The following is a 97542-nucleotide window of genomic DNA, read 5'->3' as shown; positions in this document are numbered from 1 at the left end:
ACCCAATTTATGTGGACGCGTTACCATATACAACAACAGATAATACTTCTAATTATGGCGACACTTATGATGGAGGACAAGGATCCAACTGTGGTTCTACCTCTCAATATTATTTAAATGGAGATGATGTTGTTTATGCTTATACCGCAACTGAGGATGCTTCTATCAACATTAGCATGACACCTACAGAAACTTGGTCTGGATTATTTGTTTATGAAGACTGTAACGATATTGGAGTTGCTTGTATTGCTGGAGTTTCGAACACAACTAACGCGGAGCGTTTAATTGAGGATTTAATGGTTACAGCAGGTCAAACTTACTACATTGTAATTTCTACATGGGCTTCACCTCAATCTACAGCATATAATTTATCTATTACAGAAAATACTTGTATTTCTGGAACTTACGAGCTTTCAACTACAGGCGCTTGCGATACGAATGAATTCTTTGTAAATGTTGAGATTACCGATATGGGTGATTTAACTGAGTACACTATTTCTGATGATCAAGGTAGCGCTTCTCAAACAGCGACTGAAAATGGTACTTATACTTTTGGACCATATGAATCATTGACCGATGTTACCATCAATTTAGTGGCGAATGACGAAAACTGTAACGAGAGTGGCACTATTACTTATAGATGCCCAGCTCCAGGAGATAATTGCGACAACCCATTATTAGTAGAAAGCTTACCATATAGCACGACAGATAATACTGTAAACTATACAGATGCTTATTATGATGGCTCACCTGGATCGAGTTGTTCAACTACTAGTAGCTATTTAAACGGAAATGATGTGGTATATGCTTATACAGCTGCATCAGACACTTCTATCAATATTAGTTTACTACCAACAGGAAATTATGCTGGTATGTTTGTATACGATAGCTGTGATAGTATTGGTGTTGAATGTATGGAAGGAGGCACTAGTGGATTCTCTACGGATGAAATCTTATTCGAAGAATTCTTAGTTACAGCAGGTGAAACTTATTACATTGTAATTTCTACATGGGCTGCTCCTCAAACTGTTGGATATACGCTAAACATTACAGAAAACACATGTGTTTCTGGCTCTTACACTTTAAATACAATCAATAATTGTGATGAAGGTGAATTTAGTGTAGAAGTTAACATTACTGACATGGGAAGCTTAGATAGTTATTCCATCTCTGATGACCAAGGTAGTGCATCACAGACAATTACCGAGCCTGGTACTTTAACTTTCGGTCCTTATCCTGCATCAGAAGTTAATACAGATATTACATTTACATTCGAAGCAAATGATGCAAATTGTAGTGCTAATGAAGTAGTTTCATTTAGATGTGCTCCTGCAGGTGAAATCTGCGATAGTGCTATAGAAGTAACTAGTTTACCATACCTTACGGAAGATGACACAGCAAACTATGGTGATGATTATGATGGAAGCCCTGGAGCAAATTGTGGTTCTACAAGTAACTATTTAGGTGGTGACGACGTGGTATATACTTACACGGCAACAAACGATACATCAATCAACATCAGCTTACAACCTACCGCAACTTATGCGGGTATGTTTGTGTACAGTAGCTGTCAAAACATTGGAGTTAACTGTCTTGCTGGTGGTACTAGTGGATGGGGTACAGATGAGATTCTAATTGAAGAATTTGCAATGAGCGCGGGAGAAACAATTTATATTGTAATCTCTACATGGGCTGCGCCACAATCAACTGGTTATACTTTAGAAATCACAGAGAACACTTGTATTGCTGCGACTTATGAGCTTACTGCAGTTCCTCAGTGTGATACTAATGAGTTCATGGTAGAAGTTAACATCACTGATATGGGTAGCAACGATTCTTTTGAAATCACAGATGACCAAGGAAGCGCTGCTCAAACAGCTAATGAACCAGGAACATTTACTTTTGGACCTTATGAGTCATTAACTGATGTAAGTATTAGTTTAACAACAGATGATGCCAATTGTAGTGCAACTTCAAGTATTACGCATAGATGTCCTGGCGCAGGAGATACTTGTGAGAATCCTTTAATTGTTGACTCCTTACCATATGTAACGGATGATAATACGGCGAACTATGAAGACGATTATGATGGAAGCCCAGGAACAACAGGATGCTCTACAACTTCTCTTTATTTAGGTGGAGACGATGTAGTATATGCTTACACAGCAACATCTGATACATCTATTAAAATCAATATGTCTACTTCTGCAACATGGACGGGTGTATTTGTTTATGATAGTTGTGAGGCTATTGGTGTTGAATGTGCAACTGGCTTGAGCAATAGCGGATCTGGTGGAGTTGTTATTGAAGATTTTGAAGTTGTAGAAGGTCAAACCTACTATATTATTCTTTCATCTTATCCTTCTCCTCAGTCTTATACGTATAACTTAACCATTACTGAAAATTCATGTGATCCAATTGAATATACAGTTTCAACCACAGATCAGTGTGAAGTTGGTGAGTTCTCTGTTACTATTGATGTAACTTCATTAGGAAGTAGCGAAACATTAGTAGTTTCTGACAACCAAGGTTCAGAATCTCAAACATTAACTGAAGCAGGCAGCTTAACTTTCGGTCCATATACTGAATCTCAAATTATTGAGTTCGAATTTACAACCGATGATCCAAACTGCTTTGAAACAGTTGCAACAAGCTTTACTTGCCCTGCGGCAAATGATGATTGTATGGATGCAACTGAATTAACAGTTGGTTCTTCATTCACCGATAATGCCATTTTAGGAAACAACATAGGATCTACTACTTCTACTACTATGCCAGCACCAGGATGTGCAAATTATCAAGGTGGAGAAGTTTGGTTCTCTGTGACTGTTCCAGAATCGGGTAATGTAATTATTGAAACTAGAAATAGTAATTTAGATACATTTAATGATACAGGAATGGCTGCTTATAACGGATCTTGTGATGCCTTAACTTTAATTGCTTGTAATGATGACGGTGGCGAAGGCAACGGCTACTTCTCGCAATTAAGCTTAACTGGACAAACACCAGGTGAGACTATTTATATAGCAGTTTGGGAGTACGGTAACAACCTTGAAGGAACCTTCTTAGTTGGAGCATATGACAGCACTATGGGTGTGGCTGATTTTGCTAGCAGAGACGCAGTAAAACTTTATCCAAACCCTACCTCGAGTGAGTTAAACGTTAGCGGAATAGAACTTAACCAAGTTCAAGTATATTCTGCTTCTGGAAAACTTGTTCCTGTGAAAGTGACTGGAAATATCGTTGACACGAGAAACCTTCCATCGGGTGCTTACTTCATTAGAATGACAGACGCTGAAGGAAAAGCAATACTTAGAAAATTCATTAAGAAATAATAAGTATAACTTTAAACTATAAAAAAAAAGCCACCTCAATTGAGGTGGCTTTTTTTTACACCATAAAGTTTTATCAATTACAGATTACTTTTAATATCCTAACTCAAGATTCAAAACGAATTAAGTTAAAATCACCAATTCATTCAGATTTTAAATATTCGCAAATTTTATCCTATTTCTTGAATAAAATTAAACAGATAAGACTTTATTAAATTTTAACATAAAATTAGCCTTAAACACATATATAAATTTACCAACTTCACAATTTACAAACCCTCCTTCTATTATATTAAAACATTTTTGCTCATTAAAATATTTATCTCTTACAAATAATTTAGATTAATTAAACTTTTGCATTATACTTATATTCTGTTAAATTTGTTAGGAACAATTATGAAATAATACTTTTAAATACTTTATAAATATGAAGAACTTTTACTTCTGGATGCTCACCCTGCTCTGCAGTACCATAGCATTCGGACAACTATCAGAAAACTTTGAATCTGATATAACGACCCGTGGCTGGTCCTTATATCAAACTGATTCATCAGACCCTGGTTTTGTGCTTACTACAGCAGAAAGCCAAAGCGGAAATGCCAGTTATTATCACAACGATGAGTTTGTGGATAATGAATCTACGGCTTACATGGTCACACCGGCTTATACAGTGCAATCTGGAGATGAATTCTCTGTCTATGTAAGACAAAACTATTCGGTTTCTTATTACAATTATTCAGGTATTGCTATCTCTAATGCCTCGGGTGACCCTATTGCTAACCCTTCTGACTTCGTTGAAGTTTGGGAAGCGGGAGCTGGCTTTGCAGAGGACTCTTGGGAACAAGTTATTTTGGCTCTAGATGCTTATGTTGGACAAAGCATTTACGTTGCTTTTGTTTATACAGGCGATTTCGATCATGAATATTATGTGGACAATATGTACATTGGAACTCCATGTACCGCACCTGTAGCTAGTATTTCTACGACGGGTGCCTGTGATACGGGATCATTCAATGTAAATATTGATCTTAGCTCTTTAGGCACAGCTTCTAGTGTTATCGTTTCTGATGACCAAGGCAACTCTCAAACAGCTAATGCGACAGGTGCTCTTGAGTTCGGTCCTTATGCAAGTGGTTCGGATGTTACCTTTACTTTAGCTGATGCAGATAATTCATCTTGTAATACAGCTCTAGCAACTTCTTACTTATGTCCTCCTGATAACGATGATTGTGTTGATGCAACTTTAATTAGTAGCTTCCCACATACTAGCTCGGAGGATGCAACGGGTGCTACCCAAGAAGATTTTGTTTATTGTGGACCAGATGGTTCTAATGACGGTGTTTGGTATTTAATCGAGGGTGAAAGCGCTCAATTTACTATTAACGTTACTTCCACAGGTTGGGATGCAGCTATTACTCTACTTTCGGGAGCTTGTGGTGAATTAACTTGTATTGATTTTGAGGATAATGTAGCTTCTAATAACACAGAAACTATTACTTTCATTGGTCAAGCTGGCGTTAATTACTACTTAAATGTTGGTGCCTATAGCGCTAATTCTGATTTAGCCGAAGGTGCTTTTGAATTAGAAATTATTTCAGAAGATATCCCTTGTGGTTCGCCTGCTAACTTAGCTATAGCTGCTACTACAGATTTATCTACAGATGTTACTTGGCAAGGTGCTGCAGACAATGCTTCTTATGACCTTGTTTGGGGTGCAACTGGATTTACTCCTGGTGCTAGCGCAAGCGCTTCTGGTTTAGGCGATTCTCCTTATACTATAACTGGATTAACACCGGAAACAACTTATGACCTTTACGTAAGAGGAAACTGTAACCCTGGGTATAGCGAATGGGTTGGACCTGTTACATTCACAACTTTAGAAGAAGGAGCTGTGTTAGCTGGTACAGATTGTATCCACCCAATTTATGTGGACGCGTTACCATATACAACAACAGATAATACTTCTAATTACGGAGATGATTATAGTGGTGGTCAAGGAACTAACTGTGGGGTTACCTCTCAATATTATTTAAATGGAGATGATGTTGTTTATGCCTACACAGCAACAGAAGATTCTTCAATTGATATTAGCTTAACTCCAACTGCCACTTATTCTGGAATATTCGTTTATGAGGATTGTAATGACATTGGTGTAGCCTGTATTGCAGGAGCTGGAGATTTCACTACCAACGAACGCGTACTCGAAGATATTTTTGTAGAAGCGGGTCAGACTTATTTTATAGTTATCTCTACTTGGGCATCACCTCAATCTACTGGCTATGATTTAGTTATTACAGAAAACACTTGTATTGCTGGTACTTATGAAGCAACAGCAGTTGGTGCATGTGATACAGAAGAGTATTTTGTTGAAATTGATGTCACTAATATGGGTGATTTAACTGAGTACATTATTTCTGATGATCAAGAAAACGAAAGTCAAACTGTAACAGAGACTGGTGTTTATACCTTTGGACCATACGCAGAAGGCTCTACAGTTTCTTTCAACTTGGAAGCTAATGATGCAAATTGTAATGATTCATTTACAATTCAGTATTTCTGTCCTGCAGCAAATGATGATTGTGAAAATGCTATTGACGTTCCTGTCAACCCAGACTTCCTATGTACTGAAGTTGTTTCGGCTAGCACTTTAGGAGCGACTGCATCTCCTCAAGAAGATGATGTTGTTGGAACGCCGAATAATGATGTTTGGTTCTCTTTCGTAGCTGAATCTACTGCACACCGTGTATCTTTATTGAATATCGTGAACCTAGAAGGTACTACAAATACAGATATGGCAATGGGTGTATATGATGCCACTAATGGCTGTGAAGCTTTAGAACTTGTTGCTGATAGCGATCCTAATACATTAAATTTAAATGGACTTACGGTTGGAACTGAATACTTAATTAGAGTATATAATTGGTCTTCAGCAATTGTTAGTCATTCGTTTGATGTATGTGTTGGTACACCACCACCACCACCAGCTAACGACGATTGTTCAGGAGCTATACCAATTGCATGTGGAGAAACCATTAATGGTGATACAACAAGCTCTACTCCATCTGGCTTACCAACAAACTGTAATGGATTCTCTTCTAGTGATGCAAGAGATGTATTCTACTCTTTTGAAGCAGATGGAACTAGCGATTATTTAGTATCTCTAAATCCATTATCAGGATTTAACTTTGATGGTGTATTATTTGTTTATTCAGGTGAATGCGGAAGCTTAGTGAGTCTTGGTTGTTCAGATTCTGGCAATCCAGAACAAGTTGAGTTATTAGCGCCAGCAGCTGGAACTTACTACATTAGGGTATTTGATTATTCAGGCACTGAAGCATTCATTCTAGACTTAGAATGTACAGAAAACTCTTGTGCCCCAGGCGACTTTGACTTTATTACTCAAGGTGCCTGCGAAACAAATGAATTTAATGTGGATATCAACTTCAATCATTTAGGTACTTTAGATAGCTATGTAGTTACTGACGATCAAGGAAGTGAAGCTCAAACTGTAACAGAAGCTGGAACTATAAGCTTTGGTCCTTATGCTTCTGAAACTGTTGTTAATTTCACCTTCGAGGCTAATGATCCTAACTGTAGCGAAACACAACAAATTACATTCAGATGTGCTGCAGAGGGAGATATTTGTGAAAGCGCAATTGTTGTTGGAGAATTACCATATTCAACTACGGACAACACAGGAAACTATGTAGATGACTACAATGGAAGCCCAGGAGCTAACTGTGGTTCTACCGGTAGTTATTTAGGAGGTGATGATGTTGTATATGCTTATACAGCTACTTCAGATACTTCTATCGACATTAGCTTAACTCCAGGTGGCGGATGGTCTGGTATCTTTGTATACGAAAACTGTCAGGACATTGGGGTTGAATGCGTTGCCGGTGTTGCAAACAGTGGTTCTAATGAAAGATTAATTGATGACTTCATTGTAACAGCTGGACAAACTTATTATATCGTAATTTCTACATGGCCTTCGCCACAAAGCATAGATTATACGCTATTAATAACTGAGAACACTTGTGCTCCAGGTGAGTTTACAGTTACAGCAACAGGAGCTTGTGATACTATGGAATTCTATGTAGAAGTTGATATCACTGATATGGGAAGTTTAGATTCTTACGAAATTACAGACAATCAAGGAAGCGCTGCCCAAACAGCCACTGAACCTGGTACATTTACGTTTGGTCCGTATGCATCATTGACTGATGTTACTATTGACTTAACGGCAGATGATGTCAACTGTAGTGGAACTGCTTCTGTAACTTATAGATGCCCTGGTCCAGGAGATACTTGTGAGAATCCATTAATCGTGGATAGCTTACCGTATACCACAACAGATGACACAACAAACTATGCAGATGATTATGATGGTGGTCAAGGAACTAACTGTGGAAGCACTTCACAATATTACCTAAACGGTGACGATGTGATTTATTCATACACAGCAACTTCGGACTCATCTATTGATATTAGCTTATTACCAACTAATACATATGCTGGAATGTTCGTATACGAAAGTTGTGATGACATTGGTGTTAACTGTCTAGCAGGTGGAACTAATAGCTTTAGTACAGATGAGATCTTAATTGATGACTTTGCTGTTACTGCTGGTCAAACTTATTACATCTTAATCTCAACTTGGGCTTCACCGCAATCAACACCATACACGTTGAATATTACAGAAAACACTTGTGAGTCTATTGAGTTTACTACATCAACTATTGATCAGTGCGAAACTGGCGAATACTCAGTTACAATTGACGTGACATCATTAGGAAGCAGCGAAAGCTTAATTATCACTGACGATCAAGGTTCCGAAGGACAAACACTAAGCGAAGCTGGTAGTGTAACTTTCGGTCCATATACAGAGTCTGAATTTGTAACATTTAGTTTTGTTACCGATGACGAGAATTGTTATGAGACTGTAACTATTGGATTTACTTGTCCTGCGGCTAATGATGATTGTATAGACGCAACAGAATTAACAGTTGGTTCTTCATTCACTGACAATTCAATTCTAGCAAACAATATAGGATCTACTACATCTGAGACTATGCCAGCACCAGGTTGTGCATATTATCAAGGTGGAGAAGTTTGGTTCTCTGTGATTGTTCCAGAATCGGGTAATGTGATTATTGAAACTAGAAACAGCAATGTTGATTCATTCAATGATACAGGAATGGCTGCTTATAGTGGGTCTTGTGATGCCTTAGCTTTAATTGCTTGTAATGATGACGGTGGTGAAAACAACGGTTACTTCTCGCAATTAAGTTTAACTGGACAGACACCGGGTGATACTATTTATGTAGCAGTTTGGGAGTATGGTAATGATGTGGAAGGTACTTTCTTAGTTGGAGCTTATGACAGCACTTTGGGTGTGGCTGATTTTGCTAGCAGAGATGCAGTGAAACTTTATCCTAATCCAACTTCGAGTGAGTTGAACGTTAACGGAATCGAACTTAACCAAGTTCAAGTATATTCTGCTTCTGGAAAACTTGTTCCTGTGAAAGTGACTGGAAATATCGTTGACACGAGAAACCTTCCATCGGGTGCTTACTTTATTAGAATGACGGACGCTGAAGGAAAAGCAATACTTAGAAAATTCATTAAGAAATAATAAGTATTACTTTAAACTATAAATACAAAGCCACCTCAATTGAGGTGGCTTTTTTAGTTCTTATAATATTGGCGCAAGATAAATTCAAGAATTCACTATCTAATTCTAAAAATAAACTTAAAATCTCATGTCAATGCATCACACTTACTTTTAACTAAACTTAAAATAAGTTTTTGTTAATTCTCTTGCAAAATCCATAATTTCCGTTAATTTTGTTAGCTACTTTTACGAAATAATCTTTAAATCAAATAATATTATGAAGAACTTTTACTTCTGGATGTTAGCACTACTTTGTAGTTCCCTGACATTCGGACAATTATCAGAAAACTTTGAATCTGATATAACGACTCGCGGGTGGTCCTTATATCAAACCGATCCATCAGATCCTGGCTTCGGAATTAACACTGAGCATAAACAAAGTGGAAATTCGAGTTATGCTCACTTAGATGAATTTGTGGATAATGAATCCACTGCTTATATGGTTTCTCCAGCATATACCGTACAATCTGGAGATGAATTCTCTGTCTATGTAAGACAGAGTTTTTCGAATAGTTATTACAATTATTCAGGTATCGCAATCTCTAATGCTTCAGGAGACCCTATTGCGAACCCTACCGATTTCGTTGAAGTTTGGGAAGCGGGAGCTGGTTTTGCAGAAAACTCATGGGAACAAGTTGAATTGGCTTTAGATGCCTATGTCGGACAAAGCATTTACGTTGCTTTTGTTTATAGAGGAGAATTTGATCACCAATTTTATGTGGATAACATGTACATAGGAACTCCATGTACTGCCCCTACTGCAAGTCTTTCTACTACCGGAGCTTGTGACATTAACTCTTTTAGTGTAAGTGTTGATTTAACTTCTTTAGGAACAGCTGCTAACGTAATTGTATCAGATAACCAAGGTAACACTCAAACAACAAGCACTACAGGTGTTATTGAGTTTGGACCTTATGCTAGCGGCACTGATGTAGCATTTACTTTAAGTGATGTAGATAACACAACTTGTAATACAGTAATATCTACAAGCTATACCTGTGCTCCATCTAATGATAATTGCGCTACGGCTACTGCAATCAATAGCTTCCCATTCACTAGCTCAGAGGATGCAACAGGTGCTACACAAGAAGACTTTGTTTATTGTGGACCAGATGGTGCAAATGATGGTGTTTGGTATGTGATTGAAGGTCAAAGTGCTGAATTCACTATTAATGTAACATCAAATAACTGGGACTCTGCAATTGTATTATATTCAGGGAGTTGTGATACGTTATCATGTGTGCAATTCGCTGACAATGCAGCTTCAAATTCCATGGAAACCATCAATTTCATTGGACAAGCTGGAATGACCTATTATTTAAATGTAGGTTCATATAGTTCAAATGCAGATTTAGAAGAAGGTACGTTTGAATTAGAAGTTTTATCTAACGAAATCCCATGCTCTGCTCCATCTAACTTATCTGTTCAATCAACTTCTGATTTAACAACAGATGTTTTATGGCAAGGTGGTGGAGATAATGATTCTTTCGAACTTACTTGGGGCGAAACAGGATTCACTCCTAGCGCTAGCGCAAATGCAACAAGCTTAACTTCAACCAACTACACCATTACTGGATTAAATCCTGAAACTACATATGATGTTTATGTAAGAGGAAACTGTAATCCTGGTTTAAGCGAATGGGTTGGACCTGTTAGCTTTACAACTTTAGAGGCAGGAGCTGTTCTTCCTGGAACTGACTGTGCTCACCCAATTAACGTAGCTTCATATCCATATACTACAACAGATAATACTAGCAATTATGGAGATGATTACGATGGTCAACCAGGTGGTTGTGGAACTACATCTAACTACTTAAATGGAGACGATGTAGTCTATGCATTATCTGCAGATGAGAATGAGGAAACATCTCTTAAAATTAGTATGATCCCAACAGCTACTTGGGCTGGAATGTTCGTCTATGCAAGCTGTGAAGATATTGGTGTAAACTGTTTAGCATCTGATAGATATAGCAGTGGAATAGATGAACTAATAATTGAGGAATTAATTATTCCAGCAGGAGAAACTTACTATTTAGTTATTTCTACATGGGCTACACCACAGTCAACTGGTTATGATTTAACTATTTCGAAGAATACTTGTTCCGCAGGGGCTTTCGAATTGAATCCTGTTGGAGCATGTGATACAAACGAATTCTTTGTAGAAGTAGAAATCACTGATTTAGGTGATTTAACAGAATATGTAATCACGGACAACCAAGGAAGCGAAGCACAAACTGCTTCAGAAACTGGAACTTATACTTTCGGGCCTTATGCTTCAGAAACGATGGTTATGTTTGACTTAACCGCAAACGACGCTAACTGTAGCGAATCTGGATCAATTACTTATAGATGTCCAGGTATGGGTGATACATGTGACAATCCAATTTTGGTTGAAAACTTACCTTATCTTACTGAAGATAACACAGCTAACTATTTAGATGACTATAATGGTTCGCCAGGAGAAACTGGGTGCTCTACAACTTCTGCATACTTGAATGGTGATGATGTTGTTTATGCATATACTGCTACTTCAGATTCTTCTATCAACTTAGATATGACAACATCAGCTAACTGGACAGGAATGTTCATTTATACTAGCTGCGAGGCTATTGGTGTTGAGTGTGCAACAGGTGGTGTTAGAGCAGGAACAGGAGGTGTTTTAATTGAAGACTTTGCAGTAACTGCAGGTCAAACTTACTACATTGTTATTTCATCATACCCTTCTCCACAGTCTTATTCTTATACTTTAGAAATCACAGAAAATTCTTGTGTTGCTGCTGAGTATAGCTTAACGGCTAATGGAGCATGTGAAACAAATGAGTTCTTTGTAGATGTTGAAATAACAGATTTAGGAAGCAATCCATCATTTGAAATTACAGATGATCAAGGAAGTGAAGCTCAAACAGCTACAGAAGCAGGTGTATATACTTTTGGACCTTATGAATCATTAACTGAAGTTACATTTAATTTAGTAGCTGAAGATGAAAACTGTAATGCTACACAAAGTATTACATATAGATGTCCAAATGCAGGAGACAACTGTGAGAATCCTCTAATCGTTGATTCTTTACCATATGTTACTGAAGATAGTACTAGCAACTATACAGATGAATACAATGGTTCACCAGGTCAAAACTGTAGTTCTACTAGTTCATACTTAAATGGAGATGATGTAGTTTACTCTTATACTCCAACTGAAGATACTGCGATCAATATTACTTTGGATCCAACAAATAACTACGCTGGAGTTTTCGTTTACGAAAGCTGCGAAGACATTGGAACTAACTGTATTGCAGGTGGTGTAAACTCATTCTCAAGTGCTGTAATCGAGATTGAAGAATTAGTAGTTATGGCAGGTCAGACTTATTATATTTTAATTTCTACCTATGCTTCGCCTCAATCTACAGATTATACATTAACTATTTCTGAGAACACTTGTACAGGAATTGATTTCACTAGCTCAACTATTGATCAATGCGAAACTGGCGAATATTCTGTTGCTTTAGATATTACTTCTTTAGGAACAAGCGAATTTGTTACCATCAGCGATGACCAAGGTTCTGCTGAACAAACAATTTCAGCTCCAGGTGTAGTAACATTTGGACCATATACTGAATCAGAATCAGTTACATTTAACTTTGTAACAGATGATGAAAATTGCTACGAATCTACTTCTGTTGTATTTACTTGTCCTGCATCTAACGATGATTGTATGGATGCTACAGAATTAACTGTAGGTAACCAATTTGGAGACAATTCAATTTTAGCAAATAATGTTGGTGCAACTGCTTTTGCTGGCATGCCTACTCCAACTTGTGCTTATAACGGTGGCGAGGTATGGTTTACTGCAGTAGTTCCTGCATCAGGAAACATCACTATTCAAACTCAAGATTCTGGATATGATGATTTCAATGATTCAGTAATTGCTGTTTACAATGGATCTTGTGATGCCTTAAACTTCTTATCTTGTAATGACGACGGTGGTGGAAATGGATTATTCTCTCAAGTTATTTTAACAGATTTAACACCAGGAGAAACCCTTTACATTGCAGTTTGGTCTTACGGAAATAACGTTCAAGGTACATTCTTAGTTTCTGCTTATGATGGTACTTTAGGCGTAGCTGATGTTGATAACAGAAACGCTGTTAAACTTTACCCTAATCCAACTTCTAGCGAGTTAAACATTAGTGGTATCGAATTAAAAGAAGTTCATGTTTATAATGCTGCAGGTAAATTCGTTCAAGTTAAAACGACTAACAATGTTGTTGATACTAGAAATTTAAGCTCAGGATTATATTTCATCAGAATGATTGATATGGAAGGAAATGCAATGCTTAGAAAATTCATTAAGAAATAATAAGTATTTCATTAAACTATAATTACAAAGCCACCTCAAATGAGGTGGCTTTTTTTTTGCTCAAAACTTAAATTAGCAAATAATTATGCAAAATTGTTTTGATACCTAATAACTTCATTAACATTTCAATAACTAAATACTAAGATTCAAACACTGCCAACCTGACAGATTTTTGTATATTTGGCCTTTATTGATTCTTATCAGTATTCCCATGCAAACAACAGAAAAAATCATAGACGAAAAGCGTCAAGGAGAGGCTTTAAACATAACCACAGAAAAGAAACACAATAAGAAGTTGTTCTTAGAAAGTTATGGTTGCCAAATGAACTTTTCGGACTCAGAAATAGTCGCATCTATCTTAGATAAAGAAGGTTATGCAACAACTCAAAATTTTGAGGAAGCAGATTTAATTTTATTGAATACCTGCTCAATCCGTGAAAAAGCGGAGCAAACGGTTCGTAAAAGACTAAGTCAGTTTAATCAAGTTAAACAAAAAAATCCTTCGCTTACTATCGGTGTTTTAGGCTGTATGGCTGAAAGATTAAAAGATAAATTTCTTGAGGAGGAACACCTTGTAGATTTAGTTGTTGGCCCCGATGCTTATCGAGATTTACCCAATTTATTAAAACAAACAGATGACGGTCGTTCGGCTGTGAATGTAATTCTTTCTAAAGATGAAACATATGCCAACTTAAGCCCAGTTCGTTTGGGTGGAAATGGTGTTACAGCGTTTGTATCTATCACAAGAGGTTGCGATAACATGTGTACGTTTTGTGTTGTGCCCTTTACAAGAGGCCGCGAACGTAGCCGTGACCCGCATTCTATCTTGAATGAATGTAAAGAATTATGGGAGAATGGATACAAAGAGATTACTCTTTTAGGTCAAAACGTAGATAGTTATCTTTGGTATGGTGGTGGTCTTAAAAAAGACTTTAAAAAAGCTACCGAAATGCAAAAAGCAACCGCTGTTGATTTTGCAATGCTACTAGACATGGTGGCTACAGCCGTTCCAGGGATGAGAATCCGATTCTCTACTTCTAATCCACAAGATATGGGACGAGATGTGCTACACGTAATGGCGAAGCACGAAAATATTTGTAAATATATTCACTTGCCGGTTCAATCTGGAAACACAGAAGTTTTAAAAAGAATGAATCGTCAGCACACAAGAGAAGAATATATTGCTCTTATCGACGATATTAAAACAATCTTGCCTACATGTGCGCTATCGCACGATATGATTGCAGGTTTCTGCGACGAAACCGAAGAAGAACATCAAGATACTTTATCATTAATGGAGTATGTGAAATATGATTTCGGATATATGTTTGCCTATTCAGATCGCCCTGGTACACCTGCACACAAGAAGATGGACGACAATGTTCCAGATGATGTAAAGAAACGAAGATTAACAGAAATCATTAATCTTCAACAACAGCATTCTGCAGAAAGAATGAATTCTTATGTTGGAAAAGTACACGAAGTATTAATCGAAGGAAACTCGAAGAGAGATGACCAAGAGTGGATGGGAAGAAACACTCAAAATGCAGTTGTTGTATTCCCAAAAACGGGCAATGAAAAAGTAGGTGATTTTGTAATGGTAAGAGTAGACTCTTGTACCACAGCTACTTTATTAGGTGAAAAAGTCTAAGAAATAGTTAAAAACATTCTGAATTAAAAGAAAAATAGCTTTATTGCGTTATTATTAAAAGCAAATAATTCCTTTATGAAAAAAATAAGCATCTTACTTCCAATGATTTTGGTATTCTTTGGTTGTGTTGAATCTGAATTAATTATTCCAGGAGAGAACGTTGGAGGTGGAAATGTAGGTGACGAAAACCCTACCCCAACTTCACTTTTACAAACTTATGATTATCAATCTCCGTTTAGTAGCTATCAGTTTAATTATAATTCAGATGGTGATTTATCCCAAGCAAGTTTGTCTAATATTATTAATGGACAAAGCACTATGAACGGTTTTAGTGTTACTTGGATAGACGCTTTGATTTCACAAATCAGCACTACACCCCAAGGAACATTCTCTGCATCTTCTGATTTTACTTATAACGATTCAGGAGAATTAGTAGAAATTAATGCTGGAACAACACCAGAAACAAAACTGCTTATTGAGCATGATGCAGCAAGCATTACAGCAACAAGAATTGTAGATGGTGTGGAAGAAAATACATTTAACTTCACTAAAGACACTTACGGCTATATTAATTCAATGGAAGTGACAGACGCCACATCTGGAGATCAAGTTCAAGTGATGTTTAATATGAATGCGAATTTAATTAGCTCTAATGAAGTTATCGTAAATGGTGCTACAGTTAATTCATATACATACACTTACGACAACAAAGTCAATCCTTTATTCTCACAAACGATCGATGCTTTTAACGCTTTAGTATTACATAATGCTTTTGAAATGGATGCTACTAGTATGAAATTCAATTTAGATAATTTCGCCATGCTTAGAAGCGCTAACAATATTACTTCAATGGTCATTGAAAATGCAGAACATAATGCTACCATAGAATACGAGTACACTTATAATGAGAACAACTTACCTACTACTGCAACTGCAAGTATTGAAGGAGAGACAGAACCAAGCACAATAACTTTTACTTACTATTAAAAAAACTTCATGAAAAGAATTTTAATCTTCAGTTTACTTTCATTCTTCACTTTTTCTTGTACAGAATATAACGATGATGGCTTGCCATCTGAACCAGGAAATATTGTCATTACAAATCCAGATGGGACCAAGAAAGTTAAGCAAGTAGTTATTACCATGGATGGTTCTTTTGAAATGGCTACAGAAATGCCAATGGATATCCAAAGTGTTTCTACCACTACTTTTGCCACCGATTCTTATAGTAGAGAAACAAGTACGATTTCAACTTATAATGGTTCAGGTGAGGGACAAACTATACCTGTTACTTCTACTGAAACTTGGGAGGGACGTAAGTTTATTCAAATGCAAAATTCATCGGATAGAGTGGTATTTTCCTACAATGAAGATCAATTAATCGGATTCAATTCATTTAATGATAATAGTCCATTTGGTTCAGGTGAAATCACAGCTACTGAAAATGAGATTAATCTAATAACTTCAGCTTTAAGTCCGTTTAATGTTCCTACAAATACAGTATTTACTTTAGAGAATGGATATATTTCTGCTGTGGAGATTACTAATACAGAGGATAATAGTGTTTATAATATAGATATCTCGAGGAGTAATGCGAATATTACACAATTGGTTATTAATTCGCCTACTGGTAGCAAAACCTACAATTACACCTATGATGCTAACATCAATCCCATGCATTTGGCATATGAAACTCCACTTCAACAAACCTATGCAGAGATTGCTAGACTTATTACAAGCAATTTTAATCTTAATATACACGAAGGAAATCAAAACATCAATAGCATAGAATCTTCTTTTAGAATGATGCTAAGCGAAGGAAACAATAATCTATTAAGTGCCACTTCGGGTAATGAGAGATTGTTTTCAACAAGCATTTCATATGATGATGAAAACTATCCTATCGCTTCTACAGGTGAAGGAACATTTCAATTCTCACTTGGTGGAATTTTAGATGGTATAATTGAATCTATGACCGAAATGATGGAACAAATGGGGTTTTCACAAGAAGAAATAGATGAATCCATAGCCAACACGCAAGAAGAGTTTTCTAATGGTGTAGAAATGGAAATGTCTACTACCTCAGAAATTTCATATTACGAATAATAAGTTTTAGAAAAATAAATGGCAGACGCTTTACAAAGTATTAAACAGCGATTTGGTATCATTGGCTCAGACCCTGGGCTCAATAGAGCGATTGAACGCGCTATTCAAGTCGGACCAACAGACATTTCTGTTTTGGTGACCGGCGAAAGTGGTGTGGGTAAAGAAGCCATTCCAAAAATTATTCATTCCTTAAGTCAAAGAAAACACAATAATTACATTGCAGTAAACTGTGGTGCTATACCAGAAGGCACAATCGATTCAGAACTTTTCGGACATGAAAAAGGAGCTTTTACAGGAGCTTCTACCACCAGAAAAGGTTACTTTGAGGTGGCTGATGGCGGAACCATTTTCTTAGATGAAGTTGGTGAACTTCCACTACATACACAAGTGCGATTATTGCGCGTATTAGAGACGGGTGAATTTATGAAAGTAGGTTCATCTGAAGTCCAAAAAACAGATGTTCGTATTGTTGCAGCAACCAATGTAAATGTCTTAGATGCTGTTGGGAAAGGGAAGTTTAGAGAAGATTTATATTATCGCTTAAACACGGTTGAAATCACCTTGCCCCCACTTCGTAAAAGAAAAGAAGATATTGCATTATTGTATAGAAAATTTGCGGTAGATTTTGCCGAAAAATATCATCGCCCAGTTGTTAGACTTACGCCTGAAGCACAAAGAGTCTTAGAAAACTATGCTTGGCCAGGAAACATAAGACAGCTAAGGAATTTCACAGAAGAAATTTCGGTGGTTGAAACCGATACCGAAGTAGATCATCACGAGATTCTTAAGTTTTTACCAACTCACAGCATTATTGCAGTTAAAAATCAAGCCTCTCCAGATGGAGTTTCATCTGCAGAGTTTAATACAGAGAGAGAAATTCTTTATAAATTCTTATTCGATATGAAGAAGGATTTAAATGATTTAAGAGCTCTGACCATGGAACTTCTTTCTAAGAATTCCAGCGAAGTTGTTGAGGAAAATAGAGACTTAGTAAAAAGAATCTTTAGCACGGATAACATGCCGCCCTCTGATTCATTATTGCATTACGAAGAGCAAAGCATCGAACCTATTCCACAGTATTCTGACATCGAAGATTATGAATATGAGGATATTGACGAGAACGAGTCACTATCTCTACAAGACAACGAAATGGAATTGATAGAGAAAGCTCTCGAAAAGCATAATGGAAGAAGAAAAGATGCTGCTAAGGATTTAGGAATTTCTGAAAGAACCTTGTATAGAAAAATTAAGCAATATGAACTTTAGAAATTTTAGTTTAATTCTATTAAGTTTATTCTTGTTCATCTCTTGCTATTCCTTTACAGGATCTTCATTAGACCCAAGAATTAAAACCATTAAAATCGATAAATTCCCAAATTATTCGGCTTATCAAAATCCGAACTATAGCCAGGAGTTTACAAATGATTTGCAATTGAGATTTGATCAAAGAACAAATCTTATTTTATCTAATGATGAATCAGCTCATATTAAAATAGAAGGCGAAATTATGGATTATTATGTTGCTCCTGCAGCTATTGTGAGCGGTGAACAAGCAGCATTAAATAGATTGCATATTCAAATCAAGGTAAGGTATTTTAACACCATAGATGATTCTAAAAGCTTTACTCGTACTTTTTCTGATTACGAAGATTTTCCAAATAATCAGACATTGCAACAAGTTGAGTCTAGTTTAGTTCCAGACATCAACGAAAGGTTGATTGATCAAATATTTACAGCAGTAGTTGCTGATTGGTAAATTGAAAAAATGAATAGTCAAATTTTAAATCTTTTTCATAATCCCCTTTCCATTTCGTCCCAAGATTTATTTCAAATTGAGGATGAGATAGAGAAATACCCTTATTTTCAAGCATTACAGTTGCTTAAGGCAAAAGCCGTATCCACTTCTGATGAGGAAACCTTGACTTCTGTTTTAAATAAAACAGCAACATTCTGTTCTAATAGAAGTATTTTATTCGAATACATTCATACCGAAACTCAAGAGAAGGTAGTTGAGGAAGAAACTGCAAAAGAAGAGATTGATTTAGAAGAAGTTGATTCTGAAGCTAATATTCAAGATGTCATCAAACAAAAAAGTCAGGAAGAAACTTCTGCTGAAAAAGAGATTGTAGATGACAAACAAGAAGAAATTGAAAGCTTAATTAAGGCTCACGAGAAAGTTTATCCTAAAGTTGAGGAGGAAAAAATCATAGAACCTACTAAGCCAGAAGACAAAGAGGAAACGACTACAGCTGAAACAGCTAAATCTAATTTATCATTTAGTCAGTGGTTAAAAAGCAGTCATCGAACTCCAGAAGAAACTGAAGAAGTAGCCAAAGAAACCGATGTGGTTAACGAAAAGTTTAAAGTAATTGAAGAGTTTTTAGATAAAAACCCAAAAATCACACCTTCTAAGGAATACAAACCAAGCATAGAAATTCAAAGTACGAATAAAGAGAATTTATCACATTTAATGACTGAAACTTTGGCAAAAATCTATGTAGAACAAAATAAATTTGATAAAGCAATTAAAGCTTATACAATTTTACGTTTGAAATATCCAGAAAAAAGTGGTTACTTTGCAGACCAAATTAAAGAAATTCAAGAATTAAAGCATAAATAAAATATGGTAACTGGTACATTTATATTCTTAATGATAGTGTTAATGGCAATTTGCTTAATCTTAACACTAGTTATATTATCTCAAAATCCTAAAGGTGGAGGATTATCTTCTACATTTGGAGGTGGCGGAAGTCAAATGTTTGGTGTTCAAAGAACCAATGACTTTTTAGACAAAGCTACTTGGACTTTAGCTGCAATTATTGCTGCAGTAGTTATCTTAGCTAACGTAATGTTACCAAGAACAGGAGGTCAAAACTTAGTACCAGATATTCCAGTTTTGGAGAATACTTTACCTCAAGCTACACCAGGTGACGGTGCCGATGCACCTGCTCAACCACTAGCTCCAGCTGAACCAACTGAGACAGCTGAATAAATTGAGGCCTTACTAAAAAATATAAAAAAACGACTGATTGTGTAAATCTGTCGTTTTTTTTGTGAATATTCGCAAACCTTAACATAATTTAAGTCAGCATTAAGGTGATAAGCTTAAATATTTTAATATTTTTACAAATCTGTATAAAAAAGAACTTTTAATACATTATTTAATTAATTTTATGAAAACACGTTTATTCATGCTTTGCTTGATTATGAGTGGTAGTATCTTCGCCCAGAATTTCTGGACGTCTACTTCGATTAATCAAAAAGAGCTAAAGGACAACAAAGTAGTTGTTCAAGACCAAAATCTTTATGCAATTGACCTTGCAGCTCTAATGAATCACCTAGAAGGTGTTCCAGAAAGAGTAAACTATGCTATTGAATCTAATCACACATTAGAATTCCCTAATATTCACGGGAAGTTTGAGAAGTTTTATGTAGCAGAAGCCTCTAACTTCGCGCCTGGATTACAAGCTCAGTTTCCAAACATTAGATCTTATAGAGGTGTGAGCACTACAAATCCAGCTGTTTCTATTGCGTTCAGTGTTTCTCCATTAGGAGTTCAATCTATGCGTGTAGAAGCTGGTAACTACACTACTTTCACAGAAGCAGTTACAACTGATAACTCAGTTTATATTGTTAAAAGAAAGAGTGACAAATCTCCTGAGTGGGCTTGTACTACAACGCCAGACGAAGAGATGGAAAACGAATTATTGGACAGATATCACAACGCTCCTGAAGGATTAGACGCAGATGATCAAACAATGCGTGACTTCAGATTAGCTTTATCTTGTACTGGTGAATATGCACAATACTTTGGTGGTACTGTAGAAGGTGCTTTAGCAGGTATGAATGCTACTATGACAAGAGTAAATAGCATCTTAGAAAGAGACGTAACCGTACATTTAACAATGATTGAAAACAACGCTGATGTTGTTTATACTAATGCTGCTACAGATCCATACTCTCCAGCTTCTGGAATGAGCGCTTGGAACAACCAATTACAATCTACTTTAACATCTGTTATTGGTGATGCTAACTACGACATCGGTCACTTATTTGGTGCTACTGGTGGTGGTGGAAACGCAGGTTGTATCGGTTGTGTTTGTGGACCTAGAAAAGGTAGTGCATTTACATCTCCATACGATGGTCAGCCAGAAGGAGATAGATTCGATGTTGACTTTGTTGTTCACGAAATTGGTCACCAATTAGGTGCTAACCATACTTTCAGTAGATATGAGGGAACAGGAGTTAACTACGAGCCTGGTAGTGGTTCAACCATTATGGGATATGCTGGTATTACTTATCCTCATACCAACGTACAAATGTATAGTGATGATTATTTCCACACAGGAAGCATTCAACAAATTACTTATAATATTAAAAACAAAACTTGTCCAACAGAGACAATTATTGCTAACCAAACTCCAACTGTAGATGCAGGAGGTGGATATACAATTCCAGTAGGAACTCCATTTATTTTAAGTGGATCAGGTGCAGATGCTGATGGCGACGAAATTACATTTACTTGGGAACAAGTAGACTCTAGTAGCTCGGCTTATAACGACTTTAAAGTTGGTGATCCTAACAGATCTAATGGTCCTATCGTTAGAAGTGTACCTCCAACCACTAGCCCTGTTCGTTATATTCCTTCATTTGACAAAGTAAAACAAGGAATTCTTTCTACTCCATTCGAATCAGTTTCTAATGTAGCTCGTAGTATGAACTTCGCTTTACAAGTTAGAGATAACAACCCTGCTGGTGGACAAACTATTTCTGAAAGAATTAGAATTGGTGTAACAGCTAATGGTGGTGCATTTAGAGTAAATTCACCTAATTCAAGCTCTTCAGTTCCTACAGGTTCTGAATTAGAAGTTACTTGGAACGTAGCAGAAACTACTCAAGCTCCAGTAAATACTACTTTAGTAGATATTTTATTATCAACTGATGATGGTGATACATTTACTTTACTTGCAGAAAATGTAGATAACAACGGTTCTTATACAGTTAACATTCCAGCAGATGCTATGACAGAAAATGCTTTCATTATGGTAAAAGCTGTTGACAATATTTTCTATGCATTAAGTCAAAAATTCTTAATTGGATATGACGTTAGTGTAACTTGTCATGATTTCGACGCTATTGGATTACCTCTAGATATCGCTGACGGAACAGGATCTAGCTACGGATCATATGCTGTAGGTACAGTACCAGTTACAGATGTTGGACCAGTAGAAGAAATTCGTGTTTCTGTGGATATTACACACACTTATGTAGGTGATTTACAGATTGCATTTAACTCTCCTTCTCCATCTAACTTAAACTTTATTTGGAACAGACAATGTGCTTCAGCTGACAACTTAAATTTAACATTTGCAGATGGTGAACCAGCTGTAGACTGTTCAGAAACTACGTCAGGAACTGTTGCTCCAAACGTTCCATTTAGTTCATACGAAGGATTCCAAACACAAGGAAACTGGTTGGTAGGAGTTAGAGATGGTGGATCTGGTGATACAGGTACATTTAATGCAGCAACTATTTCATTCTGTAAAACAACTACTTCTCCAATGGGAGTAAATGATGTGAATAAAGATAACATGATGGTTCATGTATATCCTAACCCATCAAAAGGTGAGTTTAACGTGAAAATGGATCTTGCTACTAAAGGAGTTTCTTTAGGTGTTTATGATGTTACAGGAAAACAAATCCTTTCTTATAAAGACAAAGAAGCTACTGGTACATTCAACCACGTATTGAATTTAGATTCAGTTGCACAAGGTGTTTACATCTTACAAATTCAAACTGGAAACGAAATAATCAGCAAAAAACTTATTGTTAAGTAAGCAAAGAATTATTTCTGAATAAATATAGAATGCCAAGCTGACTGACAGCTTGGCATTCTTTTTTTGACTAAAACTGACATCATATTATCCTTCAGTTAATAAGATTATTATTTTAAAACCACAAGATTCTAAAATTCAACTCATTACCATTTTATGATAAAAAAATAAGGTTTCACTTGGCATGGAATATGACTTAATAGCTTGCAATTAATTTAAAAATAAAAAACATAAAATACTATGAGTGATTTAAACATTAAACCGTTAGCAGACAGAGTGGTTGTTGAGCCGTCTCCAGCTGAGACAAAAACCGCTTCTGGAATTATTATTCCTGATACCGCAAAGGAGAAACCACAAGAAGGTGTTATTGTTGCTGCTGGACCTGGTAAAAAAGATGAGCCAGTTACAGTTAAGGTTGGTGATAAAGTTTTGTATGGTAAATATGCTGGTACTGAACTTAAATTAAATGGCAAAGACTATCTAATCATGAGAGAGTCTGACATTTTCGCAATTGTTTAAACTAAACTTATTTAAAATACTAATTAAAAATTAGAACAAATTATGGCAAAAGATATAAAATTCAATGTTGAATCAAGAGATGCATTAAAACGAGGAGTTGACCGTTTGGCTGATGCAGTGAAAGTTACATTAGGACCAAAAGGTAGAAACGTTGTTTTAGGAAAATCATTTGGAGCTCCAAACGTAACTAAAGATGGTGTTTCTGTTGCTCGCGAAATCGAGTTAGAAGATCCAATCGAAAACATGGGTGCACAAATGGTGAAAGAAGTTGCATCTCGTGCAAATGATTTAGCTGGTGACGGTACTACTACTGCAACTGTTTTAGCTCAAGCTATCGTTCGCGAAGGTTTGAAAAACGTTGCTGCAGGTGCTAACCCAATGGATTTAAAAAGAGGAATCGACAAAGCTGTTGAAGCTGTAGTTGCTTTCTTAAAAACAATTTCTACAGAAGTTGGTGATAGCTCTGAAATGATTAAGCAAGTTGCTTCTATCTCAGCTAACAACGACGATGTAATCGGGTCTTTAATCGCTGATGCATTCTCTAGAGTTGGAAAAGAAGGTGTAATCACTGTTGAGGAAGCTAAAGGTACTGACACTTACGTGGACGTAGTAGAAGGAATGCAATTCGACAGAGGATACCAATCTCCTTACTTCGTTACTAACTCTGAGAAAATGACAACTGAATTGGAGAACCCAATGATCTTGTTATATGACAAAAAGATTTCTAACATGAAGGATCTTTTACCAATCTTAGAGCCAGTTGCACAACAAGGTAAATCTTTATTAATTATCTCAGAAGAAGTTGAAGGAGAAGCTTTAGCTACTTTGGTAGTTAACAAATTGAGAGGTTCACTTAAGATTGCTGCTGTTAAAGCTCCAGGATTTGGTGATAGAAGAAAAGCTATGCTAGAAGACATCGCTATCTTGACAGGTGGTACTGTAATCTCTGAAGAAAGAGGATTCTCTTTAGAAAATGCTACTTTAGACATGCTAGGTACTGCAGAGAAAGTTTCTATCGACAAAGACAATACTACAGTTGTTAATGGTGCTGGTGAAGAGCAAGCTATCAAAGACAGAGTAAACCAAATCAAATCTCAATTAGAGAATACAACTTCTGACTACGACAAAGAAAAATTACAAGAAAGATTGGCTAAATTAGCTGGTGGAGTAGCTGTAATGTATGTTGGAGCAGCTTCTGAAGTTGAAATGAAAGAGAAGAAAGATAGAGTTGACGATGCTTTACACGCAACTAGAGCTGCTGTAGAAGAAGGTATCGTTGCTGGTGGTGGTGTTGCATTAGTGAGAGCTATTGAGGCATTATCTAGCTTAGAAGCAGAAAATGCTGATGAGAAAACTGGTATCAATATCATTAAGAAAGCTATCGAAGAGCCATTACGTCAAATCGTAGCTAACGCAGGCGGAGAAGGATCTGTTGTGGTTGCTAAAATTAAAGGCGAAACTGGTGATTACGGATATAATGCTAAAACAGAGCAATATGTAAATATGCTTGAAGATGGTATTATCGACCCTACTAAAGTAACAAGAGTAGCTTTAGAAAATGCTGCATCTGTAGCAGGAATGTTGGTCACAACAGAAGCTGTTGTATATGAAATCCCATCGGAAAATGATGGTGGTGGAATGCCAGCAGGTATGCCAGGAATGGGCGGCATGGGTGGAATGATGTAATCATCTCACAATAATAAATTCAAAAGACTGTCTAATTTGGCAGTCTTTTTTTTGTTTAAAATAATTAAGACCGGTATGCCCTACTCTATTTAAACTTAAATTTGATTTAAAAATTTCTATTCTTCCATCTTTACCTGACGTAAAAGAATAATCGAAAGTAAAAAGAAAATCCCCAAGGATAAAGCTGAATACTGCATACTACCGGTTAAATATAAAACCTGAGCAAAAATGAAGCTTCCTAAAATCAAGGCTACTTTTTCTACAATATCATAAAAGCTAAAGTAAATCGTGTTATCACTTGTTTTAGGTAGTAATTTCGAATAAGTAGAACGAGTTAATGCTTGAACACCTCCCAAAACTAGTCCTACGGTCGCTCCTAACGCATAGAATTCATATTCCACGTATTTATCTGTGCTGTGCATCATAAAGGCTCCTAAGCAGATTAAAGCCCAAATCAATAAACCTAAAGTTAGAGATTTTAAGTTCCCAAATCTCTTAGATAATCTTGAGAAAATATAAGATCCAGCCACCGCTACGAATTGTATTAATAATATGGTAATAATGAGTTTGTTGGTATTTAAGCCTAATTCATCTTTACCAAATATGGTTGCCATGTAGTTAATGGTTTGAATACCTACACTTAATAGAAAGAACGCCAGCAGATAAAACTTAAGATTTCGTTCTTGAAATAATTGATTTCCTACTTGGAGTAATTCTCTATGACTATGAAATAAAATTTGTTTAGACCTAATTTTACTAGGTTTGGTATAGCTCTTAGGCAGCTTGATAAAAGTATATTGAGCAAAACCTATCCACCATAGTGCAACAAGTATAAAGGAATATCGTGTTAATGCTTCATCTACAAGTGTTATGAAGATTAAACAAATAATCAATAGAATCGCTGAGCCTAAATAACCATAAATAAATCCTCTAGCACTTAATTGATCCTGTTGTTCTTTTTCAGCAATTTCCGGTAAATAAGCATTATAAAAAACTAAACTTCCCCAATAACCTACACTCGCGAGTATACTGCCTAAAATCCCAATCCATAATGTATTATAATCCGTGAAGAAGAACAATGAAAAACATCCCATCGCTCCTAGCCAAGAGAAAATCTTAAGGAATAGTTTCTTATTACCAATTTGATCGGCAACCGCAGATAGAATGGGAGAAATTAAAACAACAATCATAAAAGAGGCTGTAATAGAATAAGAATATAATATTCCCTTATCTGAGAATGGAATTCCAAAGACAGCTACTTTCTTAAAATCGTCTAATACAGAACTAAAATATATAGGAAAAATAGCCGTAGTTATCACCAATGAATAAACCGAATTGGCCCAATCATAAAATGCCCATGCAAACTGTTGTGATTTTCTTTCTTTTGAAATTACATTCATATACGCAACAAATTAAATACCGAGCAATTTATGCTTTTCAAAATTAAAAATTTAAAGACTAGGAATTTAATCCTTCAATAGGTTATTAAATCTACTCAGCTTATATTCCTCAGGGATTTCAGATTTGTGTTCAATATGATTAAATAGATATTGAGATAAACTTGGAGCATTAAAAGATCCTCTAGTTCCCATGCCATTGAGTAGAAACATATTTCTAAATTTAGGATGTTCCCCTATAATACTTCGTCTATCCTCTACAGTTGGTCGGAAGGCAGCCCTATGCTCTACCACTTTGTATTCACCTTTATAATATGCCGATAATTTCTCTAGCAATAATTCCTTATTGGCTTCGGTAGGTTCTGGTGAATCATAATCAACATCGTAGGTAGCTCCAACATAATATTTATTTCCACCTAAAGGCATAAGGAAGTTTTTAGATTTAAAAATGATATCTGGAAGTTCTTGATCTATCTCCAATTCTAAAATTTCACCCTTATTCTTGATAATGGGAACATAATTAAAATATGGATTGTGCTCCAGCCCTACACCTTCTGCAAAAACAACCTGTTTAGATTCAATATCACCATACTTATTGGTTTCTGTATCCATAGAGTCATAATCGAATCTTTCATTGATTATATGCTCGTTAAATTGCTTTTTAAAGGATTCAATTAACAAACTCATATCTACCCAACCACAATGCATTACTTCACCAAAACCATAGGGCGCATGAATTCCTTCAAAAGAATTAGGAATAATCTCTGGGTTCAGGAATTTTTGGAGAATAGGTTTCTTTGAAATTTTCTTTACCCAAATTTCAGTTTCATGCTGATTGGCAAAAATTCTATAAATTTTCTTAGGGTGAATAATCTTCTGATTTAATAAGGACTCAAATTCACCAAAGGTTTTCACCAACTGATCCATTTGCTCCACAGCTCTATGAATCGTGGTAAAACGAAAAAGTATGATTGGATTATACATCCCGGCCGCCACATGAGACGCTTGTTTTTTGTTATCAGCAATAATTTTAAAAGTTTTATTGTTGTCTAAGCATTGTTTTGCAAAACAAACACCTGCTATTCCCAATCCTACAATGAGATAATCTACTTTTTGTGGCATACAATATTTTCGTGGAGGTTAAATAGAAGTACAAAGTTACTGAAAATGAATTTCGATAGCTATAAAACGCTATTTATAAATTATCTTGAACGCAAAAAAGCCTCTTCAAAATTGAAAAGGCTTTTTTTATTATTATGAAAACTCAGATTAGTAATTCCACATATCGTTTTCTCTTTCTAAGATAGTTCCACGAATTCTGTGTGATTCTTCTAGCTGTGCTTGAGCGTCTTTTGGAAGATAGTCTTCTATACTTCTGTTACCCAAAGCATCGCTTGATTTATAAATAATCGCATTGAATCTACGTGCATTTAACATATCATCGAAAGTAACTTTAGATGCAGAGTTCTGTGGGTTGAAGATGGTGTACTTATGTAGTACTTTACGTGCATCTGGATAGAATACCCAGAATAAATCTACGTAATCATCTGCTCCCTCGAATCCTCTACCAATTGATTGAGCATCTGGCCCCATCATGGCTAAACCTAAAATTCTATAACGCATTTCCGATAATCTCTTGTCAATGTACCACATGCCTTTAACTTTCACCATTTTAATCTTATCTGATTCAATAACGTAGTTATCTAAACCAGGGTCAGCTACTTGGCTCATGTCTAGACCTTGCTCTTTTTGCTCCCAATACCAATCGGTAGTATCGCTTCTCGATAAAGCGCTCATGGCAGCATCATTGTCAATTTTATATTGGAAATATTCGTCGTCGAAAACTTCTGTGATTTCTCCACTTTCAATACCTTGCTTCAACGCATCGAATAAAGACAAAGTTTGATAAACAGTACCATCAGATGAGTTATAGTAAGGCTGATTAATTCTTTCATTTAAATCAATCACTTCCCATACTACCTTAGAATATAGTACATCATCTTCATTGATGAAGCCATAATCCATAGGCGTAACGTCCTTTTCTATCGTGTCACCTTTGGCTGTAACCGTTAAGTTTTGTTCACGCATTTGCCTTAATTCTTCAGGCGATTTAGCGTTCAGGATACTCTGCGCATAAGTTGCGCTGAATCCTAACAAGACTAAAATTATACTTAAAAACTTACTATTCATTTTATGTTCTTTGTTTCTATTCTGTTCTGAAATAACGTTGAAATTAGTATTTCATTGTGCAAAAATACGTAATCTTATTGTACATCAATTACAACTGGTGCAATATTAGGAATTCTTGTGTTTCCTAAACCACTTGCTGTTGCCTCGATATCAAAGATATTTACCGCAGCTCCTGCTTGTACTTGATCTAAGATTCTTCCAACTCCACTTAAGTTATTACCACTAACAGAAACTGTTTTCTGTCCTGGTACTTTAACCTTAAAGCTAGTAACTGTGAATGATACTGGGAATTCGAAATCTGGAATTGACGCCTCTACTTGTAATCTGCTCAATGAGCTCTTAGCTACAGTTAAAGCATTTTTTCCACGGATTTGTCCTTGTGGCGCAGGAATTGGCTTAATTCTAAATTCTTTTCTCTCCGTAACTGTTTTACCAGATGAAGTTTTAGCTGAAGCAGTGAATATTACACTGTTCCCTCCAGAAACTACATAGTTATAGCTACCGTTAGATCCACTTAACGAACCTGTAGATGCAGACATACTGATAGGTCCATCAGCACCATTGATTGTTGCAGTAATTGGGTTGGTTACACCACGATAAACAACATTCATCTTATCCGCAGAAATTGAACCTCCTGAAGGTGCAGTTTCTAATGTCTCAGATACTACAGAGTAAGAGTGAGAGAATTCCTCTTCTTTCTCAGTTCCATTTGGTAATTTATATTTCACCTTACCAGCAAAGGTATGGTTACCTTTTGCAGAGCTTAATGGAATTGTTGCTTTACCAGCGTTTAATGGATAATCTTTACCATTTAATGTAATTGTTCCACCTACTTCGTCGTTATATGCTCCAATTGCTAAGAAAGCTTCTTTTTGAGTACCTTCTTTAATTACATCTGGAACGTCAACTAATAAAGTAGTCGTTGTAAATTCGATTTTCTCCTCTAATTTACTAGATAACATTTGGCGGATTGCGTTACCCTCCTCAGTTCTAGCATCTGCTTGAATCTTTGTTAAGTTAGTTAATGCTGCAATCATTGGCTGCTCATAGAATTTATCGCTAACCCATGATTTACTTTGTCTTTTAGACATTGTTTCTGTGTCGAATACCGAATTTAATCTTCTATCATCAACACCTGCATTTTTTAACTTTGCTTTAATATCTTGAATTCTCTTAACAAAGTTCTGTGCTTCTGTGTTTCCTTCTACTACGTTTCCTTTCCCTTCTTCTTTAAAGAATAATTGAACGATAGCTTCTGTACTTTGAAGAGCATTATAGTTAGTTTCTACTTCCTCGTTTGGATCAGCAGGAACTTCCTCTTCTGGTCTTAATTGTTCTTTTAAACCTTCGATATAGTTCACGAAATCGTCAACATCAGATTTTAAAGATTTTGCTTTGGCTACTGTGCCCGCATAATCTGGATCATCCTCTGCTTTCATTTCCATGTTCTTATAGAAAGTTGAGTTATTTTCTTCCGTTAAAGCGATTGATTGCTCGAAAGATTTATTTACGTCTTCAAAAGATCTCAACACCTCTCTATCTACTTGCATTGCCATCATAGCAATAAAGATTAGATACATCAGGTTGATCATCTTCTGCCGTGGTGATACTTTTCCCTTGGCCATTTTTTAGTAATTTGTAGAATTAATATACATTTAATAAGTCTTAGTGAAAAACTGAGATTATGCTCCAGGATTTCTCATAGCTGTTAACATACCTCCATAAACTTTGTTCAAGTTGTTTACGTTTGTAGTTAACTTGTTCATTTCTTGCATGAACTGCTCAGAACCTGATGCAGATTTCTCCATTTCAGAAATGAATTTCTTATTTAATTCTACTTGCTTTTTGCCGTTGTCTAATTGTACTTGGTATAATGCATTTAAACCTTCCATGTGGTTAGCCGCTAAAGCTAATTGATCACCATAAGCTTGGGTTGCTGAAGATGCATCTACTGATTTGTTGATGTCTGCTACTGCATGGCTGAAGTTGTCGATACCATCTCTTAAACGACTCATTAATGAAGCGTCTAATTTTGCATCAGCTAACATTTTATCTAATTTGTTAGATAAAGATACCTCAGCATCTCCTGTAGGAACTAAAGCATTTTTCTTAGTTGATTTAACTGCTGTTGAACCATCCAATAATTCAGGATAAGCTCTTTCCCATTCGTACTCTCCTTTTGGTGGATCGAATGCGAAAATAATGAAAATAAGAGCCTCAGTGATAAGACCGATTGCCAAAACTGCTGAACCATCTAAAGGACCAACTGCCCAGTGGTTAATCTTAAATAATGCTCCTAAAATTACAACTGATGCTCCTAAGGAATACACCATGTTTAAGATTACATCTTTTTTGCTTGATTTTACTGCCATTGTTGAATAATATTAATTAATGATTTTTGATTTTTTTTTGATTTTGAAGTGCCAGTCTTTTCTTTCTGGCAGGTATTTTTGAAGTTTCTTTTTTATTTATTGTCTTGTTCTCTTATATCTAACATTCGCTCCCTCAGGAATGTTTTGAACTGTTCTGAATCCAATATAAGATCTCGCTGAATCTTTGTGCTCCCAATCTCTAGCACCAACCATCAACATATATCCTACATCTTTCCAAGAACCACCTTTTACAGTTTTAGAAGGAATCTCTCTACCAGCACCTAAGTAAGGGTTTAAAGTAGATGTATATTCTCCAGACGCTGTACTATATGGTGATTGTGTCCACTCAGAAACGTTACCAGACATATCGTATAATCCGTAATCATTCGGGAAGAATGTTTTAACCGGTGCTGTATACATAAATCCAGCATCTTGATTCTTAGCACAACAATCCTCGATATAGTCACCACGCTTAGGCTTGAAGTTAGCTAAATAACATCCTCTACTGTCTGCTAAGTAAGGTCCACCCCAAGGATATGGAGCATCTTGCTTACCACCACGAGCTGCATATTCCCATTCTACCTCAGTTGGTAATCTATAGTCTATAATGTCTTCTCTATTTTTAGCTTTTAGAGATTGGTTATAAGCTTTGTGCTTTTGTGTTCTATAAGCCGCGAATGCTCTAGCTTGATCCCAAGTAACTCCTACTACTGGATAATCTGTATAAGCTTCGTTCCAAAAATAGTCGTTATGTAATGGATCGTTGTAAGCATAGTTAAAGTCACGAACCCAAACCGTAGTATCAGGATAAACGTTTACTGTATCCGTGATTACGAAATCACTTCTTTTAGCATTCTCGTTTAAGTGTGCTCTCGCTGCTTTGTTTTTATCAATCTCAGTGAAGATGTAGTTATATTTTCTAACGTCGATTAATCTCTCTCCGTTAAATCTTTCTTCTGGTGGATAGTACATTTCTTCCATTACCTCAACGTAATCTCTATCTGGGTATTCATATTTATCCCAAATTAAGTCGATGTCCCAGTTAAGTTGACGCTCAGATTCGTATCCGCTTCTACCATCAGCCATTTCATTAATGTACTCTTGATACGCTGATTGAGTCCCAGATCCATCACTCATATCTTTGAAAGCATAAGCTTCTAATCCAGTTGCACCAGAAGAAGTTGTTCCATCAAAGCCCATCTCATAAGCTCTTTCTGCTAATTTCTGACGTACAATAGAATCACGAACAAATTCAACAAACACCTTATACTCTGCGTTTGTAATTTCTGTGTCATCAATGTAAAAACCACTTACGGTTACCGTTTTAGGCGTAGCGTTTTGCTGTTGAGCGAAGTCATAATCTGTATTACCCATTACAAAAGATCCCGCAGGCACAGGAACCATTCCGATAGGTCTAGTTGGAGCAAAGCTCTTCGACTTTTGACTTGGAATAATCATACCTCGGTCATTTTTGCTCTTCTTTTTTCCACTTCCTCCACAGGAAAAGAAAAAGGAGGCCATAAGAAATACTACCAATATTTTTCTCATTATCACTCTTATTTTGCGAGTTTGTAAAACTATTACTTTTTAATTAATCGCCAAAAATTATTTTGACTGTCAAACAATAACGTTTGCTATTTATAATTATTATACGTTATCAATAAAATTTTTTGTAAAACTTTAACCAATTATGGGGTATCTCTCCCCTCATAGAATCTAAATAATCTGATTCATTACATGGTATCAAGCTTCTTCCTTCCTCTACTTCTACTTCTATCCACCAACGGTCTGAGCTTTGCGAATATATAAAAACTATCTCTCCCTCTGTTGACTGTACACGATAAGTTTCGGTAGTCTCATCTGATTTTAAATTATTTTTTGCCTCAATAAAATACCACAGCATTTCGGTCAACAACATTTTGTTTGGCGAATGCATAGATAAGTTAAAATTTGAAATATGCAAAACGTTCATACTAGGACTTAAACCAGCATACCTCATCAATCCACAAATTTCTCTTTCTGTTAGACCGTTTGGAGAAGGCACACTTACATTTTGAAAACTTGAATATTGCATAACATTCATGTCTACAGACAATAAATCTAAATCTCTAAGCAAAGGTTCTGCTTTTTTGATATCCTCTACCAATTTACCTAAACGCATATCTTCGAAGTTTAATTGCTCTAGAATATCTAATTCTTCTTTTGCAACATAAACCGCTTGGCTACCAATATTTTTAAATTCCAACAACCTATGTGTTTGATCTAAAATCATCTTGGTGATATGGTTATTGGCGGTCAAATCTTCTGTCTGTCCTTCAATATCTAATTTAATGTCTATCGTTCCAACCTTCAACAAGTCACGCTGTAGACTTTTATATAAAATATAATTAAAGGCTTGACTTCCTCCTAAGACTACAATTGTAGCTCCCGTTTCGTTTATTTGACTAACCACTTGGTGCAAAGCAAAACAAGTATCTTCAAAAGTGGCTCCTTTGGGTAAAGTTCCTATATCATAGATCGGGCGCTTCCAATTACTCACCGAAAGACTATAAAAATGATCTCTCAGTTGAGAAAATCCATTTTCATCGCCATCCAAATTAACTTCATTGTCGTCGATACCAAGCAAAACGATAGCATTAGCATCTAACTCCTCATCCAACTCAAACCTCACACGTTGATAAACCGAAAAGGCTGAGTATTCCTTATATCTCAGTTCGTAAGGAACTGGCATTAAAAATTCAGAAAAATCCATCATGTATTATTTCTTCTTTTTAGGCGCCGCTTTTTTCGTTGCGGTAGATTTTTTGGTTGTTGTCTTTTTCTTGGTGGCTGTTTTTTTCTTCGTAGCAGGCTTTTTCTTCTTGGTAGCTCCTTCAATTATCTTAGCCGCCTCTTCTGCTGTCATCTTTTCGACTTCAGTTTCTTTAGGCACCTCAACTTTGGTTTTACCTTTAATAATATTAAACCTACCCCATCTAGCTTTTTCGATTCGAATTCCTTCTTCCTCAAAAACTTGAATTACCTTTTCCTTCTCTTTTTTCTTCTTAGCTTCAATCAATTCCTTAATATCTGCAGAAGATAAATTATCGAAGTCATATTTTTTATTCACATTGATGAACAAATCATTCCACTTGATAAAAGGACCAAATCTACCTTTCCCTTTGGTTACATCTAGGCCATCATATTGTGCAATCGGAGCATCAGCTTTTTGTTTTAATTTAATCAACTCAATAGCTCTATCCTTTGTTACATCGTGTGGATCTTCTCCTTTGTCTAAAGAAATAAATGTTTTACCAAATCTTACATATGGACCATATCTACCCACATTTACAGAAACCTCTTCACCTTCGTATTTTCCTAAATCTTTAGGTAGATCGAAAAGCTTAATAGCCTCCTCAAAGGTAATTGTCATGATATTTTGATCTGGATTTAAGCTCGCAAACTTTGGCTTTTCCTCGTCTTCTACTTCACCAATTTGAATCATCGGACCATAGCGACCAATTCTAGCATACATGTTTTTACCAGATTCTGGGTCAACACCTAACAATCTTTCACCCGTAGCACGATCTGCATTTTCTTGAACATCCTCTACTGTTTCATGGAATGGTTTATAAAAGTCTTTAAGAACTTTTGTCCAGCTTTCCTTTCCTTCAGCAATTTGGTCAAAATCCTCCTCTACCTTAGCTGTAAACTGATAATCCATAATGGTTTTGAAATAATCCACTAAGAAATCGTTTACAACAATTCCAACATCTGTTGGCTTTAATTTTTTCTTATCAGCACCAAAAGTTTCAGTTTCTTTCTTCTCCTCAATCTTGCCTTGCGCTAATTCCAATACGCGAATATCTCTTTGTTCCCCATCTAGGTTAACAATCTCTACATACTCTCTTCTTTGAATCGTTGAAATCGTTGGCGCATAAGTAGAAGGTCGTCCAATACCAAGGTCTTCTAATTTTCTAACTAAAGATGCCTCCGTGTATCTTGGTGCGTGACGAGTAAACTTCTCAGTTCCTTTAATAGAAGCTGCATCTAATTTCTCTCCTTCTTTTACTTTAGGTAAAATAGATAAACCAGTTTCTGCTGGCTCGTCATCATCACTTCCTTCTTGATAAACTTTTAGGAAACCATCGAAAAGAATTACCTCTCCGTTTCCTTTATATATATGTTCTGTTTCCTTATCATTTTCAACCGAAATCGTAGTTCTCTCTAGTTTAGCTTCTGCCATTTGACTAGCTACCGTACGTTTCCAAATCAAGTCATATAAGCGCGACATAGACGGATCACCATTGAATTTAGATAATTCAAAATTGGTAGGTCGAATCGCCTCGTGAGCTTCTTGAGCTCCTTTTGCTTTGCTTTTATATTTTCTGGTTTGAGCATACTCCTTACCATATTCTTTAAGAATCATTTGGTGTGAGGCCGCCAAAGCATCATCGGATAAGTTTACACTATCCGTTCTCATATAAGTAATTAAACCTTGCTCATATAATTGTTGCGCTACACGCATGGTACGCGCCACAGGATATCCTAATTTACGAGAAGCTTCCTGTTGTAATGTTGATGTTGTGAAAGGAGCAGCAGGATTTCTCTTTCCTGGGCGTGTATCTACATTCGATACTTTAAAGTTAGCTCCATTACATTTTTCTATATGCGCTTTTGCTTCTTCATAAGTTTCAAACTCATGATCTAGCGTTGCTTGGAAAGTTTTTCCGTCTGTTGTACTAAATATAGCAACAAACTTGAAACTGTTTTGCGGCTCAAAGCCCATGATTTCCATTTCACGCTCAACGATAAGTCTTACTGCAACAGATTGCACACGACCTGCGGATAAGCCTGGCCTTACTTTTTTCCAAAGAACTGGCGACATTTCAAACCCAACCAAACGGTCTAGAATTCGACGAGCTTGTTGTGCATTCACCAAATCCTGATCGATTTCGCGGGGATTTTTAATTGCATTTTGAATTGCCTTTTTGGTAATTTCATTAAATACAATTCTACGCGTTTTATCTTTGGTAAGTCCTAATTCATGATATAAATGCCATGCAATAGCTTCCCCTTCCCGGTCCTCATCCGAAGCCAACCAAACCATATCTACTTTAGAGGAAATATTTTTTAGTTTTTTAACGACTTCTTTTTTATCAGGAGAAATAACATATTGTGGTTCAAAGTTATTATCTAAATCGATACCCATATTCTTCTTAGGAAGATCCGCGATGTGTCCAAAACTAGACTCAACTTGAAAATCATCTCCTAAGTATTTCTGTATGGTTTTTGCTTTTGCTGGTGACTCAACAATAACGAGATTTTTTGGCATAAAATTCTTGAAATTTGGTGCAAAAGTAAACAAAATACTTAATCTTGTCAGTGTTTAACTTTTTTCAAGTACTTATAGGTTAGTTTTTAACGAGCACTTTTAGTTAGTGTACATTATACAAGTTACTTATTACCATTGGGTTTCTTTACACACAAATGATTTTATATAAATATTATTCAAATTTTGTTGCATAATTTGTCGATTTGTGAATTCAGCAATGAGTGTAAATTCAAGTTTGTCTTAAAGTTTTCTATTTTTGTCTTTTAGATATTTATGCCTAAAACTACCATCATCATAATTTTTCTTGCAATTTATATCCTCGGGATAATTGGGGTAGGAATTTGGAATCGTAAAAGTTCTGATAGTGAAGATTATTTCTTGGCATCCCGCAATTTACCTGCGTGGTTATTAGCAATCACATTTGTGGCTTCGTGGTGGGGCGGCGGATCTGCAATAGACTTAGTAGATCATGCGCATAGAAATGGGTTAAGTTCTTTTTGGATTTATGGTGTACCGGTTTTAATTGCTACCGCACTGATGTTTATTTTTGCGAGAGGTATTAGAAATATAGGAACGATTTCTCAACCTCAACTGATGGCGGAGCGCTACAATAGCAAAGTGGCATTACTACTTACAATTTTTATTATCATATTTATGGTAATCGCCGCTGCGGTGCAGGTCATAGTGATAGGAAGATTTTTCCACGCTTTTTTTGATATTTCTTATGAAATGGGCGCTATCACTGGAACCTTAATCGTCCTAACCTACTCTCTTTTTGGTGGATTTAGAGGTGTCGTACTTACGGATTTTCTTCAATTTTTATTTTTCTTATTTACAGCCATTTTCTTATTCTTTTTAACCTATAATCAATCAGGAGGTTTAGAAATGGTGAAAGAAACCGCAGTCTTAAACAATAAACCTGGCTACACTTCATTTTTTAATAATGTTGGAGATAATTTAGCATATGTCATCACCTTTGGAACCTCATGGATGATTCAAGCCAATATTTGGCAACGTATTTCTGCAGCTAAGAAATCTTCGGATGCTAGAAAAATGATGGCACTTAGCTTTTTAGCATTTATTCCACTTTATTTAATGGTTACCTACACCGGAATGTTTTCAACCTTGCTATACGAAAGCGTTCCAAAAGCAGGAATTATCCCAGATTTAATTAGCAACATTCCTAACCCCATCTTGAGCTCGATTCTCTTTGTGGGCCTTTGTGCAGCTATTATGTCAACGATGGATTCTTTGGTAAATACCGGAGCACTATCATTAACTGTAGATGTTTATCAAAAATATATCAACCCAAATTTAAGTTCTCTACATTCTGTTTTAGTGGGTAGATTCGCAACTTTATTAATGTGTGGGTTGGCTTTGTTAATAGCGTTAAAAATTCAATCTGTCTTAACTATTTCATGGATTGGTGCAGACTTTTTAACCAGCGGTGCATTTATTCCTTTGGTATTTGGATTTCTATGGCTTCGTGGAACATCAAAAGCTGCTTTTATTTCTATGCTTTTCGGTTTAATTTTCTCTAGCTATAATTTAATGGTTGCTCTAGGTGTTGACTTACCTGTCGCTTGGGAGATAGCTTCTGTAACACAAGCCTTAATTGGGATTTCTGTCTCACTTATTCTTTTTGTGACGGTCAGTTTGTTCACCAAAAACGACACAGAAAAAGCTAAAGCCTTTATTGAAAAAGCCAATATTTTAAATAAATAATCTTAATCTCAATTCTTTCTCCAAAATTTCAATTTTAAATTAAACTTATTTTTAGGCATTTCAATCCTGGCTTAAAACGATTAAAGTTTAAATGCATCCACATTTAACCCTAATCTAAACGCATACACAAACAACCAATCTTGGAGAGAACATCATGAATAGAACAATTTATATTTTATATTCTATCATTAGCAACAATGTAACTCATGTTACTAATTATCATTTAAGAAACTAATATGTTTGACTTTTCTGAATTTAAAAATGTTTCAATTTAGGTCTACATATAGAAATTACTTTATCGTTGTATTAACGATACTTTTCTTTGTTCCATGTACCCTAAAGCGTGATTTAAAACATCAATTTGCGCAAGAAATTTTTCAGAATAGCCAGCAGACCAATGCTAAAACAATTAGTAGCACAAATTGCACGGCCAACTTAACTTCCATAGAGCTTCAGAAGCAGGTTGAAATTCAAAAGTTCATTCCAGCCTTTACTGAAGACAAAACAGCTTTCATTCCTGAGACTCCTCTATCTTTAGACAAAGCTCATGGGGATGAATTCACACAGCATAAGGAGAAAATCCCCACATATATTCGACTCCAGCTTTATTTAATTTGATTTAAAAACACTCTATTCTGTCAACTCGACGTTTAGCCTGGTTAATAATCAAAATTAAATAAAACATTCAATGAATAATGACATCAAAGTATCAGGACTTTCTGTTCTTTTACTCCGAATTGCCCTAAGCGGAATTTTCATCTCTGCGGGAATCACACATCTTACACATCCAGACAAAATTGCAGGACGCATAGATAATGCAGCTTATAGTGAGTTTGCCTACTTTTTTGGCGACCCTTTCATACTTGGAATTCTAACAGGTTATGTTTTACTCATAGCTGGAATTATGTTCTTATTAGGCATTTTAACGCGTTGGTCTGCGCTAATTTTATTTATAGTTCTCATTCCAATCAGCATTACAATTCAAATGGGAAATGGTCTAATTCATGGCCCGTTTTGGAAAAACATAGCTCTCTTTGGAGGCTTATTGTTTTTTATTCTTAACAATCCAAAGGCATATAATCTTTATAACAAAACAATAAAATTTTAAATAATGAAAAATCACATTTTAGTCATCCTATTTTTAATGATAGGATCATTTTTAAACACAACGAATCTTTCAGCACAAAACTTAAGTTTAAACGAAGTAGAAAACTCTATTAAAGCCGATGGCAAATATGCCTTACTAGTCAGCAATGCAAGACATCTACAAGCGGCTGTTATGACAGGAGAAGAGTTAAAATCTCAACATCCCAATTTAGATTTTCAAATAATTTTAATAGGACCTGTCGTAAAAGATTTGGCTGAAGATAAATCTTTAGAACCTAGCATTCTTAAAAGCCAAAAACTTGATATACGCATCGTAGTTTGTGAATTTGCAATGAACCATTTAGGTGTCAAAAAGTCGCAATATCACCCTTACATAAACACAACTCCAAACGGCTTCACTTATATCTTTGGTCTTCAAGAAAATGGTTATAAAACTATCACTCTTTAAATAAATCTAAATGAACAAAATATTCTTAGTACTTTTAAGCATAATCACCTTGACTGCTTTTAAGAAAAATGACCCCAAAATGAATCAAAAAGAAGAAATTGTAAGTATTCTACAGACCGCGGATATTCACGCTTATCTCAATCCTCATACAGAGCTTTTCCTTAAGAATGGAGAGATTGAGTACCGCGAAGCTGGTGGATTGGCGCACATCAAAACTTTGGTAGAAAAAGTTAGAGAAAATAATCCAGATGGAACCATTTTCTTAGATGGTGGTGATTTAATTCAAGGAAGCGGCGAAAGCATGTTGTCTCAAGGACAAATATTTCCTTCATTGATTCGTGCCATGAATTATGATTTATTAATCCCTGGAAACTGGGAAGTAATCTATGGTAAAAAACATATGATGGACGTAATGGAAGGTTATAATACCAATGTAATCGTAGCTAACATGTTCCACGAAGAAAATGATGAGAGAATTTTCCCTCCTTATTGGATAACCGAGAAAAAGGGATTAAAAATGGGCTTTATTTCTTACAATGACCCTGAAGTTCCGGTTCGTCAAAATCCTGGATTTAGCGAAGGCTTAAAATTCTCTAAAATTGAGAGTAATTTAAAGGATTTAATCAAGGAATTAAAAGAGGAACAAGAAGTTGAAGTTTTATTTTTGGTTTCCCATATTGGAATCTCCAAGCAATTACTTTTAGCTGATAATCCAGCGATTGAAGGAGTAGATTTCATTTTAGGAAATGATACGCACGAAAGAATCAGAAAACCTATACAAGGTAAATACGCCAAAGTAGTAGAACCAGGAGCGTTCGGTTCTTTTGTAGGAAGACTAGATTTGAAAGTTAAAAACGGAAAAATGACGGGGTATGATTATGAATTAATCGAAGTAAATCCTAAGAAGTTTCCAGCACATCCTGAGGTTCAGCAATTAGTAGATGAAGCAAAAGCGCCTTATTCTAAAGAACTACAAAGAGTTTTAGGCTATACTACCAACCCTATCCATAGATATTTAGTGGTTGAAAATCCAATGGATAATATGATTACCGATGCTTTATTATGGAAGTCAGGAGCAGATTTCGCGACCTCTAATGGATTCCGTTTTGGAGTTCCTATTGTTCCAGATCCTAACACAGGTAGAAAAGAAATTACCAAAGAAGATTTGTGGAGAATGCTACCCGTAGACGAACACATGAAAATTGGTGAAGTAACTGGTCAGCAAGTCAAAGATTGGTTGGAGAAAGAAATCAATAATGTATTCGCCAAAAACCCAGCAGATCGTTTTGGTGGCTGGTTGGTTCGTTTTTCTGGTTTAACCTTAAAATTTGACAGCTCTAAAGATTATGGTGATCGTGTCATTGAAATTAAAATTCAAGGTGAACCTTTAGATTTAAATAAGACTTATAGAATGGCTTCTTGTAATCGTACGGGCGAACCTATTTCAACACTTTGTCGCATGAAAGATGCAAAGAATGTAGAAATTATGGACTACACCTTACATGATGCAGTAGAGCAATATCTAGCAGAAAAAGGTGAAGTTAGCCCTGTTTTAGATGGTCGCGCTCAAGCTGTAGACCTAGGACCAAATGCATATTCCCAAGTTCCAGGAACTGATTATGAGTTTAGATAATTAAATTTTAATAAATTAATTTATCACCTAATCGCTTGTCTTTTTTTAAGGCAAGCGATTTTTATTTTCTCCGAGTTCTATCTCTTCAAAAATGATTATTTATAGATTTTTAATAAGCAGTCCGTTGGTCTTATGATACAAACTGATTACTTGATAAAAGAAATCATTTTACGTTGTATGTTTCTGTTTTAAAATTCCTTAGCCTGAAAGGTGATAGTATTTTTCACATTTAACATTTCTGAGTGATTCAAAAATCATATATTTCGAAAAATTTTAAACATATAATATTTAAATTATGAAGAATATTTTTACAGTTTTATTTGCTTTAGTTTCACTCTATGCCTTAGCCCAAGAAGAAATTATATTTAGCGAAGACTTTGAAGGAGATGCCTTACCAGGATGGACCGTAGGTGATTTAGATGGAGACGGATTCAATTGGGAGTTAGTTTTCAGTAGTGATCAAGCTGAAGAACAAGGTTGGGGCCCTGATATGTCTCTAATGCTAGGATCTTTTGGCTATAGTTTAGAACCAGGAAATGAACAGCCTTTATATCCTGATAATGTTATTATAACTCCCGAAATTGATTTACCAGATTCAGGTAATATTTCTTTAAATTTCTTACTAGGTACCAATGTTGATTTTATGAACAATCATAATTTCGCACTTTATGTTTTTGAAAGTTCAGAGAGCTTTAATGTAGATATGCTTCCATTTTTTGAAATGAATTTTGAAGGCATTTCAACTGCTCAGGAAATTGATTTAGATTTATCAAGCTTTCAAGGAAGCACTATTAAAATTGCTATGAGACACTACAACTCAGATGAACAATTTGTGTTATTATTAGATGATTTTAATATTTCTCATAATTCTAACTTGGGGGTTAAAGATATTAATGCGCCATTATCAGTTAAAATTTACCCTAATCCAGTTAAAGATATTTTGAACATTAAAAGTAATGATAGCGTAAATAAAGTTGAAATTTATAATACTGCGGGTAAACTACTTTTAACTTCAAATTCAACTCAAATTAAGGTCTCGCAATTACCTGCTGGAGCTTATTTTGCTAAAGTTCATATGGATTTTAAGACTGTAACAGAGCAGTTTATTAAAAAATAAATTCAGTCACTCAAACTGATTTTGTTTTAAACTTGAAAGTAATCAAAATTCAAAAATACTTTAAGTTTAAACTCAATTAATCCTTGAGAATTAAAAGATTAATCCAACATAAAATCGCTTGTCTTTTATTAGGCAAGCGATTTTTATTTTGTCTAGATTCTGTCGTATTAAAAATGATGATTTATAGATTTTTAATAAGCATTCCGTTGGCTCTTTTTACACAAAGTGCTATATTTATATTAGAAACAAACCCACATTAAACAGTTCTAATTTTAAAGCTAACTAAATTAGCATTACAAAAATTTAATGCGGGAATTTTGCGATTATCACATTTGACCTACCTCGAGGTACTTGGTGCGTAAAATATGTTTCTAAATTGAATAATTTAATAGACGTACTTTATGAAATATCAAGACTTTTACAACGACAGCATTGAAAACCCTGAAGAATTCTGGTTAGACAAAGCCAGTGAATTAAAATGGTTTAAAGAACCTAAAACCGCAGTTGAACAAGACGAAGAAGGTATTTACCATTGGTTTCCGGATGGTGAGACCAACCTTTGTTATTTAGCTATAGATCGCCACATAGAAGATGGTCATGGTGATGAGGTTGCTATGATTTATGATTCTGCCGTTCGCCATCACAATATTCCATACACCTACAACGAAATGAAGGAAAATGTGGAGAAAATTGCAGGTGGACTTAAGAAACTCGGTGTTGAGAAAGGAGATACCGTTGTGATTTATATGCCTATGATTCCTCATGCCGTTTTTAGCATGTTGGCATGTACAAGAATTGGCGCAATTCACTCGGTTGTATTTGGTGGGTTTGCGCCCCATGAATTAGCAGTTAGAATTGAAGATGCAGAACCTAAAGTTTTAATCACAGCTACTTCTGGAATTGAAGTCGACAGAATTATTCCATACAAACCTATGGTGGATGAGGCGATTGAACAATCTGCTCATAAGCCTGAAAAAGTAATTGTGTATAATCGTGAACTTGGAGCAGATAAACCTGAAAAAGATTACGATATCGATTATGAAGAATTAATTAAAGATGTTACACCCGCTGATTGCGTTCCGGTTCCATCTTATCATCCTTCTTATTTTTTATACACCTCTGGAACTACAGGAAAACCAAAAGGAGTTTTACGTGATACAGGTGGATATGCCACAGCGCTTAAGTTTTCGATGAAATACATTTATGGAATGAACGAAGGCGATACATTCTGGGCCGCATCTGATGTGGGCTGGGTAGTTGGACACTCCTTCATTTGTTATGGTCCCATGATTAATCGTTGTACTACTATTCTATTCGAAGGAAAACCAGTTAAAACTCCAGATGCTTCTGCATTCTGGCGCGTGATTGAGGAACACAAAGTCAACGGAATGTTTACTGCGCCTACAGCGATTCGTGCAATTAAAAGAGAAGATGCGAATGGAGATTTAATTAAAAATCATGACATTTCATCATTAAAATACTTATTCCTTGCAGGTGAGCGATGCGACGAAGCCACACTGACTTGGACAAAAGAAAAATTACAAATTCCTGTAATCGACCATTGGTGGCAAACAGAATCCGGTTGGCCGATGGTAGCCAATTTAATGGGAGTTGATCCATTTGAAATTAAAATTGGCTCCTCTGGAAAACCTGTCCCAGGTTATCAAATTCAAATTTTAACTGAAGAAGGTTATGCTGCCGAAACCAATGAAGAAGGCTATGTTGCTATCAAACTTCCGATGCCACCAGGATTTATGCCGACGCTTTGGCGCAATAACGAAAGATACAAAGCTGGATATTTACAACGCTTCCCTGGATATTACTTCTCTGGCGATGGCGGATACATAGACGAAGATGGTTATGTATTTATTACAGGGCGTGTGGATGATGTCATCAACGTGGCAGGACATCGACTTTCCACCTCAACCATGGAAGAAGTTGTGGCGAATCACCCTGCAGTTGCTGAATGCGCTGTGATTGGTGTTGAAGATAATTTAAGGGGACAAGTTCCGCATGCTTTAATTGTTCTTAAAATCGGACAAGAAGACTACGAACATTTTAAATTACAAACTGAACTTGTGCAAATGGTTCGTCAGCAAGTTGGACCTGTTGCAGTTTTGAAAACCATTTCGGTGGTAAAGCGCTTACCAAAAACTAGATCAGGCAAGATTCTACGCAAGACCATGCGCGCTATGATCGATGGGAAAGATTACACGGTTCCATCAACGATAGAAGATCCTTTTGTTTTAGACGAATTGATTGAGCAGTTCAGGAGCGAGAAAATTGGAGCTTTTTCAAAGACAGAAAAAGATATTACTAGTTCATTAAAAGTCTTAGCTGATAGCTATTACAACATTGATTCCTTAGAGAAATATATTGATGTTTATAGAATTTCTAAACAAGATCCAGAAGACTTTTGGAGCACCATTGCCACCAATAATTTTCATTGGAGAAAAACTTGGGACAAGGTTTTAGAATGGGATAAAAAAGAGAGTAAAGTTGAGTGGTTTAAAAATGCTAAACTAAACATTACCGAAAACTGTATCGACCGACACCTTAGAACACGAGGAGAGAAAACTGCTATTATTTTTGAACCTAATGATCCAAAGGAAAAAGCTCAACATATTTCCTATAATGAATTAGCGCAGCATGTGAATCGCATGGCAAATGTGCTTAAAAATAATGGCATCAAAAAGGGTGATAAAGTTTGTATTTATTTACCTATGATTCCAGCTTTAACCTATACAATGTTGGCTTGCGCAAGAATTGGTGCTATTCATTCTGTGGTTTTTGCAGGATTTTCTTCAAAAGCGCTTTCATCTAGAATCAACGATGCAGATTGTAAATTAATCGTGACAGCGGATGGTTCTTATCGTGGGTCTAAAACGATAGATTTAAAGAAAATCGTTGATGAAGCTTTATTAGATACGCCTAATTTAGAAACTTGTCTGGTAGCCAAGCGAATTCACGACAAAGTAGAATGGGTAGAAGGCCGCGACAAATGGCTTCACGAAGAATTAATGAATGCTTCTTCTGAATGCGAGGCTGAAGAAATGGATGCAGAGGATCCTTTATTTATTCTATACACTTCTGGCTCCACTGGAACACCGAAAGGAATGGTTCACACCACGGCTGGATACATGGTATTTACGGCATTTACCTTTAAAAATGTATTCCAATATAAAAACGATGATGTCTATTGGTGTACCGCCGATATTGGCTGGATTACAGGACATAGCTATATCGTTTACGGTCCACTTGCCAATGGAGCGACCACAGTTATGTTTGAAGGAGTTCCTTCTTATCCTGATTATGGAAGATTTTGGGATGTTATAGACAAGCATAAAGTGAATCAATTTTACACAGCACCAACCGCTATTCGTGCATTAGCAAAACAAGATTTAAGTTTTGTAGATGAGCATGACTTATCAAGTTTAAAAATCCTTGGATCTGTGGGGGAACCTATTAACGAGGAAGCTTGGCACTGGTATAATGACCATATTGGGAAGAAAAAATGCCCAATTGTGGATACTTGGTGGCAGACAGAAACAGGTGGAATCATGATTTCCCCTATTCCATATGTAACGCCAACCAAACCAACTTATGCTACTTTACCAATACCGGGAATTCAACCGGTTTTAATGGAAGCCAATGGTGTTGAGATTAAAGGAAATCAAGTAGACGGAAAACTTTGTATCGCATATCCATGGCCAGGAATGGCAAGAACTGTATATAACAATCATGAACGTTATAAAGAGACCTATTTCTCTACTTTCCCAGGCTTGTATTTTACGGGTGATGGTGCATTGAGAGATGAAGTTGGTTATTATCGAATCACAGGACGTGTAGATGATGTAGTAATTGTTTCTGGGCATAACCTCGGAACCGCTCCTATTGAAGATGCGATCAACGAACATCAAGCCATTGCTGAATCGGCGATTGTTAGCTTCCCACATGAGATTAAAGGAAGTGCATTGTATGGTTATGTGACTTTAAAAGATGAAGGAAGCAAACGTGACCAAGATAATTTACGCAAAGAGATCAATCAGTTGATTACAGCTAAAATTGGTCCTATCGCGAAATTAGACAAGATTCAGTTTGTGAATAGTTTGCCAAAAACTAGAAGTGGAAAAATCATGCGTAGAATTCTTCGTAAAATCGCGAGTCGAGATACCGAGAATATGGGTGATACTTCTACTTTATTAAACCCAGATGTGGTAGAGGAAATCAACAAAAATGTTTTATAAATAGTTTGCTCATAATTACTATTTGTAATGGCGTCTATTTTGGACGCCATTTTTTATTAACTTTAAACAAATTAAAAGCATGAGTCCATTAGAAATATTCAATTTCAGGAAGACCAAAGAACTAGATTCTTGGGAAGTCACAGATGATGTAGTAATGGGCGGAAAATCCAATAGTCATTTTAGCATCAATTCAGAGCGTAAAGGTATTTTCCAAGGTAAAGTTTCAACGGAGAATAATGGTGGATTTTCTTCAGTTCGTTATCGTTTTAATCCGATTAGAGTTGAAGGTTTATTAAAAGTTAAACTCAAAGTAAAAGGAGATAATCAAAGGTTTCAATTTCGATTAAAAGAAAAGCAAACAGATGATCATTCCTATATTCAATATTTTGAAACTAATGGAGAGTGGCAAGAAATTGAAATTGAGTTAAATAATTTATATCCAACTTATCGCGGAAATAAACTTGATAAACCTAATTTTAAAGGAAATTATATCGAGGAAATTGGGTTTCTAATTGGGAATAATAAGAATGAAGAGTTTCGACTCGAAATCGACAGTATTTATTTAATTTAAAATTAAATTCTATGATTAAAACTAGCAAAGGCACACAGGCTGATATCCCTGGAATTTTAGCTCTTCAGGAAAAGAATTTATTCAGAAACCTCAGCGAAGAAGAACTAAAGAAAGGGTTTGTTACAACTCCTTTCACCGTTGAACAACTACAAGAATTAATTGATTTGAACGGCGTTTTTGTTGCTAAAAATAAAGATAATAAAATTATTGCCTATGCTTTTGCTGGGAGCTGGAAGTATTTCGAACAATGGGAAATCTTTAATTACATGGTTTCAAGATTTCCACTAATCAATTTTAGAGGCCAAGAAATTACCACAGAAAACAGTTTTCAATATGGCCCGATTTGCATTGACGAAAAATACCGTGGTCGAGGTGTTATCAATCAAATATTTGAAGAGATGAGGTTGGAATTAGTGAAGAAGTATCCGATTTCAGTTACTTTCATCAATAAAGTAAATGTGATTTCTAAAGAGGCACACACTAGAAAACTTGGGTGGGAAATCATTGACGAATTTGAGTTTAACAATAATCACTATATCAGCTTGGGGTTAGATATGACTAAATCAGTTTTATAATTATTAAAATCACTTCTCTGTGAGATAGCGCCAATAGCGTTTTGGAACATGCTGCAGATGTAGTTTGGTGTTTTTTCGTGAATTAAAATTTGTGGATTTAAAATAGTTTTTCCACAATTTTTGATATTCCATTTCTGCTGAATCCCACTCCACCTCTAACACCGCCGGTTGATTATGAGCATTATCTTTTGCAATTTCCAAAGTTGAAACCGTATTTAAATCATAATAAATTCCGTAGTTGCGTTTTAAGTCAAAAATGAGCCATTTCTGATCGGCATAGCGATTTTTAAAATGATTACTTATGAGCGGAAGAACATCAAAATCGGGTTCTATGGTCGCATAAAAAACTTGATCCTTCCCCAGCTCAAACCGCACAAATGCATTCATACGATGCCTTTCTCGGTTTAAACTTTTAAGAATTTGTTGCAACTTTAAAACATCTGGATGACCATAGTTTTTCAAAACATTCTTTTTCTCTTGAAAAGTATATTTAATCAAACTTAAAATCAAATCGTCAACATTTGGCAATTCACTTAAAGTGGCTTTCCAGAAAGAATTAAATCCCGACTTACCAAGATATTCTTTCAACTTTTCACCTACCCTTTTAAACTTCTGATCGGAAAAATCTACTTCAACACTACGAGCAAATAAATCTGGGATTTCTTGATTTTTCTTACATAATTTAACCTGCGAAAGCTTTTGATCATATACATCAAAAACTGCAGAAATTAATCCCTCAAAGCTTCCATCATAAATCAAATAAACCATCTGTTTCCCTTCTTAAAACAATGAAAGTTGCGTGCTAAACTTATTAGAATATTTACTTTTCCCTGATTGAATGATGAGATTCCTGAGCGTTAGGCTATCCCAGTCATTAGCATTGAAATAATTTTTAGATGTAATAAAATACTGCGCACGATTCATGGCAATTCCTAATTTCTTTAATTGCTCTTGCCCTAGTTTTCCAAATCTTCGCGCTGAAACAATTTTCTTAGCTGACTTAACACCTATTCCAGGAATTCTTAGAATCATATGATAATCCGCGGTGTTGACATCTATTGGAAAAAGATGACGATTGCGTAAAGCCCAAGACAATTTTGGGTCGATTTCTAAATCTAAATGAGGATAGGTTTCATTTACGATCTCTGAAGGATCAAACTGATAAAATCTAAAAAGCCAATCGGTTTGATACAATCGATTCTCCCTAACCATAGGCACCGGCGTACCCAAATCTGGCAATTTATTATCCTTTAAAACCGGTACATAACCAGAATAATAAACTCTCTTGAGATTGAAATTTTTATATAAAAAAGTTGAAGTTTTCACGATATCTAAATCGGTTTCATTGGTAGCTCCAATAATCATTTGACTACTCTGCCCAGCTGGCGTAAATTGTGGAGTAGACTTAATGATTTTCTTCTCAGACTTATTTTCTATAATTGCGTTGCTAATGGTTTTCATCGGCTTAATGAAATCCTCATGTTTTTTGTCGGGTGCCAACAAAGCTAAACCACTTTTGGTTGGAAGTTCAATATTTACACTTAATCTATCCGCCCAAAGTCCAGCCTCTTGCATTAATTCATCACTTGCTCCTGGAATAGTTTTCAAGTGAATATAACCATTGAATTTATGCTCCGTTCTTAACTTTTTAGCAACTCTCACCAATCTTTCCATGGTGAAGTCAGAATTTTTAAAAATCCCAGAAGAGAGAAAGAGGCCTTCGATATAATTTCTTCGATAAAAATTAATAGTTAATTCAACCACCTCATCTACCGTAAACGCCGCACGTTTAATGTCGTTACTCTTCCTTGAAACGCAATACAAACAATCATAAATACAATGATTAGTCAATAAAATTTTCAACAAAGAAACACAGCGACCATCTTCTGTATAGGTGTGACAAATACCCATGCCACTACTATCACCCAAACCTTTGTTAGTGTTTTCACGATTACTTCCGCTAGAGGAACAAGAAACATCATACTTCGCAGCATCCGCTAAAATCCCCAATTTTTCTTGCAATCTCTCCCAATTCATATTCAAAGCATTAGGGAACAAATATCATTACAACTTGGAAAATTACCAAATTTAAAATCATAAATTATGGATAATTTCCATTAAGCATTTAGTAAGCTAGAGTTAACAAGATTCTACTTATTAATTCACTAATTTTGTAGCTATGTCAAAAGCTTTCCAAAAGGCCGAAAAAACCATTATCCAAAGTGTTTTGGGGAATATCCTTATGGCTGGATTGAAGATTACGGGAGGAGTCTTGGGAAATTCTTTTGCTCTAATCGCCGATGGTATTGAGTCCTTAACCGATGTACTATCATCTTTTCTAGTTTGGATTGGCATCAGATACGCCAATCGTCCGGCAGATGAAGATCATCCTTATGGACATGGAAAAGCTGAGCCATTAATCACTTTTGTGGTAGTTTTATTTTTAGTTCTGGCTGCCATTGGAATTGCATATCAAGCTATTGTGAATATTCAGTCACCGAGAACAGCTCCAGAAGCATTTACTCTTTGGATTTTAGCTGGTATCATTATCGCCAAAGAAATTATGTATCGCATAGTTTCAAAAACTGGAAAAGAAACTAGAAGTACCGCTATTTCTGCGGATGCGTGGCACCACAGATCAGACGCAATAACTTCATTGATGGCGTTTTTAGGCGTTTCGATTGCTTTAATTATGGGTGAAGGTTGGGAATCTGCAGATGATTGGGCTGCATTATTCGCCAGTGGAATTATTGTTTTTAATGCTTATTTAATCTTTCGTCCAGCCTTGGGAGAAATTATGGACGAACATATTTACGATGACTTTATTGAAGTTATTAAAGCAACTGCAGAAGAAGTTGAAGGTGTTATCTCCACCGAGAAATGCTACGTTCGTAAACACGGAATGCAATACAATATTGATTTACATTTAATAGTTTCGGGTAAAATTTCTGTGCAGGAAGGACATAAAATTGCGCATATGACCAAAAATGCTTTGGTAGAAAAATTCCCTGAGATTCTAGATGTTTTAATTCATGTAGAGCCAGATATCTGTGAGATTGATTTTTAATTAATCCATTCTTTGGCACGAAAGTAGAATAAGTCTAGACATGAAGAAATTAATCCTAAGCCTTTCTATCCTAACTACAGGCATATTATCTGCACAGAACTCAAGCATAAATGTTGAGGTAAATAATATTAAAAATTCTAAAGGTGATATCGCCTTGGCGCTTTATGACAGTGCAAAAAATTTCACTAAAAAGGAAGTAAAAGCAACTAAAGTAAGAGCTAAAAAAGGTAAAGTCGTTGTAACCTTTGATAATTTACCAGAAGGAAATTACGCTATTGCCATTTTACATGACGAAAATAGTAATGAAAAAATGGATTTTAATATGCTAGGCATTCCCAAAGAAGATTATGGTTTTTCTAATAATGCCAAGGGTGTATTTGCTCCACCTAAATTTAAGGATGCTGCTTTTAAGTTAAACGCTAACGAAACTAAAAAAGTTAAAATTAGTCTTTAAAAGAAATAAAATTAGGACTTACTTTTCACCTTAAAAGTCCATAAAAACCAAAATTCAGAAACCATATCTCCGGCTTCGTCATATCCTCTAGAAGTTAATTTTAGGGTTTGACCTTCCTTGGTATCTATGGCTTTTTGAATTACATCTTTAATTTTATCACCCTCATCGCACACAAAAGTGATTCGACCGACTGCTTTCTTGGTAAACTTTCCGTTTTGTTCTAGAACAAGCATAGAAATCTTTTCCCCAGATTTTTGAACTTGGTCCATGCACATAAATCCTGTGGTGAACTCGGCGGCCATTCCCTGAACTGCCCAAAACATACTTCTGAACGGATTTTGAGAAAATTTAGATAATTTGACTTTAATCTCACATTTTTGATTTGAAAATGATTTTAATCTTAAGCCTGCAATCCAAGCGATTGGGATTTTAAAAAAAAGTATTTTCCTAAACTGCTGTGCATTCATAGTAAATTTTTCCCAAATATAACTTAAATCATAGTTTAAATCTCATATAACGAAAGCTTATTATTATATTTGCATATCAAAATTAGTTTAGTCGAATGATTTATATTTTAATCTTTTTTGCGGCACATTGGTATTTGTCTTTGTTTACGCAAACCTTTTTCCACCACAGATATGCTGCACACGGAATGTTTACCATGTCTCGATTCTGGGAAAAATTCTTTCATGTTTTCTCATTTTTCGCACAAGGCTCTAGTTATCTGAGCCCATACGCGTATGGAGTAATGCATAGATTGCATCACGCTTATGCCGATACAGAAAAAGATCCACACTCTCCAAAATACGATAAGAACTTGTTTACCATGATGTGGAGAACAAGAGGTATTTATAAAGCTATTGACACAGGTCAGGCTAAAATCGAAGAGAAATTTACTAGAAATGTTCCTGCTTGGAGAGAATTCGACAGGTTTGCAGAGCACAACTTAGTGAGATTCCTTTGGGTTGTATTCTATGTAGTTCTTTACTACTACTTTGCAGATCGTTGGTGGTTATACTTATTAATCCCTATTCATGCGGTAATGGGACCATTCCACGGAGTTATCATTAACTGGTTTGCACACAAATATGGTTATAGAAACTTTGATGTTAAAGATACTTCTATGAACCTAATGCCAGTAGACATATTTATGCTTGGAGAAGGTTTCCATAACAATCACCATAAGTATGGTGGTAGACCTAACTTTGGAAATAAATGGTGGGAGTTTGATCCAGTTTATCCATTTATCTGGTTATTTGATAAGTTGAACATTATTCAACTTAAACATAAGGATCCGGAGGACTATATGGGTTAAGATGCTTATAAGAAGCATAAAGCTCATCTAAAACCACTGCACCTTTTGGAGAAACCAATCCATACATTATAATTTTAGCAGACATTATTCTTAGCTTCTCAAAGCTATAGACATTTTCCTTGGGCATGTCCATGGTTCTGTTGCCGTTGTATACCATACTAAAAAATCGGCCAACATATTCCGGGTCATGCTCAAGTTTGTAATAACCTTCTTGAACTCCACGCTCATAATTTTTCTGTAGAAGGCGTTGAATCAACTCTAACAAGGCCCCTTTGTAGCGTACAAGAATTTCAGGATAGTATTTCTCTAGTTCCTCTAGATTTTGTTTATCCTGCTCGGTTCCTATATATCCATAGAAACCGTTCATAAAGCTTATGACTGATTCTATGGCATTAGGACTATTTTCCTCAGCAGTCTGAGCTAGTTCCTCTACATTACTAAGATTGTGTTGTAAAACCCTCCAAATAATATCTTTTTTATTATCGAAATAGATATAAAGCGTTTTTTTAGAAATATTTAATCTCGCTGCTATATCATCTACCCTAAGGTTCCAGTAACCTACTTCTAGAAATAATGGAGTGATCCGTTTAATTAGTTCTTCTGACTTATCCATTTTGCTTAATTCTTAGGCTATATTCTTTATAATTAGCACCTTTAGCAGTATGCTAATGATTCATAAGAACTTAACCGCATACAAGGTAAAACAATTCTCGTTAAAATTAGAAAAGTTTTTTAGTTTTTAGTTTTTAAGCTTGCTAATATAATAATTTGAATCCACCTCGATTTTCGTTAACTTTGCGCCCTTAAATTACAAGAAAAATATTATGTCAGAAGATGTATTAAAGAAAGTGATTTCACACGCCAAGGAGTATGGCTTTGTTTTCCAATCAAGTGAAATATATGATGGTTTGTCTGCAACTTATGATTACGGTCAAAATGGGGTTGAGTTAAAAAATAACATCAAACAATATTGGTGGAAATCCATGGTGCAATTACACGACAACATCGTCGGCGTAGATGCAGCTATCTTTATGCATCCAACTACATGGAAAGCTTCTGGACACGTTGATGCCTTCAATGATCCTTTAATTGACAACAAGGACAGCAAGAAACGTTATAGAGCCGATGTTTTAGTAGAAGATTATTGTGCTAAAATTGAAGCTAAGATTGAAAAGGAAGTTACGAAAGCTAAGAAGCGTTTTGGAGATGATTTCGATGAAGCAATGTACTTGAAAACAAATCCTCGTGTTGTTAGATATCAAGAAGAAATTGATACCGCTCTTACGCGTTTAGGAGAATCTCTAACCAAAGGAGATTTAGCTGACGTAAAAGCTTTAATCGAAGAATTAGAGATCGCCGATCCTGTTTCAGGTTCAAGAAACTGGACAGAAGTTAGACAATTTAACCTAATGTTCGGTACCAAGTTGGGAGCTTCTGCTGACAGTGCTACAGATTTATACTTAAGACCAGAAACAGCTCAGGGTATTTTTGTAAACTTCCTTAATGTTCAAAGAAGTGGAAGGATGAAAATTCCTTTTGGGATTGCTCAAATTGGTAAGGCATTTAGAAATGAGATTATCGCAAGACAATTCATCTTTAGAATGCGTGAATTCGAACAAATGGAAATGCAATTTTTCGTAGCGCCTAATACAGAAATGGAGGCTTATGAAAAATGGAAACAAATGCGCATGAAATGGCACTTGAGTCTTGGTTTGGGTGAAGAGAACTATCGTTTCCATGACCATGAAAATCTAGCTCACTATGCTAACGCTGCAACAGATATTGAATTTAATTTCCCGTTTGGTTTTAAAGAATTAGAAGGAATTCACTCTAGAACAGATTTTGATTTAAAACAGCACCAAGAGTTTTCTAATAAGAAGTTACAATATTTCGATCCAGAATTAAAAGAAAGCTATGTTCCTTATGTAGTTGAAACTTCAATTGGATTGGATAGATTGTTCTTAGCAATTGTTTCAAACTCGTTAAAAGAAGAGAAATTAGAAGATGGTAGCGAGAGAATAGTAATGAAGTTACCTCCTGCTCTAGCTCCTGTTAAAGCGGCTATTTTACCATTAATGAAAAAAGATGGAATGCCAGAAGTTGGGGAGAGAATTGTTAATGAATTAAAATTGGATTACAACGTGGAGTATGACGATAAGGATTCTATAGGAAAACGTTATCGTCGTCATGATGCTATTGGTACGCCTTTCTGTATTACAATTGATCATGACACTTTAAAAGACGATACTGTAACCATTCGCGAAAGAGATAGCATGGAACAACGTCGTGTGAAGATTTCTGAGTTAAATGATATTATGAAAAATGAAGTAAGCATGAATGCTTTGCTTAAGAAATTAATCTAATTTCTAGAAATCATACAAAATTAAAAGGCTGCTTATTTAACTTTAAGCAGCCTTTTTGTTTTTAATAGTTTTAAGATAAATACGCCGCACAGGCATCTGCACATTTTCTACAAGCTTCTGCACAATCCTTACAATGTTGATGATCGTGTTGCTCACATTCTTGCGCACATTTCTCGCAAGCCTCTTTACATATTTCCACCATCTTTCGAGCCATATCAGAATCCATAGCCAGCAGCTTTGCAGTGGTAGTACAGATCTCGGCACAAACTATATCCGAATGAATACAATCGGCCATCATTTTCACGTTATCCTCTTTTAAACAAGCTCCCGCACAGTAATTACAATATGCGATGCAATTATTTAATGCTTCAATTAAATTTTTGTTAGTCATCATTTGAAAGTTTTTTTTTGATTATCAAGGTGTATGCCTCGAAATTCGTGCCGCGCAGGGTATTAATCAAATTAAAACATTGATTTTATTAAGTTTAAAGAAACTTATATTTAAGGTTGAAGTAAAAAAAATCATTCAATAGCTTTACTTTAAAAGCTTAATTGAATGATTTTATAATAGGATTAAATCCTTTAGGATTGTTTATAGATTATCAAGTTGGTTTATCGAACCAGTACCCAACCTTTATCCTCTACATATTTCGCTTTAAATTCTTTAGTAATAAATTCTGAATTTGGGTTTTTATCTTTTCCAAAAGAATAAAATGGCGTTTTCTTCTTCAATAAAATCGCATTGAAACTTACAGATTTATCTGTTTTTCTTGTGAATAGTATTTCTCTTGAATCATCAAGTTCATATTCGACGGTTTTAACTTCGGTTCTATTCTTAGCTTGTTTAACAACATAAGGCAACGCCTCTTTAGTTAAACTTGGTGTAATCACAAATACACTGTCCTTAGAAAACCATTTCTTACGTGAATTCTCATCAACAATTTCTATTAAACCTTGATCTTCTAAATCGCGAATGGTTTCAATTAAATCTGCATCTCTTTTAGATGTTAGCCTTATTTTGTTAGTTTCAAAATAAGCCGTTTCATAATGTGGATTTAAAACCAAATACTCTTCTACTAAGCCTTCTGCGTGGGTAGATGTAATTTCTCCACTATTATTACAAGAGGTAATAGCAGTTATCAATAAAAGACCAATGATTAATAAACTTAAATTTTTCATGATATTATTTTTCTTCTCCGAACTGGTTTTCATCCTTATTCTTCCACATCCAATACACTCCTCCTATTAGTAATAAAATGAATATAATATGAGAAGATAAAGTAATTAAACTTCCTGTTTTAACAGATTGCGGATCAAATTTCAATTCAATTTCGTGTTGACCTTTTGGAATTTCTAAACCACGAACAAAGTAATTCGTCTTTACAATATCAACTTCCTTACCATCTATACTTGCTTGCCAACCTTTGTCGTAGTAGATTTCTGAAAACACAGCAAATCCATCATTCTTATTATTGGATTTATATACCAAACGATTTGGAGCATGATCTATTAATTGAATTTGACTCGTAGAATCTACTTGATAGGTTTTATCTTGTGCCCAATCCGCGACAGCTTGTTTCGACAAATCTATCTTAGCAATGTCTAATATCGCTTGATTTGGATCCTCTACTGCCTTTACCTCTTCTACAAACCATGCATTTCCTAAAGCTCCTGGGTTTTGAATAATTTCAGAACCATTTTGACCTGGTACCAAAAAGTATTTGGTATTCAACATATCCAATATATTTTGGCCTTTTTGCTCAACACCAAGACGCTTTTCAATAATTGAATCTCTTGATAAGTATATATCTATAATATTTTGGAAATTTTGCATTTTGGCCCCGTGATAACCACCAATAGAGTTTACAAAATAAGAAGTTGAAGCATCATTGAAAGTATTGCCTTCAGCATCAAACAATCTAAATCTCGAAGTATCTTGTTTCTTTAAATCAGCTAAAACTCTATTCTTATCTACGCGATACGCCACTTGCATCAAAGATGGGTTCGCTTGCGCCTCGTTATACAAACGTTGCGTCATTTCAGTCGGGAATGGATAATCTACATACTGCTTTGGAATGTAATTATCATCGTTTAGATAACGTCTATCTACGCCCCAAAGGTCAACTAAAGTTAATAATGCCAAGCCTAGAATAACGATTTCTTTCATTTTAATCTTTTCATAGACATAGCCTGCTAATAGAGCTAAGGACAGCATTACGAAAATTAAAGTTCTAATGGCATCACTTCTAAACATGGAAATCCTATCTGCTCGAATTCCCTCTTGAATATAAGCTGGAAATTGCTTTTCGAAATCGGTTGAGAAATCAAATAACCCTCCGCCAGCAACAGTTAATAAAACTATAAAAGCAACTATGCCTCCTCCTACATAAAGCAAAATCTTCTTTTTATATTCTTGGGTTAATTCTTCGTCATTAAAGAATTTGTAAACTCCCCATACCGCCAATAAAGGCATAGTGAATTCAGCAATAACTAAGATAGAAGACACCGCTCTAAATTTGCTATACATTGGAAAGTAATCAATGAAAAGATCAGTTAACCACATCATATTTTTACCCCAAGCTAAGAGAATACTCATAATGGTTGCTGAAACTAACCACCATTTATATTTACCCTTAACGAAAAACATCCCCAAGAAAAACAATAAAATCACAACGGCCCCTTGGTAAGCTGGTCCACTTGTAAACGGCTGATCACCCCAATAAGTTGAAATATAATTTATCGCTTGAGAGAAATATTGATACTCTTCTTGACTTGGCGCTTTATTTAATGAGGCTTTTAAGTTTTCTTTATAAACATCTGGTTCGGCACTTCCTCCACCCATAAAGTTGGGAATAAAAAGGTTTAAAGTCTCTAATTTACCATAGCTCCAATGCGTGATATAATCTTTGTCTAAACCATTTGGGTTTTTACCTTCAATCAAAGAAATATCATTTTTACCACGCGTAGAAGCTTCACCATACTCATAAGATGTAATCGCTCCTGTAGCATTCATTCCTAGCCCTAGGATTACAGCAAATAAAGCCAATGCGCTAGATATTACGAATGATTTAATTTCACCCGTTTTAAAGCTCTCAACTCCCTCAATAATCACATAAACCAATAAGCCTAAACCTAGATAATATGTCATTTGCGGGTGGTTTGCCACCAACTCAAGCGCCATAAAAAAGGCTGTCATTAAGAAACCTAAAATATATCTCTTTCTATATAAAAGTAACACACCTGCTGTAAGTGGCGCAAAATAAGCTATTGCATGAACCTTGGAGTTATGTCCAGCTTCGTAGAGTTGGAAGAAATAAGTTCCCATCGCAAAGAGACAAGCACCTAAAAAAGCGTATTTCCAATTACGAAATAAGACCATTCCAAGAATAAAAAAGCCTACAAACATGATAAACATGTAATCCGCAGGACGTGGTAAAAAGCGAATCGTTTCATCTAACTTTTTAATCCAATGATTCGGATACTGCGCACCTGTTTGATAGGTTGGCATTCCTCCAAACATAGCATCAGACCAATAAGTTTGTTCACCAGTAGCTTGCTTGTGCTCTACCATTTCTTGCGCACTTCCTTTGTAGTTGATGATATCTGGCTGAGAGATAGATTTATTTCCGCTTATTACAGGCGAGTTATAAACCAATGATATTACAACGAAAACCAGCAAAGCCAGCCCCGAGAATATTAAGTTTTGATTGAAGTTTTTCATATAAAAAAATAACTTTGACAAAGTTCTAAATTAATAAAACTCTGCCAAAGTTAATGGTTTAAATCGTTCTATATAGATGTAAACTTAATTTACATCCGAATTACGTGGATCTTTAATTTCCTCGAAGTCGATGGTTTCGGCATCTTGCACGTCCACCTTAGGTTTTTCGACGTCTTTACTCTTAAAAATCCTTACCTCCTTTTCATTTTGCCTTTTCTGTTGAGATGGCATGATTAAACTGCGCACCCAACTAAAAATAAAGTAGGCAAGAAAAAAGAATAGTAAAAATTTAAAAACCGCACCCATTCTTATTAGTTAATAGTGGTTGTAGATTTAGTTTCAGAAGAAAAATTCATTTTCTGTCCTTGGAATTCTTGCGTCATTCTGATGGTTTCATTCTTTTTCATTTCTGCATTTTTAACCCATCCACTTTTAACATCAATCTTAACGTCACCGTTAACTTTACCCTCTAAACTTTGGAAAAGTTTCATTCCGCTTCCATTTGGGTCGGTTTTAGAATCACTTCCGCTACTAGTTCCGCTGATTTTGATGGTTGCAACACCGTCCTTAATTCCTTCGAAAGTATAGTTCACATTTGAGCTAGCATTACCTTCAGACTCATTTCTTGACCAAGTATCACCTGGTTTTACTTTTTTCTTTGGGTAATATGCCATAGACTCTTCAAACTGCTGCTGCATAGCTTCGTCGCTTAATGCTGCAGCTAAGAATGAATCAAGTCCTTTTAACTCATCTTCGCTCAAACCTGCTTTCATAGCATTTTTCACATTCTGTCTTACCTTATATAGGTTAGTAATATTCTGAACTTTTCCGCTTTTGCTAACTTCCATTTGGAAAGTATTCCCTACAACAGCTTTATTAAATTTCCATCTTTGCTTTGCTTCTTCATTGGTTGGTTCAGCTGCATTCGTATCGAATCCCAATTTCTCCTTACCATCTGTCATACTTTCAGCAAACTGCTTATATGTCACATCCAAAATAAAAACACTGTCTTTGATTTCTTTCACCTCATAAGCTACTGCTGTAGAAGATTCTTGAGTAATCGTTTGACTTTGCTTACCATCTGATTGTGAGTTGGTAGCTTTTGTCTTAATTTTAAATGGATATTCTTGACCTTTCTTAAGGTTTAATTCAAATTTATAAGTACCGTCTTTTTCTGGTTTAATTGCAGCTACCTCTTCACTTTCCTGCTCTTCTACTTCAGAATTATCAGCGACAGGTGCAACATAAACTACCGTATCACCGGTTTCATTTACAACTAACTCCTCACCTTTTTCATTGGTTCCTACAACGGTTGGCTTTTCTTGTTTTTTACATGATGCAACCACTACAACTAGTGATAACATTATAAATATTCTATTCATCAAAAATAATTTTGTGCAATTTAATTATTATCGCATTAGTATGGAAACAATAGGCAAATCATTTGCCAAGCTTTTAACTTTTTATAAAAAATATCCATGATTTAAAACCATTTTTAAACAAATCTTCCTAAAACTCACCTTTTATAAAGTTGTTTTCAAAACTTAACTTAAAACCAAAAAGAAAAAACCGCCTCAAAATTGAGACGGTTTCTTTATAAAATCTATACGTATTTGACTACGATAGGAACTATTATTTAACTTCTTCGAAATCTACATCTTCTACATCGCTAGCTCCGCTGTCAGATGATTGATCTGCATTAGGCGCTCCTTGTGCTCCTGCTGCTCCACCATCGTTCATAGCAGCATACATTTCTTCTGAAGCTGCATTCCATGCATTGTTGATTTTCTCCATAGCTGCATCAATTGCATCTACTTCTTGACCTTCGTGAGCAGTTTTTAATTCTGCTAAAGCATCTTCGATTGGTTTTTTCTTATCATCACTGATCTTATCACCATATTCTTTTAATTGCTTCTCTGTCTGGAAGATCATGCTATCAGCAGCGTTCAATTTTTCAATTTTCTCTTTTGCCTTAGCATCCTGAGCTGCATTTTCTTCAGCTTCTTTCTTCATTCTTTCGATTTCCTCTTCAGATAATCCAGAAGAAGCTTCAATCTTAATAGACTGCTCTTTTCCTGTTCCTTTATCTTTAGCCGAAACATGCATAATACCGTTCGCGTCGATATCGAAAGTTACTTCAATCTGAGGAACTCCTCTTGGCGCTGGTGGAATGTCAACTAAGTCAAAACGACCGATTTCTTTGTTTTGAGCAAACATTGGACGCTCACCTTGACCAACTCTAATCGTTACCGCAGGCTGATTGTCAGCTGCCGTAGAGAAAGTCTCAGACTTCTTAGTTGGAATCGTAGTGTTAGACTCGATTAATTTTGTAAACACACCTCCCATTGTTTCAATACCTAATGAAAGTGGAGTTACATCTAATAACAATACGTCTTTTACCTCACCAGTTAATACACCACCTTGAATTGCTGCTCCTACTGCTACAACCTCATCTGGGTTAACTCCTTTAGAAGGTTTTTGACCAAAGAACTTCTCTACTTCCTCTTGGATTTTAGGGATACGTGTAGATCCACCTACCAAGATTACCTCATCAATATCTGATGCTTTTAATTTTGCATCATCTAAAGCTTTCTGACATGGTTGCATTGAGCGCTTAACTAAATCTTCGGTCATTTGATCGAATTTAGCTCTCGTTAATGTTTGTACCAAGTGCTTAGGTCCTGTAGCCGTAGCTGTAATATAAGGTAAGTTAATTTCAGTTGATTGAGAAGATGACAATTCAATCTTAGCTTTCTCAGCAGCTTCTTTTAGACGCTGTAATGCAATTGAGTCTTTTCTTAAATCAAAGTCCTCTTCTTTTTGGAACTCATCTGCCAACCAATCGATAATTTGGTTATCAAAGTCATCACCACCTAAGTGTGTATCACCATGTGTTGATAATACTTCGAACACACCGTCACCTAATTCTAAGATAGAAATATCGAATGTACCTCCACCTAAGTCATATACAGCAACTTTTTTATCTTCAGCTTGTTTATCTAATCCATAAGCCAAAGCAGCAGCTGTAGGCTCATTAATAATTCTTTCTACTTTAAGACCAGCAATTTCACCTGCTTCTTTAGTAGCTTGACGCTGAGCATCATCAAAATAAGCAGGAACTGTAATTACCGCTCTACTTACTGTAGTACCTAAATAATCTTCAGCAGTTTTCTTCATTTTCTGAAGAATCATAGCAGAGATTTCTTGAGGCGTATACTCTCTATCGTCAATTTTTACTTTTGTAGTTCCACCTGCACCTTTAATAACCTTATAAGCTACTGAACTAATATCGTCTTCGTTTTGTGCGAAGTTTTCACCGATAAAACGCTTAATTGAATAAATCGTTTTTTCTGGGTTAGTTACCGCTTGTCTTTTTGCAGGATCACCTACTTTTCTTTCACCGTTTTCAACAAAGGCTACAACTGATGGTGTTGTTCTTTTCCCTTCAGCATTAGGGATTACGGTAGGGTCGTTACCCTCCATTACTGCAACACACGAGTTAGTAGTTCCTAAGTCAATACCTATAATCTTACTCATATCTTAATATTTTTATTTTCTATTTTTAAGTTAATTTTCCTCTTAAAAGACAAAAGATATACCAATCGCATTTTTCTGCCTTTTGGCAGTAAATTCTGTCATATTGTCGCAAATTCTTTGTTTTAATTTTAAAAACAACTGTATTTTAGACGATTACAAGTCAGGTATGTTACTCAACAATCTGTCATAATTTTAATGAATCTATAGTGAGCGCCTTTTAAATGACATTTTTTTAGGTTGTAGATTTTAAAAACTCAAAGCTAATCGCGAACCATCTTTCGAATTCATATTTTAGAACAAAATCTATTACATTTACATTAAATTGATATCCATGCCAGATAAACAAGTTATAAAACCACTTTTAACACGTCAAATATTTACGCTTGCCAGTATTATACTTTTAGGCGTTTTAATATTCACTCCACTTACACCCTATATTTCTGGGATTTTTGGAGCTATCATTATGTATGTCTTAACGGTAGGTTGGATGAAGAAACTTACCGAAAGAGGTTGGAAAAGATCCTTATCTGCTAGTTTACTCATCGTCCTTACGATTTTCACGGTTCTTATTCCTATTGGTTTAATCCTATTTCTCTTGACCAACCGTGTTCAAGATGTCATGGAAAACTCAGAGAAGTATTCTTATATGTTGAGATCTACGATAGCCAGAGTGGAAAATTATGTTGGCTATAATATTACTGGAAGTTTTCAAGGCGAGAATTTAGAGGATTTAATTACAAAATTTGTAGAAGGCGCTGCAGGAAGCACATTGGATATTACGATTATAATCGGTCTTATGTATTTCTGTCTGTATTATATGTTGATTAATTATGATAATCTAAAAGACAGCATGCGAAAATATATTCCTTTAAGTGATAAAAACTTCGAGCGCGTAAGTATTGATTCCAAGGAAATGATAAAATCAAATGCCATAGCTATTCCTTTGGTAGCTTTATTACAAGGTGCTGTGGCGCTTATTGGCTTTTATATATTTGGAGCTCCTAATCCGTGGTTTTGGTTTGCGGTAACTACTTTAGGCTCTATGATTCCTTTTGTGGGGACGGCTATTGGTATGGTCCCTTTGGTAATTATCCTTTATGCACAAGGTCAAACTTTTGAAGCTATTGGATTAGGTGTTTATGGTGTAGTAGTCGTAGGACTGACAGACAACTTATTTAGAATTGTAGTACAGCAGAGATTGGCAGAAATCCATCCACTTATCACCTTATTTGGTGTTGTAATTGGAATTCCATTATTTGGTTTTTTAGGATTAATCTTCGGGCCATTGATGGTAAGTTTATTTCTTTTATTAATTAAGATTTACAAAGAAGAATACTATTAATTTTTACGTAGGATTGAGAGTTTAGAGATTGAGCTTATTCGTCATGATTTCATCAAGATCGTTTGAACTTGAAGATTAAGATTTAATTCATATTAATTCTAAAATAATCTTGAGTTCTAAAATTTAATAAAGTGAACTCAGACTATCCTTTGTCAGTTCAGCAAATTTCGATAATTTTAAAACTTTAAATTAAACCATGGACATTAAATTCAATCAAAGAGAAGACTATAACAAATTGTCTGTTAGCGCCTTAAATAAAAAGTTAAGAAAAATAAAATTAGGTGGTGGCGAAAAGCGCATCGAAAAACATAAAGCAAAAGGTAAAATGACGGCTCGCGAGCGTGTTGATTATCTTTTTGATGAAAAATCTCGCTCCATTGAAATCGGGTCTTTTGCAGGATATGACATGTACGAAGAACATGGTGGTTGCCCAGCAGGTGGCGTGATCGTTAAAATCGGATACATTTCTGGAAAGCAATGTATTGTAGTTGCCAACGATGCTACCGTAAAAGCTGGTGCATGGTTCCCTATTACAGGTAAAAAGAACTTACGTGCCCAAGAAATAGCCATGGAAAATAATTTACCGATTATTTACTTAGTAGATAGTGCAGGTGTTTACCTTCCTATGCAAGATGAAATTTTTCCAGACAAAGAGCACTTCGGAAGAATCTTTAGAAATAATGCTATTATGAGTTCTAAAGGAATCACGCAAATTGCTGCAATTATGGGAAGTTGCGTAGCTGGTGGTGCTTATTTACCAATCATGAGCGACGAGGCTTTAATCGTAAAAGAAACAGGAACGATTTTCTTGGCAGGTCCATATTTAGTAAAAGCTGCTATCGGTGAAAATGTAGACGCTCAAACCTTGGGAGGTGCAGAATCTCAAAGTGACATTTCTGGTGTAACCGATTATAAAGCAGAAAATGACAAAGATGCTTTAGATAAAATTAAATCAATCGTTGGTAAAATCGGGGATTTCGATAAAGCCGGATTTAACAGAGCTGAGGTTCAAAAACCTAAGCGTAAATTATCTGACATTTATGGCATCTTACCAGAAAGTAGAACCGATCAATATGACATGCATGACATGATTGATGCTTTGATTGATGCTAATTCTTTTGATGAGTATAAAGCAGATTACGGTCAAACTATCATTTGTGGTTATGCGCGTGTAGAAGGTTGGGCTGTAGGAATTGTGGCTAACCAAAGAAAGGTAGTTAAATCTAAACAGGGTGAAATGCAGTTTGGTGGAGTTATTTACTCTGACTCAGCTGATAAAGCGACTCGTTTTATTGCGAATTGTAATCAGAAAAAAATTCCTTTAGTTTTCTTAACCGATGTTACTGGATTTATGGTGGGATCTAAATCAGAGCACGGAGGAATCATTAAAGATGGTGCGAAAATGGTGAACGCTGTTTCTAACTCTGTGGTTCCAAAATTCTCTGTGATTGTAGGAAATTCATACGGAGCAGGAAATTATGCCATGTGTGGAAAAGCTTATGACCCAAGATTAATCTTTGCTTGGCCTTCAGCTAAAATTGCTGTGATGGGCGGTGAACAAGCCGCTAAAGTTTTATTATCTATTGAAGAAGCATCAGCAAGAGAAGAACTTTCGGCAGAAGATAAACAAGCTTTATTAGATAAAATCACGGACAGATACAACAAACAAACCACGCCAGAATATGCAGCTGCCAGACTATGGGTAGATGAAATCATAGATCCTATCGAAACTAGAAAATGGATTTCTATGGGAATTGAAGCTGCAAACCACGCTCCTATTGAAAAAGATTTTAATATGGGCGTTTTACAGGTTTAAAAAAGCGTATTAAATGTTTTTCGGAATATCATGAATATAAACATCTATGGAGGTTTGGATGAAGAAAATCATACATACTGAATTAAACTCAGGTTAAAGTAAAGATATTACATCCAATAATCTTATCAAAACACAGCTTATTTATAAAAATTAAGCTGTGTTTTTTTATTTAAACGACTTCTGATATTAAATTTAAATAAACCTCAGCTCTAATTCAGTTAGAAATAAATTACCTATTTTTAAGCAATTTTAAAATTAATATTAATGAATAAATTTATTTTTCTCACGGCTATGTTCCTGGGATTCAACTTGGCCTCGGCGCAAGAAAAAATTGAGTTTCAAAAACCTTCGCAAGAAATCCTAGAACTAGCTGATTTTGAACGCGCTCCTTCAGTTTACATGACACAAGACAAGGAGTGGGTAGTTTATACTTATAGAAATACGTATAAAACGCTGCAAGATTTAAGTCAAGATGAAATGAAGTTAGGTGGATTAAGATTTAATCCAAACACGCATATTAGCAGTACAATTACCTACATCAACAATTTAAAGGTTCAAAAATTTGGAACAAATAAAATTACTGAAGTAAGTGGTTTACCACAAAACCCTCAAATTGGGTATTTAGGCTTCTCTCCAGACGAAAAAACTTTAGCTTTTACGCATACAACTACTAATGATTTAGAGTTATGGTATGTCGACTTAAGCACGGCTAAAGCGCAAAAAGTTGCTACGGGATTAAACGCTGTAGGCGGTAGACCGTATGAATGGTTACCTAACAGTCAGGAATTATTGGTTTCTTTTTTACCAGCTAATGTTCCAGCGTTTATTGATAAATCTACACAAATGCCAACTGGACCTACTGTTTCTACAGGAGACGGAAGTGTTTCACAGACGAGAACTTATCAAGATTTATTGACGGATGCACAGGACGAAGAGAACTTCAAAAATGCGATTCGTTCAAGTTTAGATATTGTTGCATTAAATGGTCAGAAAAGAAATTTCTTAAAAGCTGATTTATATACTTCAAATTCTATTTCGCCTGACGGGAATTATGTTTTAATTGATGTTTTAAAAGAGCCTTTCTCTTACTTAGTTCCTTATTCACGATTTGCTAGTACAACGAGTGTGTATGACATGAATGGGAAATTAGTTAAGGTTATCGACGAGGCTCCTCTAGATGAAATTAGACCTAAAGGCTTCTCTTCTACTAAAAAAGGAAAAAGAGGAATCCGTTGGAGAAGCGATAAAGCTGCAGAATTATATTATGTAGAAGCTTTGGATGAGGGTGATGCAAGCAAGGAAGTTGAGTATAGAGACCAAGTTTATGTTTGGACAGCTCCATTTAACCAAGCTGCGAAGCCATTCATTAAAACTAAATTAAGATATGGTGGAATTGAGTGGGGAAATAAGGATGTCGCTATGATTTATGACCATTGGTATGACACTAGAACCTTAAGAACTACTGCCTTTAATCCACAAACTGGTAAGGAGATTAAATTAATTTCTGAGCGTAATTATCAAGATAAATATGCTGATCCAGGTAACTACTACACAACCAAAAATGAGTTTGGAAAGTCTGTAATGTATATTAAAAATAACAAAGGATATTTATTTGGTGATGGATTTACAAAGGATGGTCAGTTTCCTTTTATAGATGAGTTTGATTTTAAAACTTTTAAACCAAAACGTATTTACACATCTAACAAAAAGAACCAAATAGAAAGCTTGTTTACCTTTATTGATGTAGATAAAAAACAAGTTTTAACTCAGGTAGAAACGCCAAGTCAATACCCGAATTACTTTAGCTTAAATTTAAAAAACAAAAAATCTAAGCCAATTACCAACTTCGAAAATCCTTTCAAATCTATTGAAAATGTGAAAAAAGAAGTAATTCACTACAAGAGAGCTGATGGGGTTGATTTAAGTGGAGTTTTATATTTACCGGCTAATTATGATGAAAAATCTGGCGAGAAATTACCTTTATTGGTATGGGCTTATCCAACAGAATACAAGGATAAAAGCACGGCAGGACAAAACACTAACAACCCAAATGCGTTTACCTATCCATATTATGGAAGTTTTGTTTATTGGGTGACTAAAGGTTATGCCGTATTAGACGACGCTTCTTTCCCGATTGTAGGAGAGGGAGAAACTGAGCCGAATGATACCTTTATTGAGCAATTATTAGCCAATGGTAAAGCAGCTATTAAAGCTTTAGATGACAGAGGAATTATCGATAAAAACAGAGTTGCCGTTGGTGGACATTCTTATGGTGCGTTTATGACAGCTAACTTATTGACGCATGGTGACGACTTTAAATGTGGAATTGCGAGAAGTGGAGCTTATAATAGAACACTTACACCGTTTGGATTCCAATCTGAGCAAAGAAACTATTGGGATGATCCAAAAATCTACAACACCATGTCGCCCTTTATGAATGCTGACAAAATGAAAAAGCCAATGTTATTGGTACACGGTGAGGCAGATAACAACCCAGGAACGTTTACACTACAAACTGAGCGTTATTTCCAAGCTTTGAAAAACTTAGGAGCACCGGTTAGAATGGTGATTTTACCTAAAGAAAGTCATGGTTATGCAGCCAAAGAAAACATTTTGCACTTATTATGGGAGCAAGATCAATTCTTAGAAAAATGTTTGAAAGACTAATTCTCAATAGCAATTAGATAAAATAAAAATAGACATCCAACCGGATGTCTATTTTTTTTTATGATTAAACATTAAAAAGCAAGAGGTTTTACATATTAAAAATATCAAATGTTCTTTATTAATCTTACTCGACTTAATTAAAAACACATCTTTTGATGTTTTATTTTTTAATGAATTTAATGTTGAACTCTTTATTATCTGAATACAGTTTCAAAACATACATTCCTTTTTGCAGAAACTCGACAGGTATAATATTATTTGACGGCATTACTGATTTTAATCTTCTTCCATTTAAATCATAAATTTCAATTTTTTCAATTCTTTCAATAGAGTTTAACTGTAAGGAATTATGAACTGGGTTATTCTTTAATTTATATGACTGAGAAATAATTAAATCATTTACTCCTAAATTAGATGGTTCTAGAATCAACTTTTTATGTTCTGCTGGAACTCCAGTAAAAAAGATATCACCTACTCCCATTATTTCTTCGTCTGTTTGCACTGAAAGAATTGGATTATCAGAATCACCTAAAATAAAGTAACCATTATCCATTGGATAAAAGTCTACCACATAATTGTTTTCCAATTCGAATTGTAGTTCAGAAAACAAGCCAATTGAAGGTCCCGGAACTCCCCAAAAACTTGAGTCTGGATAATTTATTTCAGAAGAACCAAAGTGATAAGCTATTTTATTAGAACCCTCATACAACCATATTTGAAAATTCATAAAGTCGTTAGAGCTATCATTATCCCAAATTTCATCTTCAAATCCAACGTTTTTATACTGAAGAATAAAGATTCTCTCGCCTGGCTCTCCAATCGTGGTATAAGAAACATCAGACAATCCACCTTCCTCTCCTAACGAATCAAAGTCAATTGCGTTTCTATCTGCAAACTCAGCTACAACAGCGCATATAACGGGCATATTTTGAGAAAAATCTAAAGTAGGCAATAACAATCCCTCAGTTGTACTAGTTGTTACATACAAAGTATTAAAAGTTATGTCTTCTAAGGTAAAATCAAATCCTAAAGGCAATTCTCCTTGTATTTCTTGCCAAATAATTCCATTGGTAATGGATGTTCCATTTGTGATTTCCTCATAAGGTGTATCCTCAACTGTTAAAGTGTACTGCGCATTGACAACACAACCTAACACCAAAAATGCAGAAAGGAATCTGTAAAATTTACTCATTTTTATAATTTTTAATATTGAAATAATAAATATACAATATATAAAATCATAGTACTTTTCAATCACTTAATACCAGCTTGAATGATTAATAGGAATAAGCCCTTAAATAGAATTTGTTTTTAAAATACTGAATTTATACAATAAAAATCAACAAGATTAAGAAGTTTGAACCTCCTTCTTTTTAAATAACTTCATCACCAAATTAATTACTGGAACTGAAGCTAGTCCTATTACCAAACCTATCAATGCTTCTTTTACAATTGATGGTAAGTTTGTTAGAAAGTCATGAAAGAAATCTATATTGTGAGCGAAAATCCCACCGGCAACTAAGATTAAAGCAATAGTACCAATCACAGAGAGTGATTTAATAATCCATGGTAGTGCTTTTACCAAAAGCTTTCCAAGAGTGGTCAAGAAGCCTTCACCTTTCGACATACGAATTAGAGCATATCCCGCATCATCCATGCGCACAATTAGGGCAACCAAGCCATAAACCCCGACAGTAGCCACTAGCGCAATCACCGAAACAGTTATGATTTGAATTAATAACTCACTGTCTGTAACCGAACTTAAAGCGATAATAATGATCTCAATCGATAGAATAAAGTCAGTAATTACTGCAGATTTAATTTTCTTTTTCTCTGCCTCAGGGTCTTCTACCATCTCGGACAAATGTTCAGGAGCTTCAACAGCTTCAGCTTTATTTCTATGAAATAGATATTCAATGATTTTCTCGGCTCCTTCGTAGGCTAAATAAACTCCACCCAAGATGAGAATATATTTAATCGTTACTGGATAATATGCATTCAATAACAGGGCAATGGGAACAATGATTAACTTATTAACAAATGAACCTTTGGTAATAGCCCACAACACAGGAAGTTCTCTTGAAGAAACAAATCCGGTGGCTTTTTCGGCATTAACAGCTAGATCATCGCCTAATATAGCTGCTGTTTTTCTTCCTGCAATCTTACTGGTGATGGCTACATCATCCATTAAAGCCGCTATATCGTCTAATACTGCAAAAATCCCTGAAGCCATATACTGTTATTTTGTGGGTAAATTTAAAGAAATGATTTTAAACTTAATTAAATATAAATAAACTTCAATTTTCTTTCAAAATTTTTAAGCTTGGATTAAAACACTTATTAAAGAACTACAAACTTGAATCTAAGTCTTTAGTTTCAAAAAAGCGTTTTCCACAAAATTTGAAAGTCCTTTTTCAAAGACCAATTTTTTATATAATCCTTATTAATTTCTACCTTATCTGGCCACAGCACTTGGTCATTGAACTCAATCGGGTTTTCTGCCCTTGCTAACAAACTCGCTTCATCTCGGTATTTGATTTGTGCAGGTCCTGTAATTCCTGGTTTTACAGATAAAATCACTCTATCATCCCCTTCTAATTGATCGGCGTAACCCGCAACATCGGGTCTTGGACCTACAAAACTCATAGTTCCGTTCAAAATATTGAAAAGTTGAGGTAACTCATCTAATTTATATTTCATCAAAAATTTACCAGATTTAGAGAATTGATGAGTTTGTTCGGTAGTAATAGGATTATCGTATGTTCCTTTTAAGGTTCTAAACTTATACATTTTAAAAGGCTTGCCTCCTTTTCCTATTCTTTCATGAAGAAATAAACCATTTTGTCCCGTGTCTAAAGTTGTAATCACCCAAATGATAAGCATTGGAATGGCGAAAATAATCAGCAAAACCAAGGCTAAAAGATTATCGAAGATGAATTTTATGACTTTCAACAAAAATATTTTGAAGCAAATATAATTGACATTCAACAATTAACCCTCATTCAGAAACTTTTAGTTGAAAAAATTTTTAGCAATTATAAAACTTTGTGTATATTTGTCGCCCTAAGGCAAGTCCTACACAACCAGCTCCTGCTGAATCCCCCAGGACGGGAACGTAGCAAGGGTACGCGGTCGTAGCGGTGTGATGTAGGTAGCTTGCCTTTTTTTATTTCAAATTTCTTCTTGTCCCATCCCAAATAAACCTTATTTTTGCACCTGAATTAAAATATTCAGCAGCAATGAAACAACCCAAATATATTTTTGTTACCGGAGGTGTAACATCTTCCTTAGGAAAAGGAATCGTTGCCGCATCTTTGGGTATGTTGTTGAAATCGAGAGGTTTTAGAGTAACTATACAAAAGTTGGATCCTTATATCAATGTTGATCCAGGCACATTAAATCCATACGAACACGGCGAATGCTACGTAACTGAAGATGGTGCCGAAACCGACTTAGACTTAGGACATTACGAGCGATTTCTTAATCAACCTACTACACAGGCAAATAACGTAACTACCGGAAGAATCTACCAATCTGTTATTGAAAAAGAGAGAAGAGGAGATTATTTGGGTAAGACTGTTCAGATTATTCCACACATCACCAACGAGATCAAAAGAAGAATTAAAATTCTTGAAAGAACGGGTGATTATGACATTATTATTACAGAGATTGGTGGAACTGTTGGCGATATTGAGTCGCTTCCGTACATTGAATCTGTAAGACAATTAGGTTGGGAATTAGGTGAAAATAATTCTTTGATTATTCATCTTACCCTTATTCCATATTTAGCAGCAAGTGGAGAATTAAAGACTAAACCTACTCAGCATTCTGTTCGACTTTTAATGGAAAGCGGAATTCAAGCGGATGTTTTGGTTTGTCGTACTGAACATAAAATCCCAAAAGATGTAATTGCTAAACTGACACAATTCTGTAATGTTAAAGCAGGAAATGTAATCGAGTGTTTAGATGCAAGTACGATTTATGAGGTTCCGATGATGTTAAGAGATCAGCGTTTTGATGATGTTGTGTTAGAAGGACTTGATTTACCAACCGACTCTGTTCCAGATTTAAAACAATGGACGAAATTCTTAGATAATTATAAAAATCCAAAACAAGAATTAACTATTGGATTGGTTGGAAAATATGTTTCACTACAGGACTCTTATAAATCTATTACCGAAGCTTTTGTTCACGCTGGAGCTAACTTAGAAACTAAGATTAATGTAAAGTGGATTTATTCTGGAGATTTAAAAGAAGATAATCTGGAGACATATTTTTCTGATGTAGATGGAATTTTAGTTGCGCCAGGGTTTGGTGATAGAGGAACCGACGGAAAAGTTCTAACCTGTCAATATGCACGAGAAAACAACATTCCTTTATTAGGTATCTGTTTAGGTATGCAAATGATGGTGGTAGAATTTGCTCGAAATGTATTAGGCTTTACAGAAGCAGAAAGTACAGAGTTTAATTCTCAGACTAAATATCCTGTTATCAATTTAATGGACGAACAAAAGAATGTGACTCACAAAGGTGGCACCATGCGTCTAGGTAATTGGGAGTGTGAACTTAAAGAAGGATCTAAGATTAGAGAGATTTATAAATCAGAGATCATTAAAGAAAGACATCGTCATAGATATGAGTTTAACAATGAATACTATGATCATTTTAATAATGCCAACTTCCTAACCTCTGGGGTTAATCCAGATACTGGCTTAGTGGAAGTTGTAGAATACGAGCACCATCCATTCTATGTTGGGGTACAATTTCACCCAGAATATAGAAGTACGGTTGCAGAGCCACATCCATTGTTCAAGGCCTTTTTGAAAGCCTCTATTGAACATCAACAAATAGAAAAATAATCTATGCAAGAACGTAAATTTGATAAAAATCAACTCATAGGTTTTGGACTTATGTTGGTTTTATTTTTTGGTTATTACATGTTAACCAAGCCAACTGAGGAAGAAATTCAAGCTCAAAAAGCAAAACAAGAACTTGCTGCGAAGCAACAAGCTAAAGCTGAAGAAGGGTCTAGTTCTACTGCAATAGTAGACGATACAGAAATCGCTTTAGCCCAAGATTCACTATCGGAGAAAGTTTCTTTACAAACTTATACGCTGGAGAATGATAAGTTATTATTGGAATTCACTAATCGTGGAGCACAACTTAGCAAAGTTCAATTAAAAGAATATAATGCTTATGATGATGTTTCAGAGGATCATGAAAAGCCTTTGTATATCATCGATGGTGATAATGCACAATTTGGACTTAAGTTAAACGATAACCAAGGTCGCCAAATTGATTTATCTAAAAGAAACTTTGAGGTTAGAGAAGAAGGAAATTCTATTATTTTCACAACTCGTGAGAATGGTGGAGTAATTCAATATACTTATACCTTGAGCGGTGACCATGATTTAGATTTCAATATTAAATCTCAAGGTTTTAATAAAATCTCTGCGGATCAAGATGCGCAGCTTTATTTCAACCTACAAGCACTTTCACAAGAAAAAGGAAAAGCTTGGGAACAGCGAACTACAGATATTCACTTTAGCTTAAATGATTTTAGCAAAGATGATTATACTACAAAGGAATACACTTCTGATTCAGACGACAAAATCGATTGGGTTGGATTTAAACAACAGTTCTTTACCACTATTTTCGAGAAAGAAGAAGGTTTAAAGAATGTTCGTTTAAATGTAATTACCCCAGAAGAAACCGATACAATTCACTCTAAGTATTTTGAATTTAGTGCACCTTTGGCAAACAAAGGAGAGTTAAACGAGAATTATACTTGGCGTTTCCTTCCTTTGGAGTTTAATACGCTAAAGGCATATGACAAGGAATACGAAGAAATCATTCCATTTGGTTGGGGAATCTTTGGTTGGATCAACGAATGGATTATTCTTCCTACGTTTAGATTCATGGCCGGATGGGGATTACAATATGGTTGGGTAATTGCCTTATTAACGATTTTCATTAAGCTTATCACCTCTCCTATTATGTACAAGCAGTATAAGCAAAGTGCTATGATGCGTGTTCTAAAACCAGATATGGATGAGTTGAGCAAGAAGTATCCAGATAAGGATGACGCTATGAAGAAACAACAAGAAGTAATGGCGTTATATCGATCTGCAGGCGTAAATCCACTAGCAGGATGTTTACCAGCTTTGTTACAGATTCCAATCTTCTATGCTTTATTTAACTTCTTCCCTAATATCATTGATCTTAGAGGTGAAAGTTTCTTATGGGCAGATGATTTAACAGCATATGATTCAATTTTGGAATTAGGATTTAACATTCCTTTCTATGGAGCACATATTTCCTTATTTGCCTTATTGTATGTAATTACCATGGTTATCTACTTTAGAACTTCTGGTAATATGATGAATACGCCAACGCAAGAAGGTATGCCTGACATGAGATTCATTATGTATTTAATGCCAATCATGTTTATCTTCTTCTTAAATAGCTATGCATCTGGTTTATCTTGGTACTACTTTGTTTCGAATGCTCTGAATATTGGATTAGTCTTCGTGATTAAGAATTGGATGATCGACGATAAGAAAATCCATCAAAAAATTGAAGCTAATAAAGCTAAGCCTAAAAAGAAGAAAAAGAAAAGTAAATGGGCAGCTAGATTAGATGAAGCTATGAGACAAGCGCAAGAACAACAAGAAGCTGCTAAAAAGGCTAAGAAAAAATAAGTTTATGGCAGATGATGACAAAAAACTAAAGAAGCTCTATCCTTATTTAAAGAAGCTTGAGCGTACGATGGAGGAAGCTAAAAACAGACCTCCTAAGAAGTCGCATATGAGCAAGAAATACAACGCTGGAACTTCCCAAATTGCAAAGAAAATGGGCGAAGAAGCTGTTGAAATGGTAATTGCAAGTGGAAAAGATAGCGACAAAGAGTTCTTAGAGGAATCTGCCGATGTTTTATACTATTACCTTTTAGCTTTACACGATCGTGGATTTGAATTGCGTGATGTACTGCTAATCCTTAAGGAAAGAGGTAGAAAATAAACTTCAAGGTTTAACATTAAAAAGGCTTAAAAGAATTGATCTTTTAAGCCTTTTTCTATTTTTAAAATTTGAGAATTAAATCTTAATGAGATAAAACCCTCTTATGATTTATCTTATTTAATTTTTTTACTCATGTCTAGCATTCGCTGAATTGGAATTAAAGCTTGTTGTCTTAATTCTTCATCCATTTCAATTTCTGGATGTTCATATTTAAGCGCTATATAAAGCTTTACCATGGTGTTTCTCTTCATAAAGAAGCATTCACTACAAGAACATGTTTCATCCTCTGGAAAAGCAGGAATTAATGTCTTATGAGGTGCTCTCTTCTCCATCTCATGAATAATTCCTTCCTCAGTAGCAACAATGAATTTTTGAGCTTCATCATGCTCTACATAATCTAATAATCTAGAAGTAGAACCAACAAATTCTGCCATTTCTAAAATCGTAGCATCACTTTCTGGGTGAGCAATTAATTTGGCATCTGGATTCTCCATTAATTGTTGTGCAATGCGCTCAAAAGAAAAGGCCTCGTGAACAATACATACACCATCCCATAAAATCATATCACGACCTGTTTGCTTCATTAAATAAGCACCTAAGTTCTTATCTGGAGCAAAAATAATAGTTTTGTCTTCTGGAATTTGGTTGATGATATGCTCTGCATTAGAAGAAGTAACGATATAGTCACTTTCAGCTTTTGTTCCTGCATCACAATTAATATAAGTCACCACCACAGATCCTGGATGTTTTGCCCTTAGTTCTCTAAGTCCTTCACCTGAACATGCATCTGCCAACGAGCATCCGGCTAATAAATCTGGTAAAAGAACTTTTTTAGTTGGGTTTAATATTTTAGCTGCTTCAGCCATAAAGTGAACTCCACAGAATAAAATCATATCTGCATCTGTGTTTTGAGCTTCACGCGCCAATTGCAAACTATCTCCTAAGAAATCTGCGATATCTTGAATATCTCCTGTTTGATAATAATGCGCTAAGATGATAGCGTTTTTCTCTTCTTTAAGTCTTTTTATTTCTGCAACTAGATCAATTCCTTCTGGAATAGGTAAATCTAAATATCCTTTAATAGGTAAAGCTTTTTCTGCTTGTTCGAAAGTCATTTTGTAGTTTTTGGTTAAGTTGCTATTTGCAAATCATATACCGATTAATTCGGCGATTCAAAATTACGGATAATTTTAAAAATTAACAGAAAATAGGACATCATATAAGTTTCCTGAATTTCAAGCATAAAAAAACCGCTATATTTCTATAGCGGCTTTCGTATTCATATTAACTCCTAGGCTTCACCTATGGGTCCAAAATTGGTTGGCATGTTATGAGGTGGCTCCTGATCCTTGATATCACCAAACTGTCTTTCGAACTTATTGATATTATCTTGGAGTGCATTCATAAACCTTTTCGCATGCTGTGGGGTTAAGATTATTCTAGATTTAACCTGTGCTTTTGGCATTCCAGGCATCATCTGAATAAAGTCTACCACAAACTCTGAATTAGAGTGATTGATCATAGCTAAGTTGGAATAAGTTCCACTTGCAACATCGTTATTGATCTCTATATTAAGACCTTTTTTATTTTCTTCACTCATTATGCTTCAGTTTTTTGATCAACTAATTCTTCGTATTCGTGCTTAGAACCAACGATGATGTTTTGATACTCTTTCAGTCCGGTTCCTGCAGGAATTAAGTGTCCTACAATAACGTTTTCTTTAAGACCATTCAAGTCATCGATCTTACCAGCTACAGCTGCCTCATTCAATACTTTGGTAGTTTCCTGGAAGGATGCTGCCGAGATGAATGATTTAGTTTGTAGAGCGGCTCTTGTAATACCTTGCAATACTGGCTCAGCCGTTGCCGACATAGCTTCTCTTGCAACTACAAGATTTTGATCTTCACGTTTCAATCTAGAGTTTTCGTCTCTCAACTCACGACCAGAAATAATTTGACCTGGTTTGAATTTATCACTGTCTCCAGCATCTTCAACGACTTTCATTCCGAAAATTCTGTCATTTTCTTCAATAAAGTCAACTCTATGCTCTAAACTTGATTCTAAGAATCTTGTATCTCCACCGTCGATGATTCTTACTTTCTGCATCATTTGTCTTACAATGATTTCGAAGTGCTTGTCATCAATCTTCACACCTTGTAAACGATATACCTCTTGGATTTCATTTACTAAGTATTCTTGTACAGCAGTAGGCCCTTTAATTCTTAAGATATCTTCTGGTGTAATTGCACCGTCTGATAATGGCATACCTGCTCTAACAAAGTCATTTTCTTGAACTAGAATCTGGTTAGAAAGTTTCACTAAGTATTTAGTGATTTCTCCTGTTCTAGACTCAACAATAATCTCTCTGTTACCTCTCTTAATCTTACCGAAAGATACAACACCGTCGATTTCAGAAACTACCGCAGGGTTAGATGGGTTACGTGCCTCGAATAACTCAGTTACACGTGGTAAACCACCCGTAATATCCCCAGACTTAGCAGATTTTCTAGGAATCTTAACCATAATCTTACCGGCCTTAATTTTCTCCTTGTCATCTACCATTAAGTGAGCTCCTACTGGTAAGTTATAAGTTACCAATAATTCACCGTCTTTATCCAAAATTCTCAATTCTGGAATCTGCTTTTTATTTCTTGAGTCAGAAATTACTTTCTCAGTAAATCCTGTTTGCTCATCAATCTCTAACTGGAATGTTTCACCTTGTTTAAGGTTTACATACTCAACTGTACCTGTTTGCTCAGCAATAATTACAGCGTTATATGGATCCCAGCTTGCAATCATATCACCTTTTGTGATGCTTGCTCCTTGTTTTGTATGTAATACCGAACCATATGGAATATTGTTCGTCATTACCATAGCTCCTTCTTTGTTCGTTAAACGAAGTTCAGCTGTACGAGATACAACGATATCAACTTTCTCACCTGCATCGTTTTCACCTTTTACAGTTTTCAATTCTTCGAATTCAACTGTACCTGATTGTTTAGCTTTAATCGATGAAATCTCTGATACGTTACCTGCCGTACCACCCACGTGGAACGTTCTCAATGTTAACTGAGTACCAGGCTCTCCAATTGATTGAGCTGCTACAACACCAACTGTTTCTCCCATCTGTACCATTTTGCTCGATGCTAGGTTTCTACCATAACATTTAGCACAAATACCAGATTTAGATTCACAAGTCAATGGTGAACGAACTTCAACCATATCGATTCCAGCTGCTTCAATTGCATCTGCAATATCCTCATCAATCATTTCGTCTGCAGAAACAATTAGCTCATCCGTTTCGTCATTATATACATCATGTAATGACATACGACCAAGGATTCTCTCTTTTAAAGGTTCAACGATTTCCTCGTTTTTCTTTAATGCAACTGCTTCAACACCTCTTAAAGTACCACAATCTTCTTCGTTAATGATCACATCTTGTGAAACATCAACCAAACGTCTTGTTAAGTAACCAGCATCCGCCGTTTTCAAGGCCGTATCCGCTAATCCTTTTCGAGCACCGTGAGTAGATATAAAGTACTCCAAAATTGAAAGTCCCTCACGGAAGTTTGCAATAATTGGGTTTTCAATAATCTCTCCTCCTGATGATCCTGCTTTTTGAGGTTTTGCCATCAATCCACGCATACCACTCAACTGACGAATCTGCTCTTTAGAACCCCTTGCACCTGAATCAAGCATCATATAAACAGAGTTAAATCCATCTTGATCCTCAATCATACGCTTCATTACAACATCTGTAAGATTAGCGTTGGTGTTCGTCCAAACATCAATTACTTGGTTATAACGCTCGTTGTTGGTAATTAATCCCATGTTATAGTTACCCTTAATGGTATCAACCTGCTCAATTGCATTTTGAATCATTTCAGATTTAACATCTGGAATTAAAATATCACCTAAACTGAATGATAAACCACCACGGAATGCATTGGAGTATCCCATGTCTTTCATCTTATCAAGGAAATCTGCTGTAGTAGGGAAATCGGTAATCTTTAAGATTTTACCAATTACATTACGTAATGACTTCTTAGTAAGAACTTGGTTAATAAATCCAACTTGCTCTGGTACAATATCGTTAAACAATACTCTACCTACAGTAGTTTCGATTAATTTGAAAACTAAGTTTTCACCCTCACGAACATTAGCTTTAACTCGGATAGCAGCGTTTAAATCAACTACTTTTTCGTTGTAAGCAATTTTTACTTCTTCTGCATCGTAGAATGTTAAGCCTTCTCCTTTAACTTTTTTACCCTCGCTTGAACGTCTCTCTTTGGTCATATAATATAGACCCAATACCATATCCTGAGAAGGTACTGCAATTGGAGATCCGTTAGCTGGGTTTAAAATGTTTTGAGAACCTAGCATTAATAATTGAGCCTCTAGAATTGCTTCTGGCCCTAAAGGTAAGTGAACCGCCATCTGGTCACCATCGAAGTCGGCGTTGAATGCCGTACATGCTAATGGGTGTAACTGAATCGCTTTACCCTCAATTAATTTAGGTTGGAATGCTTGAATACCTAGTCTGTGTAGCGTTGGGGCACGGTTTAATAAAACTGGGTGTCCTTTTAATACATTTTCTAAGATATCCCAAACAACTGGCTCTCTTCTATCTATAATCTTCTTAGCTGACTTAACTGTCTTAACAATACCTCTTTCTATTAATTTTCTAATAATAAAAGGCTTGTAGATTTCGGCAGCCATATCTTTTGGTAAACCACATTCGTGTAATTTAAGGTCTGGTCCTACAACAATTACCGAACGAGCAGAATAATCCACACGTTTACCTAATAAGTTCTGACGGAAACGACCTTGCTTACCTTTCAATGAATCTGAAAGCGATTTCAATGGACGATTACCATCAGCCTTAACAGCTGAAGATTTTCTTGTATTATCTAGTAATGAATCAACCGCTTCTTGTAACATACGTTTTTCGTTACGTAAGATTACTTCTGGAGCTTTAATCTCCATCAATCTTTTCAAACGATTGTTACGGATAATTACACGACGGTATAAATCATTTAAATCCGAAGTAGCAAATCTACCACCATCTAATGGAACTAATGGACGTAATTCTGGTGGAATAACCGGAACTACTTTCATAATCATCCACTCTGGACGGTTAACTTTTCCATCAGCATTAGCATCACGTAAAGCTTCTACAACAGAAAGACGCTTAAGAGCCTCTGTTCTTCTTTGCTTAGACGTTTCGTGGTTTGCTTTGTGTCTTAATTCATAAGACAACTCATCTAAATCAATTCTCTTTAATAATTCCTCTAAACACTCAGCACCCATTTTGGCGATGAATTTGTTTGGATCAGAATCATCTAAGTATTGGTTCTCGATTGGAATAGATTCCAAAATGTCCAAATACTCCTCTTCTGTTAAGAAGTCAAGTTTATTCAACTCTTCTCCTTCTGGTCCTTTGGCAATACCTGGCTGAATAACTACGTATCTCTCGTAGTAAACAATCATGTCTAATTTCTTAGATGGAATACCAAGGATATAACCTAACTTGTTAGGTAATGAACGGAAATACCAAATATGCGCTACTGGAACGACTAAATGGATATGTCCAATTCTATCTCTTCTTACTTTCTTCTCTGTAACTTCAACACCACAACGGTCACAAACGATTCCTTTATATCGGATTCTTTTATATTTTCCACAGGCACATTCGTAATCCTTTACAGGACCAAAAATACGCTCACAGAATAGACCATCTCTCTCGGGCTTATGCGTACGATAGTTAATGGTTTCTGGTTTTAAAACTTCACCATGAGAAGCCTGTAAAATAGACTCTGGAGAAGCTAAACCAATTCTGATTTTGCTGAATTTACTACTTGTATTTTTGCTTATAGACATAGTCTAATCAAATATTTAATTAATAATTATCGGAGACCAATTAATCTTCTCCATCTAATAAGTCGATATCCAATCCTAAACCTTGTAACTCATGTAATAATACATTGAATGATTCAGGAATACCTGGTTCTGGCATTGATTCTCCTTTTACAATCGCTTCGTAAGTTTTTGCTCTACCAATTACGTCATCTGACTTAACTGTTAGAATCTCTCTCAAGATATTAGACGCTCCATAAGCCTCTAATGCCCAAACCTCCATCTCACCAAAACGCTGACCACCAAACTGTGCTTTACCACCTAATGGTTGCTGTGTAATCAATGAGTATGGTCCAATAGAACGAGCGTGCATCTTGTCATCTACCATGTGTCCTAGTTTCAACATATAGATAACTCCAACGGTTGCTTTCTGGTCAAATCTTTCACCAGTTCCTCCATCGTATAAGTAAGTAGTACCGAACATTGGCACACCTGCTTCTTCTGTTAGTCTATTGATATCTTCTGCTTCTGCACCATCGAATACAGGTGTTGCATATTTAACACCTTTCTTGCGACCTACCCAACCTAATACGGTTTCGTAAATCTGTCCAATGTTCATTCGCGAAGGTACCCCTAGTGGATTCAATACAATATCAACTGGAGTTCCGTCTTCTAAGAATGGCATATCCTCGTCTCTTACGATTCTAGCAACAATACCTTTGTTACCGTGACGACCCGCCATCTTATCACCAACTTTCAACTTACGTTTCTTAGCAACATAAATCTTAGCAAGCTTAACGATTCCTGCAGGTAACTCATCACCTACTGAAATAGTATAACGCTCACGATTTAATACACCTTGTAAATCGTTGTGCTTGATTTTGTAGTTGTGAAGTAATTCTTTCACTAATTCGTTCAAGTCTTCATCTACTGTCCAAGCTCCACCTGTAAGGTTTAAGTAATCATCTACTGAATTAAGTAATCTCTGCGTATATTTCGCTCCTTTCGGAATTACTTCTTCTTGTAAATCATTGTAAACTCCTTGTGCTGTTTTACCATTAAGTAATTGATATAACTTATCTAATAAAACATTTCTGTGATCATCGAAATTCTTTTGGAATTCTTTCTCTAATTTTTCGATGGTCGCTTTATCCTTAGCACGTTTGGTTTTATCTTTAATGCTTCTAGCAAATAATTTCTTATCGATAACCACTCCGTGTAATGAAGGATTTGCTTTTAATGATGCATCTTTCACATCACCAGCTTTGTCTCCAAAGATCGCACGTAATAATTTTTCTTCTGGTGTAGGATCAGATTCTCCTTTTGGTGTAATCTTACCAATTAAGATATCACCAGGATTAATGTCCGCACCAATACGAATCATACCGTGCTCATCTAAGTCTTTAGTTGCCTCCTCAGAAACGTTAGGAATATCATTAGTTAATTCCTCCATACCCAACTTAGTATCACGAACATCCATAGAATACTCGTCAATGTGGATAGAAGTAAACCAATCTTCTCTAACTACTTTTTCTGAAAGTACAATCGCATCCTCGAAGTTGAATCCTTTCCAAGGCATGAATGAAACTAATAAGTTTCTACCTAAAGCTAATTCACCATCTTCAGTTGCGTAACCATCACAAAGTACTTGTCCTTTTTCTACTTTATCACCAACTCTAACAATCGGTCTTAAGTTAATACAAGTTCCTTGGTTAGTTTTTCTAAACTTAATAAGGTCATATGTTTTCTCAGAGCTCTCGAATGAAACGATAGCTTCTTCTTCTGATCTCTTATAATCTATAATGATTTTCTCAGCATCAACATACTTAACCGTTCCTTCTCCTTCAGCATTAATTAAAATTCTAGAATCTCTAGCAACTGCACCTTCTAGTCCAGTTCCAACAATTGGAGATTCAGGTTTTAATAATGGTACCGCCTGACGCATCATGTTTGATCCCATCAATGCACGGTTCGCATCATCATGCTCTAAGAAAGGAATTAAAGAAGCCGAAATAGATGCAATCTGGTTAGGAGCAACGTCCATTAAATCTACTTCATGAGGTTCAACAACTGGGAAGTCACCATCCTCTCTTGCTGTTACCCTATCGTTAGAGAATTTACCATCATCTTCTAATTTCGCATTCGCCTGAGCGATTACTCTTTCCTCTTCTTCTTCAGCTGTTAAGTGAATTGGCTCTTGTCCAAATTGAACTTGACCATCTACTACTTTACGATAAGGAGTAGTCAAGAATCCCATTGGGTTTACTTTTGAGTAAACACAAAGTGAGGAAATCAAACCAATGTTTGGTCCCTCTGGAGTTTCAATCGGACAAAGACGACCATAGTGAGTATAGTGAACGTCACGAACCTCGAATCCGGCACGCTCTCTAGATAAACCACCTGGCCCTAAAGCTGATAATCTTCTTTTGTGTGTTACCTCAGATAATGGATTGGTTTGATCCATAAATTGAGATAATTGGTTGGTACCAAAGAATGAATTAATAACTGAAGACAATGTCTTAGCATTAATCAAGTCAATAGGTGTAAACACCTCGTTGTCTCTTACGTTCATTCTCTCACGAATGGTTCTAGCCATTCTGTTTAGTCCAACACCAAACTGGTTAGACATCTGCTCACCTACTGTTCTAACACGACGGTTAGATAAGTGATCGATATCATCCACCTCTGCTTTTGAATTCACTAATTCAATTAAGTACTTAACAATAGAGATGATATCATCTTTAGTTAATACTTGAATTGCATCAGAAATATCTAAGCCTAATTTTTTATTTAATCTATAACGACCAACTTCACCTAGACTATAACGCGTGTCTGAGAAGAATAACTTATCGATAATACCTCGTGCTGTCTCCTCATCTGGCGGCTCAGCGTTACGTAATTGTCTATAGATATATTCTACCGCTTCTTTCTCGGTATTGGTTGGGTCTTTTTGTAATGTGTTTAAGATGATAGCATAATCCTGAGATTGTCCATCTTCTTTATGTAATAAAATCGTTTTAACTCCAGAATCAACAATCTCTTCGATATGTTCTTTTTCTAAGATAGTTTCACGATCTAATACGATTTCGTTTCTTTCGATCGAAACAACTTCACCTGTATCTTCATCAACGAAATCCTCATGCCATGTATTTAATACACGTGCTGCTAGAGTTCTACCTAAAGCTTTTTTAAGATTAGCTTTAGTTGTTTTAACTTCCTCTGCAAGGTCGAAGATTTCAAGAATATCTTTATCTCTTTCGTATCCGATGGCACGTAGAAGTGTAGTTAAAGGTAACTTTTTCTTTCTATCGATATAAGCATACATTACGCTATTGATATCGGTAGCAAATTCTATCCAAGATCCTTTAAAAGGAATAATTCTAGAAGAATATAATTTGGTTCCATTAGCATGGTATGATTGAGCGAAGAAAACACCTGGCGATCTGTGTAGCTGTGATACAATAACACGTTCTGCACCGTTAATCACGAAAGATCCACTAGGAGTCATATAAGGGATTGTACCTAAATAAACATCCTGAACAACTGTTTCGAAGTCTTCGTGTTCTGGATCGGTACAATAAAGTTTAAGTCTTGCTTTTAAAGGAACACTATAAGTTAAACCTCTCTCTATACATTCTTCGATTGAATATCGTGGAGAATCCACAAAGTAATCTAAAAACTCTAATACGAATTGATTTCGTGTATCGGTGATAGGAAAGTTCTCTGCAAATGTTCTATATAGACCTTCATTTTTACGTTGATCTGGTCTAGTTTCTAATTGGAAAAAATCTTCGAATGATTTCAATTGAATATCCAAGAAATCTGGAAATCCAGCCACGTCTTTCGCCGTGGAAAAGTTTACTCTTTGTGAATTATTTGTAGCCAATTTCTTTTGCATATTGGTTAGAATGGAGTTAAATGAATTCGTCGACTAAATGTCGATGTATTGTTATAATATCCGATGTTTTAAATCGGTAAGTGTCTAAAACCTAAAATAGGCTTAGACCTATCACACGTATGTGAAGGTCTAAACCTTAAGTTTTTATAAAGCTAAATTACTTAAGCTCTACTTCTGCACCAGCTTCTTCTAGCTGCTTAACTAAAGCTTCCGCTTCGTCTTTTGCGATTCCTTCCTTGATTGGAGCTGGAGCGCTATCTACTAATTCTTTAGCTTCTTTTAATCCTTTACCAGTTAATTCTTTAACTAATTTAACAACTGCTAACTTAGATGCACCTGCTGCTTTCAAGATTACGTCAAACTCAGACTGCTCTTCTGCTGCTGCATCACCACCTGCTGCTGGTCCTGCTACTGCAACTGCTGCTGCTGCTGGTTCGATTCCGTACTCCTCTTTAAGGATAGTTGCTAATTCGTTAACGTCTTTTACTGTTAAGTTAACTAATTGTTCTGCTAATTCTTTTAATTCTGCCATTTTTGTGTTTTTTAAAATTGTAACTTATAAATATTTGAGTGTGTTTTATTCTGGACGCTCACTAAGCGTTTTAACCAATCCTGCGATAGTTTGACCACCTGTCTGTAATTGAGACACAACAGTTTTGATAGGTGATTGTAGTAATCCGATGATATCTCCAACCAACTCCTCCTTAGATTTAAGGGCAGCTAATTCAGATAATCTCTCATCTCCTACGTACACCGCTGTATCGATCCATGCCGCTTTTAAAATTGGCTTTTGTGACTTCTTTCTGAAGTTCTCGATAACTTTTGCAGGAGCGTTTGCTTTGTCTGCAATCATTAAAGCTGTGTTGCCTTTTAAGCTATCGAACATTTCGTCATACTCCTTCCCTTCTACACGCTCCATTGCTTTTTTCAATAAAGTGTTTTTAACAACACGTAATTGAACGTCACTCTTAAAGCATGCTTTTCTTAAGTTGGTAGTTTCAGTCGCGTCTAATCCGGCGATATCTGTTAAATAAACCGTATCTGTATTGTTTAAGACTTCTTGTAAGTCCTCAATCATTTGTGCTTTTTCTGCTCTATTCATTCTGGATTTATTTAAGATTAAACACTTTTTGGATCAACTTGAACCGATGGACTCATGCTGCTTGAAAGGTAAATACTCTTCATATAAACTCCTTTAGCTGCAGTAGGCTTCATTTTATTCAAAGTAGAAATTAACTCCTTTGCATTATCTTTGATCTTTTCAGCATCAAAAGAAACCTTTCCTACGATTGCGTGTACAATCCCAGTTTTGTCTACTCTAAAGTCGATTTTACCAGCTTTTACATCAGAAACCGCTTTTCCAACTTCCATAGTTACCGTACCAGCTTTAGGGTTAGGCATTAAACCTCTTGGACCTAAAATACGACCCAATGGACCTAATTTACCCATAACCGCAGGCATAGTTACAATAACGTCAACGTCTGTCCAACCACCTTTGATCTTATCTAAATACTCATCTAAACCTACAAAGTCTGCACCTGCATCTTTAGCTTCCTGCTCTTTATCTGGAGTAACCAAAGCCAAAACCTTAATATCTTTACCTGTTCCGTGAGGAAGTGAAACTACACCACGAACCATTTGATTGGCTTTCTTTGGATCAACTCCTAAACGAACTGCAATATCTACTGTTGCGTCAAACTTTGATGTATCGATATCTTTAATTAAAGCAGATGCTTCCTCTAAAGTGTATAATTTCGTTTTATCAAATTTGGCTGCAACTTCTTTTTGCTTCTTAGTTAATTTTGCCATAATTTATCTTTTTATTCTGGTTTAGTACCTCCTTTTACAGTTATACCCATAGAACGAGCTGTACCAGCTACCATTTTCATCGCAGAATCTACTGTGAAACAATTTAAATCTTGCATTTTGTCTTCTGCAATTGTACGCACTAAGTCCCAAGAAACAGATCCTACCTTAACACGGTTTGGTTCACCAGAAGCTGTCTTTAACTTAGCCGCCTCTAATAATTGAACCGCCGCAGGAGGAGTCTTAATTACAAAGTCAAAGGATTTATCCTCATATACTGTAATTACAACAGGTAATACTTTACCTTGTTTCTCTTGTGTACGTCCATTAAATTGTTTACAGAACTCCATGATGTTTACACCAGCCGCACCTAAAGCCGGACCTACCGGCGGTGAAGGATTTGCCTGGCCACCACGTACCTGCAGTTTTACAATCTTCTGTACTTTTTTTGCCATTTTACAATGTTTCTAATAAAATTAAGAAATTTACGAATGTGGAAGCATTTATAAATAATCATGTGAAATTGTGGTCTCACGTCACAACTCCACATTTTGGACTGCAAAACTATGAATATTATTTGGTTCTGCAAAGATTAATCCAACTAAATATCTTTAGATTATAAAATAATTAATTTAATCCTCTTGAAATCTCTAAAAATTTAAATCCAATAGTTTTCTAAATTTATTTTTTAATAAACTTAGCTTTAAAACTTTTCCCTTCTTTATCTTTTAATACAGCTACATAAGTACCCGCTACCAAGAATGATACTGGTGTTGAAACTTTGTCAGAACTTAATATTAATTTTCCGCTTAAGTCATAAACTTGTAATGAATCAAAATTATCTAAATTAGTAATCAATTGATCCTGAACCAAAGTGGATGCTAAGACTTTCTTTTTCTGAGTGAAGACTTCATTTGTACCTAAGCTGGTGGTACCTTCTACCAAGAAAGTCATACCTGTTTCCATTTCCATCCAATCACCATTGGTATAAACTTTCGCCAAACTAGTTCCTTCTAAATTAATCCCAGGATAATTATGCCAATCGGTAATATTAGATGGATACGGAGCATCTATATAAGCACTAAATACAATCCAATATTTATGTCCCGGTTCTAAAACTAAATTTGCTTCAGTTAGATCGATTATAAAATTTTGATCAAAACCATTAGAAACTAATTCAACATTATCCATGTTTTGCAAAGAAGCATAAACTGCATTCTCCTCTGATGGTGCCATAGTTAACTCATCGGTTTGAAGAATGAATACATCTACAGATTGAAGTATAGACGGAAGATTTTGAAAAACCTGCGCACCAATTAAAGTAATACTTGTTACTTGAGCTGATTCACTCACCATAAAATCATCTGCCAAATGTACAGTTCGAGCTTCTGTAGATGAAGCTGCAATTGCTGTACTATTAGGTAACATTTCTTGTTGAAATAGGGTTTCAGTTTGAGCAAAAGACATCGAACTACCAAAAAGCATACTGGCAAGTCCTAAAACATAGAATTTATTCATATTAATAAAATTATTTAAGCGAATTTAAACAAAGCTATATCGGATAAAAAGTATAGCGCAAAAAAAAAGAACCAAATCTGGTTCTTTTTAATATTATGTATAACAATAGAAATTTAAATCTTTTCTACTTGCATATAGTTTAACTCTAAAGGTGATTTTCTTCCGAAGATAGAAACCATTACTTCTAGTTTTCTCTTTTCTTCGTTAATCTTTTCGATAGTTCCATTGAATCCATTGAAAGGACCGTCAATTACTTTAACTGTTTCACCAACAACAAAAGGAATGTTAACCAATTGCTCTTCTTCAGACAACTCATCCATTCTTCCTAACATGCGATTCACTTCTGACTTACGCATTGGAACTGGATCACCTCCTTTAGTAGAACTTAAGAAGCTAATTACTCCATTGATTCCTTTAATAATATGTGGAACCTCTCCTACTAACTCAACTTCAATCATTACATAACCTGGATAGTGAACTCTTTCTCTTTGAACTTTTTTACCGTTCTTGATTTGAATCACCTTTTCCATTGGGACAACAATCTGTCCTAGATGAGCTTCAAGTCCTTGATACTTGATTTCATCTTCAATGTAAGCCTTAATCTTATTTTCCTTTCCATTAATGGTCTTTAAAACGTACCATTTCTTTCCATCACTCATATTAAGGTCTTAATTTTTTAGTAAAGTATACAAGCCATTAATCGCCTCGCTGAACAAGGTGTCTACGCCATAAAGAAACAAAGCCAAAATCAATGTAGCAACTGCAACTACTACTGTAGAAGATTGCAATACATTCCATTTCGGCCATGTTACATTTTGTGTAAACTCGTAATAAGCACCTTTTACAAAATCTATCATAGTATTCTTACTTGTGCACGGGCGGAAGGGATCGAACCCTCGACCTTTGGTTTTGGAGACCACTGCTCTACCAGCTGAGCTACGCCCGTAAGTATACAAGGTGTTCCCAAAATTACATTAACATGGAAACACCTTGCATCTATTATATTATATTATTATTCAATAATTTGAGTCACCTGACCAGCACCTACTGTACGACCACCTTCACGGATAGCGAAACGTAATCCTTCGTTCAATGCAATTGGTTGAATTAACTCAACTGTAATAGAAATGTTGTCTCCTGGCATTACCATCTCTACTCCATCAGCTAATTGGATTTCTCCAGTAACGTCAGTTGTTCTTACGTAGAACTGAGGACGGTAGTTGTTTTTGAATGGAGTGTGACGTCCACCTTCTTCTTTTGTCAAGATATACACCTCTGCTTTGAATTTGCTGTGTGGCTTAACAGAGTCTTTCTTAGCGATAACCATACCTCTACGGATATCATCTTTCTCAATACCTCTTAATAATAAACCTACGTTATCACCAGCTTCACCTCTATCTAAGATCTTACGGAACATCTCAACCCCTGTAATAGTAGAAGTTAATTTCTCGTCTCCCATACCTACGATATCTACAGGATCTCCAGTATTAATAATACCTGACTCGATACGTCCAGTTGCTACTGTACCACGACCTGTAATTGAGAATACATCCTCTACTGGCATTAAGAAATCTTTCTCTTGATCACGAACTGGTAATTCAATCCACTCATCAACAGCGTTCATTAAGTTCATAACGCTCTCAACCCACTGCTCTTCTCCGTTCAATGCACCTAATGCAGAACCTTGAATAACTGGAGTGTTGTCACCGTCATATTCGTAAGAAGATAATAAGTCACGAACTTCCATATCAACAAGCTCTAATAACTCTTCATCATCTACCATGTCACATTTGTTCAAGAATACACAGATTCTAGGAACGTTTACCTGACGACATAATAAGATGTGCTCACGAGTTTGAGGCATAGGACCATCAGTAGCCGCAACCACTAAAATAGCACCATCCATTTGCGCAGCACCAGTAACCATGTTCTTTACATAATCCGCGTGACCAGGACAGTCAACGTGTGCGTAGTGACGATTCTCTGTTTGATACTCGATGTGTGAAGTATTAATTGTAATACCTCTTTCTTTTTCTTCTGGAGCATTATCAATTTGATCAAAAGCTCTTACTTCTGAATAACCTTTGTCTGCTAATACTTTTGAAATGGCCGCAGTCAAGGTAGTCTTACCGTGGTCAACGTGACCGATAGTACCAATATTTAAATGCGGCTTGTCTCTTTTGAAAGTTTCCTTTGCCATTTTAGTAAATTATTAAAATTCTATTTGTGTTAATATAATCGTTTCAATATGGATGTTTAAAAAACACCACAAGTGCGATGTATTACATACACTGCACTTTCCACTCTGAGCCAACGATGGGAATTGAACCCACGACCTCTTCCTTACCAAGGAAACGCTCTACCCCTGAGCTACGTCGGCCAAAATTTGAGCGGGAGACGGGATTCGAACCCGCAACAGTCAGCTTGGAAGGCTGAAACTCTACCAATTGAGCTACTCCCGCAGCTCTCAAAAAATTCAGCAAGCAAACTTACTAAATATTTTTGAGTAGTAATTGTGGGCAGAGAAGGATTCGAACCTCCGAAGTCGAAAGACAGCAGATTTACAGTCTGCCCTCGTTGGCCACTTGAGTATCTGCCCAAATTAAATTGTACTTTTTCTATTAAAATTGAGCCTCCAGACGGATTCGAACCGACGACCCCGAGATTACAAATCACGTGCTCTGGCCAACTGAGCTATGGAGGCTTATTTGTCATAGACTATGTTAAAGAACAGTCCGCTTTTTTGTTAAACGGACTGCAAATGTAATAACTTTTATATTCAATGCAAATATTTTTTAAACTTTTTTGCATTATTTTTTTGACATTTTTTCTTTCTTCTTGATAATCAATCGTTTCAAAGTATCGACTGCAAGGTCAGTTGCTTCGTAATATGACTCACCTTTCTTGCTAACTACGATATCATCACCTGGTACTTCTAATAAAATCTCTATGATCTTACTATCCTTTTCACTGGCATTTTCTTCTTTAAGAAATACATTAGCAGCGATAATTTGATCGTAAAAATTATCTAATTTCTCTAACTTTTCAGTTAAATACTTCTCTAGAGACTCTCCGGCTGAAAAGCCAATTGCTTGCAAATTTATTTTCATACTGTAAATTTATTTAGACTCACGTGGATGAGCCTGATTAAACACTTTTTTTAATTGTTGTATATCGTTATGTGTATACTCTTGCGTGGACGCCAAACTAGAATGACCCAAAATTTCCTTTACTGCGTTTAATTCTGCTCCATTATGCAATAACTGTGTCGCAAAACTATGTCGCATCATATGTGGACTCTTTTTGTTTTTCTGTGTGACAAGACTAAGATATGATTTTGTAATACTATACACAAGTTCAGGATACAATCTTTTGCCATTATTCGTAACGAAAAGACTCTCACTCAAATCAACCATCTCTTCCTCAGCTTTTTCCAAATAAACTTTGACTTCATAGAGCAATTTATCGTTAACTGGAATTAGCCTTTCCTTATTTCCTTTACCCAATACTTTAATCTCTTTCTTATCAAAAGATATACTAGAAACCTGTAGAGAAATCAACTCCGATCTTCTCATTCCGGTATGGTATAGCATTTCTAATATTAATTTATCTCGCTGACCTTCAAAATCATCAGCAAATAATTCCCCATTTAGCAAATTATCTATTTCACTAGAGGAATAGGGAATCTGAACTTTACTATTAAACTTAAGCGATTTTATTCCCTCTGTAGGCATATGTGAAATCCGCTCTACTATAAGAAGGAACTTATAATAAGTTCGAAGTGAGCTAAGCTTTCTATTAATGCTTCTCTCTTGAAGCTTCTGCTCTACTAAATAAGATAAATAAGCTTTTATATCCTTTTTATTCGCATCTACTAAATCTATTGGAGCAATGAAAGCCCCAAAATCTTGCACATCTTTTTGATAAGCTAAAACCGTATGTGGCGAATATTGCAATTCTAAACTTAGATAATCAATAAATTTAGATATAGACATAAAAAAAATCGTTTATCAAATTTAGTGAAATTTAATAAACGATTTCTAATAATTAAGATATAAATATCTATGCGTCTTCCTTACTTTGCATTTGCTGCTTGTATCTAGCTTTAGCTAATTGCTGACGCTTAACAACAGACGGCTTAGTGTACTGCTGTCTTGCACGTAATTGACGAACTACTCTTGTTCTGTCATATTTACGCTTGTATCTTTTTAACGCTCTATCGATAGCTTCGCCATCTTTTACTGGAATAATCAACATAATTTTACATCTCTTTTATTGGACGGCAAATATAAGGAGTATTTTTTAAGTGAAAAAACCTTTGTGCAATATTTATTTAAAAATATTACAACAACTTAACCTCCTTGCTGATTATCAATTCTTTAATTCAATTATTTAATTTAAGAATTTCAAGATTTAAGAGTGTTCATTTCTTAAATAAAAGTATTTATACCTATAACATATGTTTGCTGATTGTTAAATTTTGAAGTACATTTGTATATAGTTAGAATTAGTATACTAAATGATTTCTACAGATGATTTAATTACGGAATTAGAAGATGTAATTCGCAAGTTACTTTTAGATAAAAAGAAAACTGAAGCGAGTTTAGAAGAATTGAAAAATGAACGTAATGACTTGCAAAAGCAATTAGATCAATCATTAAAAGAAATTAAGATTTTAGAAAATAAAAATAAAGAAATGAAAATAGTGAGTGGTTTATCTGGTAACTCAGAGCATAGACGACTCATGAAACACAAATTAAACAGTCTGATAAAAGAAGTTGATTTGTGCATCGCAGAAGTAAAAAAGAAATCGATTTAGATTTGTATGGCCGATAAAGTAAAGTTGAAAATCACAATCGCTGGTAGACAATACCCCATGTCCGTTAAGGCGGAAGAGGAAGAGATTATCAGAAAAGCTGGCAAGCAAATCAATGAATTGATTAAGGATTTTGAACAGAAATATGACATTAGAGATAAGCAAGATGCACTTGCTATGTGTTCATTACAGTATGTTTCAAAAACTATTGGTTTAGAGAAAAGTGAAGTAGATGGAGAAGAAAAAACACAAAAGCGATTGCGCAAAATAATCGATGAATTGCAACAGCAGTTTTAATATTATATAAAGAAGTTCATTAAACAACACATTTCCCACATTGGTTCTAACACTATTTGGTAAACTCAACAAGCATATTTATGCCGAGTGAATATTGATTGGAAGACAAGCCGTCACCTCTATGGTATTAAAGCAACGGATCTCTGAATGTCAAGCTAGCTCAAATCCTGTCACCAGGAGTTTACTCAAATCAAATGAACTGATGTGGGATTTTTTTATTATAAATACATATATATGGAATGGATATTTGCCCTTATTGGGGGCTTAATAGTTGGAGCGTTGATCGCGTATATTTTTACTAAAAAGAATATTAGTAACCAAAATGAGATCTTATTAGAAGAGGCTAAGAAAAAAGCTGATGAAATAGAGCAAATAGCTATTAAAAATAAGCTCAAATCTGAAAACTTGCTGAAAAACGCAGAATCAGAAGGCGAAAGAATCAAGAAAGAAAAGGTTCTACAAGCCAAAGAAAAGTTTTTAGAGCTGAAGTCTCAACATGAAGAAAGCATCTCACAAAAAGAAAGAAAAACAGAAGAGCGAGACAAACGCAGTAAAGAAAAAGAACATAAATTAAATGAAGGTTTAAGCGATCTTAAGAAGAAGAGAAAAGCTTTAGACATCGAAATCCAAAACTTTGAGGAAAGACGCGAAGTTTTAGATCGCAAAATTGAAGAGGTTAACAACAACCACAAAAGACAAGTTGATTTACTAGAAAAAATCTCTGGTTATTCTGCTGTAGAAGCAAGAAAGGAACTTATGGAATCCTTGATTGACGAAGCTAAAACTAAGGCACAAAGTCACATCCAAGAGATTATGGATGAAGCACAAATGAATGCCCAAGATGAAGCTAGAAAAATTATTATTCAATCTATTCAACGCATTGGTACTGAACAAGCAGTTGAAAACTCTGTTTCTGTATTTAACTTAGAGAATGACGATGTTAAAGGTAGAATTATTGGTCGCGAAGGTCGTAACATTCGTGCGATTGAAGCTGCTACCGGAGTTGAAGTGATTGTAGACGATACGCCAGAAGCTATTGTTCTTTCTTGTTTTGATCCTGTTAGACGTGAAATCGCTAGACTTTCACTTCATAAATTAGTTACGGATGGTAGAATCCACCCAGGACGAATTGAAGAAGTTGTAGCCAAAACAGCAAAACAAATCGACGATGAAATCATCAAGATTGGTAAGAAAACAATCATAGATTTAGGAATTCATGGATTGAATCCTGAACTTGTAAAAGTGATCGGACGAATGAAGTATCGTTCTTCCTATGGACAAAACCTTTTACAGCACTCTAGAGAAGTTGCACACATTGCTGGAACCTTAGCTGCAGAACTTGGATTAAATGCCAAATTAGCTAAGAGAGCTGGTTTATTACACGATATAGGAAAAGTACCAGAGCAAGAGTCTGAGCTTCCACACGCTATTCTAGGTATGCAGTGGGCCGAAAGATATGGTGAACATCCAGAAGTTGTAAACGCGATTGGTGCTCACCACGATGAAATCGAAATGACCTCGCTCCTATCTCCTATTATTCAAGTAGCGGATGCTATCAGTGGTGCTAGACCGGGTGCAAGACGTCAAGTTATTGAATCGTATATCCAGAGATTAAAGGATCTTGAGAGTACTGCTTTAGGGTTCGATGGTGTACAAAAAGCATATGCGATTCAAGCGGGTAGAGAATTACGTGTGATGGTAGAAAGCGAAAAAGTAGATGATACACGTGCTAATGAGTTATCCTTCTTAATTACAGATAAGATTCAGAATGAAATGACTTATCCTGGTCAGGTTAAGGTCACTGTTATTAGAGAAACACGAGCTATTAATATTGCACGATAAACATACACGTTAGATAAATATCTTAAAGCAAAAACTCCAAAATCGTTGATTTTGGAGTTTTTTAATTTTTTATTAAATCTTAGATGAATATCACATCGACATAAATGCTTTTAATGTTTCTGCATTGGGCGCCATCTTAGTATCTATTTCTAAAATCTTAGGACGATCAGAAGCTGTATAGAATTCCTTCCAATAATTCTTCAAATCATATTTATTCGCCACTTTTTTATATTCAAAATTGAACATCTCTGCTAAATGAGCTGCCGTAAGATTATGTTTGGTCTCAAAGAATTTCTCTAAAGCATTCGTTGAACTTGGTCCAGGTATAATCTTAAAGATATTACCACCTCCGTTGTTCACTAAAATAATTCTAAAGCTCGCTGGAATATAATTGTTCCACAAGGCGTTGCTATCATAAAAGAAGCTAATATCACCAGTAACTAATATCGTTTGTTCTTCAGTTTTTATCGCGTGCCCTACAGCCGTAGATGTAGATCCATCAATTCCGCTTGTCCCACGATTGCAGTAAACTGAATTCGATGCATCATGATTAAATAACTGAGAATATCTAATCACCGCCGAATTGCTATAATGAATGTTTACATCTTTTGGAAAATTCTCAATCGTAGTCTTAAATACGAATAAGTCACTCCAAACCACCGACTCCATAAAACTATTTTGATAATCCGCATTAATTCTATTCGTCAATAACCATAAATCCCTATAATTAGAGTTTTTCGGCTCGAATTTCTTACAAAATGCAGCTACAAAATCCTTAGCTTCTAAATAAACTTTCTGTGTTAAAGAAAAATAGGTATCAGGTTGCCAATACAAATTAACATGCCAATGATAGGTAGGTTTATTCTCTCTTAAGAAATTCTTTATCTTTTTAGAAATCACATTTTGGCCTAATGTAATCAGCAAGTCAGGCTTTAATTCATTATAATTTGAAATTGAAATATTTTTAAGCACCGAATCTATTTGTGAAATACCTTTTGGTAGGTTTAAGTTTGAAGTTGTCTCAGTAAGTATTATCACATTTTTATATTCAGACAATTTGTCTAAATAATGTTGAAGATCATCATCCTTAGTTTGACCACCCACTAAAACCATTATTTTCTTTGCATCCGAAGCTTCCGATAACAAAGAATCCCAATCAACTGCTGGATATTCAGGCTTACCTAAACTCAGTTTATCAAAATCGATCAACTTTTCATTGATAGAATCATACAAAGGTTCAGAAAAAGGCATGTTGATATGAACTGGCCCTTTCTTTTGCCATACGGCTTTCATACAATCCTTAATTTTCAAGAAATTATCTGTAATCGTAGCATCATCCTCCTCTTCTTCTAACTGAACACCGGCATAAACATGCTTTTCAAACACATTCTCCTGACGAATCGTTTGTCCATCGAATAAATCAACATAATTAGCTGGACGATCTGCCGTAAGAACTACTAATGGAACATTCTGATAAAAAGCTTCTGTAATCGCAGGATAATAGTTAACTGCTGCTGAACCTGACGTACAACAAACCACTACCGGCTCGTTTAATTTTTGCGCCATACCCAAGGCCACAAAACCTGCACTTCTTTCGTCTACGACGCTATAACAAGTAAATCTATCATCATTAACGAACTGCATCGTCAACCCACCATTCCTAGAGCCAGGTGAAATTACGATATTCGAGATACCCGATTTGAGTAAAGTTTCAGCAATTAATTGAATGTTTATTTTGGAGGAATATTTCTGCATTTTATATTAAAATAAGTGGCAAAGATACTAAGAATCTAAAGATAATTTGGGCGTGCCCATGTTGCTATTTTCAGATTATATTTAATCCATTGATTACAATGTAGAGCAACTATTTTACAAAATTAAGGGACGCAACATGGTCAGGCTGCTGCGGGGTTCCGTATTATGCTGCCCAATACAACTTTCTCGTAAAAGCTAAGCATTATATCCACTGTAAACCATAACAAACTTTAATAAAACACATCAGCATAATACCAAGCCCTCCACATCCTTCACGCGAAGAGTTTAGAGTTGAGAGTTTATGGTGTAGAGTTAATTGGTTTCTGATATATAGTATTGAGTGTAGTGTTTTAAAGTAAATAACTGGAAGTAATTGCGAAAGATGGTACAATCAGATATAATTAATAATAAACCGCCTTACTAGTAATTCAGATCCATGAACCCTGAACTTCGAACCCTAAACGGTGAACTGTGAACTTAGAACCGAGGACTAACAATCCAGAACTGAGAAAAGGTCATAAAAAAAGCCTCATACATTGCTGTATGAGGCTTTAAATAAAAGACTGGCGACGACCTACTCTCCCGCTTTCGCAG

General features: G+C 35.5%; 72 protein-coding genes, 5 tRNA genes, 1 other RNA gene and 1 pseudogene. 37 read left to right on the top strand and 42 right to left on the bottom strand.

Going from position 1 to position 97542, the window contains the following annotated elements; all coding sequences use genetic code 11:
• The 13 genes from NLM59_RS11075 to groL form a co-directional block, all read left to right on the top strand.
• Positions 1-3335, top strand: a 3335-nt coding sequence (locus NLM59_RS11075) for a T9SS type A sorting domain-containing protein (protein ID WP_304417846.1), incomplete at its 5' end; no start/stop codon positions are given.
• Between the two features lie 424 nt (positions 3336-3759).
• Entirely contained in the window at positions 3760-8967 is a 5208-nt protein-coding gene (locus tag NLM59_RS11070; RefSeq protein WP_304417845.1) for a T9SS-dependent choice-of-anchor J family protein, read from the top strand.
• A gap of 256 nt (positions 8968-9223) precedes the next feature.
• The gene (locus NLM59_RS11065; protein ID WP_304417844.1) at positions 9224-13363 is read left to right on the top strand and encodes a T9SS-dependent choice-of-anchor J family protein; all 4140 of its coding nucleotides are present in this window, start codon (positions 9224-9226) and stop codon (positions 13361-13363) included.
• Positions 13364-13574: 211 nt separating this feature from the next.
• Positions 13575-15014, top strand: coding sequence for a tRNA (N6-isopentenyl adenosine(37)-C2)-methylthiotransferase MiaB (gene miaB, locus NLM59_RS11060; protein WP_304417843.1), 1440 nt, complete (start codon positions 13575-13577; stop codon positions 15012-15014).
• A gap of 75 nt (positions 15015-15089) precedes the next feature.
• Positions 15090-16001, top strand: coding sequence for a hypothetical protein (locus tag NLM59_RS11055; protein ID WP_304417842.1), 912 nt, complete (start codon positions 15090-15092; stop codon positions 15999-16001).
• Between the two features lie 9 nt (positions 16002-16010).
• Entirely contained in the window at positions 16011-17120 is a 1110-nt protein-coding gene (locus tag NLM59_RS11050; protein ID WP_304417841.1) for a hypothetical protein, read from the top strand.
• An 18-nt stretch (positions 17121-17138) separates the two neighbouring features.
• Positions 17139-18386: a sigma-54 interaction domain-containing protein gene (locus NLM59_RS11045; RefSeq protein ID WP_304417840.1), complete on the top strand. Its 1248-nt coding sequence runs from the start codon at positions 17139-17141 to the stop codon at positions 18384-18386.
• The gene (locus NLM59_RS11040; RefSeq protein WP_304417839.1) at positions 18376-18876 is read left to right on the top strand and encodes an LptE family protein; all 501 of its coding nucleotides are present in this window, start codon (positions 18376-18378) and stop codon (positions 18874-18876) included. The genes NLM59_RS11045 and NLM59_RS11040 overlap by 11 nt, the downstream gene beginning before the upstream one ends.
• Positions 18877-18885: 9 nt before the next feature.
• Entirely contained in the window at positions 18886-19740 is an 855-nt protein-coding gene (locus NLM59_RS11035; RefSeq protein ID WP_304417838.1) for a hypothetical protein, read from the top strand.
• Between the two features lie 3 nt (positions 19741-19743).
• Positions 19744-20112, top strand: a complete 369-nt coding sequence (gene secG, locus NLM59_RS11030; RefSeq protein ID WP_304417837.1) for a preprotein translocase subunit SecG — start codon at positions 19744-19746, stop codon at positions 20110-20112.
• A gap of 181 nt (positions 20113-20293) precedes the next feature.
• Positions 20294-22957, top strand: a complete 2664-nt coding sequence (locus NLM59_RS11025; RefSeq protein WP_304417836.1) for a zinc-dependent metalloprotease — start codon at positions 20294-20296, stop codon at positions 22955-22957.
• A gap of 237 nt (positions 22958-23194) precedes the next feature.
• Entirely contained in the window at positions 23195-23473 is a 279-nt protein-coding gene (locus NLM59_RS11020; protein WP_304417835.1) for a co-chaperone GroES, read from the top strand.
• Between the two features lie 42 nt (positions 23474-23515).
• Positions 23516-25159 (top strand): chaperonin GroEL, encoded by a 1644-nt coding sequence (groL, locus tag NLM59_RS11015; protein ID WP_304417834.1) that lies wholly within the window; start codon positions 23516-23518, stop codon positions 25157-25159.
• 116 nt (positions 25160-25275) lie between these two features.
• On the opposite strand, the gene NLM59_RS11010 is transcribed toward groL, so the two are convergent.
• The 8 genes from NLM59_RS11010 to topA all read right to left on the bottom strand — a co-directional run bounded on the left by NLM59_RS11010 (position 25276) and on the right by topA (position 36432).
• Positions 25276-26559 (bottom strand): MFS transporter, encoded by a 1284-nt coding sequence (locus NLM59_RS11010; protein WP_304417833.1) that lies wholly within the window; start codon positions 26557-26559, stop codon positions 25276-25278.
• A 66-nt stretch (positions 26560-26625) separates the two neighbouring features.
• Complete coding sequence (locus NLM59_RS11005; protein ID WP_304417832.1) at positions 26626-27678, bottom strand: NAD(P)/FAD-dependent oxidoreductase; 1053 nt, start codon at positions 27676-27678, stop codon at positions 26626-26628.
• Between the two features lie 147 nt (positions 27679-27825).
• A complete protein-coding gene (gene porN, locus NLM59_RS11000) occupies positions 27826-28746 on the bottom strand; it encodes a type IX secretion system ring subunit PorN/GldN (RefSeq protein WP_304417831.1) in 921 nt (306 codons plus the stop codon).
• 74 nt (positions 28747-28820) lie between these two features.
• A complete protein-coding gene (gene porM, locus NLM59_RS10995) occupies positions 28821-30371 on the bottom strand; it encodes a type IX secretion system motor protein PorM/GldM (RefSeq protein WP_304417830.1) in 1551 nt (516 codons plus the stop codon).
• A 57-nt stretch (positions 30372-30428) separates the two neighbouring features.
• The gene (porL, locus tag NLM59_RS10990; protein WP_304417829.1) at positions 30429-31118 is read right to left on the bottom strand and encodes a type IX secretion system motor protein PorL/GldL; all 690 of its coding nucleotides are present in this window, start codon (positions 31116-31118) and stop codon (positions 30429-30431) included.
• Between the two features lie 96 nt (positions 31119-31214).
• Positions 31215-32666 (bottom strand): T9SS ring complex lipoprotein PorK/GldK, encoded by a 1452-nt coding sequence (gene porK, locus NLM59_RS10985; RefSeq protein ID WP_304417828.1) that lies wholly within the window; start codon positions 32664-32666, stop codon positions 31215-31217.
• Between the two features lie 109 nt (positions 32667-32775).
• Positions 32776-33873, bottom strand: coding sequence for an arginase family protein (locus NLM59_RS10980; protein WP_304417827.1), 1098 nt, complete (start codon positions 33871-33873; stop codon positions 32776-32778).
• 3 nt (positions 33874-33876) lie between these two features.
• On the bottom strand, positions 33877-36432 hold the full coding sequence (gene topA, locus NLM59_RS10975) for a type I DNA topoisomerase (RefSeq protein ID WP_304417826.1): 2556 nt from the start codon (positions 36430-36432) through the stop codon (positions 33877-33879).
• A gap of 273 nt (positions 36433-36705) precedes the next feature.
• On the opposite strand from topA, the gene NLM59_RS10970 reads away from it, so the two are divergent.
• The 10 genes and pseudogenes from NLM59_RS10970 to NLM59_RS10930 all read left to right on the top strand — a co-directional run bounded on the left by NLM59_RS10970 (position 36706) and on the right by NLM59_RS10930 (position 47855).
• Complete coding sequence (locus NLM59_RS10970; protein ID WP_304417825.1) at positions 36706-38157, top strand: sodium:solute symporter family protein; 1452 nt, start codon at positions 36706-36708, stop codon at positions 38155-38157.
• 261 nt (positions 38158-38418) lie between these two features.
• A complete protein-coding gene (locus tag NLM59_RS10965; protein ID WP_304417824.1) occupies positions 38419-38775 on the top strand; it encodes a hypothetical protein in 357 nt (118 codons plus the stop codon).
• A 70-nt stretch (positions 38776-38845) separates the two neighbouring features.
• The gene (locus NLM59_RS10960; RefSeq protein WP_304417823.1) at positions 38846-39265 is read left to right on the top strand and encodes a DoxX family protein; all 420 of its coding nucleotides are present in this window, start codon (positions 38846-38848) and stop codon (positions 39263-39265) included.
• Positions 39266-39268: 3 nt separating this feature from the next.
• Complete coding sequence (locus tag NLM59_RS10955) at positions 39269-39712, top strand: DsrE family protein (protein ID WP_304417822.1); 444 nt, start codon at positions 39269-39271, stop codon at positions 39710-39712.
• Between the two features lie 10 nt (positions 39713-39722).
• Complete coding sequence (locus NLM59_RS10950) at positions 39723-41345, top strand: bifunctional metallophosphatase/5'-nucleotidase (RefSeq protein ID WP_304417821.1); 1623 nt, start codon at positions 39723-39725, stop codon at positions 41343-41345.
• Between the two features lie 295 nt (positions 41346-41640).
• A complete protein-coding gene (locus NLM59_RS10945; protein ID WP_304417820.1) occupies positions 41641-42462 on the top strand; it encodes a T9SS-dependent choice-of-anchor J family protein in 822 nt (273 codons plus the stop codon).
• A 401-nt stretch (positions 42463-42863) separates the two neighbouring features.
• Positions 42864-44723: pseudogene (locus tag NLM59_RS11950) on the top strand (acetate--CoA ligase); the annotation flags it as partial.
• Between the two features lie 51 nt (positions 44724-44774).
• Positions 44775-46709 (top strand): acetate--CoA ligase, encoded by a 1935-nt coding sequence (gene acs, locus NLM59_RS11945; RefSeq protein WP_407986248.1) that lies wholly within the window; start codon positions 44775-44777, stop codon positions 46707-46709.
• Between the two features lie 79 nt (positions 46710-46788).
• Positions 46789-47280: a CIA30 family protein gene (locus tag NLM59_RS10935; RefSeq protein WP_304417818.1), complete on the top strand. Its 492-nt coding sequence runs from the start codon at positions 46789-46791 to the stop codon at positions 47278-47280.
• Positions 47281-47291: 11 nt separating this feature from the next.
• A complete protein-coding gene (locus tag NLM59_RS10930; RefSeq protein ID WP_304417817.1) occupies positions 47292-47855 on the top strand; it encodes a GNAT family N-acetyltransferase in 564 nt (187 codons plus the stop codon).
• 9 nt (positions 47856-47864) lie between these two features.
• Here NLM59_RS10930 and NLM59_RS10925 read toward each other — a convergent pair whose 3' ends face one another.
• The gene (locus NLM59_RS10925) at positions 47865-48623 is read right to left on the bottom strand and encodes a TIGR03915 family putative DNA repair protein (RefSeq protein WP_304417816.1); all 759 of its coding nucleotides are present in this window, start codon (positions 48621-48623) and stop codon (positions 47865-47867) included.
• A gap of 12 nt (positions 48624-48635) precedes the next feature.
• A complete protein-coding gene (locus NLM59_RS10920) occupies positions 48636-49892 on the bottom strand; it encodes a putative DNA modification/repair radical SAM protein (protein ID WP_304417815.1) in 1257 nt (418 codons plus the stop codon).
• Between the two features lie 142 nt (positions 49893-50034).
• On the opposite strand from NLM59_RS10920, the gene NLM59_RS10915 reads away from it, so the two are divergent.
• Positions 50035-50922, top strand: a complete 888-nt coding sequence (locus NLM59_RS10915; RefSeq protein ID WP_304417814.1) for a cation diffusion facilitator family transporter — start codon at positions 50035-50037, stop codon at positions 50920-50922.
• Positions 50923-50962: 40 nt separating this feature from the next.
• Positions 50963-51376, top strand: coding sequence for a DUF2141 domain-containing protein (locus tag NLM59_RS10910; RefSeq protein WP_304417813.1), 414 nt, complete (start codon positions 50963-50965; stop codon positions 51374-51376).
• Between the two features lie 11 nt (positions 51377-51387).
• Here NLM59_RS10910 and NLM59_RS10905 read toward each other — a convergent pair whose 3' ends face one another.
• On the bottom strand, positions 51388-51843 hold the full coding sequence (locus tag NLM59_RS10905; protein WP_304417812.1) for a DUF4442 domain-containing protein: 456 nt from the start codon (positions 51841-51843) through the stop codon (positions 51388-51390).
• A gap of 95 nt (positions 51844-51938) precedes the next feature.
• Between NLM59_RS10905 and NLM59_RS10900 the strand changes: the two genes are divergently transcribed.
• Positions 51939-52691 carry an acyl-CoA desaturase gene (locus NLM59_RS10900; RefSeq protein ID WP_304417811.1) on the top strand — a complete coding sequence of 251 codons (753 nt, stop codon included), beginning with the start codon at positions 51939-51941 and terminating at the stop codon, positions 52689-52691.
• Here NLM59_RS10900 and NLM59_RS11955 read toward each other — a convergent pair.
• Complete coding sequence (locus NLM59_RS11955) at positions 52657-53304, bottom strand: TetR/AcrR family transcriptional regulator (protein ID WP_304417810.1); 648 nt, start codon at positions 53302-53304, stop codon at positions 52657-52659. The two genes, NLM59_RS10900 and NLM59_RS11955, sit on opposite strands and share 35 nt — an antisense overlap.
• Positions 53305-53515: 211 nt before the next feature.
• Between NLM59_RS11955 and NLM59_RS10890 the strand changes: the two genes are divergently transcribed.
• Complete coding sequence (locus NLM59_RS10890; protein ID WP_304417809.1) at positions 53516-55054, top strand: glycine--tRNA ligase; 1539 nt, start codon at positions 53516-53518, stop codon at positions 55052-55054.
• A gap of 70 nt (positions 55055-55124) precedes the next feature.
• Here the strand turns inward: NLM59_RS10890 and NLM59_RS11895 are convergent, their stop codons facing one another.
• From NLM59_RS11895 to dnaK, 6 genes are all read right to left on the bottom strand, one after another.
• On the bottom strand, positions 55125-55280 hold the full coding sequence (locus NLM59_RS11895; RefSeq protein ID WP_369426799.1) for a four-helix bundle copper-binding protein: 156 nt from the start codon (positions 55278-55280) through the stop codon (positions 55125-55127).
• A 386-nt stretch (positions 55281-55666) separates the two neighbouring features.
• Positions 55667-56233: a hypothetical protein gene (locus NLM59_RS10880; protein ID WP_304417808.1), complete on the bottom strand. Its 567-nt coding sequence runs from the start codon at positions 56231-56233 to the stop codon at positions 55667-55669.
• 4 nt (positions 56234-56237) lie between these two features.
• The gene (locus NLM59_RS10875; protein ID WP_304417807.1) at positions 56238-58775 is read right to left on the bottom strand and encodes a YfhO family protein; all 2538 of its coding nucleotides are present in this window, start codon (positions 58773-58775) and stop codon (positions 56238-56240) included.
• Positions 58776-58859: 84 nt separating this feature from the next.
• The gene (locus NLM59_RS10870; RefSeq protein ID WP_304417806.1) at positions 58860-59081 is read right to left on the bottom strand and encodes a hypothetical protein; all 222 of its coding nucleotides are present in this window, start codon (positions 59079-59081) and stop codon (positions 58860-58862) included.
• A 5-nt stretch (positions 59082-59086) separates the two neighbouring features.
• Entirely contained in the window at positions 59087-60157 is a 1071-nt protein-coding gene (locus tag NLM59_RS10865; protein WP_304417805.1) for a DUF6263 family protein, read from the bottom strand.
• Positions 60158-60407: 250 nt separating this feature from the next.
• On the bottom strand, positions 60408-62312 hold the full coding sequence (dnaK, locus tag NLM59_RS10860) for a molecular chaperone DnaK (protein WP_304417804.1): 1905 nt from the start codon (positions 62310-62312) through the stop codon (positions 60408-60410).
• A 331-nt stretch (positions 62313-62643) separates the two neighbouring features.
• Between dnaK and NLM59_RS10855 the strand changes: the two genes are divergently transcribed.
• The 3 genes from NLM59_RS10855 to NLM59_RS10845 all read left to right on the top strand — a co-directional run bounded on the left by NLM59_RS10855 (position 62644) and on the right by NLM59_RS10845 (position 68137).
• The gene (locus NLM59_RS10855) at positions 62644-63654 is read left to right on the top strand and encodes an AI-2E family transporter (RefSeq protein WP_304417803.1); all 1011 of its coding nucleotides are present in this window, start codon (positions 62644-62646) and stop codon (positions 63652-63654) included.
• Between the two features lie 196 nt (positions 63655-63850).
• Entirely contained in the window at positions 63851-65470 is a 1620-nt protein-coding gene (locus tag NLM59_RS10850) for an acyl-CoA carboxylase subunit beta (RefSeq protein ID WP_304417802.1), read from the top strand.
• Between the two features lie 264 nt (positions 65471-65734).
• Entirely contained in the window at positions 65735-68137 is a 2403-nt protein-coding gene (locus NLM59_RS10845) for an alpha/beta hydrolase family protein (protein ID WP_304417801.1), read from the top strand.
• A gap of 160 nt (positions 68138-68297) precedes the next feature.
• On the opposite strand, the gene NLM59_RS10840 is transcribed toward NLM59_RS10845, so the two are convergent.
• The 3 genes from NLM59_RS10840 to NLM59_RS10830 form a co-directional block, all read right to left on the bottom strand.
• Positions 68298-69329 carry a T9SS type A sorting domain-containing protein gene (locus NLM59_RS10840; RefSeq protein WP_304417800.1) on the bottom strand — a complete coding sequence of 344 codons (1032 nt, stop codon included), beginning with the start codon at positions 69327-69329 and terminating at the stop codon, positions 68298-68300.
• Between the two features lie 156 nt (positions 69330-69485).
• A complete protein-coding gene (locus tag NLM59_RS10835) occupies positions 69486-70370 on the bottom strand; it encodes a DUF808 family protein (RefSeq protein WP_304417799.1) in 885 nt (294 codons plus the stop codon).
• A 143-nt stretch (positions 70371-70513) separates the two neighbouring features.
• The gene (locus NLM59_RS10830) at positions 70514-71089 is read right to left on the bottom strand and encodes a sugar transferase (protein ID WP_304417798.1); all 576 of its coding nucleotides are present in this window, start codon (positions 71087-71089) and stop codon (positions 70514-70516) included.
• 114 nt (positions 71090-71203) lie between these two features.
• On the opposite strand from NLM59_RS10830, the gene ffs reads away from it, so the two are divergent.
• From ffs to hisE, 4 genes are all read left to right on the top strand, one after another.
• An RNA gene (ffs, locus tag NLM59_RS10825) (signal recognition particle sRNA small type) lies at positions 71204-71302 on the top strand.
• Positions 71303-71376: 74 nt separating this feature from the next.
• Positions 71377-72996, top strand: coding sequence for a CTP synthase (locus tag NLM59_RS10820; protein WP_304417797.1), 1620 nt, complete (start codon positions 71377-71379; stop codon positions 72994-72996).
• Between the two features lie 3 nt (positions 72997-72999).
• A complete protein-coding gene (gene yidC, locus NLM59_RS10815) occupies positions 73000-74838 on the top strand; it encodes a membrane protein insertase YidC (RefSeq protein WP_304417796.1) in 1839 nt (612 codons plus the stop codon).
• Between the two features lie 4 nt (positions 74839-74842).
• Complete coding sequence (gene hisE, locus NLM59_RS10810) at positions 74843-75157, top strand: phosphoribosyl-ATP diphosphatase (protein WP_304417795.1); 315 nt, start codon at positions 74843-74845, stop codon at positions 75155-75157.
• 113 nt (positions 75158-75270) lie between these two features.
• On the opposite strand, the gene nadA is transcribed toward hisE, so the two are convergent.
• The 20 genes from nadA to rpsU form a co-directional block, all read right to left on the bottom strand.
• On the bottom strand, positions 75271-76272 hold the full coding sequence (nadA, locus tag NLM59_RS10805) for a quinolinate synthase NadA (RefSeq protein ID WP_304417794.1): 1002 nt from the start codon (positions 76270-76272) through the stop codon (positions 75271-75273).
• A 176-nt stretch (positions 76273-76448) separates the two neighbouring features.
• Positions 76449-76757, bottom strand: coding sequence for a DUF3467 domain-containing protein (locus NLM59_RS10800; RefSeq protein ID WP_304417793.1), 309 nt, complete (start codon positions 76755-76757; stop codon positions 76449-76451).
• Complete coding sequence (rpoC, locus tag NLM59_RS10795; protein WP_304417792.1) at positions 76757-81040, bottom strand: DNA-directed RNA polymerase subunit beta'; 4284 nt, start codon at positions 81038-81040, stop codon at positions 76757-76759. Before rpoC ends, NLM59_RS10800 begins: the two co-directional genes overlap by 1 nt.
• A 40-nt stretch (positions 81041-81080) precedes the next feature.
• Positions 81081-84914 carry a DNA-directed RNA polymerase subunit beta gene (gene rpoB / locus NLM59_RS10790; protein WP_304417791.1) on the bottom strand — a complete coding sequence of 1278 codons (3834 nt, stop codon included), beginning with the start codon at positions 84912-84914 and terminating at the stop codon, positions 81081-81083.
• A gap of 157 nt (positions 84915-85071) precedes the next feature.
• Positions 85072-85446 carry a 50S ribosomal protein L7/L12 gene (rplL, locus tag NLM59_RS10785; protein WP_304417790.1) on the bottom strand — a complete coding sequence of 125 codons (375 nt, stop codon included), beginning with the start codon at positions 85444-85446 and terminating at the stop codon, positions 85072-85074.
• Positions 85447-85491: 45 nt separating this feature from the next.
• Complete coding sequence (gene rplJ, locus NLM59_RS10780; protein ID WP_304417789.1) at positions 85492-86016, bottom strand: 50S ribosomal protein L10; 525 nt, start codon at positions 86014-86016, stop codon at positions 85492-85494.
• 17 nt (positions 86017-86033) lie between these two features.
• Entirely contained in the window at positions 86034-86723 is a 690-nt protein-coding gene (gene rplA / locus NLM59_RS10775; protein ID WP_304417788.1) for a 50S ribosomal protein L1, read from the bottom strand.
• Between the two features lie 11 nt (positions 86724-86734).
• Positions 86735-87175 (bottom strand): 50S ribosomal protein L11, encoded by a 441-nt coding sequence (gene rplK, locus NLM59_RS10770; RefSeq protein WP_304417787.1) that lies wholly within the window; start codon positions 87173-87175, stop codon positions 86735-86737.
• Positions 87176-87401: 226 nt separating this feature from the next.
• The gene (locus tag NLM59_RS10765; RefSeq protein ID WP_304417786.1) at positions 87402-88238 is read right to left on the bottom strand and encodes a T9SS type A sorting domain-containing protein; all 837 of its coding nucleotides are present in this window, start codon (positions 88236-88238) and stop codon (positions 87402-87404) included.
• 113 nt (positions 88239-88351) lie between these two features.
• The gene (gene nusG, locus NLM59_RS10760; protein ID WP_304417785.1) at positions 88352-88897 is read right to left on the bottom strand and encodes a transcription termination/antitermination protein NusG; all 546 of its coding nucleotides are present in this window, start codon (positions 88895-88897) and stop codon (positions 88352-88354) included.
• 9 nt (positions 88898-88906) lie between these two features.
• Positions 88907-89095: a preprotein translocase subunit SecE gene (gene secE, locus NLM59_RS10755; RefSeq protein ID WP_304417784.1), complete on the bottom strand. Its 189-nt coding sequence runs from the start codon at positions 89093-89095 to the stop codon at positions 88907-88909.
• 16 nt (positions 89096-89111) lie between these two features.
• A tRNA-Trp gene (locus tag NLM59_RS10750) sits at positions 89112-89184 on the bottom strand.
• A gap of 66 nt (positions 89185-89250) precedes the next feature.
• Positions 89251-90438: an elongation factor Tu gene (tuf, locus tag NLM59_RS10745; protein ID WP_304417783.1), complete on the bottom strand. Its 1188-nt coding sequence runs from the start codon at positions 90436-90438 to the stop codon at positions 89251-89253.
• A 108-nt stretch (positions 90439-90546) separates the two neighbouring features.
• A tRNA-Thr gene (locus NLM59_RS10740) sits at positions 90547-90618 on the bottom strand.
• A 9-nt stretch (positions 90619-90627) separates the two neighbouring features.
• A tRNA-Gly gene (locus NLM59_RS10735) sits at positions 90628-90700 on the bottom strand.
• A 54-nt stretch (positions 90701-90754) separates the two neighbouring features.
• A tRNA-Tyr gene (locus NLM59_RS10730) sits at positions 90755-90837 on the bottom strand.
• A 31-nt stretch (positions 90838-90868) separates the two neighbouring features.
• A tRNA-Thr gene (locus NLM59_RS10725) sits at positions 90869-90942 on the bottom strand.
• Positions 90943-91048: 106 nt separating this feature from the next.
• Complete coding sequence (gene hpf, locus NLM59_RS10720) at positions 91049-91348, bottom strand: ribosome hibernation-promoting factor, HPF/YfiA family (RefSeq protein ID WP_304417782.1); 300 nt, start codon at positions 91346-91348, stop codon at positions 91049-91051.
• A 9-nt stretch (positions 91349-91357) separates the two neighbouring features.
• Positions 91358-92233, bottom strand: coding sequence for a tyrosine-type recombinase/integrase (locus tag NLM59_RS10715; RefSeq protein ID WP_304417781.1), 876 nt, complete (start codon positions 92231-92233; stop codon positions 91358-91360).
• Between the two features lie 67 nt (positions 92234-92300).
• Complete coding sequence (gene rpsU / locus NLM59_RS10710; RefSeq protein WP_304417780.1) at positions 92301-92495, bottom strand: 30S ribosomal protein S21; 195 nt, start codon at positions 92493-92495, stop codon at positions 92301-92303.
• Between the two features lie 262 nt (positions 92496-92757).
• Between rpsU and NLM59_RS10705 the strand changes: the two genes are divergently transcribed.
• The 3 genes from NLM59_RS10705 (at position 92758) to rny (ending at position 95193) form a co-directional block, all read left to right on the top strand.
• The gene (locus NLM59_RS10705) at positions 92758-93057 is read left to right on the top strand and encodes a hypothetical protein (protein WP_304417779.1); all 300 of its coding nucleotides are present in this window, start codon (positions 92758-92760) and stop codon (positions 93055-93057) included.
• Between the two features lie 6 nt (positions 93058-93063).
• On the top strand, positions 93064-93351 hold the full coding sequence (locus tag NLM59_RS10700; protein WP_304417778.1) for a cell division protein ZapA: 288 nt from the start codon (positions 93064-93066) through the stop codon (positions 93349-93351).
• A 234-nt stretch (positions 93352-93585) separates the two neighbouring features.
• Positions 93586-95193, top strand: coding sequence for a ribonuclease Y (rny, locus tag NLM59_RS10695; RefSeq protein WP_304417777.1), 1608 nt, complete (start codon positions 93586-93588; stop codon positions 95191-95193).
• Positions 95194-95283: 90 nt separating this feature from the next.
• On the opposite strand, the gene menD is transcribed toward rny, so the two are convergent.
• The gene (gene menD / locus NLM59_RS10690; protein ID WP_304417776.1) at positions 95284-96948 is read right to left on the bottom strand and encodes a 2-succinyl-5-enolpyruvyl-6-hydroxy-3-cyclohexene-1-carboxylic-acid synthase; all 1665 of its coding nucleotides are present in this window, start codon (positions 96946-96948) and stop codon (positions 95284-95286) included.
• Between the last annotated feature and the right edge of the window lie 594 nt (positions 96949-97542).

Source organism: Profundicola chukchiensis (assembly GCF_029664245.1).
Taxonomy (GTDB): domain Bacteria; phylum Bacteroidota; class Bacteroidia; order Flavobacteriales; family Weeksellaceae; genus Profundicola; species Profundicola chukchiensis.
The sequence above is the reverse complement of the archived record's forward strand: the minus strand, read 5'-3'. Positions and strand labels throughout refer to the sequence as shown.

Coding starts and splice junctions, on each gene's coding strand:
- NLM59_RS11070 (WP_304417845.1), top strand. CDS start 3,760: ATGAAGAACTTTTACTTCTGGATGCTCACCCTGCTCTGCAGTACCATA.
- NLM59_RS11065 (WP_304417844.1), top strand. CDS start 9,224: ATGAAGAACTTTTACTTCTGGATGTTAGCACTACTTTGTAGTTCCCTG.
- miaB (WP_304417843.1), top strand. CDS start 13,575: ATGCAAACAACAGAAAAAATCATAGACGAAAAGCGTCAAGGAGAGGCT.
- NLM59_RS11055 (WP_304417842.1), top strand. CDS start 15,090: ATGAAAAAAATAAGCATCTTACTTCCAATGATTTTGGTATTCTTTGGT.
- NLM59_RS11050 (WP_304417841.1), top strand. CDS start 16,011: ATGAAAAGAATTTTAATCTTCAGTTTACTTTCATTCTTCACTTTTTCT.
- NLM59_RS11045 (WP_304417840.1), top strand. CDS start 17,139: ATGGCAGACGCTTTACAAAGTATTAAACAGCGATTTGGTATCATTGGC.
- NLM59_RS11040 (WP_304417839.1), top strand. CDS start 18,376: ATGAACTTTAGAAATTTTAGTTTAATTCTATTAAGTTTATTCTTGTTC.
- NLM59_RS11035 (WP_304417838.1), top strand. CDS start 18,886: ATGAATAGTCAAATTTTAAATCTTTTTCATAATCCCCTTTCCATTTCG.
- secG (WP_304417837.1), top strand. CDS start 19,744: ATGGTAACTGGTACATTTATATTCTTAATGATAGTGTTAATGGCAATT.
- NLM59_RS11025 (WP_304417836.1), top strand. CDS start 20,294: ATGAAAACACGTTTATTCATGCTTTGCTTGATTATGAGTGGTAGTATC.
- NLM59_RS11020 (WP_304417835.1), top strand. CDS start 23,195: ATGAGTGATTTAAACATTAAACCGTTAGCAGACAGAGTGGTTGTTGAG.
- groL (WP_304417834.1), top strand. CDS start 23,516: ATGGCAAAAGATATAAAATTCAATGTTGAATCAAGAGATGCATTAAAA.
- NLM59_RS11010 (WP_304417833.1), bottom strand. CDS start 26,559: ATGAATGTAATTTCAAAAGAAAGAAAATCACAACAGTTTGCATGGGCA.
- NLM59_RS11005 (WP_304417832.1), bottom strand. CDS start 27,678: ATGCCACAAAAAGTAGATTATCTCATTGTAGGATTGGGAATAGCAGGT.
- porN (WP_304417831.1), bottom strand. CDS start 28,746: ATGAATAGTAAGTTTTTAAGTATAATTTTAGTCTTGTTAGGATTCAGC.
- porM (WP_304417830.1), bottom strand. CDS start 30,371: ATGGCCAAGGGAAAAGTATCACCACGGCAGAAGATGATCAACCTGATG.
- porL (WP_304417829.1), bottom strand. CDS start 31,118: ATGGCAGTAAAATCAAGCAAAAAAGATGTAATCTTAAACATGGTGTAT.
- porK (WP_304417828.1), bottom strand. CDS start 32,666: ATGAGAAAAATATTGGTAGTATTTCTTATGGCCTCCTTTTTCTTTTCC.
- NLM59_RS10980 (WP_304417827.1), bottom strand. CDS start 33,873: ATGATGGATTTTTCTGAATTTTTAATGCCAGTTCCTTACGAACTGAGA.
- topA (WP_304417826.1), bottom strand. CDS start 36,432: ATGCCAAAAAATCTCGTTATTGTTGAGTCACCAGCAAAAGCAAAAACC.
- NLM59_RS10970 (WP_304417825.1), top strand. CDS start 36,706: ATGCCTAAAACTACCATCATCATAATTTTTCTTGCAATTTATATCCTC.
- NLM59_RS10965 (WP_304417824.1), top strand. CDS start 38,419: ATGTTTCAATTTAGGTCTACATATAGAAATTACTTTATCGTTGTATTA.
- NLM59_RS10960 (WP_304417823.1), top strand. CDS start 38,846: ATGAATAATGACATCAAAGTATCAGGACTTTCTGTTCTTTTACTCCGA.
- NLM59_RS10955 (WP_304417822.1), top strand. CDS start 39,269: ATGAAAAATCACATTTTAGTCATCCTATTTTTAATGATAGGATCATTT.
- NLM59_RS10950 (WP_304417821.1), top strand. CDS start 39,723: ATGAACAAAATATTCTTAGTACTTTTAAGCATAATCACCTTGACTGCT.
- NLM59_RS10945 (WP_304417820.1), top strand. CDS start 41,641: ATGAAGAATATTTTTACAGTTTTATTTGCTTTAGTTTCACTCTATGCC.
- NLM59_RS10935 (WP_304417818.1), top strand. CDS start 46,789: ATGAGTCCATTAGAAATATTCAATTTCAGGAAGACCAAAGAACTAGAT.
- NLM59_RS10930 (WP_304417817.1), top strand. CDS start 47,292: ATGATTAAAACTAGCAAAGGCACACAGGCTGATATCCCTGGAATTTTA.
- NLM59_RS10925 (WP_304417816.1), bottom strand. CDS start 48,623: ATGGTTTATTTGATTTATGATGGAAGCTTTGAGGGATTAATTTCTGCA.
- NLM59_RS10920 (WP_304417815.1), bottom strand. CDS start 49,892: ATGAATTGGGAGAGATTGCAAGAAAAATTGGGGATTTTAGCGGATGCT.
- NLM59_RS10915 (WP_304417814.1), top strand. CDS start 50,035: ATGTCAAAAGCTTTCCAAAAGGCCGAAAAAACCATTATCCAAAGTGTT.
- NLM59_RS10910 (WP_304417813.1), top strand. CDS start 50,963: ATGAAGAAATTAATCCTAAGCCTTTCTATCCTAACTACAGGCATATTA.
- NLM59_RS10905 (WP_304417812.1), bottom strand. CDS start 51,843: ATGAATGCACAGCAGTTTAGGAAAATACTTTTTTTTAAAATCCCAATC.
- NLM59_RS10900 (WP_304417811.1), top strand. CDS start 51,939: ATGATTTATATTTTAATCTTTTTTGCGGCACATTGGTATTTGTCTTTG.
- NLM59_RS11955 (WP_304417810.1), bottom strand. CDS start 53,304: ATGGATAAGTCAGAAGAACTAATTAAACGGATCACTCCATTATTTCTA.
- NLM59_RS10890 (WP_304417809.1), top strand. CDS start 53,516: ATGTCAGAAGATGTATTAAAGAAAGTGATTTCACACGCCAAGGAGTAT.
- NLM59_RS11895 (WP_369426799.1), bottom strand. CDS start 55,280: ATGGATTCTGATATGGCTCGAAAGATGGTGGAAATATGTAAAGAGGCT.
- NLM59_RS10880 (WP_304417808.1), bottom strand. CDS start 56,233: ATGAAAAATTTAAGTTTATTAATCATTGGTCTTTTATTGATAACTGCT.
- NLM59_RS10875 (WP_304417807.1), bottom strand. CDS start 58,775: ATGAAAAACTTCAATCAAAACTTAATATTCTCGGGGCTGGCTTTGCTG.
- NLM59_RS10870 (WP_304417806.1), bottom strand. CDS start 59,081: ATGGGTGCGGTTTTTAAATTTTTACTATTCTTTTTTCTTGCCTACTTT.
- NLM59_RS10865 (WP_304417805.1), bottom strand. CDS start 60,157: ATGAATAGAATATTTATAATGTTATCACTAGTTGTAGTGGTTGCATCA.
- dnaK (WP_304417804.1), bottom strand. CDS start 62,312: ATGAGTAAGATTATAGGTATTGACTTAGGAACTACTAACTCGTGTGTT.
- NLM59_RS10855 (WP_304417803.1), top strand. CDS start 62,644: ATGCCAGATAAACAAGTTATAAAACCACTTTTAACACGTCAAATATTT.
- NLM59_RS10850 (WP_304417802.1), top strand. CDS start 63,851: ATGGACATTAAATTCAATCAAAGAGAAGACTATAACAAATTGTCTGTT.
- NLM59_RS10845 (WP_304417801.1), top strand. CDS start 65,735: ATGAATAAATTTATTTTTCTCACGGCTATGTTCCTGGGATTCAACTTG.
- NLM59_RS10840 (WP_304417800.1), bottom strand. CDS start 69,329: ATGAGTAAATTTTACAGATTCCTTTCTGCATTTTTGGTGTTAGGTTGT.
- NLM59_RS10835 (WP_304417799.1), bottom strand. CDS start 70,370: ATGGCTTCAGGGATTTTTGCAGTATTAGACGATATAGCGGCTTTAATG.
- NLM59_RS10820 (WP_304417797.1), top strand. CDS start 71,377: ATGAAACAACCCAAATATATTTTTGTTACCGGAGGTGTAACATCTTCC.
- yidC (WP_304417796.1), top strand. CDS start 73,000: ATGCAAGAACGTAAATTTGATAAAAATCAACTCATAGGTTTTGGACTT.
- hisE (WP_304417795.1), top strand. CDS start 74,843: ATGGCAGATGATGACAAAAAACTAAAGAAGCTCTATCCTTATTTAAAG.
- nadA (WP_304417794.1), bottom strand. CDS start 76,272: ATGACTTTCGAACAAGCAGAAAAAGCTTTACCTATTAAAGGATATTTA.
- NLM59_RS10800 (WP_304417793.1), bottom strand. CDS start 76,757: ATGAGTGAAGAAAATAAAAAAGGTCTTAATATAGAGATCAATAACGAT.
- rpoC (WP_304417792.1), bottom strand. CDS start 81,040: ATGTCTATAAGCAAAAATACAAGTAGTAAATTCAGCAAAATCAGAATT.
- rpoB (WP_304417791.1), bottom strand. CDS start 84,914: ATGCAAAAGAAATTGGCTACAAATAATTCACAAAGAGTAAACTTTTCC.
- rplL (WP_304417790.1), bottom strand. CDS start 85,446: ATGGCAGAATTAAAAGAATTAGCAGAACAATTAGTTAACTTAACAGTA.
- rplJ (WP_304417789.1), bottom strand. CDS start 86,016: ATGAATAGAGCAGAAAAAGCACAAATGATTGAGGACTTACAAGAAGTC.
- rplA (WP_304417788.1), bottom strand. CDS start 86,723: ATGGCAAAATTAACTAAGAAGCAAAAAGAAGTTGCAGCCAAATTTGAT.
- rplK (WP_304417787.1), bottom strand. CDS start 87,175: ATGGCAAAAAAAGTACAGAAGATTGTAAAACTGCAGGTACGTGGTGGC.
- NLM59_RS10765 (WP_304417786.1), bottom strand. CDS start 88,238: ATGAATAAATTCTATGTTTTAGGACTTGCCAGTATGCTTTTTGGTAGT.
- nusG (WP_304417785.1), bottom strand. CDS start 88,897: ATGAGTGATGGAAAGAAATGGTACGTTTTAAAGACCATTAATGGAAAG.
- secE (WP_304417784.1), bottom strand. CDS start 89,095: ATGATAGATTTTGTAAAAGGTGCTTATTACGAGTTTACACAAAATGTA.
- tuf (WP_304417783.1), bottom strand. CDS start 90,438: ATGGCAAAGGAAACTTTCAAAAGAGACAAGCCGCATTTAAATATTGGT.
- hpf (WP_304417782.1), bottom strand. CDS start 91,348: ATGAAAATAAATTTGCAAGCAATTGGCTTTTCAGCCGGAGAGTCTCTA.
- NLM59_RS10715 (WP_304417781.1), bottom strand. CDS start 92,233: ATGTCTATATCTAAATTTATTGATTATCTAAGTTTAGAATTGCAATAT.
- rpsU (WP_304417780.1), bottom strand. CDS start 92,495: ATGTTGATTATTCCAGTAAAAGATGGCGAAGCTATCGATAGAGCGTTA.
- NLM59_RS10705 (WP_304417779.1), top strand. CDS start 92,758: ATGATTTCTACAGATGATTTAATTACGGAATTAGAAGATGTAATTCGC.
- NLM59_RS10700 (WP_304417778.1), top strand. CDS start 93,064: ATGGCCGATAAAGTAAAGTTGAAAATCACAATCGCTGGTAGACAATAC.
- rny (WP_304417777.1), top strand. CDS start 93,586: ATGGAATGGATATTTGCCCTTATTGGGGGCTTAATAGTTGGAGCGTTG.
- menD (WP_304417776.1), bottom strand. CDS start 96,948: ATGCAGAAATATTCCTCCAAAATAAACATTCAATTAATTGCTGAAACT.